At 69.6% G+C, this 113,662-nt stretch carries 93 protein-coding genes and 3 pseudogenes (2 of these 96 cut by a window edge); 43 read left to right on the forward strand and 53 right to left on the reverse strand.

Translation table 11 applies throughout. The features are described 5' to 3' along the window. Together HNQ70_RS01835 and HNQ70_RS01840 are read left to right on the forward strand one after the other, a co-directional pair. Positions 1-130: the final stretch of an SDR family NAD(P)-dependent oxidoreductase gene (locus tag HNQ70_RS01835; RefSeq protein WP_183963698.1), read on the forward strand. It extends 653 nt beyond the left edge of the window; the window shows 130 of its 783 coding nt (coding positions 654-783); its start codon lies beyond the left edge, outside the window; its stop codon occupies positions 128-130. Positions 131-294: 164 nt separating this feature from the next. After that, on the forward strand, positions 295-1,278 hold the full coding sequence (locus tag HNQ70_RS01840) for a Bug family tripartite tricarboxylate transporter substrate binding protein (protein WP_183963700.1): 984 nt from the start codon (positions 295-297) through the stop codon (positions 1,276-1,278). A 57-nt stretch (positions 1,279-1,335) separates the two neighbouring features. On the opposite strand, the gene HNQ70_RS01845 is transcribed toward HNQ70_RS01840, so the two are convergent. The 14 genes from HNQ70_RS01845 to HNQ70_RS01910 all read right to left on the reverse strand — a co-directional run bounded on the left by HNQ70_RS01845 (position 1,336) and on the right by HNQ70_RS01910 (position 20,580). Then, positions 1,336-2,646 (reverse strand): nucleoside recognition domain-containing protein, encoded by a 1,311-nt coding sequence (locus HNQ70_RS01845; protein WP_183963702.1) that lies wholly within the window; start codon positions 2,644-2,646, stop codon positions 1,336-1,338. Continuing rightward, positions 2,643-3,593 (reverse strand): patatin-like phospholipase family protein, encoded by a 951-nt coding sequence (locus HNQ70_RS01850; RefSeq protein ID WP_183963704.1) that lies wholly within the window; start codon positions 3,591-3,593, stop codon positions 2,643-2,645. The genes HNQ70_RS01845 and HNQ70_RS01850 overlap by 4 nt, the downstream gene beginning before the upstream one ends. Positions 3,594-3,595: 2 nt before the next feature. Then, complete coding sequence (locus tag HNQ70_RS01855; RefSeq protein WP_183963706.1) at positions 3,596-6,493, reverse strand: cation-translocating P-type ATPase; 2,898 nt, start codon at positions 6,491-6,493, stop codon at positions 3,596-3,598. Further along, a complete protein-coding gene (locus HNQ70_RS01860) occupies positions 6,490-10,038 on the reverse strand; it encodes an ATP-binding protein (protein ID WP_183963708.1) in 3,549 nt (1,182 codons plus the stop codon). The genes HNQ70_RS01855 and HNQ70_RS01860 overlap by 4 nt, the downstream gene beginning before the upstream one ends. After that, positions 10,035-11,300 (reverse strand): metallophosphoesterase family protein, encoded by a 1,266-nt coding sequence (locus HNQ70_RS01865; RefSeq protein ID WP_183963710.1) that lies wholly within the window; start codon positions 11,298-11,300, stop codon positions 10,035-10,037. Before HNQ70_RS01865 ends, HNQ70_RS01860 begins: the two co-directional genes overlap by 4 nt. Before the next feature lie 334 nt (positions 11,301-11,634). Beyond that, on the reverse strand, positions 11,635-12,384 hold the full coding sequence (locus HNQ70_RS01870) for a tyrosine-protein phosphatase (protein ID WP_183963712.1): 750 nt from the start codon (positions 12,382-12,384) through the stop codon (positions 11,635-11,637). Between the two features lie 183 nt (positions 12,385-12,567). Continuing rightward, positions 12,568-13,797: an acyl-CoA dehydrogenase family protein gene (locus HNQ70_RS01875; protein WP_183963714.1), complete on the reverse strand. Its 1,230-nt coding sequence runs from the start codon at positions 13,795-13,797 to the stop codon at positions 12,568-12,570. After that, a complete protein-coding gene (locus HNQ70_RS01880) occupies positions 13,784-15,046 on the reverse strand; it encodes an acyl-CoA dehydrogenase family protein (protein ID WP_183963716.1) in 1,263 nt (420 codons plus the stop codon). The genes HNQ70_RS01875 and HNQ70_RS01880 overlap by 14 nt, the downstream gene beginning before the upstream one ends. A 100-nt stretch (positions 15,047-15,146) precedes the next feature. Beyond that, positions 15,147-15,923, reverse strand: a complete 777-nt coding sequence (locus HNQ70_RS01885; RefSeq protein ID WP_183963718.1) for an SDR family NAD(P)-dependent oxidoreductase — start codon at positions 15,921-15,923, stop codon at positions 15,147-15,149. 108 nt (positions 15,924-16,031) lie between these two features. Next, complete coding sequence (locus HNQ70_RS01890) at positions 16,032-16,214, reverse strand: hypothetical protein (protein ID WP_183963720.1); 183 nt, start codon at positions 16,212-16,214, stop codon at positions 16,032-16,034. A 46-nt stretch (positions 16,215-16,260) separates the two neighbouring features. After that, positions 16,261-16,680, reverse strand: a complete 420-nt coding sequence (locus HNQ70_RS01895; RefSeq protein WP_183963722.1) for a type II toxin-antitoxin system RelE/ParE family toxin — start codon at positions 16,678-16,680, stop codon at positions 16,261-16,263. 6 nt (positions 16,681-16,686) lie between these two features. Continuing rightward, a complete protein-coding gene (locus HNQ70_RS01900) occupies positions 16,687-17,067 on the reverse strand; it encodes a type II toxin-antitoxin system Phd/YefM family antitoxin (RefSeq protein WP_183964270.1) in 381 nt (126 codons plus the stop codon). Between the two features lie 223 nt (positions 17,068-17,290). Then, complete coding sequence (locus tag HNQ70_RS01905; RefSeq protein WP_183963724.1) at positions 17,291-18,424, reverse strand: NAD(P)/FAD-dependent oxidoreductase; 1,134 nt, start codon at positions 18,422-18,424, stop codon at positions 17,291-17,293. Then, complete coding sequence (locus HNQ70_RS01910) at positions 18,421-20,580, reverse strand: FUSC family membrane protein (protein ID WP_183963726.1); 2,160 nt, start codon at positions 20,578-20,580, stop codon at positions 18,421-18,423. Before HNQ70_RS01910 ends, HNQ70_RS01905 begins: the two co-directional genes overlap by 4 nt. Positions 20,581-20,656: 76 nt before the next feature. On the opposite strand from HNQ70_RS01910, the gene HNQ70_RS01915 reads away from it, so the two are divergent. Continuing rightward, the gene (locus tag HNQ70_RS01915) at positions 20,657-22,678 is read left to right on the forward strand and encodes a TonB-dependent receptor family protein (RefSeq protein WP_343060588.1); all 2,022 of its coding nucleotides are present in this window, start codon (positions 20,657-20,659) and stop codon (positions 22,676-22,678) included. A 13-nt stretch (positions 22,679-22,691) separates the two neighbouring features. On the opposite strand, the gene HNQ70_RS01920 is transcribed toward HNQ70_RS01915, so the two are convergent. Continuing rightward, a complete protein-coding gene (locus HNQ70_RS01920; protein WP_183963730.1) occupies positions 22,692-23,672 on the reverse strand; it encodes an LLM class flavin-dependent oxidoreductase in 981 nt (326 codons plus the stop codon). Between the two features lie 188 nt (positions 23,673-23,860). Between HNQ70_RS01920 and HNQ70_RS01925 the strand changes: the two genes are divergently transcribed. From HNQ70_RS01925 to HNQ70_RS01940, 4 genes are all read left to right on the forward strand, one after another. Beyond that, positions 23,861-24,646 carry an enoyl-CoA hydratase/isomerase family protein gene (locus HNQ70_RS01925; protein WP_183963732.1) on the forward strand — a complete coding sequence of 262 codons (786 nt, stop codon included), beginning with the start codon at positions 23,861-23,863 and terminating at the stop codon, positions 24,644-24,646. A 4-nt stretch (positions 24,647-24,650) separates the two neighbouring features. Then, positions 24,651-25,874, forward strand: a complete 1,224-nt coding sequence (locus HNQ70_RS01930) for a CaiB/BaiF CoA transferase family protein (protein WP_183963734.1) — start codon at positions 24,651-24,653, stop codon at positions 25,872-25,874. Positions 25,875-25,947: 73 nt separating this feature from the next. After that, on the forward strand, positions 25,948-26,808 hold the full coding sequence (locus tag HNQ70_RS01935; protein WP_183963736.1) for an SDR family oxidoreductase: 861 nt from the start codon (positions 25,948-25,950) through the stop codon (positions 26,806-26,808). Further along, on the forward strand, positions 26,808-27,974 hold the full coding sequence (locus HNQ70_RS01940; RefSeq protein ID WP_183963737.1) for an acyl-CoA dehydrogenase family protein: 1,167 nt from the start codon (positions 26,808-26,810) through the stop codon (positions 27,972-27,974). Before HNQ70_RS01935 ends, HNQ70_RS01940 begins: the two co-directional genes overlap by 1 nt. A 69-nt stretch (positions 27,975-28,043) precedes the next feature. On the opposite strand, the gene HNQ70_RS01945 is transcribed toward HNQ70_RS01940, so the two are convergent. Genes HNQ70_RS01945 through mltG form a run of 6 tightly spaced genes read right to left on the reverse strand, consistent with a single transcriptional unit; the run spans position 28,044 to position 32,602 of the window. Further along, positions 28,044-28,772, reverse strand: coding sequence for an ankyrin repeat domain-containing protein (locus tag HNQ70_RS01945; RefSeq protein WP_183963738.1), 729 nt, complete (start codon positions 28,770-28,772; stop codon positions 28,044-28,046). Beyond that, positions 28,753-29,517 carry a YchF/TatD family DNA exonuclease gene (locus tag HNQ70_RS01950; protein WP_183963739.1) on the reverse strand — a complete coding sequence of 255 codons (765 nt, stop codon included), beginning with the start codon at positions 29,515-29,517 and terminating at the stop codon, positions 28,753-28,755. The genes HNQ70_RS01945 and HNQ70_RS01950 overlap by 20 nt, the downstream gene beginning before the upstream one ends. Positions 29,518-29,569: 52 nt before the next feature. Beyond that, entirely contained in the window at positions 29,570-29,971 is a 402-nt protein-coding gene (locus HNQ70_RS01955; protein ID WP_343060589.1) for a PilZ domain-containing protein, read from the reverse strand. After that, positions 29,971-30,945, reverse strand: coding sequence for a DNA polymerase III subunit delta' (gene holB, locus HNQ70_RS01960; protein ID WP_221302591.1), 975 nt, complete (start codon positions 30,943-30,945; stop codon positions 29,971-29,973). Before holB ends, HNQ70_RS01955 begins: the two co-directional genes overlap by 1 nt. Positions 30,946-30,986: 41 nt before the next feature. After that, on the reverse strand, positions 30,987-31,601 hold the full coding sequence (gene tmk, locus HNQ70_RS01965; RefSeq protein ID WP_183963741.1) for a dTMP kinase: 615 nt from the start codon (positions 31,599-31,601) through the stop codon (positions 30,987-30,989). Next, positions 31,598-32,602 (reverse strand): endolytic transglycosylase MltG, encoded by a 1,005-nt coding sequence (gene mltG / locus HNQ70_RS01970; RefSeq protein ID WP_183963742.1) that lies wholly within the window; start codon positions 32,600-32,602, stop codon positions 31,598-31,600. Before mltG ends, tmk begins: the two co-directional genes overlap by 4 nt. Positions 32,603-32,663: 61 nt before the next feature. On the opposite strand from mltG, the gene ygfZ reads away from it, so the two are divergent. Both ygfZ and HNQ70_RS01980 read left to right on the forward strand, forming a co-directional pair. Then, on the forward strand, positions 32,664-33,791 hold the full coding sequence (gene ygfZ, locus HNQ70_RS01975) for a CAF17-like 4Fe-4S cluster assembly/insertion protein YgfZ (RefSeq protein WP_183963743.1): 1,128 nt from the start codon (positions 32,664-32,666) through the stop codon (positions 33,789-33,791). After that, positions 33,788-34,138 (forward strand): hypothetical protein, encoded by a 351-nt coding sequence (locus HNQ70_RS01980; RefSeq protein ID WP_183963745.1) that lies wholly within the window; start codon positions 33,788-33,790, stop codon positions 34,136-34,138. The genes ygfZ and HNQ70_RS01980 overlap by 4 nt, the downstream gene beginning before the upstream one ends. On the opposite strand, the gene HNQ70_RS01985 is transcribed toward HNQ70_RS01980, so the two are convergent. The 9 genes from HNQ70_RS01985 to HNQ70_RS02025 all read right to left on the reverse strand — a co-directional run bounded on the left by HNQ70_RS01985 (position 34,122) and on the right by HNQ70_RS02025 (position 44,731). Next, on the reverse strand, positions 34,122-35,495 hold the full coding sequence (locus tag HNQ70_RS01985) for a GNAT family N-acetyltransferase (protein ID WP_183963747.1): 1,374 nt from the start codon (positions 35,493-35,495) through the stop codon (positions 34,122-34,124). The two genes, HNQ70_RS01980 and HNQ70_RS01985, sit on opposite strands and share 17 nt — an antisense overlap. A 5-nt stretch (positions 35,496-35,500) precedes the next feature. Continuing rightward, on the reverse strand, positions 35,501-35,929 hold the full coding sequence (locus tag HNQ70_RS01990; RefSeq protein ID WP_183963749.1) for an acyl-CoA thioesterase: 429 nt from the start codon (positions 35,927-35,929) through the stop codon (positions 35,501-35,503). A 1-nt stretch (position 35,930) separates the two neighbouring features. Beyond that, positions 35,931-36,893 (reverse strand): alpha/beta hydrolase, encoded by a 963-nt coding sequence (locus HNQ70_RS01995; protein ID WP_183963751.1) that lies wholly within the window; start codon positions 36,891-36,893, stop codon positions 35,931-35,933. Continuing rightward, a complete protein-coding gene (locus HNQ70_RS02000) occupies positions 36,894-37,811 on the reverse strand; it encodes an alpha/beta fold hydrolase (protein ID WP_183963752.1) in 918 nt (305 codons plus the stop codon). A gap of 96 nt (positions 37,812-37,907) precedes the next feature. Next, positions 37,908-38,903 carry an NADP-dependent oxidoreductase gene (locus HNQ70_RS02005; protein ID WP_183963754.1) on the reverse strand — a complete coding sequence of 332 codons (996 nt, stop codon included), beginning with the start codon at positions 38,901-38,903 and terminating at the stop codon, positions 37,908-37,910. Between the two features lie 63 nt (positions 38,904-38,966). Next, positions 38,967-39,428 (reverse strand): PaaI family thioesterase, encoded by a 462-nt coding sequence (locus HNQ70_RS02010; RefSeq protein WP_183963756.1) that lies wholly within the window; start codon positions 39,426-39,428, stop codon positions 38,967-38,969. 58 nt (positions 39,429-39,486) lie between these two features. Continuing rightward, positions 39,487-41,328, reverse strand: coding sequence for an acyl-CoA dehydrogenase (locus tag HNQ70_RS02015; RefSeq protein WP_183963758.1), 1,842 nt, complete (start codon positions 41,326-41,328; stop codon positions 39,487-39,489). A gap of 88 nt (positions 41,329-41,416) precedes the next feature. Continuing rightward, the gene (locus HNQ70_RS02020; RefSeq protein WP_183963760.1) at positions 41,417-42,595 is read right to left on the reverse strand and encodes an acetyl-CoA C-acyltransferase; all 1,179 of its coding nucleotides are present in this window, start codon (positions 42,593-42,595) and stop codon (positions 41,417-41,419) included. 30 nt (positions 42,596-42,625) lie between these two features. Then, positions 42,626-44,731, reverse strand: coding sequence for a 3-hydroxyacyl-CoA dehydrogenase NAD-binding domain-containing protein (locus HNQ70_RS02025; protein WP_343060591.1), 2,106 nt, complete (start codon positions 44,729-44,731; stop codon positions 42,626-42,628). Positions 44,732-44,994: 263 nt separating this feature from the next. Here HNQ70_RS02025 and HNQ70_RS02030 point away from each other — a divergent pair, with 263 nt between their 5' ends. Continuing rightward, a complete protein-coding gene (locus tag HNQ70_RS02030) occupies positions 44,995-45,966 on the forward strand; it encodes an NADPH:quinone oxidoreductase family protein (RefSeq protein ID WP_183963762.1) in 972 nt (323 codons plus the stop codon). 104 nt (positions 45,967-46,070) lie between these two features. Here HNQ70_RS02030 and HNQ70_RS02035 read toward each other — a convergent pair whose 3' ends face one another. Genes HNQ70_RS02035 through HNQ70_RS02045 form a run of 3 tightly spaced genes read right to left on the reverse strand, consistent with a single transcriptional unit; the run spans position 46,071 to position 50,680 of the window. Beyond that, complete coding sequence (locus HNQ70_RS02035) at positions 46,071-46,277, reverse strand: YgaP family membrane protein (protein WP_183963764.1); 207 nt, start codon at positions 46,275-46,277, stop codon at positions 46,071-46,073. A 12-nt stretch (positions 46,278-46,289) separates the two neighbouring features. Beyond that, entirely contained in the window at positions 46,290-49,562 is a 3,273-nt protein-coding gene (locus HNQ70_RS02040; protein ID WP_183963766.1) for an efflux RND transporter permease subunit, read from the reverse strand. Next, a complete protein-coding gene (locus HNQ70_RS02045) occupies positions 49,559-50,680 on the reverse strand; it encodes an efflux RND transporter periplasmic adaptor subunit (protein WP_183963768.1) in 1,122 nt (373 codons plus the stop codon). Before HNQ70_RS02045 ends, HNQ70_RS02040 begins: the two co-directional genes overlap by 4 nt. 137 nt (positions 50,681-50,817) lie before the next feature. Here HNQ70_RS02045 and HNQ70_RS02050 point away from each other — a divergent pair, with 137 nt between their 5' ends. Continuing rightward, positions 50,818-51,162 (forward strand): metalloregulator ArsR/SmtB family transcription factor, encoded by a 345-nt coding sequence (locus HNQ70_RS02050; protein ID WP_183963770.1) that lies wholly within the window; start codon positions 50,818-50,820, stop codon positions 51,160-51,162. Positions 51,163-51,235: 73 nt separating this feature from the next. On the opposite strand, the gene HNQ70_RS02055 is transcribed toward HNQ70_RS02050, so the two are convergent. Continuing rightward, a complete protein-coding gene (locus HNQ70_RS02055) occupies positions 51,236-52,879 on the reverse strand; it encodes a 3-(methylthio)propionyl-CoA ligase (RefSeq protein WP_183963772.1) in 1,644 nt (547 codons plus the stop codon). A gap of 234 nt (positions 52,880-53,113) precedes the next feature. Between HNQ70_RS02055 and HNQ70_RS02060 the strand changes: the two genes are divergently transcribed. Continuing rightward, positions 53,114-54,619 (forward strand): protein adenylyltransferase SelO family protein, encoded by a 1,506-nt coding sequence (locus HNQ70_RS02060; protein WP_183963774.1) that lies wholly within the window; start codon positions 53,114-53,116, stop codon positions 54,617-54,619. Between the two features lie 77 nt (positions 54,620-54,696). Here HNQ70_RS02060 and HNQ70_RS20340 read toward each other — a convergent pair whose 3' ends face one another. Beyond that, positions 54,697-54,825, reverse strand: a complete 129-nt coding sequence (locus HNQ70_RS20340) for a hypothetical protein (RefSeq protein ID WP_281381464.1) — start codon at positions 54,823-54,825, stop codon at positions 54,697-54,699. Positions 54,826-54,911: 86 nt separating this feature from the next. Here HNQ70_RS20340 and HNQ70_RS02065 point away from each other — a divergent pair, with 86 nt between their 5' ends. The 3 genes from HNQ70_RS02065 (at position 54,912) to HNQ70_RS02075 (ending at position 56,577) form a co-directional block, all read left to right on the forward strand. Continuing rightward, complete coding sequence (locus HNQ70_RS02065) at positions 54,912-55,445, forward strand: septation protein A (protein WP_183963776.1); 534 nt, start codon at positions 54,912-54,914, stop codon at positions 55,443-55,445. Further along, complete coding sequence (locus HNQ70_RS02070) at positions 55,445-55,720, forward strand: BolA family protein (RefSeq protein ID WP_183963778.1); 276 nt, start codon at positions 55,445-55,447, stop codon at positions 55,718-55,720. Before HNQ70_RS02065 ends, HNQ70_RS02070 begins: the two co-directional genes overlap by 1 nt. Positions 55,721-55,791: 71 nt before the next feature. After that, positions 55,792-56,577: a peptidylprolyl isomerase gene (locus HNQ70_RS02075; protein WP_183963780.1), complete on the forward strand. Its 786-nt coding sequence runs from the start codon at positions 55,792-55,794 to the stop codon at positions 56,575-56,577. Between the two features lie 120 nt (positions 56,578-56,697). Here HNQ70_RS02075 and tadA read toward each other — a convergent pair whose 3' ends face one another. Together tadA and HNQ70_RS02085 are read right to left on the reverse strand one after the other, a co-directional pair. Further along, entirely contained in the window at positions 56,698-57,264 is a 567-nt protein-coding gene (gene tadA, locus HNQ70_RS02080) for a tRNA adenosine(34) deaminase TadA (RefSeq protein WP_183963782.1), read from the reverse strand. 36 nt (positions 57,265-57,300) lie between these two features. Beyond that, entirely contained in the window at positions 57,301-58,065 is a 765-nt protein-coding gene (locus HNQ70_RS02085) for an enoyl-CoA hydratase-related protein (protein ID WP_183963784.1), read from the reverse strand. A 210-nt stretch (positions 58,066-58,275) separates the two neighbouring features. On the opposite strand from HNQ70_RS02085, the gene HNQ70_RS02090 reads away from it, so the two are divergent. Continuing rightward, positions 58,276-59,952: an NAD(P)/FAD-dependent oxidoreductase gene (locus tag HNQ70_RS02090; protein ID WP_183963786.1), complete on the forward strand. Its 1,677-nt coding sequence runs from the start codon at positions 58,276-58,278 to the stop codon at positions 59,950-59,952. A 65-nt stretch (positions 59,953-60,017) separates the two neighbouring features. On the opposite strand, the gene amrS is transcribed toward HNQ70_RS02090, so the two are convergent. Both amrS and amrB read right to left on the reverse strand, forming a co-directional pair. Then, positions 60,018-61,118 carry an AmmeMemoRadiSam system radical SAM enzyme gene (amrS, locus tag HNQ70_RS02095; RefSeq protein ID WP_183963788.1) on the reverse strand — a complete coding sequence of 367 codons (1,101 nt, stop codon included), beginning with the start codon at positions 61,116-61,118 and terminating at the stop codon, positions 60,018-60,020. After that, entirely contained in the window at positions 61,115-62,671 is a 1,557-nt protein-coding gene (gene amrB, locus HNQ70_RS02100; RefSeq protein WP_183963790.1) for an AmmeMemoRadiSam system protein B, read from the reverse strand. The genes amrS and amrB overlap by 4 nt, the downstream gene beginning before the upstream one ends. 180 nt (positions 62,672-62,851) lie before the next feature. Between amrB and HNQ70_RS02105 the strand changes: the two genes are divergently transcribed. Continuing rightward, entirely contained in the window at positions 62,852-63,805 is a 954-nt protein-coding gene (locus HNQ70_RS02105) for an IS481 family transposase (RefSeq protein WP_183963791.1), read from the forward strand. On the opposite strand, the gene HNQ70_RS02110 is transcribed toward HNQ70_RS02105, so the two are convergent. Next, complete coding sequence (locus HNQ70_RS02110; protein ID WP_183963792.1) at positions 63,802-64,263, reverse strand: cupin domain-containing protein; 462 nt, start codon at positions 64,261-64,263, stop codon at positions 63,802-63,804. The genes HNQ70_RS02105 and HNQ70_RS02110 overlap by 4 nt on opposite strands. A gap of 104 nt (positions 64,264-64,367) precedes the next feature. On the opposite strand from HNQ70_RS02110, the gene HNQ70_RS02115 reads away from it, so the two are divergent. The 3 genes from HNQ70_RS02115 (at position 64,368) to HNQ70_RS02125 (ending at position 65,602) form a co-directional block, all read left to right on the forward strand. Beyond that, positions 64,368-64,697, forward strand: coding sequence for a hypothetical protein (locus HNQ70_RS02115; RefSeq protein ID WP_183963793.1), 330 nt, complete (start codon positions 64,368-64,370; stop codon positions 64,695-64,697). 35 nt (positions 64,698-64,732) lie between these two features. Beyond that, positions 64,733-65,122, forward strand: coding sequence for a tautomerase family protein (locus HNQ70_RS02120; RefSeq protein ID WP_183963794.1), 390 nt, complete (start codon positions 64,733-64,735; stop codon positions 65,120-65,122). Between the two features lie 126 nt (positions 65,123-65,248). Further along, positions 65,249-65,602, forward strand: coding sequence for a heavy metal-binding domain-containing protein (locus HNQ70_RS02125; protein WP_183963795.1), 354 nt, complete (start codon positions 65,249-65,251; stop codon positions 65,600-65,602). A 110-nt stretch (positions 65,603-65,712) separates the two neighbouring features. Here HNQ70_RS02125 and HNQ70_RS20345 read toward each other — a convergent pair whose 3' ends face one another. Further along, positions 65,713-66,234: a UGSC family (seleno)protein gene (locus HNQ70_RS20345; protein ID WP_273701376.1), complete on the reverse strand. Its 522-nt coding sequence runs from the start codon at positions 66,232-66,234 to the stop codon at positions 65,713-65,715. Next, entirely contained in the window at positions 66,231-67,682 is a 1,452-nt protein-coding gene (locus tag HNQ70_RS02140; RefSeq protein WP_183963796.1) for a thioredoxin, read from the reverse strand. The genes HNQ70_RS20345 and HNQ70_RS02140 overlap by 4 nt, the downstream gene beginning before the upstream one ends. A gap of 255 nt (positions 67,683-67,937) precedes the next feature. On the opposite strand from HNQ70_RS02140, the gene HNQ70_RS02145 reads away from it, so the two are divergent. Then, the gene (locus tag HNQ70_RS02145) at positions 67,938-68,888 is read left to right on the forward strand and encodes an alpha/beta fold hydrolase (protein WP_183963797.1); all 951 of its coding nucleotides are present in this window, start codon (positions 67,938-67,940) and stop codon (positions 68,886-68,888) included. 36 nt (positions 68,889-68,924) lie between these two features. Beyond that, positions 68,925-69,797 carry a glutathione-dependent disulfide-bond oxidoreductase gene (yghU, locus tag HNQ70_RS02150; RefSeq protein ID WP_183963799.1) on the forward strand — a complete coding sequence of 291 codons (873 nt, stop codon included), beginning with the start codon at positions 68,925-68,927 and terminating at the stop codon, positions 69,795-69,797. 21 nt (positions 69,798-69,818) lie between these two features. Here yghU and HNQ70_RS02155 read toward each other — a convergent pair whose 3' ends face one another. Next, positions 69,819-70,733, reverse strand: a complete 915-nt coding sequence (locus HNQ70_RS02155) for a YihY/virulence factor BrkB family protein (protein ID WP_183963801.1) — start codon at positions 70,731-70,733, stop codon at positions 69,819-69,821. A 225-nt stretch (positions 70,734-70,958) separates the two neighbouring features. Here HNQ70_RS02155 and HNQ70_RS02160 point away from each other — a divergent pair, with 225 nt between their 5' ends. Together HNQ70_RS02160 and HNQ70_RS02165 are read left to right on the forward strand one after the other, a co-directional pair. Then, entirely contained in the window at positions 70,959-72,824 is a 1,866-nt protein-coding gene (locus HNQ70_RS02160; protein WP_183963803.1) for a flavin-containing monooxygenase, read from the forward strand. A gap of 105 nt (positions 72,825-72,929) precedes the next feature. After that, positions 72,930-73,985 (forward strand): Bug family tripartite tricarboxylate transporter substrate binding protein, encoded by a 1,056-nt coding sequence (locus HNQ70_RS02165; RefSeq protein WP_183963805.1) that lies wholly within the window; start codon positions 72,930-72,932, stop codon positions 73,983-73,985. 89 nt (positions 73,986-74,074) lie between these two features. On the opposite strand, the gene HNQ70_RS02170 is transcribed toward HNQ70_RS02165, so the two are convergent. Beyond that, on the reverse strand, positions 74,075-75,673 hold the full coding sequence (locus tag HNQ70_RS02170; protein WP_183963807.1) for an FMN-binding glutamate synthase family protein: 1,599 nt from the start codon (positions 75,671-75,673) through the stop codon (positions 74,075-74,077). A 109-nt stretch (positions 75,674-75,782) separates the two neighbouring features. On the opposite strand from HNQ70_RS02170, the gene HNQ70_RS02175 reads away from it, so the two are divergent. The 7 genes and pseudogenes from HNQ70_RS02175 (at position 75,783) to HNQ70_RS20045 (ending at position 80,069) form a co-directional block, all read left to right on the forward strand. Beyond that, a complete protein-coding gene (locus HNQ70_RS02175) occupies positions 75,783-76,553 on the forward strand; it encodes an enoyl-CoA hydratase-related protein (protein ID WP_183963809.1) in 771 nt (256 codons plus the stop codon). A gap of 50 nt (positions 76,554-76,603) precedes the next feature. Continuing rightward, positions 76,604-77,113, forward strand: a complete 510-nt coding sequence (locus tag HNQ70_RS02180) for a CVNH domain-containing protein (RefSeq protein WP_183963811.1) — start codon at positions 76,604-76,606, stop codon at positions 77,111-77,113. Between the two features lie 192 nt (positions 77,114-77,305). Further along, positions 77,306-78,349 carry a patatin-like phospholipase family protein gene (locus HNQ70_RS02185; protein WP_183963813.1) on the forward strand — a complete coding sequence of 348 codons (1,044 nt, stop codon included), beginning with the start codon at positions 77,306-77,308 and terminating at the stop codon, positions 78,347-78,349. A gap of 224 nt (positions 78,350-78,573) precedes the next feature. Then, positions 78,574-78,879: a hypothetical protein gene (locus HNQ70_RS02190; protein WP_183963815.1), complete on the forward strand. Its 306-nt coding sequence runs from the start codon at positions 78,574-78,576 to the stop codon at positions 78,877-78,879. 113 nt (positions 78,880-78,992) lie between these two features. Next, complete coding sequence (locus tag HNQ70_RS20575) at positions 78,993-79,187, forward strand: hypothetical protein (RefSeq protein ID WP_425504324.1); 195 nt, start codon at positions 78,993-78,995, stop codon at positions 79,185-79,187. A gap of 65 nt (positions 79,188-79,252) precedes the next feature. After that, a pseudogene (locus HNQ70_RS02195) lies at positions 79,253-79,859 on the forward strand (phospholipase D-like domain-containing protein); the annotation flags it as partial. A gap of 24 nt (positions 79,860-79,883) precedes the next feature. Then, positions 79,884-80,069 carry a GlsB/YeaQ/YmgE family stress response membrane protein gene (locus HNQ70_RS20045; RefSeq protein ID WP_343060617.1) on the forward strand — a complete coding sequence of 62 codons (186 nt, stop codon included), beginning with the start codon at positions 79,884-79,886 and terminating at the stop codon, positions 80,067-80,069. A 295-nt stretch (positions 80,070-80,364) separates the two neighbouring features. On the opposite strand, the gene HNQ70_RS02200 is transcribed toward HNQ70_RS20045, so the two are convergent. Both HNQ70_RS02200 and HNQ70_RS02205 read right to left on the reverse strand, forming a co-directional pair. Next, positions 80,365-81,210: a Crp/Fnr family transcriptional regulator gene (locus HNQ70_RS02200; protein WP_183963817.1), complete on the reverse strand. Its 846-nt coding sequence runs from the start codon at positions 81,208-81,210 to the stop codon at positions 80,365-80,367. A 452-nt stretch (positions 81,211-81,662) separates the two neighbouring features. After that, positions 81,663-81,881 (reverse strand): dodecin domain-containing protein, encoded by a 219-nt coding sequence (locus HNQ70_RS02205; RefSeq protein WP_221302594.1) that lies wholly within the window; start codon positions 81,879-81,881, stop codon positions 81,663-81,665. Positions 81,882-82,034: 153 nt separating this feature from the next. Between HNQ70_RS02205 and HNQ70_RS02210 the strand changes: the two genes are divergently transcribed. Next, positions 82,035-84,500, forward strand: coding sequence for an HAD-IC family P-type ATPase (locus HNQ70_RS02210; protein ID WP_183963819.1), 2,466 nt, complete (start codon positions 82,035-82,037; stop codon positions 84,498-84,500). Here HNQ70_RS02210 and HNQ70_RS02215 read toward each other — a convergent pair. Continuing rightward, positions 84,481-85,203: a DUF502 domain-containing protein gene (locus HNQ70_RS02215; RefSeq protein ID WP_183963821.1), complete on the reverse strand. Its 723-nt coding sequence runs from the start codon at positions 85,201-85,203 to the stop codon at positions 84,481-84,483. The two genes, HNQ70_RS02210 and HNQ70_RS02215, sit on opposite strands and share 20 nt — an antisense overlap. A gap of 233 nt (positions 85,204-85,436) precedes the next feature. Between HNQ70_RS02215 and HNQ70_RS02220 the strand changes: the two genes are divergently transcribed. Beyond that, positions 85,437-85,928 (forward strand): septal ring lytic transglycosylase RlpA family protein, encoded by a 492-nt coding sequence (locus HNQ70_RS02220; protein WP_183963823.1) that lies wholly within the window; start codon positions 85,437-85,439, stop codon positions 85,926-85,928. Positions 85,929-85,958: 30 nt separating this feature from the next. Further along, positions 85,959-86,153 carry a hypothetical protein gene (locus HNQ70_RS02225; protein WP_183964334.1) on the forward strand — a complete coding sequence of 65 codons (195 nt, stop codon included), beginning with the start codon at positions 85,959-85,961 and terminating at the stop codon, positions 86,151-86,153. 108 nt (positions 86,154-86,261) lie between these two features. Here the strand turns inward: HNQ70_RS02225 and HNQ70_RS02230 are convergent, their stop codons facing one another. After that, positions 86,262-86,732 (reverse strand): hypothetical protein, encoded by a 471-nt coding sequence (locus tag HNQ70_RS02230; RefSeq protein ID WP_183963825.1) that lies wholly within the window; start codon positions 86,730-86,732, stop codon positions 86,262-86,264. Positions 86,733-86,744: 12 nt separating this feature from the next. Then, the gene (locus tag HNQ70_RS02235) at positions 86,745-87,596 is read right to left on the reverse strand and encodes a winged helix-turn-helix domain-containing protein (RefSeq protein WP_183963827.1); all 852 of its coding nucleotides are present in this window, start codon (positions 87,594-87,596) and stop codon (positions 86,745-86,747) included. A gap of 132 nt (positions 87,597-87,728) precedes the next feature. Between HNQ70_RS02235 and HNQ70_RS20485 the strand changes: the two genes are divergently transcribed. Beyond that, positions 87,729-88,904 carry a hypothetical protein gene (locus HNQ70_RS20485; RefSeq protein WP_183963829.1) on the forward strand — a complete coding sequence of 392 codons (1,176 nt, stop codon included), beginning with the start codon at positions 87,729-87,731 and terminating at the stop codon, positions 88,902-88,904. Between the two features lie 31 nt (positions 88,905-88,935). Here HNQ70_RS20485 and HNQ70_RS02245 read toward each other — a convergent pair whose 3' ends face one another. Continuing rightward, complete coding sequence (locus tag HNQ70_RS02245) at positions 88,936-89,490, reverse strand: MarR family winged helix-turn-helix transcriptional regulator (RefSeq protein ID WP_221302596.1); 555 nt, start codon at positions 89,488-89,490, stop codon at positions 88,936-88,938. Positions 89,491-89,666: 176 nt separating this feature from the next. Between HNQ70_RS02245 and HNQ70_RS02250 the strand changes: the two genes are divergently transcribed. The 4 genes from HNQ70_RS02250 (at position 89,667) to HNQ70_RS02265 (ending at position 92,052) form a co-directional block, all read left to right on the forward strand. Then, positions 89,667-90,164, forward strand: a complete 498-nt coding sequence (locus HNQ70_RS02250; RefSeq protein ID WP_183963833.1) for a cytochrome P460 family protein — start codon at positions 89,667-89,669, stop codon at positions 90,162-90,164. Between the two features lie 9 nt (positions 90,165-90,173). After that, complete coding sequence (locus tag HNQ70_RS02255) at positions 90,174-90,647, forward strand: redoxin family protein (RefSeq protein WP_183963834.1); 474 nt, start codon at positions 90,174-90,176, stop codon at positions 90,645-90,647. A gap of 42 nt (positions 90,648-90,689) precedes the next feature. Further along, a complete protein-coding gene (locus tag HNQ70_RS02260) occupies positions 90,690-91,835 on the forward strand; it encodes a cytochrome P450 (RefSeq protein ID WP_183963835.1) in 1,146 nt (381 codons plus the stop codon). Between the two features lie 67 nt (positions 91,836-91,902). Continuing rightward, positions 91,903-92,052 (forward strand): PEP-CTERM sorting domain-containing protein, encoded by a 150-nt coding sequence (locus HNQ70_RS02265; protein WP_183963836.1) that lies wholly within the window; start codon positions 91,903-91,905, stop codon positions 92,050-92,052. Between the two features lie 105 nt (positions 92,053-92,157). On the opposite strand, the gene HNQ70_RS02270 is transcribed toward HNQ70_RS02265, so the two are convergent. From HNQ70_RS02270 to HNQ70_RS02280, 3 genes are all read right to left on the reverse strand, one after another. Further along, positions 92,158-92,388 carry a hypothetical protein gene (locus tag HNQ70_RS02270; protein ID WP_183963837.1) on the reverse strand — a complete coding sequence of 77 codons (231 nt, stop codon included), beginning with the start codon at positions 92,386-92,388 and terminating at the stop codon, positions 92,158-92,160. Between the two features lie 147 nt (positions 92,389-92,535). Continuing rightward, complete coding sequence (locus HNQ70_RS02275) at positions 92,536-102,651, reverse strand: Tc toxin subunit A-related protein (RefSeq protein WP_183963838.1); 10,116 nt, start codon at positions 102,649-102,651, stop codon at positions 92,536-92,538. A gap of 3 nt (positions 102,652-102,654) precedes the next feature. Further along, complete coding sequence (locus HNQ70_RS02280; protein WP_246434551.1) at positions 102,655-110,718, reverse strand: SpvB/TcaC N-terminal domain-containing protein; 8,064 nt, start codon at positions 110,716-110,718, stop codon at positions 102,655-102,657. 459 nt (positions 110,719-111,177) lie between these two features. Here HNQ70_RS02280 and HNQ70_RS02285 point away from each other — a divergent pair. The 4 genes and pseudogenes from HNQ70_RS02285 to HNQ70_RS02300 form a co-directional block, all read left to right on the forward strand. After that, positions 111,178-111,366 (forward strand): annotated as a pseudogene (locus HNQ70_RS02285) (phosphogluconate dehydrogenase (NAD(+)-dependent, decarboxylating)); the annotation flags it as partial. Positions 111,367-111,390: 24 nt separating this feature from the next. Next, positions 111,391-111,492: pseudogene (locus HNQ70_RS20580) on the forward strand (hypothetical protein); the annotation flags it as partial. Between the two features lie 350 nt (positions 111,493-111,842). Further along, entirely contained in the window at positions 111,843-112,235 is a 393-nt protein-coding gene (locus tag HNQ70_RS02295) for a hypothetical protein (RefSeq protein WP_183963840.1), read from the forward strand. A gap of 289 nt (positions 112,236-112,524) precedes the next feature. Continuing rightward, positions 112,525-113,662: the 5' portion of an FAD-dependent oxidoreductase gene (locus HNQ70_RS02300; protein WP_183964292.1), read on the forward strand. 407 nt of this gene lie beyond the right edge of the window; the window shows 1,138 of its 1,545 coding nt (coding positions 1-1,138); its start codon is at positions 112,525-112,527; the stop codon falls past the right edge of the window.

Raw genomic sequence — 113,662 nt, forward strand, 5'->3', positions numbered from 1 at the left:
GGTGCCGTTCCCGAAGCGCCTGGGCTACCCGGACGAGTTCGCCGCGCTGGCCGAGCTGATGATCACCACCGGCTATTTCAACGGCGAGAGCGTGCGTCTCGACGGCGGCATCCGGATGGCGCCGCGCTGACGCGCAGGGCCCTGGCGCGAGCCGGGGCGCGATGATCGCGGCCGCCGCGCGTATGCGCCGGGCTGCGGTCGCCACGAAGGCCGGCAGCCCCGCGCTGCGCGGCCTTTTGTTCGGCTGACGATTGGCTGACGTTTGGCTGAGCACGAAGGACAGGAGACAGGAACATGAACCGAAGGAAGACTCTGGTCATTGCCGCCGCGCTGCTGGCGGCCTCGATCGCACCGCAGGGCGCCGCGGCCCAGACGGCCGACGCCTGGCCGTCGCGACCCATCTCGCTGGTGGTTCCGTATCCGCCGGGCGGCACCAGCGACGTCATCGGCCGCTATCTGGGCGAGCGGCTGCGCGAGGATCTTGGCGCCACCGTGGTGGTGGAGAACAAGGCCGGCGCGGCAACCGCGATCGGCGCGGCCCACGTCGCGCGCGCGGCCAAGGACGGCTACACGCTGCTGCTGTCGGCGGGGACGACGTTCACGACCAATCCGCACATGAACGAGAAGCTGGCCTACCGGCTCGAGGATTTCGAGCCGGTGGCGCTGGTCGGCACGGTGCCCTTCGCCTTCGTGGTGAAGAAGGACCTGCCAGTGCGGGACGTGCGCGAGTTCGCAGCCTACGCGAAGTCGAACCCCGGGAAGGTGAACAACGCGACCAACGGACAGGGCAGCATGGTGCACCTGCTGGGCGAGCTGGTGGCGCAGGGACTGGGCGTGCAGCTGAACCAGGTGCACTACAAGGGCGCCGCGCCGGCCACCGCGGACATGATCGGCGGTTTCGTGGACTCCAACGTCGAGGCGCTCACCAGCGCCGTGCCCAACCTCGCCACGGGCCGTTATCGCGCGCTGGCCGTGCTCAGCGCAGAGCGGCTGCCGCTGCTGCCCGACGTGCCGACCTTCCGCGAGCTCGGTTACCCGTCGATCGTCGGCGAGACCTGGTACGCGGTGTTCGCGCCGGCAGGCACGCCGGCGCCGGTGGTCGAGCGGCTCAACGCCTCACTGCGCAAGATCGTCGCTTCGCAGGGCTACGTCGAGTTCATGCGCAAGCACGGCAACGAGGCGCGCAGCAGCACGCCGGCCGAGCTGCTCGAGCTCAGCCGCCAGCAGCATCGCAGCTGGGGCGAGCTGATCTCGAAGCTGAAGCTCAAGCCGCAGTGAGGCCGGGGCGGCGCGCGCCCCGCTCAGGCTCCCGCCCCGCTCAGGCTCCCGCCCCGCTCAGCTCCCCGCGAACAGGTAACTGCAGATCGCGACCGAGGCGATCACCGCGACTGCGTCGGCGAGCAGCGCGGCGGCCAGCGTGTGGCGCATGCGCCGCACCTGCACCGCGCCGAAGTAGACGGCCAGCACGTAGAAGGTGGTCTCGCTCGAGCCCTGCAGCGTGGTCACCAGGTAGCCGACGTAGGTGTCGGGACCGGTGGCGGGGTTCTCGATGATCGAGACCATCACCGCGTAGGCGCCCGAGCCCGAGAGCGGGCGCAGCAGGGCCATCGGCAGCGCCTCGGCGGGCAGCCCGAAACGCCCGGTGAAGCCTCCGACGGCGCCGACCATCGCGTCCAGCGCGCCGCTGGCCCTGAGCATTCCCACCGCGACCAGGATGGCCACCAGGTAGGGAATGATGCGCAGCGCGACCTGGAAGCCCTCGCGGGCGCCGTCGACGAAGACCTCGTAGACCCGGACCCCGCGCAGCGCGCCGAACAGCAGGAAGCCCAGCATCAGCAGGGGCATGATCCAGGGCGAGATCGTCCGTCCCCAGACGATGCTGGCCGGGATCGCCGCGGCGATCGCGCCGAGCGCCAGCAGCGAGACCCATAGCGGGTAGGCGGTGCCGGAGTCCGGCAGGGGATCCGCGTCCGGACTGCCGGGATTGGCGCGCAGGGGCGTGGCCTTGCGCGGCGGTTCGGCGTCGGACAGCGGCTCGGCGGGAAAGAAGCGCCTCAGCGCAAAAGCGAAGGCGATCGCCGCGATGGTCGCGCAGACCGTGGCGAACAGGGTCGTGGGCAGGATGGCCGCGGGATCGGCGGAGCCCGCGGCAGCGCGGATCGCGATCACTCCGGTGGGCAGCAGCGTCACGCCGGAGGTGTTGATCGCGAGGAACAGTGCCATCGAGTCGGTGGCCGTGCCCGGCCGCGGGTTCAGCCGCTCGAGTTCCTGCATCGCCCGCACGCCGAAGGGCGTGGCTGCATTGCCCAGGCCCAGCGCGTTGGCCGACAGGTTGAGGATCATCGCGCCCATTGCCGGGTGGTCCGCCGGCACCTCGGGGAACATGCGCGTCATCAGCGGCCGGATCAGCCGCGCGATGATGACCAGCAGCCCGCCGGCCTCGGCCACCTTCATCAATCCGAGGAACAGCGTCATCACGCCGACCAGGCCCAGCGCGAGCTCGACCGCGCCGCCTGCCGAGGCCATCATGGCCGAGGAGAGCGCCTGCATCGGTGCTTCGACGCCTGCGGCCGGGACGTGACGTGCCTGGCGCCAGGCGGCCGTGCCGAAGGCAGCCAGCACGATCGCGAGGAAGATCAGGTTCATTCGATGTCTGCCGCTCCGTCTGCCTGCGGCGCGTTCGGAAGCCCGAGCAGCTCGCGGAGCGCGGGCAGCGCGAAGCGGACCGCGCGCTCGCCCTCTGCGATCGCCAGCGCCCCCCTGTGGTAGTCCATCGCGGCGATGTTGGACAGGCGGGGGCGGATCATCGCGTCCGCGGGCTCGCCGGCCAGGCGGCTCTGGGTGATCCGCACCTGCATGATGTTCAGGCTGGTGGAGAGGACGTCGAGCAGCGAGGGCATGTCGTTGCCGTCGTTGGCGATCCCGGCGCGCGGCGACGGCCGGAACTTCGCGAGGATGGATTCGATCACGCCGCCGGGCGCAGGAGGGGCGGCGTGCGCGCCGTCGGCGGCAGTGCGGCTGCGCCGCCCGACCAGGTCCCAGTTCAGGTCCACCGCGATGACGAGGTCCGCGCCCATCGCGCGGCACAGCGATACCGGCACCGGGTTGACCAGTCCGCCGTCGACCAGCAGGCGTCCGTCCAGCTGGGCTGGGGTGAACAGGCCGGGCATCGCGATCGATGCGCGCACCGCGTCGATCACCGGACCTTCGCGCAGCCAGACCTCGCGCCCGGTGGCCAGTTCGGTCGCCACGCAGCCGAAGGCCCGCGGCAGCTGTTCGATGCCGCGGTCCTGGAAATGGGTGCGGAAGAAGCCGGTCAGTTTGCCGCCCTCGATCAGTCCGCCGCCCATCCTGAGGTCGAGCATTCCCACCACTCCCTGCCAGGTGAGCGAGGTGACCCAGTCGTGCAGCCAGTCGAGCTTGCCCGCGGCGTGAACGGCGCCAACCAGCGCGCCGATCGAGGTGCCGCAGACGATGTCCGGTTCGATCCCGGCGCGCCCGAGTGCGCGCAGCACGCCGATGTGCGACCAGCCGCGCGCCGAGCCGCTGCCCAGGGCCAGGCCGATGCGTGGGCGGGAGGCGTTCGAGCGCATGTTCAGCCCCCGGCGCCGGGCGCCGCTGCGGGGCCCGCGCGCGCGCCCCTCCGGTCGAGCGCGCGGGCGATCAGCTTGCGCAGCTCGGTCGCCCACAGCACCACGCTCGCCATTGCGACGCAGACGCCCCACTGCTCGAGGCTGAGCGGAACCGTGCCGAAGGCGGCGTTCAGAAAGCCGAGGTTCACCACCGCAACCTGCAGCACGGCCGAGAGGGCGATGGCGGCCCACAGCCAGCCGTTCGCGAACGGATCCCGGAAGCCGCTGGCGTTCTCCGAGCGGGCGTTCAGGCAGTTGAAGAGCTGTGCGAGCACCAGCACAGTGAAGCCGGCGGTGCGCGCGTTGTCCAGGCTTTCGGTGCCCTCGAGCAGTCCGCCCGGCAGGTACAGGTCGATCGTCAGCAGCGTGACCACCGCCATCACCGCGCCGACCTCCAGCACGCCGAACCACATCCGGGCGTCGATCACCCGTTCGTCGATTCGGCGGGGCTTGCGCGCCATCACGTCGTCCACCGCCGGATCGACGCCCATCGCAAGCGCGGGGCCGGAGTCGGTGATCAGGTTGACCCACAGGATCTGCGTCGCGAGCAGCGGCGCGGCGATCGCGCCGCCGGGGCCGGCCAGGCCGATCACGCCGGCCAGCACCACACCCAGGAACACGGTGAGCACCTCGCCCATGTTCGACGACAGCAGGTAGCGCAGGAACTTCCGGATGTTGTCGAGGATGCTGCGGCCTTCGCGGACCGCGTGGACGATGGTGGCGAAGTTGTCGTCGGCCAGGATCATCCGGGCCGCCTCCTTGCTGACCTCGGTGCCGGTGATGCCCATCGCCACGCCGATGTCGGCAGCCTTGAGCGCCGGGGCGTCGTTGACGCCGTCGCCGGTCATCGCGACCACGTTGCCGTCAGCCTGCAGCGCGCCGACGATGCGCAGCTTGTGCTCGGGCGCCACGCGCGCATACACGGAAGTGCGGCGCACCGCCTCGGCGAAGGCCGCATCGTCGAGCGCGGCGATCTGGCTGCCGGTGAGCACCGCGGCGCCGGCCTCGACGATGCCGAGGTCGGTGGCGATGCGCACCGCGGTGCCCGGATGATCGCCGGTGATCATGATTACGCGGATGCCGGCCTTGTGCGCCTCGGCGATCGCCGGTGCGGCCTCGGTGCGGGGCGGGTCGATCATCCCGACGGTGCCGACGAACACGAGATCCTGCTCGAGGTCGGCCTGGCCATCGATTTCCTCGCCGGGTTCGAGGGGCCGGTAGGCCACCGACAGCGTGCGCAGCGCGTCGTCGGTCATTCGCTCGACATCCGCAAGGATGCGCGCGCGCATCGGCGCATCGAGCGCGAGGATCTCGTCGCCGACCCGGGCCCGTGTGCAGCGACCGAGCAGCACGTCCGGGGCGCCCTTGGCGATAAGTACCGGCGCGCCGCCATGCTCGCGGTCGAGCGCGATCGCCGACATCATCTTGCGCTCGGACGAAAAGGGAATTTCGCGGATGCGTTCGAAGCGCGCCTGGCGGTGCTCCTCGACGCCGAGCTTGCGCTCGGCAACGAGGAAGGCCGCCTCGGTCGGGTCGCCCTGGATCTCCCAGCGGCCGTCGGCCTCCTGGCGCAGCTGGGCATTGCCCGCAACACAGCCGCCGCTGAGCACCGCGACCTGCTCGGCGCGCAGCGGGCCGCGCAGTTCCTCGCCCTTGTGCTCCACGCTGCCGAGCGGCGCGTAGCCGATGCCGTTCACGTGACTCTCGCCGGATGCGGTGGCGATCCGCTCGATCGTCATCTCGGAGCGGGTCAGCGTGCCGGTCTTGTCGGAGGCGATCACCGAGGCCGAGCCCAGGGTCTCGACCGAGGAGAGCTTCTTGACGATCGCCTTGCGGGCTGCCATGCGCTGCACGCCGATCGCGAGAACGACTGAAAGGATGGCGGGCAGGCCCTCCGGCACCGCGGCGACCGCCAGCGAGACCCCGAGCAGCAGCACCTGGACCCACTCGGCGGGGGTCCGCAATTCGGTCATCAGGACGATGCTGCCGACGACCACCGCCGCGATCGCGATCACCGCGATGCCCAGCATCCTGCCGATCCGCTGGACCTCCTTCTGCAGGGGCGTGCGCTCCTCGACCGTGGCCTCCAGCATGCCGGCGATTGCGCCCATCTCGCTGTCCATGCCGGTGGCGGTGACCAGCGCGCGCCCGCTGCCCTGGGCGATCGCAGTGCCTTTGAACACCATGTCGAGGCGGTCGCCGATCGAGGCGGGCGCGGGCAGGGTCTCGATGGACTTCAGCACCGCTTCGCTCTCGCCGGTCAGCGAGGCTTCGTTGACGCGCAGCGCTGCCGCGTCGAACAGGCGGGCATCGGCGCCGACGGCGTCGCCCTCGGCGAGCACCAGCAGGTCGCCGCGGACCAGTTCCTCGCTCGGCACGCGCAGCAGCTGGCCGTCCCGGACCACCGACGAGGTCACCGCGGTCATCCGCGCCAGCGCGGCCACCGCGTCCTGCGCGCGGGCTTCCTGCAGGTAGCCGAGCAGGCCGTTGGCGAGCAGGATCGCGCCGATCACGACCGCGTCCAGCGGCCAGCCGTCCATGCCCTCGAGCCACCAGGCGCCGAGCGAGATCAGCACGGCGACCAGCAGCAGGTAGACCAGAGGGTCCTGGAACTGCGCGAGCAGGCGGCGCCAGGCCGGGACGGGCGGCGCGCGTCGGAGCGCATTGGGCCCGTCGACCGACAGGCGCTGGGCGGCCTGCGCCGCGCTCAGTCCGCGCTTCGGGTCCGCGCCGAGCGCCGAAGCCACCGCCTCGACGTCGAGGATGGAGGGGTCGGCAATCCGCGCGCTGACGGCTGGCGTGGCGGGAGGCGGCGAGGTGGGCGCGAGCGCGTGGGCGGGTGCGCGGACGGGCGGAGTCATTGCGTCACCGGGGTGGAGGCTGCGGGCACCTCGAGGACCGCGAGCCGATCTTCGGGCAGGGCCGAGCGGGCGAGCTCGACCAGATGGCGATGATGGGTGAAGACGATGACCTGTCCCTCCCGCGCGAAGTCCGCAAGCGCCTGCAGGATCAGCGTTGCGCGCCGGTCGTCCGAGGTCATCAGCACGTCGTCGAGCAGCAGCGGCAGATCCACCTGCGCGGCGCGGCGCAGCTCGAGCGCCGCCAGCCGCAACGCAAGGTAGAGCTGGTCGCGCGTGCCCTCGCTCATGCCCTCGACGGGCAGCCTGCGGCCGTCGCGCCGCTCGGCCAGCAGCACCGGCGGTTCGGTGCTGTCGTCGCCGACCAGACGGGTGAACTCGCCGCCGGTCATGCGCGCGAAGTAGCCGGAGGCCGCCGCGAGCATCGGTCCCTGCGCGCGGTCGCGGAAGCGGCCGAGCGCCTCGGCAAGCAGCGCATGGGCGAGCCGCGACCGGACCCAGGCGGGTATCGAGGCGCGCACCCGCGCCTCGGCGCGCGCCATCGCCTCGCGCTCCGCCGCCGCGGTGTCGGCGCCGTCGATCGCCTGCAGCGCAAGCCGCGCGGCTTCCTCGGCGCGGCGCGCTTCGCGCAGCGATTCCTCGAGCTGGTGCTGGCGTTGCCCGCACGCTGCCTCTTCAGCGTCGATGGCCGCGCTGTCGAGGTCGGCGAGCAGCGCACGCAACTGCTCGGGTGCACGCCGGGAGGCCTGCGCCAACTGGACCGAGGCGGAGTCCAGCCGCACCTGCGCCTCGCGACGGCGGCGCGAACGCTCCTCGGCCTCGGGCAGCTCGGCGGGCGACTGCACGCTGGCAGCGCCGCACAGCGCGGCCAGCCGGTCACGCTGCGCCTCGGCCGCGCGCTCGTGCCGGGCCTGCGATTCCAGCGCCTTCTCCAGCGACTGTCGGGCCAGTGCGAGCGCAGCGGCTGTCGATTCCGCGCCGGACAGGCGCGCCGTAAGTCGCTCGGCGTAGATCCTCAGGTCCGCGGGCGCAGCGTCGCCGAGCTCCGCGGCGATCGCCGCCGCTGCCGCATCGAGCACGGCGAGCGCGTCGCTTGCGTGCTGCAGCCGCGCCTCGGCGGCGCGCATGCGCTGCTGGGCACGGGCCAGTTCGTCGAGTTCGTCGAGCCGCGCCCGTGCGACTTGGGTTCCGGCCTCGGGAGCCAGCCCCAGCGTTGCCAGCCCGGGCCGCAGACTCCGCTCCGCGGCCTCCAGCGCCTCGCCGAGCGCGGCCTCCTGGAGGGCCATCCGCTGCCGCTCGCGTTCGCGCTGGACGCGCGCGCCGGCTTCGGTGTCGAGCTGCTTCTCGCGGCGGCGGATTTCCTCGTCGGCCTGCGCGGCGATCGCCGCAAGGGTGCCGAGCTGGGTGTCCGCGGCCGGCGCAGCGAGCCCGGTGGCGATGATTGCGCCGTGCAGCGTGGCAGCCAGACGTCGCTCGAGCGCCAGCGCGTGCTCCAGCTCGTCGCGCAGCGCATTCCACTCCTCCGCGGCGGCGCGTGCCGCGGCCAGGCGCAGCTGCCATTCGCGCAGCTCGGCCGGGGGCATCGACGGCAGGCGCGCGGCCTCGAGCTCGGCCCGCCAGGCGGCATCGCGGGCGGCGTCCGCGGCTGCGATGTCGCTCAACTCGGCAAGCAGCGTGTCGCGGTCCACCTGCAGGGACGCGATCGTCCTCAGCGCGGACTGCAGACGGCCGGCGCGCTCATGGTCGGCTGCGAGGGCGTCGGCGACGCGATCCGCCTCGGCGACCGCGCGTTCGTAGGCTTGCGGCAGCGAGGGCGAGGATACCTGCGCGGATGCGGATGCGGATGCGGCCACCGGCCGGGAATCGGCGCGGTCGATGTAGGCGGCGCGCACCTCCAGCCAGCTGGCGTCGCGCGCAGTGCGCGCCCGGCCCAGGTCGTCGAGGGTTGGCACCGCGCCCTGGTCGAGCAGCCGGTCGCGGTTGCCCGCTTCGTCCAGCAGCGCGGCTTCGATTCGTTCGATGCGCTGGCGCCGCTCCTCGCTGCGGGTGGCGTCGCGGCGCTGGCCGGCGAGCGCGGCGTCGATCCTCGCATCGAGCAGCGGGGTTGCGCGCAGCATCGCCGTCTCGTCGGCCAGGCCCGCGTCCTCGAGACAGGTCCGCAGCCTGCGCTCGGCGGCGCGCAGGCGCGGCGGCAGCTCGGCGAGTCGGCGCATCGCCGCGTCGTTGCGCGCGAGCTCGGCCTGGGCCGCGCGCAGCCCGGCGCAGGCCTGCTGCGCGGGCAGGGGAGGGGCGGCAGCCTCGGCGGTCTCGCTGGCGCGGCTTCGCACGGCCTCGCGATGCCGCTCGAAGGCCTGGCGTGCGAGCTCGGTCTCGCGCAGGTCCGCCTCGAGGGCGGCCCGCTGCGTCGGCGCCGGAACGCGGCCCAGCACGTCGGCGGGCGCGGCCTGGGGATCGATCCGAGTCGAAAGCGCCGAGACCAGCAGGCGTTCCTGCGCACACTGCGCGGCGGCCTCGGCCAGCTCCGCGCGGTGGCGGTCGGCTGCCTCGGAAGCGGCGACCAGGCGCTTGACCGCCCCGGCAACCGCGAGGATGGCGGCGTCCGGGACGATCGCCTCGATCCGCTGGCGCAGGCGCTGCGCTTCGGCGGCCTCGGCGGCCGCGCCCTCGCGGGCGGCGAGCAGCCCGGCTTCGGCAGCGGCGCGGCGCTCCGGCGCCTCCGGGTCGAGGAGGTGCGCCTCGCGCAGCTCCTCCAGCGCGCGCGCTGCCTGGTCTGCCCCCTGCAGCAGCGGGGACACCGCGCGCAGCTCGCCCAGCAGAAGCAGGCGCGCATGCAGCGCGTCGCGCTGCCGCTCGAGTTCGGCGAGGGCCGCGGCCGCCTCCTGGTGGCCGCGGAACAGCTCGGCCCAGCGGGCCGGCCGCAACAGCGCGCCCCGGAAGGCGGTCTGGTGCTCATCGAAGGCCTTCAGCGCCACGTTGATGCGACCGCTGCTGCCCCTCGCTCCAGGCATGAAGAAGGCCCGCGCGGAATCGTCCAGGCGCTTGAGCAGCTGCGGGATGCTGCGCACGCCAGCGCTGGCCTCGAACAGCGCCGCGCCGATCTCGCCCTCGCCGCGCAGCAGCGCGTCGCCGCCCTGGCGCAGGCGCTGGTGGTCCAGCGCGAAACTGCGGTCATGCTCGTCGCGGCCGAGGCCGCAGGAGAGCAGCGCCTGCAGCTCCGGGGGGGCGGGATCTCCGGCGGGTTCCGCGCGTGCGAAGTCGGCCAGCAGCAGGGTGGCGTTGCGGCCCTTGCGCCGCAGCAGCGAATGGCGGCGACCCTCCCGGTCCTCGAACTCGCCGCCGAGCAGCATCTGCGGATGCGGATGGACGAAGTTGTCCCGGCTCTGCTGCGGAATTCCGAAGCGCAGGTCCGACATTGCGCGCAGCGCCGAGGACTTGCCTGCCTCGTTCGGGCCATGTACCAGCACGAGGCGCTGGGCGGCCGCGCCGAAATCGAGCACCTGCCCGGTGAAGGGGCTGAAGGCCAGCAGGTGCAGGCGCAGCAGCCTCATGCGCCGCCCCCGGGCTGGGTGTCCGACAGGCGGGCCAGCACGGTGGCCTCGGCATCAGCGAGCAGGGCGCGGATCGCCGCCGCGTCGAGCTGGGCAGGGTCCGCGCCGGCCATTGCGCCGGGCAGCGTGCCGAGCTCCGACAATCTTGCGCGGAACCAGGCGGCCAGCTGCGCCTCGTCGCTGGCGAGCGCGTCGACCAGCCGAACGACCTCGCCGACCGCGTCCGTGCGCGCCGCGACGGCCGCGCGATCCATCGGCGACCTGAGGTCCAGTCGCACTTCCTCGATCCAGACTTCGGCGTCGTCCAGGTCCAGCGCCGCGGCCTGGATGGCAGCGGCCAGCGTGCCTGGCTGGCCGGCCTCGATGCGGTGCAGCGGCGACTCGCCATGCAGCAGCACCCGCAGCGCATGCAGGCGGTCGCGGGTGCCCTCGGCAAGCGCCGCGGCCTGCGTCCTGAAGCAGCGCGCCAGCGCGTCCAGACCGTCGAGCGCGCTGGCGTCGAGGTGCAGCTGATGCCAACGCACGACGTCCAGCGCAAGGAATTCGGCCGAGACCAGCGTGGCGCCCTCGACCGTGACCAGCTCGCAGCCCTTGGGCCCGGTCTCGCGGGCATGGCGTCCCTGCAGGTTGCCGGGAAAGACGATGCGCGGCGCCGACTCCTGCACCACTTCACGCGCATGCACGTGGCCCAGCGCGAAGTAGTCGTAGCCCTTGTCGGCCAGCGCGTCGACCGAGGTCGGCGCGTAGGGGTCGTGGCCCTCGCGTCCGGTCAGGCTGGTGTGCAGCAGGCCGATGTTGAAGCGCCCCGGTACCGGCGCCGGGTAGGAGGGCACCAGGTCCTCCGGAACCGCCCGGTTCGGAAAGCTGCGACCGTGGATCGCGACCCCCAGCTCCGGCAGGTCCACCGTCTCGCTGCGCGAGGAGCTGAATTCGTGGACGCCGTCGATCGGCGGCAGCTGGCGGGTGATCTGGCTGGCGGCGTCGTGGTTGCCCTTGACGACGAAGACCCGGGTTCCCGCGCGGGTGAGCCGCAGCATCTGCTCGCGGAAGAAGAGACCGGTGCGGAAGTCGACCCAATTGCCGTCGTAGACGTCGCCGGCCAGAAGGACCAGGTCGACCGTGCGCTCGAGCGCCAGGTCCACCAGGGCCACCAGGGCCTGGCGCGTGGCGCCGCGCAGTCGTTCGACCGGCGCGCCCTCGTAGCCATCGAGCCCCTGGAGCGGGCTGTCGATGTGCAGGTCGGCGGCGTGGATGAATCGCAATGGGGAAAGCTCCGGGGGGCGGCGCTTGCGCCGGACATCTCGAAGATACCGCGCTGCGGCGTACGGGACCCGGAAGATACCGCGCGCATGTGCCCAAGCGCCTCCCGCACGGGGCGGTTTTCCACGCGACCGGTGGGCAAGCCTGTGGAAAACCCCGGGGGAGGAGGGCGCAAGCCGCGCCGGTGCTGGCTTTGCGGACCGTGTTCAGTAATCGCGCAGGCGCGCGCATTCCGGCCTGTGTCCGGCGGCGCAGCGACGGAGTCGCCGGCAGCTGCCGGGGAGCTGCCGGGGAACCGGCCAGAAGCGGGCCGGAAGCCGGCCCGGCGGCTGCGGCTCAGCCGGGCGCGTCGTCCAGGTAGAGCGCGGCGAGGCGCTCGCGCTCCCGCCTGCCCACGCCGATCTCCTCGAGGTAACGGTCGACGCTGCCATGCCGAAGCTCCACCTCCTGCAGCGCGGCCTCCAGGAATTCCTCCTGGACACGCCAGAGCACGTCGAGCACCTCCTGGGGCGTGTCGGTCTGCGGCGCGTGGGTGCGGCGGTAGAGCTCGTTGGTGAGCAGGTAGTCGTGCATCACCACATCGCGGGGCACGTCGAGGGACTCCAGGATCAGCGCGGCCGCAAAGCCGGTGCGGTCCTTGCCGGCGGTGCAGTGGAAGACCAGCGGCGCGTCCTCCTCGAGCAGGTGCGCGAACAGCTCGGCGAAGCGTGGGGTGTTGTCGAGCACGAAGGCGCGATAGGTGTGCTGCATCAGCCCGACCGCGTCGCGGGCGGTCAGGGTGTGCCCGGCCTGCAGCATGGCGTTGATGTTCTGCACCACGGTCGGCTCGATCGGCAGCGAGTGGCGGGCGACGCCGGGCATTGCGTAGGCGGTGGCCTGGCTTTCCTGGATGCCGCGGAAATCGAGCGCCCGCGACAGCCCGATCGACGCGAGCACCGCCTGGTCGTCGGGGGTGAGACCGGCCAGGTGGTCGGAGCGGAACAGGCGGCGCCAACGCAGCCGGCGGCCCTGCTGGTTGGCATAGCCGCCCAGGTCGCGGAAGTTGCTTGCGCCTGAGAGGTTCAGGGATCTGGAGGGGGTCTGCATCTGGGATTCACCGCTGGAGTGGGTCGGGGTGCCCGGGGGAGGGCATTCCCGGACTGTACGGCCTGCATGTTGCAGGCGCTCGTACCTGTCCTCCAGATCGGGGCTCGGCCTTCCAAAATCAAGCCGCGGGACGGTCCGCCGGGTGCCGGCGCCGAAGTATGCCTTCGGGCCGGCTCTGGCCGCTCAGCCGGACGGAATGCGGTTGAAGGGCACGTCCTTGTCTACGCGGACGTCGCCCGGCAGCCCCAGCACCCGCTCGGCGATGATGTTGCGCAGGATCTCGTCGGTGCCGCCGGCGATGCGCCGGCCGGGCGCGTAGAGCATCGCCTCCTGGAACCAGGCGTCCATCGGCGCCAGCTCATGGTCCGTCACGGCGCCGGACAGGCCCAGCAGGTCGATGCCGAAGGAGGCGATGTCCTGCAGCTTGCTGGCGCCGACCAGCTTGCCGATGGTCGCCTCGGGCCCGGGCGCCTTGCCGCGCGACAGCGCGGTCATCGTCCGGAAGCGCGTGTACTTCAGTCCCTGGGTCTGCACCAGCCAGTCGGCGAGCTTCTCGCGCACCGCGGCGCTGCGGATCGCGGGCTCGCCGTCGATCTCGAGCTGGCTGGCCATCAGGAACAGATCCTCGCTGTCGGGGCCGAGCACCTCGCTGGTGGCCAGCCGCTCGTTCTGCAGCGTGGTCATGGCCACCTTCCATCCGCCGTTGATTTCGCCCAGGCGCTGCGCATCGGGGATGCGCACGTCCTTGAAGAAGACCTCGTTGAAATCCGAAGCGCCGCCAATCTGCCGGATGCGGCGCAGTTCGATGCCGGGGCTGCGCATGTCGACGAAGAAGAAGGTGAGCCCCGCGTGCTTGGGCGCGGACGGGTCGGTGCGGGTGACCAGCAGCCCGTAGTCGGAGAAGTGCGCGCGCGAGGTCCAGACCTTCTGGCCGTTGACGATCCAGTCGTCGCCGTCGCGTTCCGCCCGGGTCCGCAGCGCGGCCAGGTCGGAGCCCGCGGCGGGCTCGGAGAAGAGTTGGCACCAGATTTCCTCGCCGCGCATGCCGGGGCGCAGATGGCGGTCCAGCAGCGCCTGGCTGGCGTAGGCGATCAGCGTGGGCAGGTAGATGTCGACGCTGCGCTCGCAGAAGCCGCGCGGCACGTCGAACTGCGCCTCCTCCTGGTGGTAGATCACCTGCTGGATCTGGCTGCCGCCGCGTCCGCCGTACTTCGGGTCCCAGGTGATGCCGACGAAGCCCGCTTCGGCCTTCTTCGCCTGCCAGGCCTTGGCGGCGGCCAGCACCTCGGCGCCGTCGAGCTGATGCGGACGCTGCGAGAACTCGCCCGGGGGCCGGCGCTTCGCGTTGGCTTCGAGGAAGGCGCGCACCTCGGCGCGGAAGGCTGCTTCCTGAGGGGTGTCACTGAAGTCCATGGCGCTGGCTCCGGTCGGTGTCGGCAGGCCGGCGGGCGCCGGGGATTTCGAGAGTCGGCTGCGCGTCGTCGAGCGCGCAGGCGCAGGGCTGCGCCTCGGCGGCGGCAGCGGCGTCGGACAGCGGGCGGGCAGGGCGCGGCGCGATCCTTGCCTCGAAGTCGCGCACCAGTCGCTCCTTCCAGTAAGCGGGACTGCCCAGCGCCGCGGACAGCACCTTGGCGCGCCGCAGGTACAGGTGGCAGTCCATCTCCCAGGTGAAGCCCATTCCGCCGTGCACCTGGATGCTCTCCTTGGAGGCGAGATTGAAGGCCTGCGTGGCGGCGAGCCGGGCCGCGGCGGCCGCCGCGGTGAGCTCCGGCGCGTCGGTCTCCAGCGCCCAGGCGCCGTAGTAGGCGTTCGAGCGCGCAAGCTCGATCGCCACGAACACGTCGGCCAGCTTGTGCTTGATCGCCTGGAAGGAGCCGATCGGCCTGCCGAAGGCCAGCCGCTCCTTGGCATACGCGGTGGCGGCGTCCAGGCAGGCGGCCGCGCCGCCGATCTGCTCGAAGGCGGTGAGCACCGCTGCGCGGTCCAGCAGGCGCTCCACCTCGGTCCAGTCGAGCACCCGGTCGCCCAGCCGCTCGGCCCGGGCGCAGTCGAAGTCGATCCGCACCTGCGGGCGCGACGGGTCCAGCGTCTGCAGGGGCGTGCGGCGCACACCGTCCGCGCCGAGCTCCACCCGGACCAGGGCGAAGCCGCCGTCGGGTTCGCGCACCGCGATCACTGCGAAGTCGGCGGCTGCGCCGTCGGCCACCGGCCACTTGACGCCGTGCAGGCGGCCGTTTTCGAGCCGCATCTCGATGCCCGCGGCGCGCGGGTTGCCGGGGCCTTCCGCAAGCGCAAAGCTGCCGATCGCGTCGCCGCGTGCGATCGCCGGCAGCCATGCCTGCTGCTGCGCGGGGCTGCCGAAGCGCAGGATCGCCTCGGTGGCGAGGAAGATCGAAGAGCCGAAGGGCAGGGGGGCGTTGGCGCGGCCCAGCTCCTCGGCCAGCACGCACAGCGCCTCGTGGCCGAGGCCGATGCCGCCCAGCTCCTCGGGGATGGAGCAGCCCAGCCAGCCGAGTCCGGCCACTTCGCTCCAGAGCGCCCGGTCGGTGGGGCGGTCGTCCTCGAACACCGCGCGCATCACCGCAGGGGAGCAGCGCTCGTTGAGGAACCGCCGGGCCTGTTCGCGCAGCAGGTTCAGGTCTTCGGAGAAATCGAAGTTCATGTCGTCGGCCGGTTGTCCAATGCACCGACCGTACGGCACGCATGTGTGCGCCGGCATTGAGTTACGTCAATGCCGGCGCGCCGGAGTTCCGGATGCGGCGTCAGCGCCCGCCCTGGGCGTCGTCGACCCGCACGCAGGTGCCGGTGACGAACTCCGAAGCCGGCGACACCAGGAAGAGCAGGGTGCTGTCGAGCTGCGCCGGGTCGCCCAGGCGCGGGCGCGGGAAGTTCTTGGTGATGTCGCCGACGCGCTCCAACATCCCGTCCATCATCTCCGAAGAGAAAGCGCCCGGCGCGATCGCGTTGACGTTGATGCCGTTGCGGGCCCACTCCACGGCCAGCGTCTCGGTCATGCGCACAACCGCCATCTTCGTGGTGGCATAGAGCGCTGCGCCGTTGCCGTTGTATGCATAGGCGGCGCGCGAGGCGAGGTTGACGATGCGTCCGGGTTTCTCCGCGGCCATCAGCCGGCGCGCGAACTCGCAGGAAAGGATCCATGGCGCGCGCACGTTGATGTCGAGCACACGGTCGATCAGCTCGACCGGCATCTTGTGCGCGCGCTGTGCGTCCGGGATGCCGGCGTTGTTGACCAGGATGGTCGGCGTGCCGAGTTTCTCCTCGACCTTGCCCACTACGGCCAGCAGCTGGTCGGCGTCGGTGACGTCGAGCTGGAACGGCTCGGCGACGCCGCCGGCGGCGCGGATCTCCGCGGCGAGCTCTTCCAGCTTGTCGAGGCGGCGCGCAGCGATCGCCACCTTGGCGCCGGCGGCGGCGAGCACCTTCGAGAAGCGGCGGCCCAGGCCGGCGGAGGCCCCGGTGACTAAGGCGACCTGGCCGGTGAGGTCCTGGGAGGCGTTGGGCAGCGGGAAGGCGGTCATCGGGCAGGCTCCGGTAAGTGTGTGTTCACGATCCGGCGAGTCTAGGCCAGCGCGCCGGCCGCCGCGGGCGGGCGCGTTCCGACAACCACGGTGCGAAGCGGTGCGGGCTCAGCGCCCCCCGGGCGGGTGCGGCGGCGTCTGTTTGTCGTGGCCGCTGCCGATGCCGGTGGTGTGGCCGTCCTTCTTGGTGCGGTGCTGTTCGCTGCCGTGGCTTTTCTGCTCGTCACGCGACGTGTCGTCGTCGCGGACGTCTTCCTTCTTGTCGGCGGGCTTCTTGTCGGGGCTGGTCATGGCTGCCTCCTTGGGCAAGTTGGCGTGTTCATCGCACGCATGCGGATCACGATTCATGTTCCGACGATTCGAGCGGCGGTACAAGCCAGGAAACCTGGAAAAGAAGTTGGCTCTCGTGCTTCAGGGCCAACAGCACGACTCGATCGTTGCCATGTGCGTAAAGCAGCACGTATGGCTTGACCACCAGTTCGCGCAACTCCGGCACGCCGTGCGCGGCGGCAAGCGCCCTGGCGCGCGCAGACATCGACTGACCCTGGGCCGATCGAGCCTCGAGGAAACGGGCTGGACGGCCGGATGCGGGGTTCCAGCGCAGCAGTTCTCGAGCCTCCCTTAGCCGGACCAGCAGCGCCGCATAGCGCGCGTCGGCGCGGGCCTCGTCCCGCTGCCGCAGGAAGTCCCGCGCAGACCGAACGTTCCGAACGAAGGACTCGGCTGCCTGGATGCTCGCATCGACGGGCAAAGGCATGCCGAATCAGCCCTCGTCGGGGGAGCCGGGTGCAGGCTTGGCGGGGGCGGGGGCGGGGGCGGGGGCGGGGGCGGGGGCGGGGGCGGGGGCGGGGGCGGGGGCGGGGGCGGGGGCGAGGGCGCGAACGAGTTCGTCTTCGTCGAGGACACGGCCGGCCGCGACATCCTCCAGCCCCTCGAGGGCAGCCTGGACCAGCACCAGGCCCGCATGTTCTGCTTCGAGCGCGTGGTAGTAGTCGAGTTTGCGGGCATCGACCAGGGCCACATAGCTGGCGCCGTTCTTCGTCAGCAGCTTTTCGGTCCCTTGTCCGACGACGTCTTCGGCCAGTTCAGTCAGCCGGGCGCGGGCCTCGCTGATGGGCACCACGTCGCGGGCACGCACACCCATGACACGCTCCTTGAACAGATACATTAACGGATAGTGTAACGAAGGGATGGCGCCGCCGTGCGTTTCGTGCAGGCCTGGCGACGGCTGGCCAACACCGCAACCCATCGCGCACGGTGACGACTTCCCACTGATCGGGGCGGTGCACGGATTCAGCCATGGATAGGAGTTGACATAATATACATTATGCGCAATCAGAAGTTTACGGCTGAACGTCGCGACCTGATCAGCGGTACTTCCTCAGGTACTGCTTCTCGAACCCCCGCTTGGCCCAGTGGAACAGCCGCGACGACGGCAGCAGCACGTTCCGCTCGGGCGTGCGCCAGACCAGTGTGCCCTTGTCGATCGAATCGACGATGCACATCAGCTCCACCTTGAAGGTTTCGTTCGAGGCCACGCCGCGCAGGTCGCCCAACAGGTTCGCGGCGGCGGCGGCGGCCTGCAGGTCGGCCATGTGGGCCTGCTTGGGCATCCAGTCCGGGCCGGGGAAGCTGCCGGAGTCGCCGCAGACGTAGACCCGCTCGAAGCCCGGCACCCGGCAGTTGGCGTCCGCCTGCAGCAGCCCGCCGGGCGAGCGCGGCAGCGTGGTGGCGTCGAACCAGGCGTTGCCGGTCATGCCGGGCATGAAGACGATCATCTCGGCTGGAATTTCGCCGCCCTCGGTGAGCACGCGGCTGGCATCGAAGCTCTTCAGCTTGTGGCCGAGATGGGTGAGGATGTCGCGGCGCTTCATTTCGCCCAGCAGATGGATGACGGCCTTCGGGCCCAGGCGGTTGCCGGGCTGCTCGGCGGGGCTGAAGAAGGTGAGGCGGAAGGCGTCGCGGCGCCCTTCCCTGCGCAGCTGCTCGTCGATGCCGAACAGGAACTCGAACATCGGCCCGCCGCGCATCGCGCTGGGCTCGTTGGGGTTGCCGGCGAATCCGAAGGCTATATTGCCGCCCGTCATTTCGCGCAGCCGGTCGCGGATGCGCTCGGCGGCGGCGATTCCCTCGCAGGGGGTGATCGCATGCTCGATTCCGGGCAGCTTCTTGAGGAAGCGGCCGCCGGTGGCGATCACCAGCGCGTCGTTGCTCAGTTCGCCGGCGCTGGTCTTCACCAGCCGGCCGCCCTGCTCCAGCCCGACGACCTCGGCGGGGTGAAAGCGCACGCCGGTGCGGCGAAAGAAGTTGTCGAGCGGAATGACGAGATCCTCGCGGGTGCGCAGGCCGCTGGGAATCCAGATGATTCCCGGCAGGTAGTGCAGCTCCGCGCGCGGCGCGACGAGCGTGATCTCGCAGCCGCGGTCGCGCTTGCGCAACTCGCGAACGGCGGACAGGCCGGCGAAGCCGGCGCCCAGGATGGTGATCCGGGAATGCGTCATCTGGCGAAGTCCTTTGCCTGTGGGTTTGCAGCGGCGAGCCGGGCGAGCAGCCGATGCGCCTCGCCGCGCACCTCATGCGCTTCGTCGATCGCAACGCCAAGCCGGCGTTGCAGCCAGGGCAGCAGGTCGCGTCCGGGAGGCTGGAGCGGCAGGTCTGCGAGTCCGTACTGCGGCAGAGGGGGCTGCGCGCCGCCTGCTTCGGTCAGCAGCCTGGCGAGTTCCGCCCGCGCCGCACGCAGCGCACCCGCCGCCTCCGGATTCTCAAGCACCGCGCTGCGCCTGGCCAGCATCAGCCGCACCGCGGACAGATGGGCCATCAGGCGCTGGCCGCCGTCGAGGAAGGCCGACAGCTCGTCCACCGGCGGGCGCACGCGTTCCGGCTCGGCCGCGCTGCGCTGGAGCGCTGCGCCGAGCGCGCCCAGGGCGTCGTAGGCCTTGCGCCGTGCGAGGCGCTGGGACACGTTGGCGCCGAGTTCGATCGACAGCGCCCACTCAGCGTATTCGCGCAGCGCCTGCATCGCGCGCCGCACCGCGGGCTCGAGGCTGCGGCGCTCCCAGGACGGCAGCACGAAGCTGAAGCCCCAGGCGAGCGCCGCGCCCAGCACGGTGTCGGCCAGACGCTCGGCGATCGCGAAGCCGGCGGCAGGGTCGGCGAGGTGCGCCTGCAGCAGCGCCATCAGGGTGGCGGCCACCGCGGTGATCAGGTAGCGGCGCAGCGCGAACGCGTGTGCGACTCCGGTGGCGACCAGGAAGATCGCAGTCATCAGCGCGGGCGACTGCAGGTTGGCGAAGCCGAGGACGAGCAGGCAGCCGATCACGGTGCCGACCAGGCGCGGCCGGCGGCGCGCCAGGGTCTGGTCCAGGCTGCCGCGCAGCACCACTGCGACCCCGAGCACCAGCCACTGCGGGTGGGCCGCCCAGGGCAGCGCGAGCGCGAGCAGGTAGGCGCTGCCGAGCGCCAGCCCGGTGCGGATCGCGTGCCGCATCACCGGCGAGCGCGGGGCGAGGTGCTCGCGCAGCGTGGCTATCGGCCAGCCTTCCGGGGCGACGAAGGCGCGCAGCGCCTCGCGCGCGACCGGCAGCCGAGCCTCGGCGCCGCGCTGCAGGGCATCGATCGCGACGACGTCCTCGTGCAGGTGGCCCAGCCGCTCGACCAGCGCTGGCACCAGCCGGCCGCGCGGATCCGCTGCGGGGATGCCGATGCCCGCGAAGTGCCGCTCCGGCGTCCATTCGCCCGGTGGCACCGCTTGCGGTCGCGGCGCGCCGCCAAGCAGGTGGGCGGTGGCGTCGAGCCTGTCCGCCATCGCGCCGAGGGCATCGGCCACCCGCGCCCTCAGGGCCAGCGCGACCGCATCCGAGCCCAGCCGGTCGAGATCCAGGCGGCTGGCCAGCAGCACGTCGCGAAGGTCGATCGCATGCAGCAGCATCGCGGTCTCGCCCCGGTTTCGAGCGGTGTCCGGGGCCGGAAACAGCAGGTCGCGCGCCAGCTGCAGCCGCTCGGCGAGCACGGCCTCGTCGGCGACCAGCGCGCGCAGCGCGGACGCCCCGATCTCGTCGCTCCCCTCCCCGCGCAGCATGGCGGCGCGCGCGCGCAGCAGGTGTGCGGTCGCGCCCAGGGCTTCGGAGAGCGCGCGTCTGCGGTAGAGGGGCTGCAGCATCGTGGAGGCGATCGCCGACCACGCCAGGTAGAGCAGCGCGCCGCCCAGCGCGAAGCCCGCGGTGGCCGCCGCGGAACTGCGTGCTTCCGGCGGCATGCCCATCGCGAACACCAGGGCGAGCACCGGGGCGAAGGAGATGGGGCCGGCGCGTGGGCCCCAGGCCATGGCCATGAGCCCGACGAAGGCGATGCCTGCGATCCCGGCTGCCAGCGCAAAAGGATGCGGCTCCAGCAGCATCACCATCGCCGCGCAGATCGAGCCGAGCAGGCCCGCGGCGAGCACCCGGTTCCAGGTGCGGTCGACGGTGTTCGGCAGGTCGGCGAGGCTTGCGCAGACCGCGCCGACGATGGCCATCTGCGCGGCATGCCGTCCCGCGAACGCGCCGAACAGGCCGTGCGCGAGGCCCACGCCGATCGACACGACGATCCCGTTGACGATGTGCGCGGGCGCCCGGCGCAAGCCCGGCCATCCCCGCCCTGTCTGCGTTTGCTGGTTCACGTCCCGGCGAGTTCCTGTCGAAGGCGGGGAGCATAGCGCCGATCCGGGTTAGGGTTGCGCGATGGATGCCGTGACGGTGACGTCGACCTACATCGAGACCGCGCCCTTCGAGGTGCCGGCCTCGATCGAGGCGCTCGGCCCCGCGCAGTTCGCCGCGGGCCGCATGCGCCCGGGGGCCGCGCAGGCGCTCGGCGGCGCGGCCGGAGTGCTCGCGCGCGACCGGCAGAACCAGGCGCAGGACGTTCAGCTGTCGATCCGCGGCTTCGGCGCGCGCTCCGCGTTCGGCATCCGCGGGCTGCGCGTCTACGTCGACGGCATCCCGGCGACCATGCCGGACGGCCAGGGGCAGGTGTCGCATGCGGACCTGTCGTCGGCCGATCGCATCGAGGTGCTGCGGGGCCCCTTCTCCGCGCTGCACGGCAATTCGTCGGGCGGCGTGATCCAGATCTTCACTGCGCAGGGGGAAGGGCCGCCGCGCCTGTCCTTCGATCTCTCCGCCGGCAGCTATGGCGCGCTCGGCGCGGGCCTGCGCCTGGCGGGCGAAACCGCCGGGGTGCGCCACATGCTCGGGCTGGGCCGCGACCAGGGCGATGGCTACCGCGCGCACAGCGACTGGTCGCGCAGCCAGTCGAACGCGCGCCTGGACTTCGGCGAGGACGCCGGCTCGCGGTGGACACTGGTGGCCAACGGGCTGCGGCTGCAGGCGCGCGATCCGCTGGGGCTGCCGCGCGAGCGCTTCGAATCGGAGCCGCGCAGCGCGGTGCCGGCGGCCTTCTCCTTCGACCCGCGCAAGTCGGTGGCTCAGGAACAGGCCGGCCTGGTGCACGAGCGGCGCCTGGACGATCGCCAGACGTTCAGGGTGATGGCCTACGGCGGGTGGCGCCATACGCAGCAGTACCTGGCGCTGCCGGTGGCTGCCCAGCGCGCGCCGACCAGCGCGGGCGGAATGATCGACCTGGTGCGTGATTACGGCGGCCTCGATGCGCGCTGGAGCTGGCGCGCGATCGACGGACCGCGGCCGCTCACGGTGGTGGCGGGGCTGGGCTACGACGGCCTCGCGGAGCGCCGCCGCGGCCATGAGAACTTCGCCGGCGAGGCGCTGGGCGTGCGCGGCGCGCTGCGGCGGGACGAGACGAACCGGGTGACGGCGTTCGACCGCTACCTGCAGATGTCGTGGAGTTTCGCGGCGCGCTGGTCGCTGGACTTGGGGCTGCGGCGCAGCACCGTGCGGATGGGGTCCGACGACCGTTACCTCGTGCCGGGTAGCGGGGGCGACAGTGGCGACGACAGCGGCGCGCTCCGGCACGACACCACCCTGCCCTCCGCAGGCCTGGTCTATCGGGTCTCCGACGGACTGCGCCTCTACGCCGCAGCCGCACGCGGCTACGAGGTGCCGACGGTCAACGAGATCTCCTACCGCCCGGACGGCGCGGCGGGGCTCAACCTCGAACTGCGCCCGGCGCGCAGCGCTAGCGTCGAGCTCGGCATCAAGGCGCGGGCGGGCGGGCTCGGTCGCATCGAGGCGGCGGTGTTCCGCACGCGCACCCGCGACGAGATCGTCACCGCAGCCAACGTCGGCGGGCGGGCGAGCTTTCGCAACGCGGGCGCCACCGAGCGCAGCGGTTACGAGCTGGGCTGGAGCCGCGAATGGCCTGGCGGCCTGTCGGCCCGGGTGGCGCTGGGCCGGCTGGACGCACGTTTCGCAGGCGGCAGCCCCGCTTGCGCAGCGCCGCCCTGCGCTTCGCAGTCCGGCGCGACCCTGCCCGGGGTGCCGCGGGACACGATCTTCGCGGCGCTGGCCTGGATGCCGCCGCAGGGATGGCAGGCCGGGGTCGAGGCGCGCCGCATCGGCCGGGCGCAGGTGGACGACCGGAACTCGGACCACGCGCGGGCCTACGCTGCGCTCGACGCCTGGGCCGGTTACCTGGTGCGCACCGGCCCGTGGGAGTTGCGCGGCTTCGCGCGGGTGGACAACGCGCTGGACCGGCGCTACGCGGGCTCGGTGATCGTCAACGAGGCCAACGGGCGCTTCTTCGAACCCGCGCCGGGCCGCAACTGGAGCGCCGGGCTGTCGGTGTCCCGCGCGCTGCAGCGCTGACCGGCCGCACCCTTCAGCGCATCGCCTGCGCGAGCAGTTCGAAGGAACGCTTGCGCGCTTCGTGGTCGAAGATCGGGCCGCTCACCATCAGCTCGTCGACGCCGGTGCGCGCGACAAAGGCCTCGAGCTCGCGGCGCACCGTCTGCGGGGAACCCACGAAGGAGCAGGCCAGCATCCGCATCGCCTGCATCTTCTCGGCCGGCGTCCAGTAGCTCTCAATGTCGTCGATCGGCGGCTGCATCTGCCCGCGGGTGTTGCGGATCATGTTGGTGAACTGCTGCTGCAGCGAGGTGAATAGCCGCTTCGCCTCGCCGTCGGTGTCGGCACAGACGACGTTGATGCCGGCCATCGAATTGGGCTTGTCCAGCTGGGCGGACGGCTTGAAGCGGTTGCGGTAGATCTGGATCGCATGCTCGAGCGCCTCGGGCGCGAAATGCGAAGCGAACGCATACGGCAGCCCGAAGGCGGCCGCGAGCTGCGCGCCGAACAGACTCGAGCCCAGGATCCAGAGCGGCACCTCTAGCCCGGCGCCGGGCACTGCGCGGATCTTCTGGCCCGGCTGCACCGGTGCGAACAGCGCCTGCAGCTCCATCACGTCGTCGGGAAAGCGCTCGGCGCTGGCGTAGTCGCGGCGCAGTGCCTGCAGCGTGAGCTGATCGGTGCCGGGCGCGCGGCCAAGCCCGAGGTCGATGCGCCCCGGGTACAGCGACTCCAGCGTGCCGAACTGCTCGGCGATCACCAGCGGGGAATGATTGGGCAGCATGATGCCGCCGGCGCCCACGCGGATGGTCTTCGTGCCCCCGGCGACATAGCCGATGACGACCGAGGTGGCGGCGCTGGCGATGCCGGTCATGTTGTGATGCTCGGCCATCCAGTAGCGGCGATAGCCGTGGGCCTCGGCGTGGCGGGCCAGGTCCAGCGTGTTGCGCAGCGCATCGGCGGGCGTGTCGCCGCGTCGCACCGGGACGAGGTCGAGGACGGACAGTGGAATCATCTCGGGGCGGTTCCTTGGAGCGCGGGGCCGGCGCGCGGCCGGCGGGGTCCGTTTGCAGCGCCGCCGGCGGCGGCTCAAGACCGCTTTATACCCGCTTCGCGGAAGTCGGACCGTGGCCGCCCCGGCGCAGCGGTCCGCGATCGATGCCAGTGATATCGTGATCCGATCCGGAGACCAGGGGGCATTCGATGAAGCAGAAGATCGAGTCCGCGGACGTCCACGTCGCGCTCGACGGGCACGTCGCGGTGGTGGAGATGCGCAGGCCGCCGCACAACTTCCTCGACTTCGGAATGATCTCCGGGCTGGTCGATGCCTTCGAGCGGCTGGATGCCGACCCCCGTTGCCGCGCCATCGTGCTGGCTGCGCAGGGCAGGTCCTTCTGTGCGGGCGGAGACTTCGCCAGCGGCGGCCCCGGCGCGCCAGGCGCCGACAACAGTGTGGCCCCGCTCTACGCGCATGCGGTGCGCCTGTTCCGCACGGGCAAGCCGGTGGTGGCCGCGGTGCAGGGGCCGGCGATCGGCGGCGGGCTTGGGCTGGCGCTGGTGGCGGATTTCCGCATCACCTGCCCCGAGGCGCGCTTCAGCGCCAACTTCAACCGGCTGGGCCTCCACCCGGGCTTCGGCCTGAGCGTGACCCTGCCGCGGCTGGTCGGCGCCCAGAGGGCGGCGCTGCTGCTCTACACGGGGCGGCGCATCGACGGCGACGAGGCAGCGGCGATCGGCCTGGCCGAGGAGTCGGTGCGGCTGGGCGCGGTGCGCGAGCGCGCCATTGCGCTGGCCGAGGAGATCGCGATCTCCGCACCGATCGCGGTGGCATCCACCCGCAAGACCCTGCGCGGCAGGCTGGCCGACGAGGTGCAGGCCGCCACCGAGCACGAGGCTGCCGAGCAGCAGCTGCATTTCGCAACCGACGATTTTCGCGAAGGCGTGGCCGCGATGGCCGAGCGCCGAGCACCCGATTTCAAGGGACGATGAGACGATGACGGACAGGACGACGAGCTCCGCTGCAGTGAAACCGACCGGGCCGCTGGCGGGCTTTCGCGTGGTGGACATGACTGCGGTGGTGCTGGGGCCGCTGGCCACCCAGGTGCTGGGCGACTTCGGCGCCGACGTGATCAAGGTGGAGGGCCCGGAAGGCGACATGGTGCGCTCCGGCGGCACCTCGCGCACTCGCGGGATGGGCTCGATCTTCATGGGCGCCAACCGGAACAAGCGCTCGCTGGCGATCGACTTGAAGACCGCCGAGGGCGTGGAGGCGCTGCGCCGGCTGGTCGCCAGCGCCGACGTGCTGGTGCACAACATGCGCGTGGCGGCGATCGAGCGCCTGGGCTTCGGCTACGAGGCGGTGCGGGCGATGAACCCGCGCATCGTCTACTGCGTGGCCACCGGCTTCGGCCAGGGCGGCCCGCACAAGGACAAGCCGGCCTTCGACGACATCATCCAGGCCGGCTGCGGGCTGGTCGGCGTCAGCTCCGGAGTCGACGGCACGCCGGACTACATGCCGACGCTGATCGCCGACAAGACCGTGGGCCTGGCGCTGGTCAACGCGGTGCTGGCCGCCCTGCTCCACCGCGAGCGCACCGGCGAGGGCCAGCAGGTCGAGGTGCCGATGCTCGAGACGATGACCGCGTTCACGCTGGTCGAGCACATGGGCGGAATGACCTTCCGGCCGCCGGAAGGCGCGGCCGGCTACCACCGCATCCTGCACGGCGGCCGCAAGCCCGCGCGCACGAAGGACGGCTACATCACGCTGCTGCCCTACACGGCGCGCCACTGGGCGGATTTCTTCGACGGCGCCGGGCGCAGCGACCTGGGCGACCGCTATCGAAACCTGGACGCGCACGAGCGCAACGCGCAGATCCACGATCTCTACGCGCACCTGGCGGCGATCGCCCCGGAGCGCACCACCGCGCAGTGGATGGAGCTGTGCGAGCGGCTCGACATCCCCGCCACCCCGATCTACGCGCTCGAGGACCTGCCCTCGCATCCGCACCTGAAGGCGGTGGAGTTCTTCGAGGAGGTGGAGCATCCGGTGGTCGGGCCGATCCTGCAGACCCGGCCCAGCACCCTGTTCTCGGCCACGCCCGCGAGCATCCATCGGCCGGTGCCCACCGTGGGCCAGCACAGCGAGGAGGTGCTGCGCGAGCTGGGCTACGGCGAGGCCGAGATCGCCCGGCTGACCGGCGCCGACCTGTCGCCGTGACCTGCGCCCTCATCTGCGCCGTGATTTGCGCCGTGATTTGCGCCCGATCGTTCCCGACCATGCCCGCCGGCTGATGTTCGCCCCCGGACTGCTTGCTGGAAAGCGCATCCTGGTGACCGGCGGCGGCACCGGGCTCGGCGCTGCGATGGCCGGGCGCTTCGCCGGGCTGGGCGCGCGCGTGGTCGTCTGCGGCCGGCGCCTCGAGGTGCTCGAGGAGTCCGCCTCCCGCTGGCGCGCCGGGACGGGCGCGGACGTGGAGGTGCAGGCCTGCGACGTGCGCGACGGCGACGCGGTCGAGGCGCTGATGGACCGCATCTGGGCGCGCGGCCCGCTCGACGTGCTGGTGAACAATGCGGCGGCGAGCTTCGTCGCCCGCACCGAACGGCTGTCCCTGCGCGCGGTCGACGCGGTGCTGGCGCCCACGCTGCACGGCGCCCTGTACTGCACGCTCGCCGCCGGCCGGCGCTGGATCGACGCTGGCCACGGCGGCGTCGTGCTCAGCATCCTGTCGACCTCGACGATCACCGGCCGCGCGTTCACGGTGCCCTCGTCGATCGCCAAGTCCGGCGTGCTCGCGATGACGAAGAGCCTGGCCGTCGAATGGGGGCCGAAGGGCGTGCGCCTGGTGGCGATCGCCCCGGGCGCCTTCCCCACTCCCGGCGCCACCGGCCAGCTGATGCCGGGCAGGCGCGCGCACGCCGATCCGGCCGAGCGGGTTCCGCTGGGCCGGGTGGGTCGCCACGACGAGATCGCCGACCTTGCCGCCTACCTGGTGTCGGACCGCGCCGCCTACGTCAATGGCGAGATGGTCGCCATCGACGGCGGCGCGCACCTGCGCACCTCGGGCGTCGAGGATCTCCTGCAATGGACCGACGAGGACTGGGCGGCGATTGCCCGGCCCCGGTCACCCCGACAATCCGACGAGGAACGCTGATGGACTTCGAACTGCCGCAGGAGCACCGGATGCTCCAGGATCTGGTCGCCCGCTTCGTGCGCGAGGAGCTGCTGCCGCTGGAGCCGGCGGTGCTGGCCCGCGAGGCTGCCGGCGAGGGCCTTGGCCTGACGCCGGACGAGGAGCGCAGGCTCGACGCTCGATCGCGCGAACTCGGGCTCTGGGGGCTCGACGCGCCCGAGGAGATGGGCGGTTCGGACCTGCCGCTGACCGCGATGGTGGCGGTCAACGAGGAGATGGGCCGGACGATCACCCCCTACGACCTGCCGCCGGATTCGCCGAACCTGCGGATGCTGATGCTCACCGCCACGCCCGATCAGCGCACCCGCTACCTGGAGCCCTACGCGCGCGGGGAGACCTCGTCGGCGATCGCGATCTCCGAGCCCGGCGCCGGCGCCGACCCCGCGGGAATGATCACCCGCGCCCGGCGCGACGGCGACCACTGGGTGCTGGACGGACGCAAGATCTGGTCGACCCGCGCTGGCGTTGCCGACTGGACCATCGTGATGGCGGTGACCGACAAGGCCAAGGGCGCCCGCGGCGGCATCTCGGCCTTCATCGTCGACCGCGACACCCCAGGCTTCGAGGTGGTGCGCAAGATCCCGATGCTGGGCGGCCACTCCACCTACGAGGTGGTGCTCGAGGACTGCCGCCTGCTGGCGGGACAGCTGCTCGGCGACGAGGGCAACGGTTTCGCCCCGATGCAGGCGCGGCTGTCGAGCCGCCGCGTGCAGATGGCCGCCTGGTGCACCGGCATCGCCCAGCGCGCGCTGGACATGATCTGCGAGTACGCGCCGCAGCGCTCGACCTTCGGCGCGCCGCTGTCGGAACGCCAGGCGATCCAGTGGTGGGTGGCGGACGCAGCCACGCGGATCCACGCCTGCCGACTGATGACCTACGAAGCGGCGGCACGCATCGACCGTGGCGACCAGGCCCGGGTCCAGATCTCGATGATCAAGCTGTACGCCACCGAGATGGCCTGGGACATCGTCGACCAGGCGATGCAGACCTTCGGCGCGATGGGCATGACCAAGGAGCTGCCGCTGCAGCAGATGGCCAACGACGTGCGGCTGATGCGCATCTACGAGGGGCCCAGCGAGGTGCATCGCTGGGTGATCGCGCGCGACCTGCTGGGGCTGCGCCGCTGAGCCTTCCCGCTTCGCGGCGTCGCGCGACGCCCGCGTCCGCGCGGGGGCGCTGGTCGTGAGTCCGGCCCGTCAGCGCGCGCCGGCCGGGACCGGCGCCTCCTTCGTGCCATAGCGGCGCCGGAATTCCGCGGCGCGCTCGCGCATCCAGGCAGCATGGTCGGTGTCGCCGTTGCGCTCGAGGTAGCGCGCCGCGTCCATGCCGGCCTCGTTGACCAGCGTGGGATCGGCGCCCTGCTCCACCAGATAGCGCGCCACCGTGGGCTTCTGCTGGCGGGCCGCCATCATCGCCGGCGTGGTGCCGTTGGCGGAGGCCGCATCGATGTAGGCATGATGCTCGAGCAGCAGTTTCACCGCGTCGAGCTGGCCGGCGCCAGCCGCGTAGTGCAGCGGCGTCCAGCCGGGGTGGTTGACCTGCGCCCCGCGCGACAGCAGCAGCTTCATCGTCGCGATCTCCCCATGCAGGGCGGCGTACATCAGCGCGGTCTCGCCGGCCTGGTTGCGGGCGTCGACGTTGGTGGCGGGCGACAGCAGCAGCGCGGCCAGCGCATCGTGCGCGCGCTGGCTTGCGGCATGGACGAGCGCGGGACCGAGCCGGGGGTCGGCGGAGTTGGTGCCGATGCCGCGCAGGATCAGGGTTTCGACCTGGCGGGCGTCATTGCGGCCGATCGCATCGAAGAAGTCGCGGTAGGCGTCGGCGCGGGCCGCACGCGGCGCCCCAGGCAGCAGCGCCGCCAGCGCGAGGCTCGCGCAGAAGCTGCGGCGTGACTTGAAAACTGGCTTACAAGGGCTTGAATACACGATGGAAATTCTCCGTCGTAAGCGCGCCGATCCGGGCAATGTCGGTGCCCCTCACCTCGGCCAGGCATTCGGCCACATGGCGCACGAAGGCGGGCTCGTTGGTCCGGCCGCGGAAAGGCACCGGCGCCAGGTAGGGGGAATCGGTCTCGATCAGCAGCCGGTCGTCGGGCACTTTCGCCGCCACCTCGCGCAGGTCCTTGGCGCTCTTGAAGGTGACGATTCCGGAGAACGAGATCGCGAAGCCCAGGTCGATCGCGGCGCGCGCGGTCTCCCAGTCCTCGGTGAAGCAGTGCATCACGCCACCGACCGCCTCCGCGCCCTCCTCCCGCAGCAGCCTCAGGGTGTCGGCCGACGCCGCGCGGGTGTGCACCACCAGCGGCTTGCCGCAGGCTCGCGCCGCGCGGATGTGGGTGCGGAAGCGCTCGCGCTGCCACTCCAGGTCGCCCTCGAGCCGGTAGTAGTCGAGGCCGGTCTCGCCGATCGCGAGGATCTTCGGGTGCGCGGCCAGGCGCACCAGACGGTCCACGTCGGGCTCGTCGATGTCCTGGTAGTCGGGATGCACGCCGACCGTGGCCCAGAGGCGCTCATGGGATTCGGCGAGCGCGAGCACCGCCGGGAAGGCTTCCATCGTGACCGAGATGCACATCGCGGCGTCGACCGCGTTCTCGGTCATCCGCAGCAGGATGTCGTCGATGCGTCCGGCGAGGTCGGGGAAGTCGAGGTGGCAGTGGGAGTCGATGAACACGGGTGGCTGGATACGGGCGGGAAGGCGCCCGATTCTAGCCCCGTTGGCCGATTCAGATCGTGTGGGTGACGCGTTCGGCCTTCTGCGTGCCGCCGAGCAGGGTCTCGATGCGGACCCGCGCCTGCTCGCCAGCCTCGTTGCGCGCGAAGCGCACGCCGATGCCCTGCGGCCTTCCGGGCACCCCTGCCGGCGTGATCCAGCACACCGACCCGGGCACCGGCATGCGGCCGGGCTCGTCCATCAGCGAGAGCAGCGCGTAGATCTCGTCGCCGAGGCGGGCCGGGCGCGCGGTGGGAATGAAGAGCCCGCCGCCGTCGACGAAGGCCATGTAGGCCGCGTGCAGCGAGGACTTGTCCCGGATCGACAGCGACATCACGCTGGGCCGGGGCGCTGCTGCGCTGTCCATCGGCTCGGTCACCGGGATCGAATCGTTCGAGAGGGTCGTCTGTGCCATCACTTCTTCGCCTTCGCTTCCGCCGGGAACAGCGCGCCGTAGCGCAGCAGGGTGTCCTCGCACAGCAGGCGGGGGTTCAGCGGATGCTCCGCCACCGCCTGCTGGTGCTGCAGCCAGGCCGCGTAGCTCGCGACGCGCTCCAGGCTGGTGCTCCGGGCGAGCCGCGCGAGGCGGTCTGCGCGATCCGGGAAGCGCCTGGCTTGCGCGCCCGCGAGGACGCGTCCGAGGTCCGAGACCCAGGCCAGCAGCAGGGGCAGCCACATCCTCGGGGGATGGGCAGCCACGGTGTCCGCAGCCCGGATGACCGTAGTGTCCGGCAACTCGGCCAGCGCCTGCAGCACCGCCCGATGGGCGGCAGCCTCCGAGGGCTCGGCGAGCGCCAGCGCCCGCAGCGGCGCCCCGCCGACCGCCGCCAGCAGCGCCGGTGCGCCGTCCGCCTCGACGCCTTCCTGGGCGGCCAGCCACCCGAGCGCCACCTCCGGCGCCGGCAACGGAACCCCGATCGCCACGCAGCGCGAGCGGATGGTGGCCGGCAGCGCGTCGGCATGGCCGGTGACCAGCAGGAACACGGTGGTGCCTGGCGGCTCCTCCAGCGTCTTGAGCAGGGCGTTGGCGGCGGGCGTGTTCAGCGCGTCGGCGGGCAAGATCAGTACCACCTTGCGCCCGCCCCGGTGACCGCCCACGTTGAGGAACTCCGCCAGCGCGCGAACCTGCTGGATGCGGATGGCGCGGCTGGCCTTCTTCCCCTCGGCTCGGCCCTCGCCGCCCTCCTCGTCCGCCTCGGGAATCAGCAGGCGGAAATCGGGATGATTGGATTGCGCGAACCAGCCGCAGGCAACGCACTTCCCGCAGGCATCCCCGTCGGGGAGCGGCGACTCGCACAGCAGCGCGCCCGCGAATTGACGCGCCAGCTGTGCCTTGCCGACCCCGTCGGGGCCATGTACCAGCAGCGCATGCGGCAGCGCCCGGCGCATTGCCAGCAGCCGGTCAAGATCTGGTTGTGTCCACGGAAAAATCATTGGTTCCAGATACTTGCGATGTCTAGTTCGAGTGATGCGCGAATTGAATCGATGCCGCGGCGGGCGTCGATCGCGAGGATGCGCGCCGGGTCGCGCGCCTGCCGCGCGAGGTAGGCATCGCGTACCCGGCCGAAGAAGGCGAGATCCTCCGCCTCGAACCGGTCAGCGTCACGCGCCGCGGCCCGCCGCTGCGCGGCAAGCTCGGCGGGCAGGTCGAACAGGTAGGTGCGCCGCGGCTGCAGACCGCCGTGTACCCAGTCTTCGAGCCCTTCGATTCGCTCGAAGGGAACGCCCCGTCCGCCGCCTTGGTAGGCGTAGGTGGAATCGGTGAAACGGTCGCAGACCACCCATGCGCCGCGGGCGAGCGCGGGCCGGATCAGTCCTTCCAGGTGCTCGTTGCGCGCCGCGAACATCAGCAGGGTTTCGGTGCCGAGCGACATCGGCTCGCCAAGCAGCAGATCGCGCAGTCGCTCGGCCAGTGGCGTGCCGCCCGGCTCGCGGGTCAGGACGACCTCGACTCCGCGATCCCGCAGGCGCTGCGCATACCAGGCGACATGGGTGCTCTTGCCCGCGCCATCGATCCCTTCGAAAGTCACCAGCTGCCCGCTCACTGGCGCTCCCGTTGGAGCTGGAAGCGCGTCACCGCGCGGTTGTGGGCGGCGAGATCTTCGGAGAATTCACTGCTGCCGTCACCGCGCGCGACGAAGTAGAGCGCCCGCGTTTCGGCCGGCTTGAGCGTGGCGGCGATCGCATCGCGGCCCGGCAGCGCAATCGGCGTCGGCGGCAGGCCGCCACGGGTGTAGGTGTTGTAGGGCGTGGGCGCGCGCAGGTCGCTGCGCCTGAGATTGCCGTCGAAGCCCTCGCCCAGCCCGTAGATGGTGGTGGGGTCGCTCTGCAGCATCATCCCGACGCGCAGCCGGTTGGTGAACACGCCCGCGACCATCGCGCGGTCTTCGGGGCGCCCGGTCTCCTTCTCGACGATCGACGCGAGGATCAGCGCCTCGTAGGGCGTGGCCACCGGCACGCCGGGCGCGCGCGCGGCCCAGGCCTGCTCGAGCGCCTGCTTCATCATCCGGTAGGCCTGCGCGTAGATCTCGTAGTCGCTGCTGCCGGGCGAAAACCGGTAAGTGCTCGGGAAGAACAGACCTTCGGGATGCTTCTCCGCGGCGCCGATGCGCGCGAGGATCTCGGCATCCGCCGCCTTCGCGCTGTCCTGGCGCAGCTCCGGGTGACGCGCCAGCGCGGCGCGCATCTGGCGGAAGGTCCAGCCCTCGACGACAGTCAGGTCGAAGAGCAGGACGTCGCCCCGGACCAGCTTGTCGAGCAGGCCTGCGAGGCTGAGCGGAGCTGCCAGCTCGTAGACGCCGGCCTTTATCTCGTGGGCGTCGCCCCGCAGGCGGGCGGCGAGCGAGAGCCGCCAGGCGGGCAGGTCGACGCCCTGCTTGCGCAGGCTCGCGCCGACCGCGGCGAGGCTGGCGCCGCGCTCGACGCGCAGCCGCATCGGAGCGTCCGGCAGAGCCAGCGGCGCGACCGCGTAGCCGTGCCAGGCCAGGCCCGCGCCGGCGGCCACGAGCAGGCCGAGCGCAATGAGCACAACGAGGATGCGGTTCATGGGTTCCGTGCGGATCGGGCTCCATATAATAAGCCGTCCCCCTTCTCCGGCTCCCCCACCGATGAGCATGCCTTTACCCGCCCCCGCTGCGTCCGACACTCCCGATGCCTGGCACGCGCTGGCCACGCCCCTGAGCCTGCGCCTCGCGGAGGACGACTACGGTGTTCAGGCAGGCGCCGCCCAGGTCGGCTCCGGGCGGATGGCTGACGGCTTCCTGGCTCCGCTGCCGGACCTGGGCCTGCTGAACGTCTCGGGGGCGGATGCCCTGCGCTTCCTGCACGGCCAGCTCACCAACGATGTCGAGGGTCTTGCGCAGGGCCAGGCCCGCTGGTTCGGTTACTGCACGGCCAAGGGACGGCTGCTGTCGGTGTTCCTCGGCTGGCGCGAGGACGAGGCGGTGGCGCTCAGCGTGGCGCGACCGATGGCGGCGGCGCTGGCCAGGCGGCTCTCGATGTACGTGCTGCGCGCCAAGGCCAGGGTGGCGGATGTCTCCGGCGAGCGGGTGCTGTTCGGCCTGGGCGGTCGGGGCGCACCGGCGGCGCTCGAGCGCCTGGGGCTCGCCGCGCCGGTGCCGATGGAGGTCGTGCGGGCCGGCGCCGCAACGGTCATCGCACTGCCCCCCGTGCAGCTGGCGGGCGGCGACTGCCCGCGCTGGCTGCTCGCGCTGCCCGCGCACGAGGCCGCCGCCGCGTGGCAGCGGCTGATGGCGGAAGACCTCGGCCTGGCAGCAGTGTCCTCCGAGGCGTGGCGCTGGACCGAGATCCTGGCCGGCGTGCCGCGCCTCGTCGCCGCCACCGCGGAGCAGTTCGTGCCCCAGATGCTCAACCTGGACCTCTCCGGCGGCGTGAGTTTCACCAAGGGCTGCTATCCGGGCCAGGAGATCGTCGCCCGCACCCATTACCTGGGCAAGCAGCGGCGCAGGATGCACCTGGGCCGGGTGCTGGGCGAGGCGCCAGCGCCCGGTTCGGACGTGCTCGACGCCGCTGGGCAGCCGGTGGGCCGGGTCGTTGTCGCAGCAGCCGCGCCGGACGGCGGGGCAGCCCTGCTCTATGAGGCGCAGCTGGCAGCGGTCGCCGGCGGCCCGCTGAGCGTGCTCGGTGCGTCCGGTGCGTCCGGTGCGACCGGTGCGACTGCTCCGACTGCTGCAACGATCGAGCCCGGCGAGCTTCCCTACGCCCTGCCGTCGTGAGCGGCGTCGACTCGGGCGCCGACATCAGCGCCGTCCTCGAGATCTACGTGTACTTCCGCGCCGCCCCCGCTCGTGAGGACGCGGTGCGCGCGGCGCTGGCGAAGCAGCGCACCCTGGCGGGGCTGGCCTGCGGCGCCCAGTTGCGCGCCGGTCTGCGCATGGAGGCGCCGGACGCCGCCAGCGACTGGCTCACCTGGCTGGAGGTCTATCGCTTCGAGGGGCGCGTGGCCACGCAGGGCTGGCCGGCCGCGACGCTCGAGGCGATCGAACGCTGCGCCGCGGCCTCCGGGCTGGCGGACTGCGCACTCGCAGGCCGTCATCGCGAGGTGTTCAGGATGGCGGACTGAGCGCGTCTGAACGCAGCCCGCCCAGCCAGCGCTCCAGGTCGGTCAGCACCCGGCGGCGATCCGCCTCCTGCTCGTTGTAGATCTCGTGGTACAGCCCCTCGTACCAGTGCATCGTCAGCAGGGCTTCGGGTGCTGCGCGCGCGAAGGCCCGGCTGCCTTCGGGGTTCACCAGCCGGTCGGCCCCGGCCACCTGCAGCAACGTGGGCACCGCCAGCGATCCGGCGGCGCGCCGGGCGCCCTCCCCGGCCGACATGAGCCAGCGCAGCAGCCGCGCGCTGATCCGGTCGTGGACCAGCGGATCCTCGAGGTAGGCCCGCACCACGTGCGCGTCATGCGAGAGGGCCTGCGGGTCCAGGCCGTTGCCGATCGCCAGGTTGGGCGCGAGCCGGTACAGCAGCGCGGCGAGTGCGCGCTGCGCTGCGCCGATGCCGGTGTCCAGCGCGGGCGACGAAAGCACCAGCCCGCGCACCGGGACGCCCTCGCACACCACCAGCTGCGCCGCCAGCGCTCCGCCCATGCTGTGCCCGAGCAGCAGCGGAGGCTCGCCGAGCGTGTCCGCGAACCCTTCGATCAGCGTGCGCGCATGCTCGACCAGCTGGCGCTCGCTGCGCAGGGCACCCCGCCGCCCGCCGCTGCGGCCGTGGCCTGCGTGGTCGTGTCCGCGGACCCGCCAGCCGCGCGCGCAGAACCAGCGCGCCAGCGCGTCGTAGCGCCCCACGTGCTCGCCCAGCCCGTGCAGCAGGTAGACGCCGCGCCCCCTGCCTTCGCCCCAGTCGCACAGGTGAAGCCCGATGCCGTCGGCCATCGCCTCGATGCGGTCGCGCGGGGCGGACAGGCCGTTGGCCTGCGCCCGGACCCGGCCCGGATCGTCATCGTGCGCATCGTCAGCGTCGAGGCCAGCCCCGTCCTGCGCCGGCCCGAACGCCTGGCCCTCCGCGCCGGCGAAGAGCCGCCTGCGCATCCGATGGTGTTCGATGCCGACCTCGATGAAGGGCCTGCCTTCCGTGGCGAAGCCATGGCGGGCATAGAAGCCGACCGCGGACGCCTGCGCGGCGAGCGCGACCTCGGCGTCGCCGCGCGAGGCGGCGGCGTCGAGCAGGCCGCGCAGCACCAGGCTGCCGAAACCGCGTCCGCGGTGCGCCGCGAGCACCGCCATCCTGCCGATGTGTCCGTCGGCAAGCAGGCGCCCGGTGGCCACCGGTGCGTCGTCCACCCAGGCGACGCAGTGGACGCAGTCGGGATCCTGCCCGTCGAGCTCCCGCTCGAGCGGAATGCCCTGCTCGCGCACGAAGACTTCGGCGCGAACCCGGGTGGCCGGCTCGCCCAGGGTCGCCCAGTCGCCGGTGCGCACCTGCACCCCCATCATTCCTCCGGAGGCGTGGATTCGAAACCGCGGATCAGCTCGCGCAGCTCTCCGGGAATCGGCTGCGACTTGCCTTCCTCGGCGAACACGTAGACGTTCTCGCCGGTGACCAGCAGTTCGCCGTCGCGGTGGATCTCGAGCAGCACGCGCATGCTGGAGCCGCCCAGGCGCGCGGTGCGCACGCAGAGCTCGATCACCTCGTCGAAGCGCGCGGGGCTGCGGTATTCGAGCGTGCTCTTGACCACGTACATGCGCTCGAAGGCGTGCTGCAGCCGGGTGGAGTCGCCGCCGCAGAGCTCGCGCAGGTATTCGGTCACGCCGATGTCGAAGTAGGCCAGGTAGTGGCCGTTGAAGACCACGCCCTGCATGTCCGCCTCGGCCCAGCGCACGCGCAGGGAATGTGCGAAGCGGAACTCGGATCGGGCCATGTCAGTCTCCTGTCGGGATGGCGGGCTCGGCGAAGGCCGCGCGCAGCGCCGCGCAGGCGTCGGCATGGGCCTGCCGCGCCCGGACCACGAAGCCTGCGTGCTGGAAGAAGGCGTGGATCATGCCTTCGTAGACGGTGCAGTCGACCGGCACGCCCGCGGTGCGCAGGCGCTCCGCGTAGTCGAGGCCCTCGTCGACCAGCGGGTCGAACTCGGCGAGCGCGATCCATGCCGGCGCGAGCCGGGCGAGGCTGGGCGCGTTGAGCGGCGCAAAGCGCCAGTCGTCACGCTCGGCCGGGCTGCGCACGTAGTTGCCGAAGAACCAGCGGATGACCTCCGCATCGAGCAGGTAGCCGCGGGCCAGGCGCCGATGGGACTCGGTGCCCTGCCCGCCAGCCGTGCCGGGGTAGACCAGCAGCTGCAGGGCAAGCGGCAGGCCGAGGTCGCGGGCATGGATTGCGGTGGCGGCCGCGAGCGTGCCGCCCGCGCTGTCGCCGCCGACCGCGATGCGCTCCAGGTCCACTCCGAGGGCGCCGGCCTCGGCCCGCAGCCAGAGCAGGCTGTCGAAGGCGTCGTCCACCGCAGCCGGAAAGGGGTGCTCCGGCGCGAGCCGGTAATCGACCGAGAACACCAGGCAGTCGGCGTCGGCGGCAAGCATCCGGCAGACGCGGTCGTGGGTGTCGACCGATCCGATCGTGAAGCCGCCGCCGTGGAAGTAGAGCAGCGCGGGCATCGGCTGCGCCCAGCCATGGGGCGTCGGCGAGTACTGGCGGATCCGGATGCGGCGGCCGGCAAGCGCCACCTGATGGTCCTGCACCTCGTGCATCGGCCGCGGCGCGATGTCGAGGGTCAGCACCGTCCGCTCGTAGAGCGCGCGCGCCGCCTCTGCGCCGATCTCGGCGAACGACGGAGTCGCCGCGCGCTGCGCCCAGTAGAGGATCTTCTCGACCTGCGGATCGAGTGGCATTCAGTCTCCGAGGAAGTCGCGCATCCAGGCGACGATGCGCTCGGGCTCCTCGTGCACCAGCCAGTGCGTCGCCTGCGGCAGGCGCTCGATGCGCAGGTCGGGCACCATCCGCTCGAGCCCCTCGAGCAGCACCGGGCGCAGCGCCGCGTCGCGCTCGCCCCAGATCACCAGGGTGGGCACCCGCACCATGAAGTCTTCCTCGCGCAGCTTCAGCTTCGCGGCGCCGGGCTGGTCGGCGGTGGGCGGATGCAGGGGCGAGGCGCGGTAGTAGTTGACCGCCGCGGTCAGCGCGCCGGGCTGGCTCCAGGCGGCGCGGTACTCGTCGCGCACCGCCGGGAACCATTTCGCTTCGCCCACCTTGTGGAAGAACTCCTCGATGCCCCGGAAGTCCTCGGCCATCAGTTCCTGCTCGCAGCCCGGGGTGCGCAGCCAGTTCATGTACTGGCTCGCCTCGCGCTGTTCAGGATCCTCGACCAGCGCGCGCGCGAAGGGCACCGGGTGGGTGGCATTCAGGATCACCAGCCGTTCGACCAGCTCCGGATGGGAGATGGCCAGCGCCCAGGCCAGAGCGCCGCCCCAGTCGTGGGCCACCACCACGGCCTTCCGGTAGCCGAGGCCGCGGATCAGGCCGGCCAGGTCGCCGAGCAGCACCTGCGGCTTGTAGGCGGCGAGTTCGGTGGGCTTGCTCGACAGGTTGTAGCCCCGCAGGTCGGGCGCCACCGTCAGATAGCGATCGGCGAAGGCCGGCATCAGCCCCTTCCAGGCGCCCCAGAATTCTGGGAAGCCGTGGATGAACAGCATCAGCGGCTGACCCTGCTCGCCGCAGCTGGCGTAATGGAGCCGCACGCCGGGCGACACCTCGAGGTACTGCCCGTCGACGATCGGCGGCGACGTGCCGTCCCGGGGGGCTGCGCTCATGCTGGCTTCCATTCCTCTGCCGACACCTGCTCGCGGACGGTGTGCGTGGGTGCGTTCATTGCTGTCTCCTCCTGTGCGCGGGCTGGGTGCGCCTGCTCAGGCGACCCGGACCAGCTGCTTGCCGAAGTTGCGCCCCTTCAGCAGGCCGATGAAGGCCTCGGGCGCGGCTTCGATGCCCTCGGCAATCGTCTCGCGATACTTCAGCCGGCCGCTGCCGACCAGCTCGGCCAGCTCGGCGAGCGCCGCCGGCCAGTGCTGCATGTGCTCGGAGACGATGAAACCTTCCACCTTCAGCCGGTTGACCAGCACCGAACGGAAGTTGTTGACCGGCATGGGCTCGCCGCTGTAACCGGAGATCAGTCCGCAGACCGCGATCCGGCCGAAGGCGTTCATCTGCGAGAGGATGGTGTCGAGCACCACGCCGCCGACGTTCTCGAAGTTGCCGTCGAAGCCGTCAGGCGCGGCCGCCTTCAGGTCCGCGGACAGGTTGCCGGCCTTGTAGTCGACGCAGGCGTCGAAGCCGAATTCCTCGACCACCGCCCTGCACTTCTCGGGTCCGCCGGCCACGCCGACCACCCGGCAGCCCTTGAGCTTGGCCAGCTGCCCGACCACCGAGCCGACCGCACCGCTCGCCGCAGACACCACCACCGTCTCCGCGGCCTTCGGCGCGATGATGGTGTTGAGCCCGACCCAGGCGGTGACCCCCGGCATGCCGACCGCGCCCAGCCAGGCCGACAGCGGCACGCGCGTGGTGTCGACCTTGCGCAGCAGCGCGCCCTTGCACTTGCCGTACTGCTGCCAGCCCAGCGAACCGACCACCTTGTCGCCGACGCTGAAGGCCGGGTCCTGACTGGCGAGCACCTCGCCCGCGCTGCCGCCCAGCATCACTTGGCCAAGCGGCTGCGGCGCGCTGTACGACTTCGCGTCGTCCATGCGTCCGCGCATGTAGGGATCCAGCGAGAAGTAATGATTGCGCACCAGCACTTCGCCCGGGCCGATCTCCGGAACCGGCGCCTCGACGAGGCGGAAATTGGAGGGGGAAGGCTGGCCCTTGGGGCGATTGTCCAGCAGCCACTGCTTGTTGCTCGTCATCTTGTCGTCTCCAGTTGTCGTTATCGCGTTCATGGGCCGCTCCGGAACGCCGGAGCGGCCGGTTCACTTCGCAGGTTTGGGCGCGGTCGCCGGCCGCGGCCGCAGCACCTTGAAGGTGCCGGAGCTGCGCGCCACCAGCACGCCGTTCTCGTCATGCAGCTCGGCCTCGGCAAAGCACATGCTGGTGGTCCGGTGCACCGCCGTGCCGCGGGCGAACAGCCGATCGCCGAGCCCCGGCTGGCAGAAGCTGCTCTTCATCTCGATGGTCACCACCCCATGGTCCGCGTCCCCCTGGTGCCGCGTCTGGCCGCGCACCGCGCGCGCCATCGCGATGTCCAGCAGGGTCATCACGACCCCGCCGTGGGCTGCGCCGTGGGTATTGCGGTGCTCGGGCCTGAGCTCGAGGATCAGCATCGACGAACCGTTGCCCTCCTCGATCATCAGTGCGCCGAGGTGGTCGACGAAGGGCACCCCGTAGGGATAACCGACCGGGATGCCCTGCGGGGCGATCTGCTGCTGTGTCATCTATGTCCTTCGGAGCTTTCGGTGATTCTTAGTAGCTTGCTGCTGGCAGCAGGACGGCTCAGAACCACGCGTCGCGCATGTCCAGCGTCGTGGTGTCGGCGGTGTCGAGCAGATCGATCATCGGCCCGGTCTTCGGAAGTTCCCAGCGCAGGAAGAATCGCGCAGCCTGCAGCTTGCCCGAGTAGAAGGCCTGCTCGTCGGCATGCAGCTGCGCGCCGCCGCGCTCGAGCGCCGCGCGCGCGCACAGCGCCTGCTCCAGCCAGATCCAGGCGACCGCGACGTGGCCGAAGGCCTCGAGGAAGACGCTGGCGTTGGCCAGCGTGCGGTCCAGGTCGCCCAGCCCGTGCAGCCTGGCGGCCACCGCATCGAGGCGCTCGCGCGCAGCGATGATCGCCTGTCCCGCCGCCGCCCACTCGCCGCCGGCCTGGCCGGCCCGCGCGGCGGTGGCGCCCACTGCGCCGGCGAACAGCGCGAGCGCCCGTCCGCCGTTCATTCGCACCTTGCGCCCGAGCAGGTCGAGGCCCTGGATTCCGTGGGTGCCCTCGTGGATGGGGTTCAGCCGCTGGTCGCGGTAGAACTGCTCGACCATGTAGTCGCGGGTGTAGCCGTAGCCGCCATGCACCTGGATCGCCAGGCTGTTGGCCTCCTGGCACCACTGCGAGGGCCAGCTCTTGCACACCGGCGTAAGCAGTTCCAGCAGCAGGTTCGCGTCGTCGCGCGCCGCCTGCTCGGCCGCGGTCCGCTGCTCGTCGACCAGGCGGGCGCAGTAGAGGTTCAGCGCCAGGCCGCCCTCGGCGTAGGCCTTGGCGGCCAGCAGCATCCGGCGCACGTCGGCATGCTCGACGATGCTCACCTGGGGCGCCGATGGGTCCTTGTCCCTGGGCGGCCGGCCCTGCGGCCGGTTGCGGGCGTAGTCCAGCGCATGCAGGTAGGCGGTGTAGCCCAGCACCGCGGCGCCCATTCCGACCCCGATCCGCGCCTCGTTCATCATGTGGAACATGCAGGAAAGACCCTGCTGCTCCTTGCCCACCAGCCAGCCCACCGCGCCGGCGGCGCCGCCCGGCGTGTGCCGGCCCTCGCCGAAGTTCAGCAGCGTGTTGGTGATGCCGCGGTAACCCATCTTGTGGTTGAGCCCGGCCAGCGCGACGTCGTTGCGCTCGCCCAGCGAGCCGTCCGCGTTGACCAGCACCTTGGGCACGACGAACAGCGAGATTCCCTTGACCCCGGGCACCAGCCTGCCCTGCTCGTCCGGGATCTTGGCCAGCACCAGGTGGACGATGTTCTCGGTGATGTCCTGCTCGCCGCCGGAAATCCACATCTTGTTGCCGAAGATCCGGAAGCTGCCGTCGGGCTGGCGCTCGGCGCGGGTGCGGATGTCGGACAGCGACGAGCCCGCCTGAGGTTCCGACAGGCACATGGTGCCGAACCAGCGGCCCTCGAGCATCGGCCGCACGTAGGTGTCGACCTGCTCGGGGCTGCCGTGCGCAAGCAGCAGGTTGGCGTTGCCCATGGTCAGGAACGGGTAGGCGGCGCCGCCGATGCTGGCTGCGTTGAACCATGCGAAGCAGGCGCGCTCCACCGTGTAGGGCAGCTGCATGCCGCCGTACTCGAAGTCGAAGCCGGCCGCCATCAGGCCGGCGTCGGTGAACACCTTCAGCGCCCGCTTGAGCGGCTCGGGCGAATGCACCCGCTCGCCGTCGAAACGCGGTTCCTCGGTGTCGAGCAGCCGGTTGATCGGCGCGAAGTGATCGCTGGCGATCTTCGCGCAGGTCTCGATCGCGGCATCGAGCGTCTCGCGGGTGTGCTCGGCGTAGTGGGGCCGCTGCGTCAGCGCGCCGACGTCCAGCCACTCGTGGATGAGGAAGTCGATGTCGCGGCGCGACAGGATCCTGGATTGCATCTGGAACTCCGAAGCGGCGATGCCGGGACGCGCTGCAAAGCTTGCGCCCGGCTTCTCCGCATACGGCGAGGGGGATTTCCCCTGCCGGTCAGGCGATCTCGAACAGACCCGCCGCGCCCATGCCGCCGCCGACGCACATCGTCACCACGGCCCATTTGCCGCCGCGGCGCTTGCCCTCGATCAGCGCATGGCCGGTCAGGCGCTGGCCGCTGACGCCGAAGGGATGGCCGACGGCGATCGCGCCGCCGCTGACGTTGAGCCGGTCGTCCGGGATGCCCAGCTTGTCGCGACAGTAGAGCACCTGCACCGCGAAGGCCTCGTTGAGCTCCCAGATATCGATGTCCTGGACTTTCAGGCCGGCGCGGGCCAGCAGCTTGGGCACGGCGAACACCGGGCCGATGCCCATCTCGTCCGGCTCGCAGCCGGCGACCGCGAATCCGCGGAAGTACCCCAGGGGCTTCAGGCCGCGCTTCTCGGCGAGCTTTGCGTCCATCACCACCACGGCGCCGGCGCCGTCGGAGAACTGGCTGGCATTGCCCGCAGCCACCAGACCGCCGGGCAGCGCCGGGCGGATGCCCGAAATGCCCTCGTAGGTGGTGCCCTCGCGGCGGCCCTCGTCGTCGGCCAGCGTCACCTCCTTGGTGACGATCATGCCGGTGGCCTTGTCGGGGGCGGCCATCTTCACCGTGATCGGGACGATCTCGTCGCTGAACCTGCCCTCGGCGGCCGCGGCGCAGGCGCGCTGCTGGCTGCGCGCGCCGTACTGGTCCATCGCCTCGCGGCCGATGTTGTAGCGCTTGGCCACCATCTCGGCGGTCTGCAGCATCGACCAGTAGATCTCGGGCTTCTTCGCCGCCAGGTTCGGGTCCTGGATCATGTGGCGGTTGGCCTCGTTCTGAACGCAGGAGATCGACTCGATGCCGCCGGCGACGAAGATGTCGCCCTCGCCGGCGATCACGCGCTGCGCGGCCATCGCGATGGTCTGCAGGCCGGACGAGCAGAAGCGGTTGACCGTGACGCCGGAGACGGTGACCGGCAGGCCCGCCATCAGCCCGGCCTGACGGGCGATGTTCTGGCCGGTCGCGCCCTCGGGGGTGGCGCAGCCCATCACGACGTCCTCGACCTCGGCCGGGTCGATGCCGGCGCGCTCGACTGCCGCCCTGATCACGTGGCCGCCCATGGTGGCGCCGTGCGTCATGTTGAGGGCGCCCTTCCAGGACTTCGCCAGGCCGGTGCGGGCGGTGGAAACGATGACTGCTTCACGCATTTCGGAATCCTCTATTCGTTTGACGAACGCTCAGGCGTTGAAGGGCTTGCCCTCGGCGGCCAGCTGCAGCAGCAGCGGCGCGGGCTTCCAGCAGTCCGCATCGCCGTTGGGCGTTTTCGCGGCCCGGGCGGCGAAGTCCTCGATCCGGTTGACGACGTTGTAGAGCCCGTACATGTCCGCGTACAGCATCGGGCCGCCGCGGTGCATCGGGAAGCCGTAGCCGGTCAGGTAGATCATGTCGATGTCGGAGGCGCGCAGCGCGATGCCTTCCTCGAGGATCTGCGCGCCCTCGTTGACCAGCGCGAACAGCAGCCGGTGGACGATCTCGTCGTCCGAGAGCTTGCGCGGCGTGATGCCGAGCTCGGCGCGGTGCCTGACGAGCATCTCCTCGACCAGCGGATCGGGAATCGCATCGCGCTTGCCGGCCTCGTACTTGTAGTAGCCGGCGCCGGTCTTCTGGCCGAAGCGCCCGAGTTCGCAGATCTTGTCCGCAAAACGCGGGAACTTGGCGTCCGGATGCTCGGCGTAGTGACGCTTGCGGATGTACCAGCCCACGTCGTTTCCGGCCAGGTCCCCCATGCGGAAGGGGCCCATCGCGAAGCCCCACTTCTCGATCGCGCGGTCCACCTGCTGCGGGGTGGCGCCCTCCTCGATCATGTAGCCGGCCTGGCGGCTGTACTGGTTGATCATCCGGTTGCCGATGAAGCCGTCGCACACGCCGGCCACCACGCCGAGCTTGCGGATCTTCCCGGCCAGCTTCATGGTGGTGGCCAGCACGTCCTTGCCGGTCTTGGCGCCGCGCACGATCTCCAGCAGGCGCATCACGTTGGCCGGGCTGAAGAAGTGCGTGCCGATCACGTCCTGCGGGCGCTTGGTCAAGGCGGCGATCTGGTCGACGTCCAGCGTCGAGGTGTTCGAAGCCAGGATCGCGCCCTGCTTCATCACTTCGTCGAGCTTGCGGAACACGGTCTCCTTGACCGCCATGTCCTCGAAGACGGCCTCGACGACGATGTCGGCGTTGCCGATGTCGTCATAGGACAGCGTGGGCGTGATCAGGCCCATGCGCTTCTCGACGTCCTCGGGCTTGATGCGGCCCCGCTTCGCGCTGTTCTCGTAGTTCTTGCGGATGATGCCGATGCCCTTGTCCAGCGCCTCCTGCTTCATCTCGAGGACGGTGACCGGGATGCCGGCGTTGGCGAAGTTCATCGCGATTCCGCCGCCCATGGTGCCGGCGCCGATCACCGCGGCCGATCTGATCTCGCGGGTGGGCGTGTCGGCCGGGACGTCGGGAATCTTGGCCGCGGCGCGCTCGCCGAAGAAGATGTGACGCAGCGCGCGCGATTCGGGCGACTCCATCAGCTCGATGAAGAGCTGCCACTCGCGCTTGAGGCCCTGGTCGAAGGGCAGCTCGGTGGAGGCGGCGACCGCCTCCAGGCAGTTGAGCGGCGCAGGCAGGCGCGGCGAGGCGGCCTTGACTGCTGCGCGGGCCACCGCCAGGTAGCCTTCCGCATCGGGGTAGTCCACCTTCAGATTGCGCACCAGCGGCAGGCCGCGCTTCTCGGCCACCACCTTGCGGGCGAAGTCGACCGCGCCGGCCATTAGGTCGCCCTCGATGAAGGCGTCGAAGATCTTGTAGTCCTTGAGTTTGTCGGAGGGCACGGCAAAGCCCTGCACGACCATGTTCAGCGCGAGCTCGAAGGGCAGCACGCGGGGCAGCCGCTGCGTGCCGCCGCCGCCGGGCAGCAGGCCCAGCTTGACCTCGGGCAGCGCGATCTGCGCGCCGGGCGCGCACACGCGGAAGTGGCAGCCGAGCGCGAGCTCCAGGCCGCCGCCCATGGCCACCGAATGGATCGCCGCCACGACCGGCTTCGTGGAGTTCTCGATCATCTCGAACACGGTGTTCAGGCCCGGCTGGGCGGACATCGCGGGGGTGTTGAACTCGCGGATGTCGGCGCCGCCGGAGAAGGCCTTGCCCTTGCCCGTCAGCACGATCGCCTTGACCGAGTCGTCGGCCAGCGCACGCCGCAGTCCCTCGACGATGCCCTTGCGCAGCCCGTGGCCGAGGCCGTTGACCGGCGGGTTGTCCATCGTGATGACGGCGACATCGCCTTGGGTTTCGTAGTGTGCTTGGGTCACCTTGGATTCCTGTGCAGAAGGGAGGCGCGCTGGCCCCGGGTTGCAGCTATGGGCGGCGGACGGTCGGTGGGTGGCGGAGGGCAGCTGGCGTACGGCCGCCGGGCCGCCGGGCAGGACCGAGCCCGCACGATTCTAACCCCTGTCCTGCCGCCCGGCGGTCCGTAAGCCGGGGGGTCCGCAGGCCTTGCCGGGGTCGGAGATAATCGGCGAATCCAACCGTCCGGGACGCCGTCCCGGTCTTCTGCGTCAAAGGAGTGCTGTCGATGAAAGCCTGGGTCGTTCGCGAGTGGTGCACGCCGGATCAGATGTCCTTCGAGGAGGTGTCCCTGCCGGAGCCGGGGCCTGGGCAGGTCCGGGTGAAGGTGGGCGCGGCCGCGCTGAACTTCCTGGACACGCTGATGATCGAGGGCAAGTACCAGGTCAAGCCGCCCTTCCCCTTCACGCCCGGCGTCGAGATCGCAGGCGTCGTCGATGCGGTGGGCGCAGGCTGCAAGCTCGAGGTGGGCGCTTCGGTGGCCGCCAACATCGGCACCGGCGGCTATGCGGAGTACGCGATTGCCGAAGAGGCGAAGACCGCCCTGCTGCCCGACGGCGTCGATCATGCGGTGGCGGCGACCATGCCGATCGTCTATCCCACTGCCCACCTGTGCCTGAGGGATGCTGGCCGCATGAAGCCGGGCGAGACCGTGCTGATCCTGGCCGCGGCCGGCGGCGTGGGCCTGGCGGCGATCCAGCTGGCCAAGGCCTGGGGCGCGGGACGCGTGATCGCCGCGGCCGGCGGCGAGGAAAAGCTGAAGATGTGCGCCGAGTACGGCGCGGATTCGCTGGTCGACTACCGGCGCCGTGACTGGGTCGACCAGGTCAAGGCGATCGCCCCCAAGGGCGTGGACATCGTCATCGACATGGTGGGCGGCGACGAGGCGGAACAGGGCGTGCGCACGCTGGCCTGGCGCGGCCGCTTCATCGTGGTCGGCTTCGCTGGTGGCACCATCCCGAAAATCCCCGCCAACCGGCTGCTGCTGAACGCGGCAAGCGCGATCGGCGTGTTCTGGGGCGGGCTCACGCAGCGCGAGCCCGCACTGGCTCGCGAGGTCTACGCGGACCTGTTCGGCATGCTGGGGCGTGGCGAGATCAGGCCGATCCTGACGAAGCGCTACACCCTTGCCGACGCGCCGCAGGCAATGAAGGACCTGGCGGCGCGCAAGACCACCGGCAAGGTGGTGCTCGTTCCCTGAACGAAGGCGGGGCGGCGCAAGCGCGCCGCCCCGTCAGGCCCGGGAACGCGTGAAGCGCGCGGCCAGGCGCTCGCCCGCGCCGCCGGGGGGCGGTTCCCCGCAGCTCAGGCGGCGCGCAGACCCAGCTTGCGCAGGATGATCTCAAGCGGGCACCAGTGGGTGATGCCGCTCTGCAGCAGGTTGGCGCCGACGAAGACGGTGAACCACAGCCAGTTCTGGCTGTGGAACAGCGGGCTGCCCTGCACGCCGAGCGCGAGCGAGAGCAGGATCATGAAGCCGGCGAACACACGGACCAGGGACCAGGACGTCATTTCAGGAGCTCCTCAGGAGGGGGTTTCGAACTTGCGCCGGTAGGCGACGTAGAACAGCACGGGAATCACGACCAGCGTGAGCAGGGTCGACACCGCGATCCCGAACAGCAGCGAGATCGCCAGGCCGTTGAAGATCGGGTCGTCGAGGATGAACACCGCGCCGAGCATCGCGGCCAGCGCGGTCAGCACGATGGGCTGCGCGCGCACCGCGGCCGACTCGATCACCGCCCGCGCGAAGGGCACGCCGTCGGCGATGCGCAGGTGGATGAAGTCCACCAGCAGGATCGAGTTGCGCACGATGATTCCGGCCAGCGCGATCATCCCGATCATCGAGGTGGCGGTGAACTGCGCGCCCAGCAGCGCATGCCCGGGCAGGATGCCGATGATGGTCAGCGGGATCGGCGCCATGATCACCAGCGGCGCGAGGTAGGAGCCGAACTGCGCCACCACCAGCAGGTAGATCAGCACCAGCCCCACCGCGTAGGCGGCGCCCATGTCGCGGAAGGTCTCGTAGGTGATCTGCCATTCGCCGTCCCACTTCAGTGCGCCGGCCCGGTAGGGGTCGCCCGGCGTGGCGATGAAGTACTCGTCGATCGGCGCGCCGCCCGGTCCCACGATGTCCGCGATCGCGGGGCGCATGCCGAACATCGCGTACAGCGGCGAATCGATCCGGCCGGCCGCGTCGGCCATCACGTACTCCACCGGCAGCAGGTCCTTGCGGTAGCGCGGCTTGTCGCGCTGCGCCGGCAGCACCTTGACGAATTCGCGCATCTGCACGGTGCGCCCGTCGGCGGCGCGCAGCGGCAGGCGCAGCACCGCGTCGAGGTCCGCGATGTCGGCGTCCGACAGCCGCAGCAGCGCCGGCGCCGGATACTTGCTGCCGTCGTGCAGGTAGGTGACCGGCTGGCCGGCCAGCGCCAGCGACAGCGTGGCGACGATGTCCTGCTGGCTGATGCCCGCCTGCGCCGCTTTGCGGCGGTCGATCACCAGGCGCGACTTCGGCGCCACGGCGATCAGCGTGGAATCGATGTCGACCACCCCGTCGGTGGCCTGGAACACCTTGCGCACTTCGGTGGCAAGCGCCTCGCGCGAGGCCGCATCCGGGCCGTAGACCTGGGCCACGATCGGGCTCATCACCGGCGGACCCGGCGGCACTTCGACCACCTTCACCGAGGCACCGTGGCGCTCGCCGATCGCGGCCAGCGCGGGCCGCACCCGCTGCGCGATTTCGTGGCTCTTCGCGTCGCGGTGCGCCTTGTCGACCAGGTTGACCTGCAGGTCGCCCATCTCCGGCCCCGAGCGCAGGTAGTACTGGCGCACCAGGCCGTTGAAGTTGATCGGCGCGGCGGTGCCGGCGTAGGCCTGCACGCTGGTCACCTCCGGCGCCTGCGCAAGCGATGCGGCCAGCTCGTCGAGGACCGCGCTGGTGCGCTCCACGGGGGTGCCCACCGGCATGTCGACCACCACCTGGAACTCGGACTTGTTGTCGAAGGGCAGCATCTTCAGCACCACCAGCTGTGCCACCGGCAGCGCCACCGAACCCACGATCAGCACCAGCACCGCGAGCCACAGCAGCATGCGGTTGCGCCCGCCGCGCTTCGGGTCGAGCAGCGGACCGAACACGCGCTCGGCCAGCGGCATCAGCCTGCCGCCGGGCCCGCCCTGCTGGCCGTGCGGAGCATGCTTGCCCAGCCAGCGCGCCGACATCCAGGGCGTGAGCACGAAGGCGATGGCCAGCGAGATCAGCATGCCCAGGCTGGCGTTGATCGGGATCGGCGCCATGTACGGGCCCATCAGTCCGCTGACGAAGGCCATCGGCAGCAACGCGGCGAGCACGGTCAGCGTGGCCAGGATCGTCGGCCCGCCGACCTCGTCGACGGCGCGCGGGATGATGTCCAGCATATTGGCGTGGGGGTCGAGCGCGCGGTGCCGGTGGATGTTCTCCACCACCACGATCGCGTCGTCGACCAGGATGCCGATCGAGAAGATCAGCGCGAACAGCGAGACCCGGTTCAGCGTGAAGCCCCAGGCCCAGGAGGCGAACAGCGTGGCGGTGAGCGTGAGGATCACCGCGATGCCGACGATCGCCGCCTCGCGCCGGCCCAGCGCGACGAAGACCAGCGCCACCACCGAAGCGGTGGCGAACAGCAGTTTCTTGATCAGCGTCGACGCCTTCTCGCCGGCGGTCGCGCCGTAGTCGCGGGTGAGGTCGACCTGCACCTCGGCCGGGATCACCGTGTTGCGCAGCACCTCGAGCCGCTCGCCGATGCGCTCGGCCACCGCGACTGCGTTCTCGCCGGGTTTCTTGGTGAGCGACATGGTCACCGACGGGCGCTTGTCCATGCGCACGCTGCCGTCGTCGCCGCGCACCACGTCCCCGTGCCAGACATAACGGGCTGGCGACGGCTGGCCGTCCTCGACGCGGGCGAGGTCGCGCACGTAGACCGGCTTGCCGGCGCGCACAGCGACCAGCAGCTCGGCCACCTCGGGGGCGCTGGCCAGGAAATCGCCGGTCTCGATCGCCACGCTTGAATTGCCGCCGATCGACTCGCCGAGTGGCTGGCCGATGTTGGCCGCCCCGAGCGTGCCGCGCAGCTCGGCCAGCGTGACCGAGTAGGCGTTGAGCTTCTGGATGTCGGGCTCGACCCGCACCACCCTGCCCGGCCCGCCCACCGTCGCCACCTCGCGCACGCCCGAGACGCGCTTGAGCTCGGCCTCCATCGCGTGCGCGACCCGCTCGAGGTCCGCTGCGCCCTGCTGCCCGTCGCGCGAGTGCAGCGAGAGCGTGACGATGGGGACGTCGTCGATCCCCTTGGGCTTGACAACGGGCGGCATCACGCCCAGGCCCTGGGGCAGCCAGTCCTGGTTGGCCTGCAGCACGTCGTGCAGGCGAATCACCGCCTCGGAGCGCGGCACGCCGACCTCGAACTGGACGGTGAGCACCGCCATGCCGGGGCGCGACACCGAGTAAGTGTGCTCGATGCCGGCGATCTGCGACAGCACCTGCTCGGCCGGCAGCGCGACCATCGACTCGACGTCGTCGACCGATGCGCCCGGGAACTGGATGAGCACGTTGGCCATGGTGACGTCGATCTGCGGCTCCTCCTCGCGCGGGGTGACGAACACCGCGAACAGACCCACCAGCAGCGCGACCAGCGCGAGCAGCGGCGTGATCTGCGCGTCCTGGAAGTAGCGCGCGATGCGTCCGGAGACGCCGAGACGCTCTGGCGCAGCGGGCGCCGGCACGGCGGGCGTCTCCTCCCGATCCTGTGCCGTTTCGCTCATTTCGATTCCCCGGTGGCGCTCACCAGACCGGCGACGCGTGCCGCGGCGATCGGGTCGAGCACCACGCGCTCGCCTTCGTCCAGCCCCGACAGCACTTCCACCTCGTCGCCATGGGTGCGCCCCAGCCGGACCTGGCGCAGCAGGTAGCGGCCGCCCTCGCCGGCCACGTAGACGCCCCGCAGGTCGCCCCGGCTCACCACCGCGGCCAGCGGCACCGCGACCCGTCCCGCGCCTGCGGCGGGCTCGCGCAGGGCTGCCAGCGGCAGGCGGACCCGGGCGAAGAGTCCGGGCGTGAGGCCCGCCGTGCCGCGCGGCAGGTCGAGCCGCACCAGCTGGGTGTGGCTCACCGGATCGGCGGCCGCCACCAGGGTCATCCTCGAAACCTGCGGCCGGCGCGCCCGCTCGGGCGCGTCGGGAATCTCGACCTCGGCGCCGGCCGAGGTGTCCAGCCGCGCTGCGACGCCGGCCGGCACGTTGACTGCCACGCGCAGCGCTGCCGGATCCTGCAGGTGCATCAGGGGCTTGCCGGGCATCGCGGTGTCGCCGAGCTCGGTGGTCACGCTGCTGACGATCGCGTCGAAAGGCGCGACCAGGGTGTGCCAGCCGGTCTGCGTTGCAGCTCCGGCGGTCTGCGCCCGCATCGCCTTCACCGTCTCCGCCGCAGCGCGGTGTTCGGCCTCGGCGCGATCCAGGGTGCTGGCGCTGAGGAACTTCTGCGCGACCAGTTGCCGGGTGCGGTCGAGGTTGCGCTCGGCCGCTGTGAGCTGGGCCCGCGCAGCAGCGAGTTGCGCCGCGCTGGCGGCCTGGTTCTGCTCGGCGGCGCGCGCGTCGATGCGCGCCAGCAACTGCCCCGCCTTCACCGCATCCCCCGCCTTGACGGTCAGCGCAACGACCTGGCCGGACACCTGGGAGGCGATCACGGTCTGGCGCACCGACTCCACCTGGCCGTCGGCGAGATAGGTCGCTCCTGCCTGCAGGCTGCGCACCTGCGCGGTGGGCAGCTGCGGCCGGTCCTGGGCGACGGCGGCGCCGGAGAGCGCCGCACTGGCGACGGCGGCGCCGAGCGCCAGCGCCATTGCGCAGCGTGCGAACCCTTGGCGGAAGTGGGTGGAACTCATCGGCGAAGCCTCCCGCAACGAAACGGTTTGCCGCACGGCGCGGCATCCGTCCCAATATATCGCTATATCGTTATATTTGCAATCAGCGATTCTATGAGCGATACTGCGGCGGACGGGGAACAACAGGGAGCGGACTCGTGGAAGATCAGGTGGTCGATGCGCTGGCGCGCTACTTCCGCGCGCTGTCGGAACCGCTGCGGCTGAAGATCCTGGATGCGCTGCGCGTCGAGCCGATGAACGTGGGCCAGCTCACGCAGTTGCTCGGCTGCTCGCAAGCCAATGTGTCGAAGCACCTGTCGGTGCTGATGGAGGCAGGTCTCGTCGAGCGCGAGCCGCGCGGCACCACGGTCTGGTATCGCTTCGCGGACCCGGAGGTCTACCAACTGTGCGACCTGGTCTGCGGCCAGGTGGGGCGCCGGCTGGCGGAGAGCAGCCAGCTGCGGGGGCTGCTCTCGGCGATGGCGGGACGCCACCGCGGCTAGCGTCAGCCGCCACCGCGGCTAGCGTCAGCCGCCGCGGCGCTGGCCAGTTGCCGCGGCGCGGCGCCCGCCTTCCTCAGGCCCCGGGCAGGCTGTAGTCCGCGAACTGCTCGCGCAGCCGCGTCTTCAGGATCTTGCCGGTGGCGCCCAGCGGCAGCGAGTCGACGAACTGCACGTCGTCCGGCGTCCACCACTTGGCGATCCTGCCTTCGTAGAAGGCCAGCATCTCCTCGCGCGTCAGCTCGGCGCCGGGCTTCTTCACCACCACCAGCAGCGGCCGCTCGTCCCACTTCGGATGCACGATGCCGATCACCGCAGCGTTGGCCACCGCGGGATGGGCCATCGCCAGGTTTTCCAGGTCGATCGAGCTGATCCATTCGCCGCCGGACTTGATCACGTCCTTGCTGCGGTCGGTGATCTGCATGTAGCCGTCGGCGTCGATCGTGGCCACGTCGCCGGTGGGGAACCAGCCGCGCCCGTCGGCGTCGTACATCAGCGGGTCGCCGCCTTCGCCTCGGAAGTACTCCTTCATCACCCAGGGGCCGCGGGCCAGCAGGTTGCCGTAGGTCTTGCCGTCCCAGGCCAGCTCCTTGCCCGAGTCGTCGACGATCTTCAGGTCGATGCCGAAGATCACGTGGCCCTGCTTCTCGAGCACCTTCTGCTGCTCGGCCTCGGACATGCCCATGTGCTTGTTCTGCAGCTTCGACAGCGTACCCAGCGGCGAGAGCTCGGTCATTCCCCAGGCGTGGATCACTTCGACGCCGTAGTCGTCGTTGAAGGTGCGGATCATCGCCGGCGGGCAGGCCGAGCCGCCGATCACCGTGCGCTGGAAGGTGGAGAACTTGAGCTTGTTGGCCTGCACGTACTGCAGAAGGCCCAGCCAGACCGTGGGCACCCCCGCCGAGTAGGTGACGCCCTCGCCTTCGAACAGCTCGTAGAGCGACTTGCCGTCGAGGGCCGCGCCGGGCAGCACCATCTTCGCGCCGACCAGCGCGCAGGTGAACGGCAGGCCCCAGGCATTGACGTGGAACATCGGCACCACGGGCAGGATGACGTCGCGCGCGGATGCGCCCATCGCGTCGGGCAGCGCTGCGCCGTAGGCGTGCAGCACGCTGGAGCGATGCGAGTAAAGCGCGCCCTTGGGGTTGCCGGTGGTGCCCGAGGTGTAGCACAGGCCCACGGCGGTGCGCTCGTCGAGCTCGGGCCAGCGGTAGTCGTCGGCGCCGGTGGCGAGGAAGTCCTCGTAGTTGACCAGGCTCGGCAGCTTGTCGGAGGCCGGCTGCCGGTCGGCGTCGCACAGCGCGATCCAGCTCTTGACGTTGGGGCACTTCGCGGCGATCGCCTCGACGATTGGCAGGAAGCTGAGGTCGAAGGCCAGGTGGACGTCGCCGGCGTGGTTGACGATCCAGGCAATCTGTTCCGGGTGCAGCCGCGGGTTGATGGTGTGGACCACCGCGCCCATGCCGCCCACGCCGTAGTAAAGCTCCACGTGCCGGTAGCCGTTCCAGGCAAGCGTCGCCACCCGGTCACCGACCGCCACGCCCGCCTTCGTGAAGGCCGAGGCCAGCTTCTTGGCCCGCCGATGGCAGTCCGCGTAGGTGTAGCGGTGGATGTCGCCCTCGACGCGACGCGAGACGATCTCGGTCGCGCCGTGGTGGCGCGCCGCGTGCTGCAGGATCGACGAGATCAGCAGCGGCATATCCATCATCAGGCCTTGCATGTTCCTGGCTCCCGGGAAATATGTGGTTTCGACGTGGCGGGATGGTCGGGCCTGCGGATGCGGCAGTCAAGCGCACCGGTCACGGCGCACCCGTCAAGGCGCACCCGTCAAGGCGCACCGTCTGCTCCTCCCGCGCCGGGCAGTGGCGGCGGCGCCCGAGCGCGGCGTCTAGAATGGCCGGCGATGAATCACACTCCCGCGCCTTCGACGTCGCCGCTTCCAGGAGGCTCCCCGTTGCGCTCCCTGGATGAACTCCGGATGGTCAACCGACTGGCCCGGCTCGGCGCGCCCTTCGTCGTCGCCGCCCAGCCCGTGCCACTGGCCCATCCGCGGCTGGCGGCACTGTCGGCCGGCGCAGCCGGCCTGCTCGGGCTCGATCCCGACCTGCTCCGCAGCGAAGACGCGCTGGCGGCCCTCTCCGGAAACCGGCAGCTGCCGGGCGGCGCGCCGGTGGTCACGGTGCATGGCGGCCATCGTTTCGGGCTCTGGGCCGGACGCCTTGGCGACGCCGGCACGCTGCTGCTGGGCGAGGCCGTGGGCGCCGCCGGGCAGTGCCAGGAGATCAGGCTGGATCGCGCCGGCCGCGCGGCGGCGCTGGCGGTTCCGCCGCCGGGCGACCCGGCGGCGCTGCTGCGCGCCGCGATCCGCGCTTTCCTGTGCTCGGAGGCGCTGCACGCGCTGGGCATTCCGACCACCCGGGCGCTGGCGGTGCTCGCCTCCGACGCCGCTGCGTCCCGCGAATCCGCGCACCAGGGTGCGGTCCTCGTGCGCCTGGCCCCGGATTTCCTGAGCTTCGGTCACTTCGAGCACTTCTACTTCAGCGGCAGGCACGATGCGCTGCGTGTCCTGGCCGACCACCTGATCGACCGCGCACTGCCGCATCTGCGCGCCGAGCCGCAGCCCTACTTCGCGCTGCTGCGCGAGACCACGCTGCGCACCGCGCGCCTGGTCGCCGCGTGGCAGGCCGCCGGTTTCTGTCACGGGCTGATGAACACCGACAGCATGTCGATGCTCGGGCTGACGATGGACCACGGCCCCTTCGCATTCATCGAAGGCTTCGACGCCCACCACGTCGCCAACCCCTCGGACACGGGCGGCCTGTACGCCTGGTCGGCGCAGCCGGGCGTCGGCGAGCGCAACTGCGCGGCGCTGGCGCAGGCGATGCTGCCGCTGGTGGGTTCGGCCGAGGATGCGCGCGCGGCGGTCTCGCCCTATCGGCGCGAGTTCACCGCGGAGCTCGAGCGCCTGCTGCGCGCGCGGCTCGGGCTGGCCGCGCCGGGAGACGCTGACCGGGTGCTCTTCGACCGGCTGTTCGCGCTGCTGCACGAGAACCGGGCCGACTTCACGCTCTTCTTCAGGGGGCTTGCGCAGGTGCGCGCCGGCGACGCGGGCGGGGACGCCACTTGCCGCGCGCTATGCGCGGACGGGGAAGCCTTCGACGCCTGGGCGGAGCAGTACCGGCAGCGGCTGCGCCAGGAGGCGCGCGACGCCGCCGAGCGCGCGCACGGAATGCGCCTGGCGAATCCGGCAAGGGTGATGCGCGATCAGGCGGTCGAAGAAGCAGTCCGCCAGGCGGTCGGCATAGAGATCGACCAAGTGGCCGAAGCAGCGCTCGACCAGGCGGCCGAGGCGACCGCCGGCCGGGATGCGGACTTCAGCGCAATCGCACGGTTGCAACTGGAACTGTCGCGGCCCTTCGAGGACGCGGAGCCGGGCTTCCCAGCTTCAGCGGCCCGATGAGCTCCGGGTCTTCCGGGGGCTGGGCCTTGCAGACTCGGACCTTCCGAGCCTTGCCGGCCTTCCCCGGCTCTCTGGCCTCAGGCCTTCTTGACCTTCTCAAGCATGCGGAACACGAAGCTCGGCGAGCCCTTGAACATGCGCTTGAGCGACTTGGGCAGGCAGCGGCGTTCGATGGTGTTGCGGCGGGTGCGGTTACGTTCGGCCATGGTTGTCTTCCTGAAGGGTCTGGCAAAGCCTTGAATTGTAACCAGTTTGGCACGCGCCCGGCGAACCGGCGAGGTAAGATCGCGCCATGAAGATGCTATTCGACCTCCTGCCGGTGATCCTGTTCTTCGTTGCCTACAAGCTGGGCGACATTTACCTGGCCACCGGCGTCGCCATCGTCGCCAGCGTTGTCCAGATCGGCTGGCTGAAATTGCGCCGCCAGCCGGTCGACAACATGCAATGGGTGAGCCTGGGCATCATCGTGGTGTTCGGTGGACTCACCCTGCTGCTGAAGGACGAGACCTTCATCAAGTGGAAGCCGACCGTGCTCTACGGGCTGTTCGCGGTGGCGCTGCTTGTTTCGCGCTACGCCTTCGGCCGCAACCTGATCGAGGCCGCGATGGGCAAGCAGGTGCGCCTGCCCGCCCCCGTCTGGGACCGGCTCAACCTTTCCTGGACGGCCTTCTTCGCGGTCCTGGGCGTGCTGAACATCCTGATCGCCTACCGTTTCTCCACTGACGTCTGGGTCAACTTCAAGCTCTTCGGCTCGCTCGGGCTCACCGTGCTGTTCGTGATCGGGCAGGCGATGTACTTCAGCCGCCACGTGCAGGAGGACGCCTGATGCGCCCCGGACTGGACGAGATTCGCGCCCGCCTGGCCGCCGCGCTGCCGGACGCCAGCATCGAGATCGACGACGAGAGCCACCTGCACGCCGGACATGCCGGCGCCCGCGGCGGCGCAGGCCATTACCGGGTGCGCCTGGTGTCGCCGCGCTTTGCCGGGATGGGCACCGTGGCGCGTCATCGGCTCGTGTATGATTCCTTGAGGGACTGGATGCCGCATCGCATCCATGCGCTGTCCATCGATGCGCGCACGCCCGACGAGACCCCTGCCTGACTCGAGCCCTCCGGGGCCGCTGCGGTCGCGGCGGACGAGATCCCCTCCCCATCGTCTATAGGATTTTTCCCATGAGCATCTCCCGTGTCCGCGCCCGCGCGATGGTCGCCGGCGTCCTCTTCGGCGTGGCCTCGGTCGCCTGGGCGCAGAACGCCGCGGTCGTCAACAACAAGCCGATCTCCACGCAGAAGGTCGACGAGTTCGTCAAGGCCCTCACCGCCCAGGGGCGTCCCGACACGCCCGAGCTTCGTTCGGCAGTGCGCGAGGAACTGATCGCGCGCGAACTCTTCGTCCAGGAAGCCGAGCGCAAGGGACTGGCGCGCAACGTCGAAGTGCAGCGGCAGCTCGATGCCGCCCGCCAGGAGATCATGATCCGCGCGCTGATCCGCGATCACCTGAAGACGCATCCGGCCAGCGACGCCGAAGTCCAGGCCGAGTACGACAAGGTCAAGAAACAGGGTGGCGAGAAGGAGTACAAGGCGCGCCACATCCTGGTCGAGAAGGAAGACGAGGCGAAGAAGGTCATCGAGGACCTGAAGAAGGGGGCCAAGTTCGAGGACCTCGCCAAGCAGTCCAAGGACACCGGCTCCGCCGCCAGCGGCGGTGACCTCGACTGGAACGTTCCCGGCACCTTCGTGAAGCCCTTCGCCGACGCGCTGGCCTCGCTCCAGAAGGGCAAGATGACCGAGGCTCCGGTGCAGACGCAGTTCGGCTGGCACGTGATCCGCCTGGACGACGTGCGCGACGTCAAGGCGCCGCCGCTCGATCAGGTCAAGCCGCAGATCCAGCAGGAGCTCGAGCGCCGCAAGGTGCAGGCGCTGCAGCAGGAACTGCGCGCCAAGGCCAAGATCCAGTAAGGGGTTCGCGCCTCACTCGCACGGGCGGCTTCTGCCGCCCGTTTGCATTGGCGCGCCTGAAGCAGGACGCGCCCACTCGGCAGGCGGTTCCAGGCGGACGGCGAGCGCGGCCGCGGGCTCTCAGGCCTCGTCGTGGAAGCGCACCTCGATGCCGGGTGCCGGCGGGTGCGCGACGGGCTGAGTGGCGCGGGCCGCGCGCCGGCGCGCCGCGAAGAACTCGCTGAGCAGTGTGCCGCACTCGTCGCCCAGCACCCCGCTGGTGACCTGCGTGTGGTGGTTCAGGCGCTGCTCGGCCATCAGGTCCACCACCGAGCCACAGGCGCCGGTCTTGGGGTCGCGCGCGCCGAAGACCAGCCGGCGGATGCGCGCATGCATGATCGCGCCCGCGCACATCACGCAGGGCTCCAGCGTGACGTACAAGTCGCAGTCGACCAGCCGGTAGTTGCCGAGCAGTTCGGCCGCGGCGCGCATCGCGCGGATCTCGGCATGCGCGGTGGGATCGTGGCCGCCGATCGGCTGGTTGTAGCCGGTGGCCAGCACCCTGCCCTCGCGCACCAGCACCGCGCCCACCGGAACCTCCCCCACCGCCCAGGCATTGCGCGCCTGGTCGATCGCCAGCCGCATCCAGGCAAGGTCGAGCGCGTCGCCCGCAGGGGGCGGCGCGGCGGAGCCGGGATCGTCGATCATGGGTTCACTCCTGCTGCGGCGTCGGGGAGCGGGACTTTAGCGCATCCGCCGGCCCGTCTTGCCGCGTCCCTCGACGAAGCGGCGCATTGCCGCGCGCGGCCCCGGCATGGCGGAAAGCTGGTCGGCCAGCGACATCTCGTAGACGTAACCATCCAGGACGCCCATCTTCTCGACCCGGGCCAGGCTGCGCCGCGCGAGCAGGATCGCCTCGGGCTCCTTGGCGGCGATCTCCAGCGCGATCGAGCGCGCGAAGGGCATCAGCTCCTGCGCCGGCAGGCAGGCTTCGACCACGCCGCGCCGATGCAGCTCGGCGGCGTCGAGCTGGTGGCCGGTGAGCAGCATCCGGTTGACCGTGGAATGTCCCAGCAGGCGCAGCGCGTGCCGCGCGCCGCCCAGCATTCCCACATCGATCTCGGGCAGGCCGAAGCGCGCCTCCTGCGCCGCCACCAGAATGCAGCAGGACGCGGACATGCCCACGCCGGCGCCCAGTGCAGGCCCGTTGATCGCCGCCACCGTCGGCTTGCGCCCGTTGAGCAGCGCGTCGTACATCGCGGGGCCGAGCCTGGCCGGACCGGGCCGCCCTGCGTCGAGGGCGGCGAGCTGCTCCTTGAGGTCCAGCCCGGCGCTGAAGCAGCGCCCCGCCCCGGTGAGGATCACCGCGCGGACGTCGTCGCGCCGGTCCGCCTCGCGCAGCGCCTCGATCAGCCCGCGCATCATCGCGGCCGACAGCGCGTTGACCGGCGGACGGTCCAGCGTGATCGTCGCGACCGCTTCGGCGACCTCGAATCCGATTCCGTTCATTTCCCTGCCTCCCTGTGCCGTCTCCGATTCTCGCCGCCGCATGGCCCGGCAGATTGCACCTGACCCCGGCAGCGTTCCACCGTGCCGGCTTCAGGACGCCGCCAGTCTGTGGCCTAATCTCGCTTTTCCCGGAAACCGCTGGTCCGCAGCCAGGAGGGACGCTCACCTCCTTCGCGCTGCGGGCCGCCCCACCCTGCCGATCGCCCGCCCATGCTGAGGATCACAGAACTGCGCCTGCCGCTGGACCACCCGCAGGACGCGCTGCGCCCGGCGATCCTCGCGCGCCTGGGCATCGCCGATGCCGCGCTCCGCGGTTACACCGTGTTCCGGCGCAGCTACGACGCGCGCCGCAAGAGCGCGATCGTGCTGATCTATACGATCGATTGCGAAATGGCCGAGGAGGCCGAGGAGGCCGAACTGCTGGCCCGCTTCGCCGACGACCGCCATGTGCGGCCGGCGCCCGACACCCGCTATCGGCCGGTCGCGCAGGCGCCCGCCGATTTCGCCGCATCCGGCCGGCCTCGTCCGGTGGTGATCGGCTTCGGCCCCTGCGGCATCTTCGCCGCGCTCGTGCTCGCGCAGATGGGCCTGCGGCCGATCGTGCTGGAGCGCGGCAAGGCGGTGCGCGAGCGCACGAAGGACACCTGGGTGCTGTGGCGCCGCGGCGTGCTCGAGCCCGAGTCCAACGTCCAGTTCGGCGAGGGCGGCGCGGGAACCTTCTCGGACGGCAAGCTGTGGAGCCAGATCAGCGACCCGCGGCACCTCACCCGCAAGGTGCTCGACGAGTTCGTGAAGGCCGGCGCGCCCGAGGAGATCCTCTACGTCGCCAAGCCGCACATCGGCACCTTCAGGCTGGTGACGATGGTCGAGAAGATGCGTGCCGACATCGTGGCGCTGGGCGGCGAGGTCCGTTTCGGACAGCGGGTCGCCGACCTCCGGATCGAGGACGGCCAGGTGCGCGGGCTGACCCTGGCCGATGGCGAGCAGCTTCGCACCGAGCACGTGGTGCTCGCCGTTGGCCACAGCGCGCGCGACACCTTCGCCATGCTGCACGAGCGCGGCGTGCGGATGGACGCCAAGCCCTTCTCGGTGGGCTTCCGGATCGAGCATCCGCAGAGCCTGATCGACCGGGCCCGCTTCGGCCCGAACGCCGGCAATCCGATCCTCGGCGCGGCCGACTACAAGCTGGTTCATCACGCCGGCAACGGCCGCTCCGTCTACAGCTTCTGCATGTGCCCAGGCGGCACCGTGGTGGCGGCCACCTCCGAGCCAGGCCGCGTGGTCACCAACGGCATGAGCCAGTATTCGCGCAACGAGCGCAACGCCAATGCGGGCATCGTGGTGGGCATCTCGCCGGAGGACTACCGGCAGGACCGTAGCGGCGGCGGCCCGGTGTCGCCGCTCGACGGCATCGCTTTCCAGCGCGTCTGGGAATCGCGCGCCTACGAGCTGGGCGGCGGCGGCTACCTCGCGCCCGGCCAGCTGGTGGGCGACTTCGTCGCCGGCCGGCATGGCGACGCGCTGGCGCGCGACTTCGGCAGCGTGCTGCCTTCGTACAAGCCCGGCGTCACGCTGACCGACCTGGCCGAGCCGGGCAACGGCAGCCTGCCGGACTACGCACTAGCGGCCATCCGCGAGGCGCTGCCCGCCTTCGAGCGGCAAATCAAGGGCTTTTCGATGGCCGACGCGGTGCTCACCGGCGTGGAGACCCGCACCTCTTCGCCGCTGCGCATCCCGCGCGGCCGCGACTTCCAGAGCCTGAACGTCGCCGGCCTGTACCCGGCAGGCGAAGGCGCCGGATACGCGGGTGGAATCATGTCGGCCGGCGTCGATGGCATCGAGGTTGCCGAGGCAGTGGGGCTGAGCCTCCTGAAGCCGGGCGGCTGAGCCCGCTGGGCGCATCCCCGCCGAGGCGCCCGCGGCGTCGTGCCCTTACGTGCGCAGGTCCTCGCTCAGGCGCCGCGCGCCGCGATGCGCACCGGCATGCGCCGAGGCCCGAACCCGCCCGCCCCTGTGCCGAAACGACCGGCGAGCGCCGTGCCGCAGTGCACGCAGGCGCCCTGCTCGTCCAGGTCGTAGCGCAGTACCTTGTGCCAATCGCGCTCGATCAGCGCCGCGTGGCAAGCGGCGCAGAAGGTGGTGCCTCCTTCGCGGTCATGCACGTTTCCGGTGTAGACGTGCAGCAGCCCGTTCTCCTGCGCGATGCGGCGCGCCCGTGTCAGCGTCGTCGACGGCGTGGGCGGCACTCCGGTCATCTTGTAGTCCGGATGGAAGGCGGTGAAATGCAGCGGCACGTCGGTGCCGAGGTGGTCGGCGATCCAGCGCGTCATTGCGTCCAGTTCCGCGCTGTCGTCGTTCTGTCCGGGAATCAGCAGCGTCGTGAGCTCCAGCCAGCAGGTGGTCTCGTGCTTCACATGCTGCAGGGTGTCGAGCACCGGCGCGAGGTGCGCGCCGGTCTGCCGGAAATAGAAGTCCTCGGTGAACGCCTTCAGGTCGATGTTGGCGGCGTCCATCTTCGCGAAGAACGCGCGGCGCGGCTCGGCATGAATGTAGCCGGCCGTCACCGCCACCGTCATCACCCCGGCCTCGCGGCAGGCATCGGCGGTGTCCATCGCGTACTCGGCGAAGATCACCGGGTCGTTGTAGGTGAAGGCCACGCTGCGGCTGCCGGTCTCGCGCGCCGCCTCGGCGATGCGCGCCGGGCTCGCCCGGTCCATCAGCCGGTCCATCTCGCGGCTCTTGGAGATGTCCCAGTTCTGGCAGAACTTGCAGGCCAGGTTGCAGCCGGCGGTGCCGAAGGACAGCACCGCCGAGCCCGGGTGGAAGTGGTTCAGCGGCTTCTTCTCGATCGGATCGACGCAGAAGCCGGAGCTGCGGCCGTAGGTGGTCAGCACAATTGCGTCGCCCTGCCTGGCGCGCACGAAGCACAGTCCGCGCTGACCGTCGTGCAGCCGGCAGTCGCGCGGGCAGAGGTCGCACTGCAGGCGCCCGTCCTCCAGCGCGTGCCACCACTGCGCGGGGTGCGTGTCGAAGGCTTCGTCGCGCGCAGTCATGCCGGCACCTCCGGCGCAGCGAACTTGCGCACCTCGTAGCGCTGGATCCTCACCTCTTCGTGCCAGAAGTCGCCGGGCACGCCTGCCTTGCGCCTGAGCGCGGCCAGGAACTCGCCCGGGTCCGGCAGCTGCTCCCACACCTGGGGCAGGAAGGTGGACCGGTGTCCCCGCCATTCGAAAATCACGCCGTCCCGGCACCGACGCAGCATCCGCATGGCCTCGGGTTCCGAACTCGCCCGCAGAGGCTCGAGCGGCCCGAGCAGCGAGACCTCGACCTCGATCTCCGGCCACTCGTGTACTTGCAGCGGCGGGAAGCGCGGGTCCTCGAAGGCCGCCCGGTGCGCGTTGCGGCGCACGTCCTGGTCCAGCGTATGGCCGGCGGCCTCCAGGCGCCCGATGCAGCCCCGCAGCTCGCCTCTGCGCAGCAGCGTGACGAAGGTGGCGCCCGGGCGCGCGAGCGCGGGGTGCGCTGGCTCGTCGATCGCGGGCATGCCGAGCAGTGACGCGATCGAATTGCGGGCGCGCGACAGCAGCGCCGCACCGAGCCGGTCATCGGCCGTCTCTCCCGGGATCTGGAACGAGCGCTGCGCGCCCACTGCGAGATCCGCCCTGGCGTCCTTCCGGACGTCCTCCCGTGCGTGCACGACCGTGACTTCGTCCGTCTCGCGGGTCGAGGCTGCGGACGAATTCGGCGCGGCATCGAACGCGATCGCGCAGTAGCCGACGACCCGGGAACGGTCGCCCGCCGTGTCGCCCGAGTTGCGCAGGTCGAGCAGCCGCGGCTGCAGCCCGTGCGCCTTCGCGACCCGCAGCGCGCCGTTCAGCGGCGTGGCGCCGCAGGCACCGTCGTGATCGATCGTCCGGTCGAAGGCCAGGATCCTTGCAACGGTGGCGGAATCCTGCGCGCGCGCATCGGCATAAGGCAGGTAGTGCGACAGGTCGGTGCTGATGATCACCAGGGTCTCGTCGCCACCCCAGAGGCGCTCGAGCACCTCGGCGACCTCGGCGGGCGAGGCCTGCCCAACCGCCAGCGGAACGAGCGCGAAGCGCCCCAGCACCGCCTGCAGGAAGGGCAGCTGCACCTCCAGCGAATGCTCCTGCGCGTGCGCGAGGTCGTTCGCGCGCACCTGCGGCAGGTCCGCGAGCGAATCGATGGCAGCGCGGTCCAGGGGAACAGCGCCCAGCGGTGTGTCGAAGGCTGCGACGGTGGGCGCCGCCAGCCCCCGCACCGCCACCCGATGGGTCGGGCCCAGCAGCACGACCCGCTCGATCCGCCCGCGCAGGGCGCCGAGCAGCGCGTAGCCGCGTGCGGCCACCGGCCCCGAGTACATGTAGCCGGCATGCGGCACCACCAGCATCTTCGGACGAGCCTCGCCTGCGCCTGCGCCTGCGCCTGCGCCTGCGCCTGCGTGCGCCGCCGACGCGCCTGCGCTCGCGGCCTTGGCGCGTGCGCCTGCGGCCGACAGATAGCCCTCGAGCTCGCAGCGCAAGGCCTCCGGGTCGCCCGGGTAGAACATGCCCGCCACTGCGGCGGGGCGGTGATTCGATGGCATGCGGCGCCCTCCCTGTAACTGATATGGGGGAGTTGGCGGAGGAAGCAAGCCTGGCAAAGGGCGGTCGGCTAGCTGTGAAGCTTCAATAGGTTGTTTCGGCAGTGAGGGTGGTCCATTCGGACCGGACTTGAGAAACTGGAAATCGCCAAACCCCCAGTTGCCTCAAGGAGCCCCAGCCGAATGAACCACCACAAGAATGCCCGACTGACCTTTGTTCGTCGATTGGAGATGGTGCGCAACATGACCGAGAACGGGCTCGCGCCAGTCGATGCGGCCGCATCGGCTGGCGTGAGCGCGCCGACTGCACGCAAGTGGCTGGGACGCTACCTGGCTGGCGGGGAAGCTGCGCTGGCCGATGCCAGCTCGCGCCCCGCGTGCAGCCCAAGACGCATCAGCGAATCGAAGGCGCTGGCCATTGTCGAGCTGCGCCGTCGCCGCCTAACCCAGGCGCGCATCGCCGCCAGCCTGGGCGTGTCCGAGGCCACGGTCAGCCGCGTGCTGCGCCGCGCAGGCCTGTCCCAACTGTCGCAGCTGCAACCGGCCGAGCCCGTGCAGCGCTACGAGCACGCCGCACCCGGGGATCTGCTGCACATCGACACCAAGAAGCTCGGACGCATCGAGCGCATGAGCCATCGCATCACGGGCAACCGTCGAGACTCCGTGGACGGCGCCGGCTGGGAATTCCTGTTCGTGGCCATCGACGACCACGCGCGCATCGGCTTCACTCAGATGCGGCCCGACGAGCGCCAAGGCAACGCCGTGGCCTTCCTGCGCGATGCGGTGGCCTACTACGCCAGCTTGGGCGTGGCCATCAAGCGCCTGCTGACCGACAACGGTAGCGCTTTCCGCTCCAAGGCGTTCCGCCGGGCCTGTGTCGAGTTGGGCATCGGGCACCGCTTCACCCGCGCCTATCGGCCCCAGACCAACGGCAAGGCCGAGCGCTTCATCCAGAGCGCGTTGCGCGAGTGGGCCTACGGCATCGCCTACAACCACTCCAATGAGCGAATCGCCATGCTGGCCAAGTGGCAGCACCACTACAACTGGCACCGCCCCCATGCCGGCATCGGCGGTAGACCACCCATGTCCAGACTCAACTCCGCGTCAGGAAAGAACGTCTTGACGCTTCACAGCTAGCCCAGCTGCGCGGGCTTCTCGCAGGGCACGGTGCCCATCTCGCCGGGCAGCGTCACCTCGAGCAGCTCGAACTCCTCCGAGGTTGCGATCTCGTTGTGCTTCATTCCGCCCGGGATCAGCAGCGACTCCCCTGCCTGCAGCCGGACCCTGCGGCCGTCCTCGAACTCCAGGTCGACCCAGCCCTTCAGTCCGTAGACGAACTGCGCTTCGCAGACGTGGTAGTGCCAGCCGGTGGGCTGCGACATGCCGCGGCTGGCCGACATCACCTGCGCGCGCAGCCGCCCGCCGGTGGCCTGGGCGACCAGCAGGTCGCGATACCGGAAGAACTCGCGCCGGCCCGCAACCTCCGGCGCCGTCTGCGGGGTGGCGTGGGCCAGGACGCAGTCGGCGCCTGCCGGTCTGGAGGAATCCGTCGTGCGGGGTGAGTCCCCCCTGCTGCGGGTTTCGTTGCTGTCCATGGGAAACCTCCTGCCGGATCGAGTCTCGCGGATGGTGCGCTCCACTCTACTCCCGCTCGCCGGGGCTTGTCCGGCGGCTGCGCCCGGCGGTACCCTGCTCCGACATGATCAAGTTCAAATGCCTCGTCAACGGGACAATCGCCGCGTCGATGCGCGAGCAGGTGGCCCTCGGCCTCGCCCGAATCTGCCGCGAGCGTTTCGGGCTGGCGCCCGGCGACCTGCAGGTGGAGTTCACCGAGGTTGAGGCGGGCATGTGGTTCACGGCCGGCAAGCCTTCGGACGCCTCGATGGTGCTGGGCAGCGTGCCCGCGGGAACGCCGCAGCCCGTGCGCGTCGCGTTCATGGACGCGGTGGCCCGGATGTTCAGCGAAGTCACCGGCGCACGCTACGAGCACGTGATGGTGGTTGCCGCCGACGCCCGCCCGTCCGCCTGAAGCGTCGGGTTCCACCGTCTTCCAGGAGAATCGCGATGCCGCTCTATCGCTGCACCTACCCCGAGGGCGCGCTGGACCCGTCACAGCGTGCGGCACTGGCGGTGGCCTTCACCGACATACACTGCGAGCTGACCGGCGCACCGCGCACCTTCGTCCACGTCCAGTTCCATCCGCGGCCGGTGCCCGCGGACGGCCCGCCCTACCAGCTGCACGCCGGGATCCGGGCCGGGCGCGACCGGACGCTGGCCGACGAACTGGTCTCGCGCTGCATCGCTGCGGTGTCCGCCACCACCGGCGCAGCCCCGTCCGCGGTCACGATGCGCACCTCCAGCACGCCCGCCTCGTGGATCCTCGAAGGCGGGCGCGTGCTCCCCGAACCCGGCGAAGAGGACGACTGGGTGGCCGGAGCAGGTGACCCGACCTGAGCCTTGAGCCTTGGGCCTTGGGCCGTCAGCCCTGGCGCCTCGGCCCTGAGTCGTCGGCCCTGGGCCGCGGCTCGCAGAATGACCAGCCGCAGGCGAGCCTTCCTGCGGCGCAACCGGAGAGCACGAATGGGCTGGTTTTCCAGATCGGGCGACGACTTCTTCCTTGCGACGATCGTGCCGGCCGGCGAAGGCGCGCGCGTCGAGCGCTACCTGGGCCTCGTCAACGGCGAGGCGATCATCGGCGCGAACATCTTCCGCGACATGTTCTCCTCGATCCGCGACGTGGTCGGCGGTCGGGCCGGCGGCTACGAGCGCGCGCTGTCCGGCGCGCGGGACGCCGCGATCGACGACATGAAGGTGGCCGCGAAGGCGCTGGGCGCCGATGGCATCGTCGGCATCGATTTCGACTACGAGGTGCTCGGCGAGAACAACGGGATGATGATGGTCACGGTGAGCGGGACGGCAGTGAAGATGGCCTGATCCGCGTTCGGGCCCGGTTCAGTCAGACCGGAGCTGCGCCTGGAGGAGGCCGAAAGAAGGCCGATCTCCCCGGATGGTTCCGGGGAGATCGGCCCGTGCAGCATGGGTCTTCAGGCCTTCTTCACCAGGAGCGCGAGGATCGCCTCCAGGTGGTCGTCGGCCATTTTCCTCATCTCGTCGTCGGTGCGGTCCTGCACCGGATGCGGTACGAAGACGTAGGCCGGGTCGGTGCCGAGCGCCTTCGACTGCACGGCGGCAGCGTCGACGAACTCTGTGGTGGCGACGCCCACCGAAGGAATGCCATTCGACTCGAGATCCGCGAGGTCATGCGTACAGCACGACGTGCAGGAACCTCAGTCCGCCAGCCCTTCGATGACCACGTCGACTTCGCCCACGATCTGCTGCCGCAGGGGCAGCGGCGCGGGTTTGGCGACGGTCGGCTTCATGTAGCGCTTCACCACGATTCCGCGGTCGCTCAGCAGCGATTCCAGGCGGTCGAGGAATACGTCCCCGCGGGGCTTGGAGATGTCCAGCAGCCCCACGGTGAGCCCCTCGAGCCGGTCCGGCCGCGCCAATCGCTCGCGCGATGCCGCGCTGCTCTCGGCGGTTGGATCCATTACGACGGTGGTCACGATTTCACCTCCTTGGTGACGGGAATGGAGCCGGCGAAGCCGCCGCCGGTCCACCCGCCGATGATGCCGGAGAACATCCCGGCGCCGCCGCCCGCGCGGACGATGAGCAGTCCGCCCGGACGGAACTTGTTGCGTGTCTTGCCGAGCACCGATTCGGGCAGGCCCTCGTCGATGCCCTTCGCGCCCCTGACCAGGTCCTCGCCAGGCACTTCGCACAGCCGGTGCAGCTCCTCGAGCAGGCGCGCCTTGCTCCAGCCCGCCTCGCGGAAGGTGCGCTCATGCTCGGGGCAGACCACCAGCATCGCATCGCAGGCCGGCGCCAGCTTGACGCTGTGCAGGGCCTTCAGCGATTCGGCGAAGTTGCGCGCCAGGCTCTCGGGCGTGCGCGACTTCTGGTCGACGACGCCCTGCAGCCCGTAGCCGGCGAACACGGTGACCGCCGAGACGCCGCGCGACACGCCGAAGTCGGTGGACAGCGGCTCCCAGGACGAGCCCTCCTCGTCCTCCGCGAAGCAGTAGGTGTACTTGCCTGGATTGCCGAGCGTCGCGCGATCCACTTCCTGCGGACGGCCGCCGCCGACGTTGCGCACGATCAGCTGCAGCGCGCGGCCGATGGTGGCATTGGCCCGATTGCCCTGGCCGAGCGCGTTGCCGCGCGAATTCATCGAGAGCTGCCGGCGGATCGGGCCATTGACCACCAGCACCGGCCCGACGAACATCGTGGTGGCGAGCACGCCGTGCAGCGAGAAGGCGGGGTCGAGCGCCGCCTCGACGGCCGCCAGCACCACGGGCAGGTACTCGGGCTTGCAGCCGGCCATCACCGCATTGATGGCGACCTTCTCGACGGTGAGCTCGACGAGGTTGGGCGGGCACAGGCCCAGCACCTCCGCCGGATCCCGGCTGGTGCCCGACAGCATGCGCATCACGCGCCTCTCGGTGGGAATGACCACCGGCAGTCCATCGGTCCAGCCGCGCTCGTAGATCGCCTCGATTTCGTCCTCGTCGTCGCCGAAGGCGATCCGGCGCGCATTGAGCCCGGTCTCGCCGAAGCGGATCCGCAGGTCCTCGAGCGTGCCCGGCTCCAGGTTCAGCGCGCCGCAGCCGGGCCGCATCGCCGGCAGATCCGCGCCGATGCCGGTCACGCCGCTGACCCGCTCCCACTCGGCCCGGTCCCAGCCGTAGGTGCGCTCCACCTCCTCCCCGCCGGCGCGGCGGATCAGGGTGGGCACGATCTCGATGCCGAGACGGTGCGAGACGCTCAGGGCGGTGTCGTCGATGCGCATCCGGACCGCCTCGGGAAACGCAGGGTCGTCCTGAGTGTAGACCGTGAGGCCGCCGCGCGCCTCGAGCGCGGCCAGCGCCGGCGCGGCCAGCACGCAGGTGGGGCAGTCGCGCTTGACCACCGCGATCAGGCCGTCGGCCGGCAAGCTCACTTCTGGTGCGGACATCTGGTCTCCCCTTGGATGCTTCAGTGCGGTCGCGGCCCGCCGGTGGGCCGCAGCGTTCGAGGCAGTCTACGTGGGCGCGCTGGCCAGGTCCATGCAAGGAAGTCACGAGTCGGAACACCGCAGGGCCGGCGGGCGCCGCGGCGCTTCCACTTCCTGTTCTGGCGCTTCGAGCCGGAATTGCAGCTGGCTTAGACTCATGCTGGTCCGCGCCCGCCGTACCGGCGCGGACGCCTCCCAAACCTTAGGGCAGATCCCATGAGCGCTGGCACCCGCCTTCCCGGCACCCCGACTCCGATGCACAGCTGGCCCGGCGCCGGCGGAGTCCGCATCGCAGGCGATTCCTGGGGAGATCCCGGCGGCCCGCTCGTGCTGCTGCAGCATGGCGGTGGCCAGACCCGCCACGCCTGGAAAGGGGCCGGCGAGGCGCTGGGCGCCGTCGGCTATCACGCGGTGGCCTTCGATGCCCGTGGCCATGGCGATTCCGACTGGGCGCCGGACGGCCGCTACGGCCAGGACGTGATGGTGGAGGACCTGGAGTGCGTGGTGGCGGCGCTGGGCGGGCGCCGCCCGGTGCTGGTCGGCGCCTCGATGGGCGGCGGCACCAGCCTGGTGGCCGTCGGCGAGGAGCGCGTCGATGCCGCTGCGCTCGTGCTGGTCGACATCGGCCCGCACATCGAGACCGAAGGCGTCGAGAAGATCCACGCGTTCATGGACCGCAATCCGGACGGCTTTGCCTCGCTCGACGAAGTGGCCGACGCGATCGCCAGCTACCAGCCGCACCGCAAGCGTCCCAGTTCGCTCGACGGGCTGGGCAAGAACGTCCGCATGGGCCCGGACGGCCGCTACCGCTGGCACTGGGATCCGCGCTTTCGCGCGGGCAGCCAGGTGCTGGAGCAGCGCCAGGAGCGGCTGGTTGCCTGCTCGCGCAGGCTGCGTCTGCCCACCCTGCTGGTGCGCGGCGGCCTGTCCGACCTGCTCAGCGAGGAAGGTGCGCGCGCCTTCCTGGAACTCTGCCCGCACAGCGAGTACGTCAACGTGACCGGGGCCGGCCACATGGTCGCCGGCGACCGCAACGACGTCTTCGCAGGCGCGGTGATCGATTTCCTGCAGCGCACGGTGCCGGTCGGCGGCGCGCCGGTGTACCCGTCCCCTCCGCTGCACCCCCACCACGAAGGCCCTCCGGGCGACGTCACTGACGTGCCCTGAGCGCCCTCCCCTGCACCGCTTTCCGGAGCATCCGAGATGACTGAAGACACCGGCTACACGCCTCCCAAGATCTGGACCTGGAACAAGGCGAGCGGCGGCCGCTTCGCCAACATCAACCGCCCGATCGCCGGGCCCACGCACGACAAGGAACTGCCGGTCGGCAAGCATCCGTTCCAGCTCTATTCGCTGGGCACGCCCAACGGCGTGAAGGTGACGGTGCTGTTCGAGGAGCTGCTCGCGGCCGGCCACGCCGGCGCCGAGTACGACGCCTGGCTGATCCGGATCGGCGAGGGAGACCAGTTCGGCAGCGGTTTCGTGGCGATCAATCCCAACTCGAAGATCCCCGCGCTGCTGGACCGCAGCGGCCCCACCCCGATCCGCGTGTTCGAGTCCGGCGCCATCCTGCTGCACCTCGCCGAGAAGTTCGGCGCCTTCCTGCCCACTGAGCCTGCGGCCCGCGCTGCATGTCTGTCCTGGCTCTTCTGGCAGATGGGCAGCGCGCCCTACCTGGGCGGCGGTTTCGGGCACTTCTACGCCTACGCTCCGGTGAAGATCGAATACGCGATCGACCGCTTCGCGATGGAGACCAAGCGGCAGCTCGACGTGCTCGACCGTCACCTGGCGGACAACGAGTACATGGCCGGCGGCGAGTACACGATCGCCGACATGGCGATCTGGCCCTGGTACGGCGCGCTGGCCAAGGGCCTGATCTACGAGGCCGGCGAGTTCCTGCAGGTGCAGGAGTACCGCAACGTGCAGCGCTGGACCGACCAGGTCGCCGCGCGCCCGGCGGTGAAGCGGGGGCGGATGGTCAACCGCGTGATGGGCGACCCCGCCAGCCAGCTGCACGAGCGGCACGATGCGAGCGACTTCGAGACGCGCACGCAGGACAAGCTGTCGGCCGGCTGAGGCTGAGGCTGATTCCGCAGCTCAAGTGGTCTCCCCCGTCATCAGCTCGCGGCGCACCAGCACCGCCGAGTTGCGGGGGACCACGGGCCGGCCGCGCGAAAGCAGGTGCACCTTCGTGAACGCTGCGCCGAACAGCAGGATCAGCGACGAGTAATAGACCCACAGCAGGATCAGCACCACCGATCCGGCGGCGCCGTAGGCGGAGGCGGTCGCGGTGTAGGCGAGGTAGGCGGCGATCGCGTAGCGCCCCACCGAGAACATCAGCGCTGTCACTGCCGCGCCCACGGCCACGTCGCGCCACTTGAGCACCACGTCCGGCAGCATCTTGAAGATCGCGCCGAACAGCAGCGCGGCCGCCACCGCGGAGGCGACGAACTCGGTGCCGGTGAGCAGCGCCTCAACGGCTGGGACGAAACGGTGCGCGAAGTGCAGCGCCGCGCGCAGCGTCACTCCCAGCAGAAGCGAGACCAGCAGCACGAAGCCGATCGACAGCACCACTGCGAGCGACAACAGCCTGCTCTTGAGGAACTGGAAGATGCTGCTGCTGTCCGGGCGGGCGGCAACGCCCCAGATGGAGTTGAGCGAGTACTGCATCTGGCCGAAGACCGTGGTGGCGCCGACGAGCAGCGCGAACAGGCCCAGCACCGTCGGCAGCAGCCCCGATTCCTCGATGCGCGAGCTCGCCACCGTCTGCTCCACCGCCAGCGCCGCGTCGCGGCCCATGACGTCCTGCAGTTGGGCGACGATCTGCCCCTGGGCCGCCTCCTCGCCGAGCACAAGCCCGATCACCGAGACCGCAATGATCACCACCGGCGCCAGCGAGAACAGCGTGTAGAACGCGAGCGACCCCGCGTAGCTGAACGCGTTGCAGTCGAGCCAGAGCCTGACCGCATCGCGGGTGATTCCCCACCAGCGCAGCACGGCTTGTTTCAGCATCCCTTGAGCCCTCCCCTCGGCGGTCCGGCCGCGGCGCCCGGAGCGGCGCGATCGACCTTGCGTTTCCTAGGATAGCCGGGTCTGGCCGGCCGGTTCGCCCGCGAGTGGAACGCAGCCGCCGCCTGGAGGATCGCCCCGAGGCCCTCGCCGTCCTAGACTGGCACGAGCGCCCGGCGCCCTCGCAGCGCCCCGCAACTGCAAATGCACCCAGGGAGACCGCACCCGATGAAGACCGCGATCCGCATCGACGAGACCACCGGCCTGAAGGCCTTCGACACCCGTGCCGCAAAGGCGAGCGAGCGCATCGCCGGCAAGGGCTACTCGGCCGTCGCGGACGCGGCGCTGAAGGTGCTGCCGCCCCCGCCGCCGGGCGCGGTCTTCGATGCCGAGGAGCAGGCGAAGTACCGCGCCTACAAGGAGGCGCGCCGCGGCGCGGCCGACTACATGGCGATGGAGGGCGAGTTCGCGCGCTACCTCGAGGACGTGTATTCCGCGCCGCCGGTGCCGCGCGAGCCGCTCACCGACGAATGCGAAGTGCTGGTGGTGGGTGCGGGCTTCGGCGGCCTGCTGCTGTGGCACAAGCTGAAGAAGGCCGGCTTTCGCGACGTGCGTTTCTGCGAGAAGGGCGGCGACGTCGGCGGCACCTGGTACTGGAACCGCTATCCCGGCATCGCCTGCGACGTGGAGGCTTACAGCTACCTGCCGCTGCTCGAGGAGATGGGCCACGTCCCGACGATGAAGTTCGCCTCGGGCTTCGAGATCCTCGAGTACTGCCAGCTGATCGCGCAGCGCACCGGCTTCTACGACCGCTGCCTGTTCCATACCACCGTTGACCGCACCACCTGGGACGAGGCCGACGCCCGCTGGACGGTGCGCACCGACCGCGGCGACCGGATGCGCGCGCGCTTCGTGGTGCTGGCCAACGGCATCCTCACCACGCCCAGGCTGGCCCGCATCGACGGCATGGAGACCTTCCAGGGCGAGACCTTCCACACCTCGCGCTGGAACTACCACGTCGACCTTGCCGGCAAGCGGGTCGGCATCATCGGCACCGGCGCCACTGCGGTGCAGGTCATCCCCGAGCTGGCCAAGGTGGTCGGCCACCTCTACGTGTTCCAGCGCACGCCCTCCACCATCGACGTGCGCGACCAGCGCGCCACCACGCCCGAGGAGATCGAGGCCTGGAGCAAGGAGCCCGGCTGGGCGCTGGCGCGTCGCGAGCGCCTGGCGCGCATCTCGTCGGGGCGCACCGCGCTGCAGGGCAACGACGACTACCTGTCGGGCAAGGTCTCGGACTTCAAGGAACGCAAGCAGCACGAGCGGCCGCTCGCGCCGCAGGAGATGATCGCCAAGCAGCTGGACACCAACTTCCGGATCATGGAACAGATCCGCGCGCGGGTGGACGCGATCGTGAAGGACCCGAAGACCGCGGCGGCGCTCAAGCCCTGGTATCCCTACGGCTGCAAGCGCCCCACCTTCCACGACGAGTACCTGCCCGCCTTCAACCTGCCGCAGGTGACGCTGGTGGACACCGCGCCGCGGGGCGTGCAGCGGATCAACGAGCGCGGCGTGGTGCACGACGGCGTCGAGTACCCGCTGGACGTGCTGATCTACGCAACCGGTTTCCAGTGGATGGGCACCGCCAGCTTCAATCTCATCACCGGGCGCGACGGACGCACGCTGCGCGACAAGTGGCGTGACGAAGGGGTGCGCACCTTCCTCGGCATCCACAGCCACGGCTTCCCCAACCTGTTCATCATGTCCGGGCCCCAGGGCGGCGGCGGCCAGTTCAACTTCATCATGGGGCTGGAGTCGCACACCGACTACGTGGCCTGGATGCTCGAGACGATGCGCGCGCGCGGCGCCACGGTGGTCGACGTCAAAGAGGCGCCCGAGCAGGAGTACGCCGCCCACTGCCGCGCAGCCGACCTGCTCAGCGCGCCGCTGCGCGACTGCCTGTCCTACTACAACGGCGAGGGCGGAGCCGAGCCGGGCAGCCTCGCGTACTACGGCGGGCCGGAGGAATGGCATGGGCGGCGCCGCGCGGCGCAGGAGGATCTCGAGCCTTACGTGTTCGAGAGCCGCGACTGATCAGGCATTTCCCCGAGAGTCAGGGGCTTCGGTTTGTGGCACCCTTGCGGCGCCGTTCCGCGCGCGCCGCGCGCCGGGAGCGGCGACAAGAGGAGAAGCCCCTACATGAAAATGAATCCCCCCTCCACGAAAACCGCCGAAGCCGACGCCCAGGGTGTACGCATCAGTGAAGGCGGCCGCGTGCGCCGCCGCCTGATCGGCGCGACCGCCGCCGCCGGCGCAGTCTCCGCGCTGCCGCGCTTCGCCATCGGCCAGGGCGCCTGGCCCAGCAAGCCCATCCGCATCGTCGTGAACTTCCCGCCCGGCGGGCTCACCGACAACATCGGCCGCCAGTACGGCGAGTTCATCGGCAGCAAGCTCGGCGCCACCGTGGTGGTCGAGAACCGCCCGGGCGCCGGCGGACTGATCGGCGCCGACGTCGTGGCCAAGGCGCCCGCCGACGGTCACACCCTGCTGATGAGCATCAGCACCTCGCTCTGGCATGGCCGCGTCCTCTACTCGCGGATGCCCTACCAGCCCGACAAGGACTTCGCGCCGATCACGCTGTTCCCCAGCGGCGCGCTGCTGATGGGCGTGAACGCGAAGCTGCCGATCAGGAATGCCAAGGAGATGCTCGCCTACGCGCAGAAGAACCCCACCAACATGGGGACCTACTCGCCGGCGTCCTGGCCGCATCTGATCGCGGACACCTGGAACGGTTCCGAAGGCACGAAGTTCACGCCGATCCACTACAAGGGCGAGTCCCCGATGTGGCCGGACGTGGCCAGCGGCATCGTCCACACTGCGGTGGGCAGCCACCAGGCGATGAACGTCCACATCCAGCGCGGCACCATCCGGCCGATCGCCGCGGTCGGCCAGCTGCGCTCGCCGCGCGTGCCGGACCTGCCCACCTTCGCCGAGCAGGGCTTCAAGCATCCGGTGTTCACGCTGGACGGCTGGCTGCCTTTCTGCGCGCCGGCAGGCACGCCCGAGGAGATCCTCGTCAAGATCAACGATGCGATCCTCGAGGGCTACCGGACCAGCCCGAAGGTCAAGGCGATGCACGAGAGCTTCGGCATCCCGACCGGCCCCACCGGGCTCGCCGAGACGCGCGAGCGCTGGGCGAAGGAGTCGCCGATCTGGATCGCGATGGCGCACAGGCTCGGCATCAAGCTGGACTGAGCCAGGGGTTGCGGCCGGGCACTCCGGCCGACCCCGGGATTCGTTCCGCGCGGGCGGGTGCGCTCAAGGCGTCCCCGCCCGCGTCGCATTCAGGCGAGCGAGAAACTGTCGGCGCGCGCCCTCGACCACCACGCCTGGAACACGGCAGGCGCTGCCTCGCCGTCGAGCAGGTCGCCCGGCTGCAGGAACTCGTGGAGATCGGAGAGGCGCTTGACCTCGTTAGGCGAGACGCGCCGGACGATGTGATGCGGGCGCAGCTGCGCCGGATGATCCAGCCCGGCCGCCGCCACAAGCTCGGCCACTGCGGCCAGCGTGTTGCGGTGGAAGTTGAACACGCGCTCCGCCTTGTCAGGCACCACCAGCGCGCGCTGGCGCATCGGGTCCTGCGTCGCGACGCCGGTCGGGCAGCGGCCCGTGTTGCAGGTCTGCGACTGGATGCAGCCCAGCGCGAACATGAAGCCGCGCGCGCTGTTGCACCAGTCGGCGCCCAGCGCCATGGTGCGCGCCACGTCGAAGCCGCTGACGATCTTGCCGGCGGCGCCGATCCGGATCCTGTCGCGCAGCTTGAGCCCCACCAGGGTGTTGTGCACCAGCAGCAGCCCCTCCTGCATCGGCGTGCCGAGATGGTCCAGGAACTCCGGCGGCGCAGCGCCGGTGCCGCCCTCCTTGCCGTCGACCACGATGAAGTCCGGCGTGATGCCGGTCTGGTCCATGGCCTTGGCGATCGCGAACCACTCCCAGGGGTGGCCGATGGCCAGCTTGAAGCCGACCGGCTTGCCGCCGGAGAGGCGGCGCAGCCGGTCGATGAACTGCAGCAGGCCGATCGGCGTGGAGAACGCTGAGTGCGCCGCCGGCGACACGCATTCGGTCCAGGCCGGGACGCCGCGCGCCTGCGCGATCTCTGGAGTCACCTTGGCCCCGGGCAGCACCCCGCCGTGGCCGGGCTTGGCGCCCTGCGACAGCTTGAGCTCGATCATCTTCACTTGCGGCAGGAGCGCGTTCTCGGCGAAGCGCTCGTCGCTGAAGCTGCCGTCCGCGTTGCGGCAGCCGAAGTAGCCGCTGCCGATCTCCCAGATCAGGTCGCCGCCGGCCGCGCGGTGATGGACCGAGATCGAGCCCTCGCCGGTATCGTGCGCGAAGCCGCCGCGGCGGGCGCCTTCGTTCAGCGCGCGGATGGCGTTGGCCGACAGCGAGCCGAAGCTCATCGCCGAGATGTTGAACACGGAGGCATCGTAGGGCTGCGTGCAGGCCGGGCCGCCGATCCGCACGCGCGGGTCGTGGGAGCCCATGGGCTTCGGTGCGAGCGAATGGGTGATCCACTCGTAGCCGTTGGCGTACACGTCGAGCTGGGTGCCGAAGGGACGATTTCCGAGCTGATGCTTGGCGCGCTGGTAGACCATCGCGCGCTGCTGGCGCGAGAACGGAACGGCTTCGGTGTCGGACTCGAACAGGTACTGGCGAAGCTCGGGCCGGATCGACTCGATCAGGAAGCGCAGGTGGCCGGCGATCGGGTAGTTGCGCAGCAGCGCGCGCTTCGTCTGGCGCAGGTCGTGGATGCCCAGCGCCACCAGCAGCGCCGCCCCCAGCGGCCACCAGCCGCTCGCCTCGCCGTCCAGCCAGTCGCCTGCGAACACGAGGGTTGCGAACACCGCCAGCGCAAGCGGGATGAATCCGGCGAAGCGCCTCATCGGAGGGCCTTGCGGGTGGCAAGCTGCGTTGTCGATGTCATCATGCGTCGAAGGTGCCGAAGGCTGAGAGCGCACGTTTTATCATCAAACCGACAAGGGAGAGGCTCCGATGGCAGGCGTGAGACGTGAACGGCATGGCGCGGTGGGCATCCTGACGCTGGACGATCCGGCCACGCTCAATGCGATGACCCCGGCGCTGCTGGGCGAGCTGGCGGCCGCAATCGCGGCAGAAACCGCGGACCGCGGCGTTCGCTGTCTCGTGCTGACGGGTGCGGGCCGCGGCTTCTGCTCTGGCCAGAACCTGAAGGGCGACCTCTTTCCCGAGGGCGTGCTCGAGGGCGTGATGACCCACTACTGGCCAGCCTTCCGGGCGATCCGGGAGTGCGCGGTTCCCGTCGTGGTGGCGGTCAACGGCGTCGCCGCCGGCGGCGGCTGTAGCCTGGCGCTGGCCGGTGACATGATCGTTGCGGCGCGTTCGGCGAGCTTCCTGCAGGTGTTCAGCCGCATCGCCCTCGTTCCGGACCTGGGCTCCACCTGGCTGCTGCCGCGCCTGGTCGGCCGGCAGCGGGCGCTTGAGATGATGATGCTCAACGAGCCGCTGTCGGCCGAGCGCGCGCAGCAATGGGGCATCGTGCGCGAAGTGTTCGACGACGACGGGCTGCGCGCGGGCGCACTGGCGCTCGCGTCGCGGCTGGCCGAGGGACCCACCCGCGCGCTGGTCGCCACCCGGCGGCTGGTGGACGACGGCGAGCACGAAACCTACGAAGCGCAGTTCCGGCGCGAGCTCGAGGTGCAGACCGGGGTACGCGACAGCGCCGATGCGCTCGAGGGACGGGCGGCGTTCAGGCAGCGGCGAAAGGCGCGCTTCACCGGCGCCTGAGGACGCCAAAGCTTGGCTTCGTTTCCACACCACATTGTCCGAGGTGCAGAATGATTCCCTCCGATGTCAAACGCCGGCTCACCCAGGCTTCGCTGTTCGGCGCGATGCTTCTGCTGACGGCCTGCGGCCACCAGTCCAGTCTCCCAGGCACCGGCGCCGACGCCGTGAGATGGCAGGGGTCGTTCCAGACCTCCTGCCGCGAGGCCGAGGTCGACAGCGCCGGCAACCTGCGGGCGACCTGCATCAGCGACCAGGGGCGCTGGGAGCGCTCGTTCCTCTCGGACGGAACCTGCCGCTCGCACCGGGCCGGCAACAGGGGTGGACGCCTCGTCTGCGAGGCCAACGTGGTTGGCGACAGCGGCGACGGCAGCGTCAGCCAGGTCACCTGGAGCGGGTCCTTCAGGGGCTCGTGCCGCGACATCGAGGTCGCCGCCAACGGCGATCTGCGTGCGACTTGCCGGAATTCCCAGGGCCGCTGGGAGTCCACGTTCATGTCGGAGGGCATCTGCGGGTCGCATCGGGCCGGGAATCGCGACGGCCGGCTCGTCTGCGAGCCGTGATGCAGCGCGGCGCGCGGAGTATGCCGTAGGGGAAAACCCTGTATTGTCTGCCCATAGCAGGGCATCCGGCCCGTTGCATTGGAGTTCGATTGAACGACAGCACGGCCTCCGCCAAGCGCGAACGCCTGATCCCGACAGCGCCCCGCATTCCGGGATCCCCTCGACTGGCATGGCTGCAGGCGCGCCTGCGCGATGAACGCCATTGTGCTGGAACTCAACCCCTTCGACCTGAACCCCTTGCGCGTCCTGCTCGAGCGTCAGGTCGACTTCCAGGCTTTGCGGGCTGCCAGCCCATTCAAGCTGTTTGTCGGCGCGACGCAGGCCAGCACCGGGAAGCTGCGGGTCTTCCGCGAGCATGAGCTCACCATCGAAGTGCTGCTCGCCTCTGCCTGCCTGCCGAAGATCCACCATGCAGTGAAGATCGACGGCGAAGCCTACTGGGATGGCGGGTACTCGGCCAACCCCGCGGTGTTCCCCCTGTTCTACGACTGTGATGCGCGCGACGTGCTGCTGGTCCTGCTGGGTCCGCTGAAGCGGGAGGACACGCCTCGCACGGTGGGCGACATCGACGCTCGCATCGCCGAGCTCGCCTTCGGCGCCAATCTGATGCGGGAGATGCACACGTTCGCCCAGGCCAGTGCGTTCGCGCGCTCGGGACTCCTGTCGAGCCTGTCCTCGGGCCGCCTGGACAGAAGGCTCAGGCAGATGCGCTTTCACATGATCGACGCCAGCGACCTGAGCAGCCTGGAGCGTACCGAGACCAAGGCGCTTGCTTATGGCCCCTTCCTCGATCGGCTCCGTGCGCAGGGGCGCGAACGCGGATCCGACTGGCTCTCCAGCCACGCCCAGAGCGTCGGCCGGTGTTCCAGCATCGACGTGAACGAGCGCTTCGGCCAGGGCCGTCTGCGTATCCGCGAGGATTTCCCGGGATTCGGTCAACGCGATCTCGGTCTGTGCAAGATCGTCGATCCCCTGCGCCAGGGTTTCGGTCAGTTCATGGAGGTCGTCGGCGCATTCCTGCACCTTGTCTTCCACGGCCGTGCCGTCCAGCAGGGCCTGGTGCGCCGACAGCAAGGTCGTGCCGCCTGCGATCTTTTCCTTCACCACTTCGTTGGCGCTGGCCAGGTCGTCCGCGCAGGTCTCAACCTTTGCCTACACCTCGTGGCTCTTCTCCAGGGCCAGATCCAATGCATCGGGAGAATCGGCCGGGCCGGTCTTTCCAACTCGATCCGATGACATGTCGTTCCTTCGCTGAACCTGGGGCGGCCGGTATGGGGGAAATTCAGAAAGCGGTGCGGATGGTACGGCCAAAGGAACTTCTTCGCTGAGGCGGCGGAAAGGTCTCTGGTGCGGCAGCGTACAGACCGCCTGTGCCTGCCTGGCTAGCATCCAACTTACAGCACAAGGCACGAGCGGCCGAATCTTCCGCCTCTCGATTGAACGCGACCCGAGGAGTCTCCATGACCGCCACCGAGGCCGTTACCCGCGACAAGGCCAAGCCCGCACCCAAGGACGCCATCGCCCTGCTCAAGGCCGACCACAAAGCCGTGAGCGAGATGTTTGCCGAGTACGAGAAGACCCGACTGGGCGCAAACGTCGCTGCCGCCGGAGAGACGCTGCATGCGAAGACCGCGCAGTTGCGCGAGACACGGGACGAATGGGTCGAGGGCGCGCAAAGCATCGTCCGCAAGAACCCACTGGCCTGCGCCGCTGCCGCGTTCGGGCGGGACGTCCTGATCGTCCGCATGTCCCGCAGCTACCGCTGACGATCCCGGACCCGCGCCTGGTTCGGCACGGCCCGAGCCGAAGGCCAATCGCAGGCGCAAGCGCTGACTCGCTGCCAGACTGAACCAGGTCGATGCGTCACAGGGCTCGTTGGATGCTGGTTGCACTTGGCGTCGCCACCCTCTGCCTGCTTGCCGGGCTGCTGATCTCGAACTTCGTCGGCGCAGAAGCGAGGATCGAGCGCAGCATCGAACGTCTGTACCCGCTCGACGACCCCCGTTTCATGCACGAGCTCGGCGTGCCGCTGGGACCCCTTTCCTGCCGGGAACCAATGTTCGGGCGCTGCTGAACGGGGACGAGATCTTTCCGCCGGTGCTGGCGGCAATCCGCGGCGCCAAGGTGTCGATCACCATCGAAACCTACATCTACTGGTCGGGGGACATCGGCCGCGCATTCGCCGACGCCCTGGCCGAGCGTGCGCGCCAGGGAGTGATGGTCCGTGTGCTGCTCGACTGGGTGGGCAGCGCGAAGATGGACGCGAGCCTCGTTGAGGTGATGGCGCAAGCCGGCGTCCACGTCAGGCGCTTTCATCCACCGCACTGGTCGCACCTGGGGCGCATGAACAACCGCACCCACCGCAAGCTGCTGGTCGTCGGCGGCGCAGATGTTCAGCAGTTCGCCCAGCGGTGGCAGCGAGAGCATGCAGCTGATGCATCTGCTTGCGGTGACGGCGGCATCGCGTTCGATCGAACTGTCGGCTTCCTACTTCGTGCCGGACGCCCTGACGCTGCAGGCGCTCGTCGAGGCGATGAAGCGGGGCGTCAGGCTGCGTATCGTCGTGCCGGGCAAGCACATCGACAGCGAGACCGTGCGCAAGGCATCGCGCGCCACCTGGGGGCCGCTGCTCGCGGCCGGCGCGGTCATCGCGGAATACGGACCCACCATGTACCACTGCAAGGTGATGATCGTCGATGGCATGCTGGTCTCGGTGGGTTCGACGAATTTCGACAATCGCTCGTTCATGAAGACCAACGGCCAGCAAGGCATGGTCCTCAACGTTGTGGTGGGCCTCGTCGGCGCTCTGCTGGCGGGATTGCTGATCTCGCCGATGGTAGGCGTCGGCACGATCAACCAGAGCAACTTCAGCCTGCCGGCCCTGATCGTCTCGTTCGTCGGCGCCGTCGTGCTGCTGGCCATCGTGAACATCTTCAGGCGTGGCTCCGCGCGCTGAAGTCCGGCGTGGATCTGATCACATACCCCACGGTGCGCGATCCTCGCGGGGGCGCGCACCGTCCTGCATGATCGACATTTCTTCGCGCAGGATCGCCTAGGCGGTGCTGTCCTTCGGCGGCCTGGTCGACACCGACTTGTGTGCGACCCCCGGCCTGGACGCAAAGCTGCGCGCGCGCATGGTGCCCGGCCCCGGCGGCAAGCCGCCGCCGGAGGACGCTTGATCGCGTCCTCCGGCGCAGCGCGCTTTCAGCGCGGTGATCTCGGTGGCGCCGTGACGTCCTGGTTCAACGAGATCATCGCGCATCGGAGCTTGTTGGCATTGCAGCGCCCGGCGAAATCATGCGGCGACTCCGAGGGCCTTCGCTCGACGCCAACCGCTCCGGCACGCCAACGGGTCGTGGCCATGCAGCAGAACGACTGCGCAGCTGCGCGTAGGCACGTTCGACGACGCCGTAGCATTCGCAGCAGTGCATCTCCAGTCCGTGCCTGTCCAGCACGCGGACGTGACCGCGACGGTAGTTGATCAGGCCGTCGCGCTGCAACTGAAGCGCGGCTCCGGTCACACCCTCGCGACGCACGCCCAGCAGGCATGCGATCCGTTCGTGCGTGATCCGCATTTCATCGCCCGACTGCCGGTCCAGGTGCTCGAGCAGCCATCGACACAGTTGCGGCGCCAGGGCGTGGTGCCGGTGACAGGCGGAAGTCTGTGCCATGTGCGTGAACAGCGCCTGCGTGTAGCGCAGCAACTGCTGCATCACCGGCTCGACGTCACGGGCCAGGTCGGCGATGTCACGTGCACTCATGCGCCAGGCCAGGCCTGGGCTCTGCACCACGGCGCTGCTGAGCGCCTCGCCCCCGCCCATGAAGGCGCACACGCCTGCAACGCCCTCCCGGCCGACCACCGCCACCTCCGAGGACGCCCCGTCCTGCAGCGGTGAAACCAGCGAAACGACAGCCGTGACCGGAAAGTACACATGGCTCAGGACGGTGCCCGCTTCGTAGAGAATCGCACCTGCTGCCAGATCCACGGACTCGATCCGGGACTGCAGGACATCGGCGACTTCTGGAGGCAGCGACGCCAGCAGCTGGTTGTCGGGTGGAGATTCGCAGTAGGCACTCACGACGGCATGGTGCAGCATGTTTGTCTCTCCTGGAGGGGGCCTGCGGGCCCCGTGGCTCTGGATCACGCAGCGGCAAGGCCGCGATGTGTCCATCGTGGGCGCGGCAACGTCAGGCGAACATGGGAGCGCCGGCAGTGCTGAGGTAGGCGTGTGGCGTCGGTGCGTGTAGGAATGCGCCGACAGCGGCGCCGATCAGGTTTCGGCGCGGGTCGCGTCGGCGTCGTCCGGGCCGGCCGGCAGCCAGGACTGGTTCGCCTACGAAAGGGATCGCCTCAAAAGGAATGACGGCGCGTTCACCGGCGGCTCGCGCGTGCGGGTCGACGGTCGGCTCGACCGCCCGGCGATGAGCAAGGGGATCGGCGTGGATATCTTGGGGGCAGCGGGAGGGATCGCCAGCCAGTAAGTCACCTGAATCTGCCGATCGACGCAGCACGACGCGATGTCGCTCTGGTCGTCCGGCAGGTCTCCGCTCAGTCGCTGAGGATGAAGGTCACCTTCAGGACCACCTTGTAGCCAGTCACCTTGCCATTGTCGATGGTGACCTCCTGATCCTTGACCCAGGCGCCCTTGACGTTCTTCAGCGTCTTGTTCGCGCGTTCGACACCCTGGACGATGGCGTCCTGGAAACTCACTGAACTGACGCTGCTGATCTCGGTGATTCGTGCGACGGTCATGACTTTGCCTTTCACGATGAGAGCTCCGCTTGGGAGCGACATTTCTGCCCGGCAATCGGCACAGTGTCTCGAAACGCATGCCTAGTGCCTCGAAACGAGTCTACAGTCTCTTGCCGGCGAGAAATGTACGCTGGCGCACAGACCTGCCATGACACTGCAACCGAATCCGTGACCCAGCGCCGCATCCCCCTCGACAAAATGCCCTCCCTGGGCTCGGGCACGTCCGGCCTGAGCGCGGCGCAGTTGGAGGCCCAGCGCCGCTACGGCTTCAACGACATCGTGCCGCAGACCGCCAGCGGCTGGCTCGTTGTCGTGCGCGACACCGCACGCGATCCGATGCTCTGGTTCCTGGTGCTGACCGCCGCCCTGTTCGGCCTGCTGGGCCAGGTCACCGAGTCGATGACGCTGCTCGTCGCGATCGCGCCGCTGCTGGGCATGGATGCCTACCTGCATCGGCGCACGAGCGCCTCCTCCGCGGGGCTGGCGAGCCGCCTGGCCAGTTCCGCACGGGTGCTGCGCGACGGGCAGTGGCAGGACATCCCGTCGCGGGAGCTGGCTCCGGGCGACCTGGTCGAGGTGACGCCGGGCGAGTACTTCCCCGCCGATGGCCTGCTGGTGTCCGGCAACGGCCTCCAGGTGGACGAATCGACCCTGACCGGCGAGTCCCTGCCGGTGGCCAAGCGATCGCTCGAGCCGGCCGCGCCGATCCCGGCCAGCGCAGCCGAGGAACATTGGGGCACCGCGGGCACGCGCCTGCTGACCGGCACGGCCCGACTGCGCATCGTCTGCATCGGCAGCGAGACGCGCTACGGGGAGATCGTGCGTTCCGCCAGCGCGGGCGGTCACGCGGCGACCCCGCTTCAGAAAGCCATCGGCGAGCTCGTGGCCGTGCTCCTCGGGCTGGCGATCCTCATGTGCATCGTTCTCGCGGCGGTCAGGCTGTGGCATGGGCACGGCTGGATCGATGCGCTCCTGAGTGCCGTCACGCTGGCCGTGGCCGCGCTGCCCGAGGAGTTTCCGGTCGTCTACACGTTCTTCCTCGGCGTCGGGGTCTTTCGCCTGGCGCGCAAGAAGGCGTTGGTGCGACGCGCGGTGGCGGTGGAGAACATCGGGCGCATCTCGTGCATCGTGTCGGACAAGACCGGAACGATCACCGCCGGCTCGCTGGTGCTGGCCCACAGGGACCCGGCCAACGGCCAGGACGAATCCTCCGTGTTGCAGGTGGCCACGATGGCCGCGAGGCCCGACAGCGGCGATCCGCTCGACCAGGCTCTGCACGCGGCGGCGGGACCGCTGCCGGAAGCGGACAGGCTCGCCGATTTCCCGTTCACGGAAGCCCGGCGCCGCGAAACGGTCATCTGGCGCCTGGCCACCGGCGTGGCGACAGCGTTCACAAAGGGCGCTCCCGAAACGGTGCTGGCCGCCTGCGACCTCTCCGAGTCCGAGCGGACCGACTGGCTCGCGCGCGTCGAGGCGCATGCCCGCTCCGGTCGCAAGCTCATCGGCTGCGCCCGGCACGACATCCCCGCGGGCGCATCGCTCGCGGTCGAACCCGAGGGAGGGTTCCGGTTCGCCGGCCTGCTGGCTTTCGAGGATCCGGTCCGGGACGGGGTGCGCGAGGCGGTCGCCGACTGCATGGCGGCCGGGATGCGCGTCATCATGGTCACCGGTGACCACCCGGCCACGGCCGAGGCGATCGCTCGCGAGATCGGACTGGGCGCAGGCGCGCCGAAAGTTCTCGCCCTGCGCCCCGACGACGACGCCGGCGCCATGCTCGACGCCCATGGCGCGGTGCACGTGGTGGCGCGCGCCACGCCCCCGCAGAAGCTCGCCCTGGTGCAGGCGCTGCAGGCCCAGGGCGAACTCGTGGCGGTCACCGGCGACGGTGTCAACGATGTCCCGGCGCTGCGCATGGCCGACGTCGGCGTCGCCATGGGTGAGCGCGGCACGCGCAGTGCGCGCGAGGTCGCTCCGGTGGTCCTGCTCGACGACAACTTCAGGACCATCGTCGATGCGGTAGCCGAAGGTCGCCAGCTCTTCCTGAACCTTCGGCTCGCCTTCGCCTATCTGCTGCTCGTGCACCTGCCGCTGGTGATCGGGGCGGCGGTGATCCCGCTGATGGACCTGCCCTTGCTGTTCCTGCCGATCCACATCGTGTGGCTCGAGCTGGTGATCCATCCGACCGCCATGCTGGCCTTCCAGGACCTGCCAGCGCTCGGGCCGCTCGCGCCGGTGCGGCGCCATCGACGTGCGCGATTCTTCTCCACCGAGGCATGGCTGACCATCGGCGCGGTCGGCGGGCTTGCCAGCGTTGCCGTGGTCTGGAGCTACCTGTACGCGCTTGGCGCCGACCAGAACGTCGAGCACGCGCGCGCCATGGCCATGACCGTGCTGCTGGTCGCCAGCGCCGCCATCACGACCGGGCTGACGAAGTTGCGCCAGGCTAGCGCGCGCTGGCTCGTGCTCGGCACGCTTGCGCCGCTCGTCGTGCTCGTCCAGGTCCCGCCGGTCAGCCGATGGCTGAATCTCCGGCCGCTGCATGCCAGCGACTGGGGGCTGGCCGCGTTGGTCTTTGTCATCATCGGAATGGCGACCTTGGGACTGGCCTTTCGCCTCAGGAAGCACCCCGACTGAAATCTGTGTCTTCGGCGCGCCCGGCGTCGTCCGGGGCAGCGGGCTGCTGCGCCCGCGCCAGATGCTGCTGCGCGGTCACCCCCATCGACACGTAGATGCTGGTGAGCGCCTCCATGCCCACGTCGGCCGCGCGCACCCAGGCGGCGGGCACGAACAGCAGGCCCCCTCCCACCGGAACCGGAGCGGTGGGGACGATCACTGCGAGATGCGGTCGGCCCTCCAGCATCACCGGCTCGACGCTCGACAGCAGTCCCAGCACAGCCACGCCCTCCGTGCCGACGCCTCCGAAATGGACCCAGACCGTCGACATCGACTTCGGGCCCTCGCGGTCGCTCTGACGCAACAGGTCGACCAGCCGGGTCGCGAGGTCGTAGACCGTGCGCACCAGCGGAATGCGGCGCAGCGCGCCGTCGAGCAGGCGGCTGGCGCCCTGCTGGACGCCAGTGCGCACCAGCGCGCCCAGCAGCACGAGCGAAACGAGCACGAGACCGATCCCGACCACGTAGCCGAACAGTTCCGAGCCGCTCACGCCTAGGCCGAGCGCCATCATTCCCCGGCCAATCAGGCTGTCGGGGCCCACCCAGCTCATCAGCATCCTGGCGGCCCACCAGAAGATTGCGAAGGTGGCGGCCAGAGGCAGTGCGGCAAGGGCGCCGGTGACTAACAGCCCCATCAGGTGACGGGAAGTATGGCGCAGGGGCATGGCGGTCCAGGGAGTCGGTGGGCGGGGATGATGCCAGTGGCCGGCCCGCCCGGCCAGCGATGGCCTTGCTGCGGCTCGGGTGGGGTTTCAGACGCATGGCGCAGACGGCTTCGCAGTGCTCTGGCGGCACTGTAAATGCAGTACCTTCTTCAATGCAGCCAGTCGGCCATCCGCGCCCGACTCGATATGCACCGTCTCCGGAAAGTCCGGCGCGGTCCACCTGGAGGAATGCCATGATTCGCAAGTCCGCAATCGCAATCGCGCTCGCGCTGGGCACACTCGTCACCGGGCCAGCCATCGCGCAGACGTCTCCCTCCGCGGCCAAGCCAGAGTCGCAGCCCCCTGCTGCGGCGCCGATGCCTGCCGCGCCAGCCCCTGCCGCACCCGCGCCGGCCGCGACAGCACACCGGATGGAAGGGCTCGCCGCTTACTACTCCAGCCGCCTCGACGGACACAAGACGGCGAGCGGCCAGCGCTTCGACCAGAAGGCGCTGACGGGCGCGCACCCGACGCTTGCGTTCGGAACGAAGGTCAAGGTCACCAATACGAAGAACAATCGCAGCGTGGTGGTGCGCATCAACGATCGCGGCCCCACGCAGCCCGACCGCGTGATCGACCTCTCGCGCGCCGCGGCGGGCAAGCTGGGCATGACGCGAGCCGGCCTGGTACCGGTGAAGCTCGAGGTCGTCGCTCAGGCGCCGGCGAAACGAGCAAGGAAGTCATGAGCTGAGGCAATCGAGTCGGAGTGGACAACGGTGTCGCTCCTCGTCGGCGCCGTTGCCAGCAGCCCACCCCTGAAAGGGCAACCCACCATGAAGCTCTGTCCAATCGCCATTGCCGTCACCTGTCGCAAATGCCCGGTCGTCTCGGTCTGCCCGGTCAAGACGGTGATCGGCGACTACGTCAAGCCCGAGCCCGACAAGCCTGCCGCGAAGCCGAAGAAACGGTAGTCCGACCCCGGGCGCCGTGCCAGTCGGGCGTTCTCCGCAGGGGCCGCCATCGGCAACCAGGAAGTGCTCCAGCTGCCGCTGCCGGCAACACCTGATGTTCACGAACCCCTAGCCTGTCTCGCCCCAGAGCGGTGCGAGCCCCTCGCCGGCACGACGCCCGTGCGTGATGGCCACCTCGCTCAGGCTGAGCTGCGGGCGCAGCCGGTGCGCGGACGACAGAGCCGCAGCGGCTTCGGGCCTTCGTTCGAGCCGCTCCAGCGCGGCTGCCTGCAGCACGCGTGCGAGATGAAGGCGCGGGTCCCGCCTGCCGGACGCCTGCGCCTCGGTCAGGGAGTCCTCGGCGTTCTGGCCGAGATCGCACAGCGCGCAGCCGGCATGGCCCAGCACCTCCGAGCTGCCGTGGTCGAGCCCGATGGCGTGGTCGGCCGCGCTCACGGCACCGTCGACCAGGACCTTGTCGTCGGGCAGCACGCCGATGTTGCGAGCCAGCGCCGTCAGCAGCGCGTACTGAGCGTGTCCCAGGCCGAACGACGGGTCCACGTCGACGCTCCTGAGCAGGTGCGCGCGCGCCTCGCTCATCGCGTCGGCCCCCTACCCCTGGAGGGCGACCGCGCCGACCGCCTGGTGGTAATGCGCCCATGCGTCCAGATTCTCCGGGCGCTGGCGCCGGATGTGCGCGATCTCCGCGCGGGTCAGCTCGGGCTCGAGCCGCGTGATGATGCCGCGAGCGATGTCCTCCTGCAGATCGACCGCGCTGTCCCGCGGGCTGTCGAAGCTGCCCGTCCAGAGCATCCGGCCGGAACCCGCGCCGACGAGCTGTGCGGACACCCGCAGCAGGGTGGCTGCGGCACGGACACTGCCTTCCACCAGGTAGCGCACGCCCAGCTGGCGCGCGACGTCGGTCAGGCCCGCCTGCTGGCCGCGGAACGCGAACGACGACGCGTGGGAGATCAGCAGAAAGCCCGGCACGCGCGCCAGCAGCGCGATGACGTCCTCCGCCAGGCCGTCCGCCAGGAACCCGACATGCGGATCCCCGGAGCGCACATGGAACGGCAGCACAGCGATGGTGGGCTGGTCGTTAGCCGCGGAACCTTGCCGGAAGCTCTCGACATCGGGCGGCGCAACGCAGTCGCTCGCTGCCAGCGTGAACCGGTAGCCTGTTCCGGGGATGGTGGCGATCGCATCCGGGCCCAGCAGCTTGCGCAAGGCCGACACCTGCACCGACAGGTTGTTCTCCTCCACCACCAGTCCCGGCCAGGCGAACAGGAGGGCTTCGTCCTTGGTGACCACCCGGTCGCGATGCACCGCCAGGCACAGCAGCAGATCGAAGGCACGCGCGCCCAGCACGGCCGGCGTGCCGTCGATCAGCAGTCGACGCTCCGCCGGCCTGATTTCGCAGCGACCGAAGCGGATCGAGTCCTGCAGGGGGGTGTTTCCGGGCATCTCGTTTAGGAACGTTCAGGACGTTCCCGCCAATCTCAAAGGACGCATTGGAGGTAACCGGCAGATAGTGCTCTCCATCGACGCCCGAAGCTCGAAGCTCGAGCATCGAAGCAATCACAGTGGAGGCTGCAGATGGAAGCCCTCATCGACCTCGATGCACTCAAGCGCTGCCAGCAGGCGGCCTCGGCCAGCGGCGACCACGCCGCCATCGGCACAACCCTTCAGGTCGTCGGAGAGTTGCTGGCAGAGTCCTGCGCCCTTCGATACGACGAGGATGTGCTCGACGTGGCGGAAGGCAACGGCACCGCAAGCCTGGCCGCGGAAGGTGCTTCGGCGCTCGAGCGTGACCTGACCGCGCTGCTCGACATCATGAACCGGGCCGGCGGTGGGCGCGGCACCGTGCATCGTGACCGCCGGCCAGCCCGTGCTGGTGCACATGAGTGGGCATGTTCCCGAGGTCGATTCGGACCCCTGCCTGCTGACCCACCCAGACATGCGGCACCTCCGCCGGCCTTGTCGATGGTCGCGGAGCAAAGAAGCCAATGCGGCTTCCGTTGCACACCCGAAGAAAAAATCCGCATCACCCGTGCACTGGTCGCATCACTCGGCGTAGATTGGCGTTGCGGCAACATTTACCGCAGGCAAGCACTCACGCACGAAAGGAATCGCATGGCCACGCGCAAGACGACAAAGAAGTCCGAGCTCGCCCAGGCAGGCGACCATCTGAGCGCCGCAGCGAAGGAGCTCGGCAGCGCGGTATCGCACAAGATGGGCGCCCTCGGTGATGCCGTTTCCTCGGGAGTTTCGCGCGCCAGGAAGCAGGTTCGGACCAGCCAGGACCAGGTCGCGCGCGGCATCAGCAGCCTGGTGAAGTCGGCAGAGAAGAAATTCGCGGACGCGCAGAAGCAGCTCGAGAAGGCGGGCAAGGCGGCGGGCAAGTCGGTGGCATCCGCCGAGAAGAAGCTGGAGGCAACCAGGCGCGCGGCAGATCGCAAGCTGGCTGCCCTGCAGTCGAATGCCGAACGCAAGGCCAGGGCACTCCAGAAAGCAGTCGAGAAGGAAGCTGCCGCGATCAAGAAGGCGGTCGCTCCGAAGCCCGCGGCGGGCGCGGCGAAGAAAGCCGCAACGAAGGCGGCGGGCGCGGCGAAGAAGGCGGCGGCGAAGAAGGCCGCGGCAACGAGGCCCGCTGCGAAGACGGCTGCGCCGAGGGCGTCGGCGAAAAAACCCCCGGCTGTAAAGGCGCCCGCCAGAACCGCTGGCGCGAGACGGGTCGCCGCCAAGGCGGCCCCTGGGAGATCGGCCAGGTAAGCGAGGCTGCGCCGGGGATCCCCACTGCCGCCTAAGCGGCCTCCCCGGCCGCCGCCGTCCACTCGCGGCAGATCTTCAGGGTCTGCTCTGTCGCCAGCGCTTCGCCGGTGAGCCCGCAGCGGGCGCCGCGCGGCTCGCGCAGGAAGTGCGCGCACTGACTGCACACGCCGAAGGGGCGCCGGCCGTTCAGTCGCTGCAGTGTCACCAGCACACCGTGCAGCGACTCCTCCAGCGCGGCAGCGCCCGGCGCGAGCGACGTCAGCTCCTGCTCGATGCGCTGTGTCCAGGAATCGTTCAGAACCGCGCGCCCGGCGCGGGTCATCCGCAGGTGGATGCGTCTGCCGTGCCGCTCATCGGGCTCTTTCACCAGCAAGCCTTTGCCCTCCAGCACGGCAAGGCTCTGCGACACAGTGCCCCTGGTGATGCCGAAATACTCGGCGATGGCGATGGGCAGGTCGCTGTAGCGGTTGGCGCGGGCCAGGTAACCGAGCACCAGCACGTGAATCGGCAGCAGGCCGTGGCGGGCAGCATCGTCCCGCACGCTCTGGTGGACGAGAGCGCCCAGCCGTTCCAGCAGCGGCGTCAACTGGCTCATGCCGTGGATTGTATCGCCTCGACTCATGTCTTGACGGTCATGTTGCATCGACTCTATGCTTATCGTGCATCGACTCGATGCATACGGATGATCTCTCGAATCCGGGCTGGTCCCGCGAAGGCCGCGGCTGCAACACCCGGGCCGTCCGGAGCACACAGGAGTCGAACATGAAGAACTCGCTCGCCGCAGTCGCCGCAGTCGCCGCAGTCGCCGTTCTGGCCTGCGCCGCTCCCGCCCGGTCCGCGGACGCGCCGCAGGTGCCCTATCCCGACGCTTACCGCGATTGGCGCCACGTCAAGACCATGGTGATCCAGGCCGGTCACCCGCTCCATGAGTCCTTTGGCGGGATTCATCATGTCTACGCCAACAGGAAGGCCCTGGACGGCTACAGAACCGGCAAGTTTCCCGACGGCAGCGTGATCGTTCTCGATCTGCTGGAGGCGCCCGCGGCCGACAGCGGAATCACCGAAGGCGCGCGCAAGCTGGCCGGCGTGATGCACAAGGACGCGCGGAAGTACGCGACGACCGGCGGCTGGGGCTACGAGGCCTTTGGCGCCGGCGACCGGAACAAGCGAATGGTGGGAGCCAACGCTGCCACGGCGTGCCATGCCTGTCACGTCGCGCAGAAGGATCACGGCTACGTGTTCAGCACCACCCGCGACTGAGGAGCCGTCATGAGCAGCCATCCGGCCGCGCCGGCCTTGCAGGTGAGCCAGTGGTTCAACACCGAGACGCCGCTGGACCTGCCCGCCCTGCGTGGCCGGGTGGTTGCGCTGCATGCCTTCCAGATGCTCTGCCCTGGCTGTGTGCTGCACGGCGTGCCGCAGGCCGAGCGGATCCACCGGCATTTCGCCGGCGAAGGAGTCGTCGTGGTGGGCCTGCACACCGTGTTCGAGCACCACGAGGCAATGCAGCCCGTGTCGCTGCAGGCCTTCCTGCATGAGTTCCGCGTCACGCATCCCGTCGGCGTGGATGCGCCGCTAGCCGGCCAGCGCATCCCGGCGACGATGCAGGCCTACGAGATGCAGGGCACGCCGACGCTGATCTTGATCGACCGCGCCGGGCGTGTCCGCCGCCAGCACTTCGGGCAGCTCGATGACCTGACGGTCGGCGCGGAGGTGATGCGACTGCTCTGCGAGGCGCGCTGAAACCGCGCCGCGAGACGGCGCCGCGCGTGCGATGATCCTCTCATGAGCAAGTCCATACCGGTCTGGGAGCCACTGTCTCCCGATGTGCTCGCCGACCAGCTCGGCGCGTACGACAGCCGGCGAGCCGCCTGCCCGCTGGCCGAGTCGCCCCGTGGCGTCACGCTGTTCCGGCATGCCGACGTCGTTGCCGCGGCGCGAGACTCGCAGACCTTCTCGTCGGCCGCGTTGGCGCGGCGCGCGGTGCCGAATGCGATGGACCCGCCGGAGCATGCGGCGTGGCGCGGGCTCATCGACACCTTTTTCACACCCGCGCAGATCGCCGCGCTCGAGCCACGCGTTCGCGCGATTGCCGATGCCGTCGTGGCTGCGCTGCCGCGCGGCGCCACCGTCGACGCGGTGGCGCAGATCGGTGCCCCGCTCGCCGTGCGCGCGCAGACCGAGTGGCTGGGCTGGCGGGGCATCGAGGACGAACTGCTCGGATGGATGGCGGACAATCACGCCGCCACGCGCAGTGGTGACCGTGCGCGAACCGCCGCGGTCGCCGCCGCGTTCGACGAGATCATCCGCGCGCAGCTGCAGCGGCGGCGCGCAGCGGGCGCGGCTGCACCTGCCGACCCGACGACCGCACTGCTTGCTGCCACTCTCGACGGACAAGCGCTCGACGAGGCCGACATCGTCTCCATCCTGCGCAACTGGACCGCGGGCGACCTCGGGTCGATGGCGGCGGCGCTGGGCGTCGTCGTCTGGTTCCTCGCGACACATCCGGATGTTCAGCAGGAACTGCGGGAGCGCCCGGCAGGGCTCGCGGCAGCGATCGACGAGATGCTGCGCATCGACGACCCCTTCCTCGTCAATCGGCGCGTGACGACGACGGCCGTTCGCATCGACGACCACGAGCTCGCCGTGGGAACCCGCGTCTACCTCAACTGGGCCTCGGCCAACCGCGACGAGGCCGTCTTTGGCGGCCCGGATGCCTACCGGCCCGATCGCAACGCGCCGCACAACCTCGTCTACGGCGTCGGCATCCACGCCTGCCCGGGGCGGTCGCTGGCGACGATGGAGCTCGTCGTCGCGGTGCACGCGCTCCTGCAGGCCACGCCGAGCATCGAGCCCGCGCCCGACGCCGCGCCGGTGCGTGAAACCTATCCTCTGGGCGGCTGGCGCCGGGTGCCGGTGCGGCTTGGCTGAACGGCGCAGCATTGCGTGCGTGCGATCTGAATGTCGAGAAATCTTATGCATTCAGGCGCCGGCACTCATGAGCAGATCGCTGGGCATCGCCGACAAGCCGGAGGAGTGCACCGAGAACTGCGGCCCGCAGGAAGTCCCGGAGCCTGGCGTGCTTGCGCTGGTGGGCCTTGGTCTCGCTGGCTTGGCAGCGGTTTCTCGCCGGCGCCGGAAGATCTGAAGTTTGCTCCCAGAGCGACCCCTGGTCGCTCGCAAGCAGAACGCCGGTCCTGGACCGGCGTTCCAGTTGGTGCGCGCGTTCGGGGCGCACTGCCGATTTCCGGCGCTATTTCTTCACTGATTTCGTAGTCTTCCCCGTCAAGTGCGGCAGGCGCATCGGCAGGCGCGGTTCTTCTCCGGTAATCGCGATGAACTCGCTGCGAGTGAGATCTTGGCTGTCGCCGTTCGACAGTTGCAGGACTGCATAGACTTCGCCCTCTTCCTGGGTCAAAACCCGCACGCTGACGACGTGTTCAAGGTTGAGGAAGAAACCGGGCCTGACCTCGACGAGCTTCATTGCTTCCGCGGTTCGCGTCGCGGGCGCCAGAGGCGTCGTCGGTGGCGCAGAGGGCGTGCGCGCTCCGCGCGGTTCTGTGGCTGCGTGGCTTGTTGGCTTGGCCATAAATCAAGTCTCCTATTGTGATCAAGCAGGCCCCCGTCCCTCTCAGCACCGGACCGAACAGTCGATCTCGCATACCGGCTGCCTGGGCAAGCAGCGCTCTGGCGGCCCAGCCTCGTAGGAGCACACCAGGTACGCAAGGTGCACGACTCCGACACTCTCGGGGAACAGGAAGTCACCGATCGTGACCGGGCGCTCGTCGCACAGGAAGGGGAACGGATACTCGAGGACCCCGTGGAACAGGCAAGGCCAGTCTTCGCTCGAGACGCAGGTCAGGAAATAGCGTTCGCAGCACTCCTCGTCGTTCTCGTCGCATTCGCAATCTCTGGCCGGCACGAATTCGATCTCGTGATTCCGCACGCCCTCGCGCGTCTGCGCCTCGAACCACAGCTCGACACGCCGCATCCGGACGGGTCGCTGGCCTGGCAGGAACGGGAACATGACGCGACTCATCCGCAAGCTCAGCGCACGGATGCACTCCGCGTCCTCGACGGGCGGCACGAGTGCCTTGAAGCGCTGCCACGAGTCCGAGAAATCCTGTCTCCAGTCGAAAAAGCGCAGCCCGGCGCCCGGTAGCAGGCAAGACGCTGCCGCCCAGCTCGCCTTGCGGAGCGCCGATCCTCCTTCGCGAGCGGTGTAGCTCAACTGGAAGATCAGGTCGCTCATCGTGTCGATGTCGAATGCGTTCGTCTCGATCGGCAGCTCGATCCGCCAGCGGCTGACCGCGCCCGCGTACTCGAAGGGCAGATAGCGCTCGTCACGGAAGTTGAGCTCGAACAGTCCGGTATCGTTGTGCCCGGTGGAGGTCGCAATCGCTTCGGTCGCGCCATATCGCTTCACGATGCGCGGATCGTCTTTCGCGGCCTCATAACGCAGGCTCTCGCAGCAGCCGCACGTGCATTCGCCAGGGCAGCACTGTTCGATGTCGAGCAGCGTGGGCTCGATGCGAGTCGCGCTGCTCAACAGCGTGAGCCTGCAATGAACGCCGGTGTACGGGCCCGCAACGCAGGGGATCGTCAGACTCACCGACTTGACTCGGCGCAGGTAGTGCCCAGGATATTCGCGATCTAGACGCCATTCTGGAATCTCGATCTCGCACGCCCCCGTCGCCTTCAGCTGCAGGAACGCGAGCGGGAAATCGAGTCGCAGGGTCAGGCGCGTGACGAGCTCCTGCTCGCGCCGATTCTGATCGTGGTACGCCTTCTCCATCGCGCGCAAGGAGTTGGACAGGCGCTCGCCGGCGAGCAGACCTTCGTGCAATCCATCCCAGACATTGAGCGGCAGGTAGGTTTGCGTCGTCAGCTCGCGTTCCAGCTGGAACGCCCGCTGCGCCTGCCGTGCCCAGCACCAGGCGACCTCGAACATCTGGCGGTGTATCGCCGCCGTCTCCTGCTGCAGGAACAGATAGAGCGCGTGAGTCGTGAACTTGTCGCGCAGGAAGTCCTGGAGCTCCGCCGCCTGCTGCTTCTGTTGCGCCAGGTTGTTCAGGTGACGGAGCGCGGTATCCCGCTTGCGCTCGGCGGCCAGAATCTGGCGCTCGATCTGCTGGATGTCGATATCGAGTACCGTGACCTGGAATATCCAGTCGGCTTCGCGCCGATCCCAACCGCCCTCGGTCAGGGAAAGTCCGCCATGGCTCGAGGTGATATCGGCGACCGTGTACAGAATCCGGGCAGCCGCGGCGAAGGCATGCGCCAGCTTCGTGCCGATCGGCATCTGGAACACCGACACAGGCGTGGACGCGATACCCGCCGCGCCCGTCGTGTTGTCGGGAATGAGGTTCATGACCTGGCCGACGGCCTCGACTGCGTTGCCGGCCGCGCGCGTCGTCGTCGAGACACCCGTCAGGTTCTGATAGCCCTGCTCCTTCGGGATGAGCCCGCTGGCGATCAGGTCCGCGTAGTACTGCCGCTTCGCCTGCGCGGACTGCTTCGACTTCTGGAGTGCCTGGACCTGCCAGTCCGCTTCGCGGAACTCCATGCGACGGATCTCCTCCGTCAGGTTCTGCAGATTCCGCTCGTGCCGCGCGCGCATGGCCGCGAGGAACTCGGCGTCGCCTTTCTCGAACGCTGCGAGCAACTCTGCACCCAGCGCACGCACCTCGCCCGCAGTCTCCAGCGCGCGCTGAAGCAGGAACTGGAAGCGGTAGGGGCTGGGCGGACAGCAGCAGCCGTCGTCATCCACGCAACTGGCCGCCGCGGTTCTCCATCCGCGCCGCACCGGGTCGTCGCCCCAGTAGGACGCATCCGCATGAAGGACGCCGCCCTTCAGCCTCGCCTTCGTGAGACATTCATTGAGCGCATCGAGCTGATCGGCGACGTTATCGTAGATCTCCAGGAGACGCGGATTGAGCGGCGGGAATCGCGGCACGAAGTCCGCCACCGTCTTCCGATTGTTGCCGTCATCCTGACCGAAAATCGTACGGGGCCGCTCGCCGAGGACTCTGGACAGCATATCGAGGCGCAGCCTGGCGACTGCGTAAGCTTCGGGCGAGTTTCGGCACATCGCCGATTGCGCGTACTGGAGCATGGTCTCCATATAGGACAGCACGGTGCTCCGCTGCCGGGCCGCGAGATCGGTTCTCACGAGGGTATCGCAGCACGGATCCTGATCCGTCCGCACGACACCGCGCACGGCGCTCAGAACGGTTGGCGCGTCAGGCGGCGGCCTGCGGCACGTGGCCCAACGCAGATCCGCATCGCCCGGTGCGAAGTAGATCTCGTACCACTTCAGCGCCGCCTCATAGCGGCAGTGAGTGCGGAGCGTTCCCGCGACGGTCATCGCGGTCGAGTACACCGACGGCTCGAGCGGCGCACCAGGCAGGAAGTACACGAAGAACGGATACGCCGACAGCGATGGCGGGAACGGCCCCGCGGGCGCCGGAGTCAGGATCACCTCGGGGAGCACAACGGCCGTGTCCGGAGCGATGTCGTACCGGAAGCCCCACGGCGATGGATCTGTGTAGCCTAGCGGGAGCGCAGCGGCATTGGTGATGCGGAATTGCAGCGAGTCTCCCACGCGACCGTCGAACTCGAGCTGCGGCTCGCCCGCTGCCTTTGGATCCACGTTCGCGCCATCGTCCGAGAGGCGCGGCGTCTGGAACTCGCCGTTGTGGACGCGCACCCACGCAAGTTTCACCATCGGCTTTGGGGGCCACGCGAGAAGTTTCGGCAGCTGATCGGGGCGATGCCAACCGGACGTGATGTCGCCGGCTGTGGCGCCCCAGTCTGCATCCTGATACAGCGTCCTGTCCGCGTCGTTCAGAGCGGTGGGATCGTAGTACTCCGAGCTCACGAGCCAGAAGTAGTACTCGTCCATCACTGGTGGATGCACGCTCCCGCAATCACAGCAGCAAGGCGATGCCGAGCCCTGCGGTGGCATGAACGAAGCACTGGCCGGCGGCTCTCCGGCCGCGGCAATGCGCACGAAGCGAGTGCCGAGTCGCACCGCCGCCTGCAGCCAGAGTGGCAACTGCTTTGGCGAAGCGCCATTGCCATTGCCTTCCCCATCGCCATCCGGATTGCCGTTCACCGCACCCACAGCGAGGAGAATCGGCCCGCCGTCCCCGTTGCCGTCGGGGTTCGGCTGCGGTGCGCTGCCGCCGGTCCCGTGCAGCTGTGACGGCGCGAGCCAGCTCGGCCGCGCATGCCGCTCCGGCCTGCCCATCAGGCCGAGATTCTCAGGTTGGTTCACTTGCCTGAGATGAGACGGCTCTCGATGCTGCAAGGAAACGAGCGACGGGTGAGCGGGCCAGTACGGCGCCGGCCAATACTCCATTCCGCCCGGCTCAGGCGCCGTCAGTGTGGCGCGTCTCAGCTCGGACTCGAGGAATCGGAATGCTTCCGTCTGGATTGCATGCTCGTGCTCGCTCCACTCGATGCAGTTCTCCCTGTAGAGCACGCGCCGGCGGCAGGCCTGCCAGACGCGGAACGTGGCGAAGATCCTGTCCCACGCCGCCGCGAACTCCGGCGTGATCGTGAAACTCGGCTCCTGCGAGAGTCGCGCGCGTTCGACGAACGATTGAACCGCAGTGGTCGCCTCCTCCACGCGGCTCGCCTTCTCGCAGATCCCGGCCTCGACGTCGAGCAGCAACAAGGCGCCGAGATCCTTGGCGGACGACGCAAACGTGCCGGCGGCGAACGGCAGCGGCACGCGATTCATTCCGGTGAGCCAGGCAAGCAAGGCTGCACGGCCCCGCTCTCGCAACAGATTGTTGAGACGCTCGAGATCTGCGTAGCGCCGGGGGACGCGCTCGATCATTCCGTCGCGATAGAACCTGGTCAGGTTCGCGTTGCCGGCGGCAAGCGCTGCCGCCGTGCTCGCCGCCCAGACGTCGGGCTGCGCCAATGACAGATCGCGCGGAACGAACGCCCGCAGCAATTTCCGCACCCACAACGACGCGTGCCAGCAGCGGCTTGCCCAGCGATCGTCACAGAGATTCGCCCATCCGACACTGACGCCGTCATGGAAGTCGAGCACGAGTGGCGCGTGGTCCAGGTCGATGCCGAGATCGATGAGCAGCGGCACCGGATCGACCGGCTCCTGATTCGTCGCTTCTACGAAGCAGAGCCAGGCGAGGCGGTCGGTCCGCTTGCGGACGATCTTCCTCATGCATGCGTAGTCGTAGAGACGCTCGAACCAGTCGAACAGCGCCTGTCTGCGTTGCACGGTCGGTGTGGCACGCGCATCGAGCGGCGCCGGGGGATTCCGCTCTGGATCGCCGCCGTAGACGTCGCCGATCGGGAGGAAGTTGAAATCCAGCCATGCACGGTGCGACGTGAACGGCGCGCCTGCCACGTACGCGCAGCCGGCAAACAGCGCCGGCGAGGACAGCATGTACTCGATCTCGGAGACATTGGCCCGTGCCACCCGCGCGGCCGACAGGCGCAACCGATGGCAGAAAAGCAGCGCCTTGAACGCGCGCTGATACGTGCGGCGGATGTCGCGCAAGCTGCTCGTGTACTGCTGGGCCAGATACTCCGCCGCAGCCGGAGCGGCCGCCTGTTCGCTCGTCATCGGGCCGGTGGAGACGTCGCGATACAGGCGTTCCAGCGGCAGCGCGGCGATGTGGTCTTCCGTATCCGGGCCTTGATACTTGACTGTGAAACCGGTGCGCGCTCGCACCAGTTCGTTCCTCTCATCGAACTCCGGCGGCGTTTCCTCGAAGTCGATGTCGATGAAATAGGCGCCTCGCTTCAGGTGCAGCGGCCCGGAAATGCGGTCTGGCGCCTGTTCGTCAGGCCAGCGGTAATTCAGCAGTCGGAACGTCTTCTGCCCGCGCCGAAGATTGACCCGCCACTTGTTGTGAGCGCACTTCTCGAAGTCCGGCAGATCGCAATCCGGCGTCGGCGCGCCGGCGAAAAAGGTGTACGTGCCCGAGTTCTCGACGAGGAGCACGCCCGACCAGTGCGCCGTAAAGCCCTCTGCGCCTGCCAGCGGCAGTCCGTCCGCTTCGCGCAGCGCCAGCCCGTTGCGGATCAGTGCGAACTCACGCTCTGACGCCGGCAACGTGAAATCGAGTCCTGGAACGATCGTGAGAACCGGCGCATTCCATTCGTTGGCAGCATGTGCGAACACGCTCATCGACCCGGTCATCTCGGGCCACGCGTGGCCGCTCGAGCCTTTCACTTCACCGAGCAACCCGGTGCCCGTGAGGCCAGTCAGTGCAGCCAATGCGCCACCCGTCGGCTGCGCCCAGGTGAAACCTGCGGGCATCTGGCCGCTGTCCTGCTCCCAGGCGCTCGTCGCCAGATTTTCGTCGCCCTGCAGGCGTCGAAGAATCAGCATTGCGAGATCGACCCCAACCTCGCTCTTGTCCGAAGCGTAGGCGACGTGGCCGGCGAGATGCTCCGCGACCACGCGCGCGCGCTTGCGGAACGTCGCGAATGCACGGCGGAAATACTCCCAACGCCTGGATTCGTCGGCTTCCTCGATGAGTGCGGTCTCTGCCGCGGCGAGGCTCGGAAACAGGAATGAGAACCGTGCGAGCTCGGCGCGCGGTGCGAAGCGCAGCTGTTGAACCGCGTTTCGCTCGGTCGCCGTCAGCTGCTCGATCGCGTTCAGCTTCGAGAGCACGTCGGCATCGCGCAGAGGCAGCGTCGTGACAAGCTCCTGCGCAGCAGCGTCGTATTGGTAGGGTCCAGGATCCGGGAAATTCCACATCCCGACGACGGTGCCCGCGAGCGCCGTTCGGTACTGGCGCGCCTGCGTCCCGACGGCCACGCCCGAACGCGTGAGTGTCTCGGGGAAGAAGTGTTCGCCCAAGGTCCGCAGCGGATCCGTGCCGGCCGGCGGGTCGTAGCCGAACTCCGTGCGCATGGCTGTCGCGAGTCCGTTCCACGTCAGGGCAGCGAGTTCGTCGTCCGCTGCGTGGATGCGCAGCAGCTTCTCGCGCAGGCACCAGAGGTCGTAGGGATGCCCCTCCTCTGGAAAATCGAAGGGCTGGTCGAGCGCTTCGTTCGCGTCCTGCTGAAGGAACGGATCGTCGCCATCGAGGTGCTGATCCACCGAGAAGAGATACAGCAGCTCACCGGTCGTGTACGACGAGCCGTAGATCTTCGCCAGTATCTCTGCAAAGCGCAGCGTACGGGTCGGCGCCGCATTCCAGCGCGCCGCAGCCGGATCGAAACCACTCAGCAGCGCGAGTGTGTCGAGATTGCCCCGCAGAACCTTGATGAACTCGGGCGGCCGATGGCGACGTTGGCTGCCGGGTCGCCGTTCGGGCGCGTGCTCGCGCTCGGCTCGATCCTCGATGCGCCCGAGCAGATGCTCCACCGCCCAATCGAACGACGACGCCGGCCCGCCGCTCCACAGGCCTAGCAGTCGCGTACGCGCCGCGCCGGTGGCATTCGGCGCGGCCTGATCGTTGCCAAGATGAAGCTGCCAGTCGTCACGCAAGATCTGGAACGACGCAAGCTGACGGATGAACTGGGGATTGACATTGCCGCCCTGGAACAGCCCGAGCACCATGCAGATGTCGCGGAGGTCCGCGAAGGGGTAGCCCGCGCCGCGCAGGCATTTCAGAGAGCGCCAGAGGCGGACGAACACCATCAGCCGCCGCAGCGCATCCTCGGCCAGCTCGGGATTGATGAACCGAATGATGAGGTCTTCGGGGCAGCAAGGCTCGCAGCTCGGGAAGCCGGTGTCCTGGGGCGGCGCGTCGACCGGGCTGCCGTCCGCGTTCAGCTGCTCGGGAACCTCGCGTTCGAATTCCACGAACTTCGACTTCCACAACTCGAGGAACTCGCAATACTCGATGCCGGTGCGTTTCAGGAACTCCGGCACGTGCACGACGATCGACTTCCAGTCGACGCCGTCGATCGCGTCCGCCGGAAAGCCGTACATACCGCGCAGTGCGGCAGCGCCGATGGGGTTCACGTAAAGAGTCTGGTACTCCGCAGGCGAGAGACCGAGGTACTCGACGGCAAGCTCGATGCGCACCGGATAGCGCCAGAGCTGTTTCTGAAAGTCGACTGCTTCCTCGTCCACGTCGATGGCGAACTCGGTGATCTGCTCGCGGAAGGTTCGCATCGTCGCGAACCGCGAAGTCCCGAGCGCGCACAAATAGGAGCGCGAGATGTCGAGAGGCTGCGAGTACGGCAGCAACGGGGACGAGAAATCGCTCTCGAGCGTGGCGTAGGCGCCGGGCTTCTTCACCGGTGTCGCGGGCGTCGAATGCTCAGGTAGTGCGGCGAAAAGCACGTTCGGCGCGTGGCCCTCCCCTTCCTTGTCATCGGCCGCCTTGAGTGCGTGCCCGCCGAGCATGGTCTCATCGGCGTCATGGACGACACCGGGCGCGCCGCCATCGACGAGGGCCTCGAGATTCTCGTTGACGATGTCGATGAGCGGCAGCGTCGTGCAGACATTGGCGGCGGTGGCATGAAGATCGGCGAGCGGTCCGCGCCGGGGCGCGATCAGTTCGCCGAGCGTGTCGCCGGTCGCGGCCGGGTGCTCGCAGGTGGCGCCGACACCCGTGGCGAGCAGGTCCTGCAGGTATTTCACCGGACCGAGTGGAGACAAATGCCAGGGCGGGATGCAGTTGACGAGCGATCCGTCCGGATTGATCGGTGTGAACGGACCGGACGCCAGCGGCGTCGCGCCCGCGACCGAGCCGCCTGCGGCGACCTGGATCGCCGCGGCAAACGGATAGGCAACGGCTCCGGTCAGGGCATACTCGAACTCGCTCGGCGATAGCGCCTGAATCTGCGCGCGGGACGTGAATCCGCGCGCATAGAGCGCCTCGAGCAGCGAGAACTGCAGTGACGCAGGGCCCACGCCGGTCGTTGCGCGCAACAATTCATCGATCGTCTGCAGCGCGTCGAGCAACCAGTGCTGGGCCTTTGTGTCGCCGGGGAACACGGACTGCAACGCGTTCACGACGAGGGGCGCACCCCAATTCGCCACGGGGAACGCGAAGCCGGGCGCTGCCGCGAGAAACGCGCCGAACGGATCGCTATCGGCAATCGGTATCGACAGTGCATTGCCGCCCGCACCGAACACCGGCGCTGGCGCGATGGAGAGCACTTCGAAGTACTTCCGGACCTGCCGGACGAACGCCTGCACGCGTTCCTCGGGCGTGCCGGGCTTGGTGAACTCCGGCAGCAACGCGGCGTTCGCGGGCAGGAAGAAGAGAATCCAATCCTGCGCGGTGAGCGTTTTCAGCTGTCCCGCGCTGGCGATCGGGATGGCCTTGATCGCCGTCATCAGCGCCGCCGAGTTCACCGTGATGACGGTTTGCTGAGTAACGACCGCCAGCACGAGATCGAGATGGCCCGCCACGAGCGCGGCGGGAAACGGATTCTGCTGCCAGAACGGATCGATCGACGCGTTCATGTCGGCGAGCCACGCGGTCACCAACGCATTCACCGCGGGATTGAGATTGCAGAGCGCCGGCCGCTGCACGCGCCCGCGCCCGATCGCCACCAGACGTCGGGCCGCGTTCTCTGGCGACGTGCCGGCGGCAGCGATGATGTTCGCGTCGATCGCCGCCCTGATGCCGGCAACGATGCGCGACTCGTCATCATCGGTCGCCATGCGGTAGCGTTGCTCGGCCGTAACACCCGCGGCGAGCACCGCGGAGAGCGCGTAGAAGTACTCGGCAGGCACCTGGAAGTTGAGCGTGAGGCCGCCGCTATCCTGGATGACGACGTCGGCTTGCCTGAACGTCGACCCCGGCGTTGGCGGCGTGCCGGTTTCGACCGGGAGGCGAAGACTCGCGCGCCCCGGAGCGGCACTCTGCTGTTCGGCCCACACCGCAGCCGATATCGCGAAGACGTATTGGGCAAGTCGATCCGAGTTGGCGCTCTGGAGCGCGTAGTAGCCGAGCAGGCTGGCCTCGTACTGCTTGCGATCCATGTCCGCCTTGTCGCGATCGTCGCTGCTCCACGACCCGTCGGTTTGCGGACGCGTGTACATGTCCTCCAGCCGCCGATTGTTCGGGCGGTCGGGTGCAGGCGTGAGCTGGCGATTCCAGATGATCTCGCGAGCGACCTGGCGTGCCTGTGCGGCAGTCAGCGGGCTGCTGTTGGCGAGCGTGGCGCCGCCGCCGGGATCCTGCGCCAGTACCTTGTCCACCGCCGTACGCAGGGCCGCGAACTTCGGCGGCGTGCCATCCGTCGGCAGATCCACGAACGCCGCGTTGGGATCGAGCGCCACACCGGGATCCGGCAAGGTCACGACCACCGCGGGCGGATCGAGCCCGATATAGGTCAGCGGGTTGTTCGAGATCGGCGCATTCGGTTCGACTTTCAGATTGAAGTCGAGCCGCTCGTAGGCGACGAGTTGCGTCCCCTGCCTGATCTCGAGACGGAGGTCGGTCGTGTTGAACTCGGTCGCCGGCGGAGTCAGCTCGATGACCGCGGTCGCCACCGCTTCGATCCGCACGTCCGGATCGGGTGGATTCGGCGGCGGATTCACCTGCACCGGATACACCGAGAAGTGTTGCAGGATACGTTGCGTCGCCGGCGTGAACGCCGGGCCCGAAGCGTTGACTCCGGTGTTCGGAACCCACGCCCCCTGTGCTTGCCCGACGAGCGTGCCGTCGGCCGTGTTGCCGAACGACAGGTCGAACGCGCGGATTGAGAGGTTCGTCAGGTACGCACTGAAACTGGCGCCGCTGGTCGGCTTCATCGGCACGAGGCGGAGGAGGATGACTTGTGGCATGACTCAGTCTCCCAGGTATTTCCACTGCACTCGATTCTGGAAAGCGGCGCGACGAGCTCCCCCGGCATTCCAGTCGTTGTTCGGATCCAATGCGCCGCCACGGCCATGACATTGAGCGCAGAACGGGTTGACGTTCTCGCCATTGCGGTAGCGCTGGGTGTCTCGTTCCATCAAGACCGGATCGATGGCGATCCAGCCTCTGGGTCGCATTTCATAGATGATGATGGGAGCCGCAATGATTCCCCCTACGGCCGCGAACGTCCCCCCCAGTGCGACGAGAGCTGCCTCGCCCATCCAGGCGCCGCCGACCATCATTCCGCCGCCGACCAGGCTTGCGCCGCCGCTGGTCACTTTGCCGGCGGTGACGATGCCGGGGTCGTGCTCGGTATCGATGCTGGCCAGCATGAACCCGCCGCCGACGACATTGAGTGCGCCGCCGCCGGCGGCGAACCATCGCGTTCCCGCGCTCATTCCGGGCGGAGGCGCAAACGGAGTCGGACCCGGATCCCCCGTCATGACCCACCTCGCTTGTCTGCCCGCCTCGATGGACACCTCTCCGGCCGATGCGCCCGGATTCGCGGCGCGTATCTGGGCTTCAATCTCCGGGATGAGATAGCGGTCCGCGAACCTGTGCTCGTTGCCGTATACGCGGCCGCTGCCGTCCAGGATCGAATAGCGAGTCTGCCCACCAACAGGATCGGTCAGCAAGGTCGTGGCGGGCCCGACCGACGTCGCATTCCAGGGTCCCGTCGCTCGCCCACTGGTCTGCAGCGGTGACATGTTCATGTTCATCACCGCCGGATCCATGTTCGATGCCGCCGCGCTCAATTCCTTCGTCCAGTGCTGTGCCTGAGTCCCTGCCGGCATGACGTTCGCGGCGCGAAAGGCCTGTCGTCCAGCCGCGGCTTCCGCTGCAAAGTCGGTGCCCGCCGGCGCAAGTGCGAACGTGCGCGGAGACGATGTCACAGGCGGAAGGGTTGGATTCAGGAAGCTCGCCAACAAGGAAGAGGCTCCGCTCACGGCGGTCGAGCTCGAAGAGTTGGGCGCGTGGCAAGTCATCGACTGGTCGTCGACGGTCGCCAGCGTCGGATCGACGCAAGACTGAGTGGCCGGGTCACACTGCGTGCCGGTCGAGTCGGTGAAGCTCAGCGGGTTGCTGCGGCCATAGACATAGGGGTTCGGACCGTCCACGAGTCCGGCAGGATCGGGCGCCGTCCACCGACCCAGCCAGTCGGCGTAGTACCTCGCTCCGTGGTAATACAGGCCGCTCTCTTCGTCGCGTTCCTTGCCCGTGTAGCGATACCGCTTCGCTGCCTCCGTCTGGCTGCGCACGGCCTGGTAGGTCGAGCTGCCGTAGGGCGCGTATTCCTCATACGAAATGATCTGGCCTTCGTCATCCAGCTCCAGGCTGGCGGAACCGAGGTGATTGCCGAACTGGTAGCGGATGAGCTGGTGCGGCGATCGCTCACTACCTGCCGTGTCGAGCGTGCATGTCTCGACGAGGGCGAGGCGCCCGGTGTCGTCCATCACATGCAGCGTCTCACGCTCCAGAGTGATGGTGTCGGCACCGATGGACCCCCTGTGCTTGCGGAAGATCTCGAAGCCGCCGATGTAGAGGCGCTCTTCGGTCAGGCCTGGTGCCTTTACCCACACTTTTCGCACGCGCTGGCCTGAAGCGTCGTACACATGGAAGGCTGTGCCACCGCCACCCAGGTCTGTCTGGCGCAACTGGTCCTTGTAGTCCCAGTGCATGTTTGGCCCGGGCATGCCGCCGCCCAGGTGTGGCATGCGCAGCTCGTTACCGTGGGCGTCATGCAGGTGCGCTTCCGGCCGCGGGATGTTGCCCGCAGGGTGCAGCGTGGTGCTGGTCAGGCGGTTGCTGTTCTTCAGCAGCGTGCCGCTGCTGCCGTCGTCGATCAGGCTGGGTTCGAGGTAGTCATAGGCCCGCGTCCAGCCGGCATGAGCAAGGTTTCCGCCGCGGTGCTGCATCTGCAGGAAGTTGCCGACGGCGTCGTACACATAGCGCTCGATGTATGTACCCATGGCATTGCCGTCATTCGCGGCATAGCGGCCGGCCGGATCGGCACTGACCAGGCCCACGCGTTCGGCATCGTTGCCCTGCCCCAGGTGTTCGCGACCCGTGGCCTCGATCAGGCGATAGAGCGCGTCGTAGGTGTAATCGTTGCCCGGCTCGACGCGCCTGTTCCTGAAGTGGATGGTCTGCTGCGCGTCGTCCCGGATATGCGTGATGTTCCCTGCCGGGTCATAGGTGTAGTGCAGGTTCTGCACCTGTCTGCCTGGCCAGCCGGCGACGGGAGGCTGCGGATCGTCGCGGGGGAATTCAGCCGCCTTGCGCCTGGTCTGCAGTTGGGTGAGCCGGAATGTGAACGGGTCGTAGCTGTAGGAGGTGCTGGCGCCGTTCTTGAACTCGATGAGCAGGCGCTGTCCCCTGGCGTCGTAGTCGATGTTGGCGACGCCGACCGGTGACGCTGCTTCGTCGGCCGGGTCCAGCACCGCGCCGGGTTCTGCCGCGCGCCCCAGCCACACATCCACCCGCTCGAGAAAATTCGCCTCGTTGAATACCGGCTGAATCACGTTGAACTTCCCGCGCGCCAGGCTGCTGCGCGGCGCGATGGATTGGATGGGGCGGTTCAGCGCGTCGTAGCGAACGACGCCCTCGAAGACTTCATCATCCAACTTCGGATCCATCAACCAGTCGGCAATGGCGGTGTAGTCGCGAAGCAGTCGCCGCGTGCTGCGCAACTGGTTGCCCTTGAAGTCGTAAGCCTCCATCGGGTTGTCGTCGGTATCGAGCCGCGCATTGGTGGCCACCCCGGCCGAGTCGAAATGCCGATAGATCCGGGTACGCAGATTGAGCGCTTCGGCATCTGGCACTGCCTCGCCGTACTCGACCTTGTCGACGAGAATGTCGCGACCGAGGGTGCGGGGATCGGATTGAACACTGGTGCCGCGGACAATCTGCTCCACTGCGCGGCGCAAGGCGTCGTACCGGGTGGTGAAGTTGTGGCCGCGGCTGTCCCACGCGCGAATGGGCTTTCCGGCCACGTCGTTCAACACCCAGCGCGCGCCGGCTTCCATGCTGAGCTGGTGGACGCGGCTGCCGAGCATGTCGTAGGTGGAGCGCATGACGATACGACCGAGCGGGTCGTCGGACTGCTGGATGGAGTCGCGTGCGGCGCGCTGGTTGCCTTCGATGTCCAGTACGGCGCGGGTGGCGACACCGTCCTCGCTGCCGTCGAGGTCGTGTCCGGCGCAGTCGACACGATTGCGCGCCAGGGTCAGGAAGGGCCGTCCCAAGGCATCTAAATGCGCCGCAGTCGGCGTGTCTGCGTGGGCTGCGGCACGCTCTGCGGCCCTTTGCTCGTCCGTTCCAAGCGCGCCGCCGATACGCTCGGCGAACCAGGTTTGCCAGCTTGCGGGCTGGGTCTTGAAGTACTCGGCGACATAGCCGCCGATGTCCGGATCGGTGCGCGGGTCGCCGGTCTGCGCGTTGCGCGGCGCGCAGGTGTCGTTGACGTCCCAGGTGGTCTGCTGCCACGCATCGAGAACCACCTTCTCGTAAGTGTGGTTGGCGTGCAGCGTGGCGACGACGCGCTGGGCCGGGTCGTAGAACAGCACCGGGCTGACGCCGATGCGGACATCGAACTCGAAGCGGTGGGTGTCGCTGAAGAAGGGCTCGAACTGGCGGACCGGCTTGCCCTTGTTGTTGAACACCGTCCAGCCGCTGCCGACCCAGCGCGGGGCCCCAGCCGGCCCGGGCTCCGCCTGGACCTTCCTCTGGATCTCGCGGCCAAAGCCGTCGGAGCAGGTGAAGCTGAGCTGGATCTTCATGCCTTGCAGCGGCAAGGGATCGCTCGCATGCGTCTCACGAACAAGCGTGGCGGCGCAGGCCGGCTGCCACCTGGCAGGGTCGCGAGGGTTTGCCAGCCGGGTGCGGCGGAAGCGGTCGACGTCGTAGACGATGCGGGTCGTCGCGTCTTTCAGCAGCGCCGTCGCGTTGGCATGTGGATCGGGCGCGTCGAACAAGCCATCCAGTTCGGCTTGCGTGAGGTCTGCAGCGAAGCCGTTCAATGCGTCGCCTTCCGCCGGCGCAGGCAGCGGTTTGCCCATGACCGCGGTGCCAACCGGCATGCCCAGCGTATCGAAGACGACTTCAGTCTGGTTGCGGTTGGAGTCGCTGACCAGGCGCGGTTGCAGGACACGGTAATCGTTGGCGTTGACGGTGACTCGATTGCCGAGTGCATCGCGAGTCTCCGTCACGAGCAGGTCGTAAACGTCGAAGTCGATGAGGGAGCTCTCGCCGACAGGACCGAGATAGCGACGCGCCAGGAAGAAATGCGCGCTCGCTTCCGCCAGCTCGTCTGCGGGCGCGACGTCTCTCAAGTGATAGAACACCTGGCCAGAAGGTGCCCACCAGTGGCCGTTCGCATCCAGGTCGACGTAGCCGCCGGTCGAGTCGCCTCGTCCGCCCAATACGATTGCCGGATCCGGCAGCAATGCTTCGACGGGCTGCCCTGGACGAGGACGCTGAAACGCCTCATCGAGGAAGCCTGGCGTGAAGGCCAGCTTGTAACTCTCGCCGGCGAGGCAAAGCGATTGGATTTCACCCAGCGGCAGGAACCCGCTCATATCGTTGCGCCGATAGAGCGTTCGCGATCGCTTGACCGGACGCCGCCGCCGGCTTCCCGAAGCCGTCGCTTCATAGGCGACTTCCGGCTCGCAATACTTGTGGCGCAGACGACCCGGATGTGCCGGATCAGGCTCGACGAAGTCGGAAGCCTGGTACCGGCCGCCCCTGCCGGTTGCCGTGTAGCCGGTCAGCTCGAAGCTTGTCGTTTCGCAAGCCAGCGGATTGCGTTGCGCGTCAGGCAACGTCACTGCGTTGGTAAAACGCGTCTCGGAATAGCTCAGCAGCGCCGACGTCTGCCGGTCGCGATCCCAATGCGTCGACAACGGTGAAGCGCGGCGGCCGTAGCCGACAGTTGCCTCCTTGAGGGGGTTGCCAAAGTCGTCGACTTCCAGCGTGAGCGCCTGCTGAATGCGCGGATCTCTCGGATTGCGCTCGTAGTGGTAGGTGATCGCCTCGCGTGCGTGTGTGAAGAACACCGCGTAGCGATTGAGCCCTCGGCGCTGCAGCACCCGGATCTTGAAGTTCTGTTCTGTGACCGAGTACGGCGTCCGTGCTCGCCGCACTTGCGCAGCGGTTGCAAGAGGGCCCTCGGCGTCGTCTGCGTAGACCTCCTGGCGCAGCAACGAGCCTTTCAGCGCACGTGAGGCTTCGCGCTCCTCTTCCGGCGTCAGCCCCGGCGGGAGGATGGTGTCGTCGAGGAGCTGCGCCCGGGCAGCGCTGAGAGGCGATCCAGGCTCGCGGAAGTACTCGTCCTCGAGTTGACGCGAGACACCTGGCCCACCGAGCCAGATGCCGGTGTGGAACCAGGACTTAGTGTGCACAGGCGGGACGTTGGATTCAGCACCGAGGTTCCCGGCCGGAACTCGACCACCGTCGAGCGCCGCGAACTGCTCCGTGTCCCACTGTTCCACCATGCCGAAGCCACGGAACTCGCGCTCTTCACCGTCGTAGTGCCCGTGGTGATACGCAAAGCGAGTCACGAATCGATTCCGGCTGACGTGATCGAAAGACTCGCTGCGTTCGAGCACGTGCACCGGGAACGGCAGACGTGTAAGCCACGGGCGTCCGGCTTCCCGGTCGGCCAGGTAGAACTTGGTTGAAGACGCGTAGGTCAGGCGCGTTTCGGCGCCTAGCTGGTTGTCCCAGCGGACCAGCAGGTGAGGCTTGATGCCGCACATGAGGTCGATGAACTGCACCGGACGCCATGCGATGCCTGGAAGCGCTGTCGACCATACCAGGCACGCTGTGCCGCGCCCGAGCAGATCGAGAACGTCGAGTGCCACGCCTTCGGTCAGCACCATCTCCGAAATCATGCGCGGCGCGCTCAGTCCGTTCCCGCTTTCATTCAGGAACACCTTGACGCCCCGGCGTCCGGCGTAGATCACGTCGGTCGGTCCGGAGCCATCGGTGTCGGCGAAACGCAGCAGACGCGCGTCGAAAATGCCGTCTTCGTCGAAGCGCGGCGAGCCGTCCATCGTGACTTTCGGCCCGAAGCGTCCGTGGCCCAGATTCGGCCAGTAACAGACTTCGCCGTTCCGAACCCGGACGAGATCCGCCAGACCATCACCCGACATGTCGGCGAGGAACACGGTCTGGTCCGCTTGCCCGAGCAGCACGCGCGGACCGCCCTCCTCGTCCCAAGGCACACGCACGCGGACTGCCTCGCCGAAGCCGCCGTCGCCGAGCGACGGATGCCAGGTAATCGCCTGATCGTCGGTAATCAGGATGTCGGCAAGCCCGTCACCCGAAAGATCGGTCAGACGAACGTTGGCACTGTTGAAATCGACGAGCGGGAACGAGCGGAACGGACGGAACGGCGCCCAGCCCCCGTCCTCGGTGCGATCGAAATAGCCGCCGGTGCCCTGGGTGAGCGTCGCGAGCTCGAGGCGGCCATCCGAGTCGAGATCGATCAGTTGCGCTCGACCACCCTCGCCCGCGGGCCTGGTGCGCACCACCTGCACGGGCCCGAAGCGGGCATGCCCACGGTTCGGCTTGTAGTACCACACGCCCGACTCTTCGGCGAGCACGCCGGCGATACCTTCGCCATCGAGATCGGTCCACTGGTAGCCCTGACCTGTGACTCCGGTGGGAAGATTCTCGAGGCTCTCGCGCGGCAGCTGCTCGACTTTCCATTCTCGCGGCGCCGGATCGTCGAGCGCGCTCGGCGCATACTCCAGCAGCAGCGCCGGCATCGAGCGGCGCCGATACGATCCGTCATCGAGCAAGCGATAGCTCGATTGCGTGACGCGTGACAGGCGCGTGCCGAGCGCTCTCTCGTCGTAATCCAGCTGGAGATCGCGCACGAGCGTTCGCTCGCTATCGAGCATCTCCGGCATGCGATGGGCGACGAGAATTCGCCGGCACAATCGATGTGTACGGATCTCGAACCCCGAGCGCGATTTCGAAAACGGATCGCGGCGCGCACGCCTCGGACGCGACGGAGCGCTCGTCCAGCGCACGCGCTCGAATCCGTCTGCCTCCGGTTCGTGCAAGAACGGCTCGTCGCCGTAGTCGAGCACGACTTCGAACAACCATCCGGTTTCCGGATCGATGTGCGGCCGCGGAAGATGACTTCGACGCGCCGACTCGGTTGACGCATCCAGCAGCACCGGGATGCGGTTTCCGTAACGGACGCGCTTCAAGTACCGGTTGGCGCTCCGTGAACGCAGGCGTTCGCTCGCGCGCGTGAGGTCGACACCCTCGTCGCCTTCGGCCGCGTATTCATACTCGATGGCGTTGCCGCGATCGTCGTAGCTGCGGCACACGAGCCACTCGAAAACGCGCTGCGCATCATCCGGATCTGCGATGCGTGATTCGCGCGTTTCGCCGTATACGGTGAGAATGTTGTCTCGAGAGACAGTGCGCCAGTGCGTCTCGCCGTCCACGATGCGCGTCCAGCTCTCGATCCGCGCGAACATCCCTTCGATGCGGGGTCGATAGCTACGCACAAAGTATCCGTTCGCGACTCGGTGCGGCGCCCACGGCGCATCTTCTGCGCTGATGGGGACGAGATCTTCCGCTCCCGAAAGCAGAAAGATGTCTGCTGCGGCGTCAGCCGCCGCGATGGTCTCCGCACTGCGGGCAAAGGGCAGGTGGCGCGGAACGCCCTTGTCCATGCGCTTCGAAATCGAGGGCAGACTCAGCGACCAGCCGAGCCCGTAAGGGCTGTTGCCCGATCCGGAGCTGTAGGAAAGCGTCAGCGCGGGCTGGAACTCGCCGCGGCTCTTGCTCAGCGGTACGGGAATCGTGAGCGTGGCCGTCCCGTTTGCCGGATTGGTCTGGACCTTCTCGCCCAGACCCCGGATGGCACCGCCACCCTTGGGCAAACTTATTGCCGGCGCGGAGGCCGAGAAGGACTGCTGATCCGGCGCGGACCGGCCCAACTCTGAGCGCATCGAGCCAAGTTCCTCGGCCATGGAGCCCTCCCCTTCAACATGCGTTCATGGCGCCTGGCCTTCAACAGGGGGCCGGCCTCTGAACACATGCTTCTCGTGAGCATCTCCCGATGCGTCACCGCGGCGAATCCGGCGCGGTGCGCTTCTGCGCTTACGATACGCCCTTGCCTTGCCACGGTAAACCGATTGCTGCCAACCGCTGCCGCTTGCCGGTACCCGGCGGCCCGAAGGCCCTTCAACGCCCTGAGCCCGGCGTTGCCGCGCGGGGCGAAGCCAATCGGCGGATAGTGCTTCACGCCGATCAAGCCGTTGGTCTGGATAAGCACGTTACGGTCGTACTCGGCGCCGCCCCGCTCGTCGAACACCGAGATCTCGAACTGGCCCTCGCCGGTCCTCGACGCCGAAATCTCGAACGCGAAGGCGATGACGTGCGACTCGCGGTTCCGCGGCCGATACACGAGCTTGCCCTGGAGCGCGCAGGGTCGCGTTGCCGATTCTGGCGAAGGCCGCTGGACCCTCGAGGCTGCCATCGACACCGGCACGCCGGCGCCGGTGCGGGCCACGGCGCTCTTCGCACGCTTCGCCTCGCGCGGGTCCGGAGATTTCGCCAATCGCGTGCTCACTGCGATGCGCCGAGAATTCGGCGGTCACGAGGAGCGCGGGGAATGAACGCCCCCCAGCGACGCCCTGCTGCTGTTCGACGCGACCGGCGACCTCGCCCAACGGAAGATCTACCCCGCGCTGCAGGCGCTCGTCGCCAGCGGAAGCCTCGACATGGAGGTGATCGGCATTGCGCGCTCCGGGTGGGGGCTCGGCCAGGCGCAGCGCCCGCAACGGCCCGGGCACGGACCAGAATCGCTGGGAGGAGGATGCAGGGATCAACACCTTCACCCTCGCCGTCTCCATCGCCGCACTGGCGGCTGGTGGCGAGTTCGTCGAGCCGGCCGCGCGCGAGTTCGTGCTCGCGCTGGCCGACGACTGGAACGCACGCATCGAAGACTACACCGCTGTTTCAGGCACGGCGCTGGCGCATCGGTCGGGCGTCTCGGGCTGCTACGTGCGAGCGCGGACAACACGAGCTGCTGGCCGGTCGCGATCCGCTGCCCTATCTGCGGGCGATGGCAAATATGGCGAGTGCTGGCGGAATGCTGCCCGAGCAGGTCTGGGACGGCGCGCCGCTGCCCGGGCAGCGGCTTCATCCGGGGCGCCCGACCGGCTCCGCCATGCCTCTGGCGTGGGCTCATGCCGAGTTCGTCAAGCTCGCGCTGTCGTGCAGCGACAAGCGGCCCTGCGACTGCCCGGCCGCCGTCTGGAAGCGATACGGCGGCCGACTGCCGGTGCCGAGCCTGGGCCTGCACATCCCGCGATTGCCCACGGCAGCGCTGCGCGATGGCCAGGCGATCGACTTCGCCTGGCGCCGGCAGACGTGCAGCCAATGGACGGGGGTCGATCACCGCCTGCTGCTCTCGGCGGCCGCGACACCGCCTATGCCGTCCCCGCTGGATCCGGTCGTGGACCAGGCGTCGCCGGCGCAATGACGACGCAGCGCGTCGAACTCCGCCACGATGCGGCATCTCCCCCGAAGCGGGGCAGCATCAACGGCAACCAGTCTCGTGCTTGTGGGAGCCTGCAAAGAGGCATACGCTAAGCATCTATCAAGGGCTTCCGTGCATGGCCTCATCGAGCGGTCCAGGCGGAGCGTTACTCGACCGCCGGGCTTCGCACCTGCCGCGCATGGTCAAGATCCGGAACGCGGCGGCGCTGCGGTCGTCGGGCCCGGGGGCAAACGCGGCGCATCGAGCGCCAGACGCTTGCTGGAGGATTGCCATGAACGAAGTGAACCCCGAACTCACCGGCCCCGACTTTTGCAAGGGCGTACCTGGATCGGCACTGCGCGACGGTGTTCCGCTGCTGGGGCACGCCCAGGGCGAGCAGATGATCCTGGTTCGCCGCGGCGAGGCGTTCTTCGCAGTTGGCGCCGTGTGCACGCACTATGGCGGCCCGCTGGCCGAGGGCCTGGTGGAAGGCGACTGCGTGCGCTGCCCATGGCACCACGCGTCATTCAGCCTGCGCACCGGCCAGGCGACGCGCGCACCGGCGCTGAACGCGCTGACGTGCCGGCGCGTCGAGCAGCGCGCCGGCATGGTGTTCGTCGGCGACAGGATCGAGCGTGCCTCGGCACCATCGGCGCGCGCACCGGGCGCGCCGGCGCATCCGGAGTCGATCGTCATTGTCGGCGGTGGCGCGGCAGGCAATGCCGCGGCCGAGATGCTGCGGCGAGAGCACTACGAAGGGCCGATCACGCTGCTCAGCGCGGACGACTCGCTGCCCTGCGATCGCCCCAACCTGTCCAAGAGCTATCTGGCCGGCACGGCGCCCGAGGACTGGATCCCGCTGCGTACGGCGGAGTTCTACCGCGAGCACCACATCGACCTGAAGTTGAACGCGCGAGTCATTGCGATCGACCCGCTGAAGCGCCGGGTGCAGCTGGAGAGCGGCAGCGGCCAGGACTACGGCGCGCTGCTGTTGGCCACCGGCGCCGACCCCGTGCGGCTCGACGTACCCGGTGCCGGCCTGCCCCATGTGCACTATCTGCGCAGCTGGGCCGACAGCCGCGCGCTCGTCGCCTCGGCGGCGAAGGCGCGACGGGCAGTGGTGATCGGCGCCAGCTTCATCGGACTCGAGGTCGCCGCATCGCTGCGCGCACGCAAGGTCGAGGTGCATGTCGTGGGGCGCGAGAAGGTCCTGATGGAGCGCGTCCTGGGCACCGAGGTCGGCGCGTTCCTGCGCGGATTGCATGAAGAGCACGGCGTCGTCTTTCATCTGGGCGCGACCCCTGCGTCGATCGGCCCGAGCGCCGTGACGCTGGCCAGCGGGGAATCGATCGACGCCGACCTGGTCGTCGTCGGCATCGGCGTGCAGCCCGCGCTCGGACTCGCCCGCCAGGCCGGGCTCGCGATCGATC

The organism is Quisquiliibacterium transsilvanicum (assembly GCF_014202215.1).
Lineage (GTDB): Bacteria > Pseudomonadota > Gammaproteobacteria > Burkholderiales > Burkholderiaceae_E > Quisquiliibacterium > Quisquiliibacterium transsilvanicum.

Excerpts from the sequence above, each read along its gene's own strand:
- HNQ70_RS02175 (WP_183963809.1), top strand. The coding sequence starts at position 75,783 with ATGGCAGGCGTGAGACGTGAACGGCATGGCGCGGTGGGCATCCTGACG.
- HNQ70_RS02190 (WP_183963815.1), top strand. The coding sequence starts at position 78,574 with ATGACCGCCACCGAGGCCGTTACCCGCGACAAGGCCAAGCCCGCACCC.
- HNQ70_RS02000 (WP_183963752.1), bottom strand. The coding sequence starts at position 37,811 with ATGAGCGCAGCCCCCCGGGACGGCACGTCGCCGCCGATCGTCGACGGG.
- HNQ70_RS02020 (WP_183963760.1), bottom strand. The coding sequence starts at position 42,595 with ATGCGTGAAGCAGTCATCGTTTCCACCGCCCGCACCGGCCTGGCGAAG.
- HNQ70_RS01860 (WP_183963708.1), bottom strand. The coding sequence starts at position 10,038 with ATGAGGCTGCTGCGCCTGCACCTGCTGGCCTTCAGCCCCTTCACCGGG.
- HNQ70_RS01920 (WP_183963730.1), bottom strand. The coding sequence starts at position 23,672 with ATGATTCCACTGTCCGTCCTCGACCTCGTCCCGGTGCGACGCGGCGAC.
- HNQ70_RS02035 (WP_183963764.1), bottom strand. The coding sequence starts at position 46,277 with ATGACGTCCTGGTCCCTGGTCCGTGTGTTCGCCGGCTTCATGATCCTG.
- HNQ70_RS02250 (WP_183963833.1), top strand. The coding sequence starts at position 89,667 with ATGAAGAACTCGCTCGCCGCAGTCGCCGCAGTCGCCGCAGTCGCCGTT.
- HNQ70_RS02125 (WP_183963795.1), top strand. The coding sequence starts at position 65,249 with ATGGGCTGGTTTTCCAGATCGGGCGACGACTTCTTCCTTGCGACGATC.
- HNQ70_RS02075 (WP_183963780.1), top strand. The coding sequence starts at position 55,792 with ATGAGCATCTCCCGTGTCCGCGCCCGCGCGATGGTCGCCGGCGTCCTC.
- HNQ70_RS02200 (WP_183963817.1), bottom strand. The coding sequence starts at position 81,210 with ATGCTGCACCATGCCGTCGTGAGTGCCTACTGCGAATCTCCACCCGAC.
- HNQ70_RS01880 (WP_183963716.1), bottom strand. The coding sequence starts at position 15,046 with ATGAACTTCGATTTCTCCGAAGACCTGAACCTGCTGCGCGAACAGGCC.
- HNQ70_RS02005 (WP_183963754.1), bottom strand. The coding sequence starts at position 38,903 with ATGACGAGCAACAAGCAGTGGCTGCTGGACAATCGCCCCAAGGGCCAG.
- HNQ70_RS02105 (WP_183963791.1), top strand. The coding sequence starts at position 62,852 with ATGAACCACCACAAGAATGCCCGACTGACCTTTGTTCGTCGATTGGAG.
- HNQ70_RS01840 (WP_183963700.1), top strand. The coding sequence starts at position 295 with ATGAACCGAAGGAAGACTCTGGTCATTGCCGCCGCGCTGCTGGCGGCC.
- HNQ70_RS01905 (WP_183963724.1), bottom strand. The coding sequence starts at position 18,424 with ATGACGCATTCCCGGATCACCATCCTGGGCGCCGGCTTCGCCGGCCTG.
- HNQ70_RS02040 (WP_183963766.1), bottom strand. The coding sequence starts at position 49,562 with ATGAGCGAAACGGCACAGGATCGGGAGGAGACGCCCGCCGTGCCGGCG.
- tadA (WP_183963782.1), bottom strand. The coding sequence starts at position 57,264 with ATGATCGACGATCCCGGCTCCGCCGCGCCGCCCCCTGCGGGCGACGCG.
- HNQ70_RS02170 (WP_183963807.1), bottom strand. The coding sequence starts at position 75,673 with ATGAGGCGCTTCGCCGGATTCATCCCGCTTGCGCTGGCGGTGTTCGCA.
- HNQ70_RS02045 (WP_183963768.1), bottom strand. The coding sequence starts at position 50,680 with ATGAGTTCCACCCACTTCCGCCAAGGGTTCGCACGCTGCGCAATGGCG.
- HNQ70_RS02155 (WP_183963801.1), bottom strand. The coding sequence starts at position 70,733 with ATGCTGAAACAAGCCGTGCTGCGCTGGTGGGGAATCACCCGCGATGCG.
- HNQ70_RS02270 (WP_183963837.1), bottom strand. The coding sequence starts at position 92,388 with ATGAAGCTCGTCGAGGTCAGGCCCGGTTTCTTCCTCAACCTTGAACAC.
- HNQ70_RS02065 (WP_183963776.1), top strand. The coding sequence starts at position 54,912 with ATGAAGATGCTATTCGACCTCCTGCCGGTGATCCTGTTCTTCGTTGCC.
- HNQ70_RS02255 (WP_183963834.1), top strand. The coding sequence starts at position 90,174 with ATGAGCAGCCATCCGGCCGCGCCGGCCTTGCAGGTGAGCCAGTGGTTC.
- HNQ70_RS02260 (WP_183963835.1), top strand. The coding sequence starts at position 90,690 with ATGAGCAAGTCCATACCGGTCTGGGAGCCACTGTCTCCCGATGTGCTC.
- HNQ70_RS01940 (WP_183963737.1), top strand. The coding sequence starts at position 26,808 with ATGGACTTCGAACTGCCGCAGGAGCACCGGATGCTCCAGGATCTGGTC.
- mltG (WP_183963742.1), bottom strand. The coding sequence starts at position 32,602 with ATGAACCGCATCCTCGTTGTGCTCATTGCGCTCGGCCTGCTCGTGGCC.
- HNQ70_RS02030 (WP_183963762.1), top strand. The coding sequence starts at position 44,995 with ATGAAAGCCTGGGTCGTTCGCGAGTGGTGCACGCCGGATCAGATGTCC.
- HNQ70_RS02010 (WP_183963756.1), bottom strand. The coding sequence starts at position 39,428 with ATGACACAGCAGCAGATCGCCCCGCAGGGCATCCCGGTCGGTTATCCC.
- HNQ70_RS02055 (WP_183963772.1), bottom strand. The coding sequence starts at position 52,879 with ATGCAAGGCCTGATGATGGATATGCCGCTGCTGATCTCGTCGATCCTG.
- HNQ70_RS20340 (WP_281381464.1), bottom strand. The coding sequence starts at position 54,825 with ATGGCCGAACGTAACCGCACCCGCCGCAACACCATCGAACGCCGCTGC.
- HNQ70_RS01900 (WP_183964270.1), bottom strand. The coding sequence starts at position 17,067 with ATGGGTGTGCGTGCCCGCGACGTGGTGCCCATCAGCGAGGCCCGCGCC.
- HNQ70_RS01895 (WP_183963722.1), bottom strand. The coding sequence starts at position 16,680 with ATGCCTTTGCCCGTCGATGCGAGCATCCAGGCAGCCGAGTCCTTCGTT.
- HNQ70_RS02110 (WP_183963792.1), bottom strand. The coding sequence starts at position 64,263 with ATGGACAGCAACGAAACCCGCAGCAGGGGGGACTCACCCCGCACGACG.
- HNQ70_RS01930 (WP_183963734.1), top strand. The coding sequence starts at position 24,651 with ATGACGGACAGGACGACGAGCTCCGCTGCAGTGAAACCGACCGGGCCG.
- HNQ70_RS02140 (WP_183963796.1), bottom strand. The coding sequence starts at position 67,682 with ATGTCCGCACCAGAAGTGAGCTTGCCGGCCGACGGCCTGATCGCGGTG.
- HNQ70_RS01885 (WP_183963718.1), bottom strand. The coding sequence starts at position 15,923 with ATGACCGCCTTCCCGCTGCCCAACGCCTCCCAGGACCTCACCGGCCAG.
- HNQ70_RS02265 (WP_183963836.1), top strand. The coding sequence starts at position 91,903 with ATGAGCAGATCGCTGGGCATCGCCGACAAGCCGGAGGAGTGCACCGAG.
- HNQ70_RS02090 (WP_183963786.1), top strand. The coding sequence starts at position 58,276 with ATGCTGAGGATCACAGAACTGCGCCTGCCGCTGGACCACCCGCAGGAC.
- HNQ70_RS02070 (WP_183963778.1), top strand. The coding sequence starts at position 55,445 with ATGCGCCCCGGACTGGACGAGATTCGCGCCCGCCTGGCCGCCGCGCTG.
- HNQ70_RS01995 (WP_183963751.1), bottom strand. The coding sequence starts at position 36,893 with ATGCCACTCGATCCGCAGGTCGAGAAGATCCTCTACTGGGCGCAGCGC.
- HNQ70_RS02115 (WP_183963793.1), top strand. The coding sequence starts at position 64,368 with ATGATCAAGTTCAAATGCCTCGTCAACGGGACAATCGCCGCGTCGATG.
- HNQ70_RS02230 (WP_183963825.1), bottom strand. The coding sequence starts at position 86,732 with ATGAGCGAGGCGCGCGCGCACCTGCTCAGGAGCGTCGACGTGGACCCG.
- holB (WP_221302591.1), bottom strand. The coding sequence starts at position 30,945 with ATGCGCCGGGCGCTGCCGCATGCGCTGCTGGTACATGGCCCCGACGGG.
- HNQ70_RS02145 (WP_183963797.1), top strand. The coding sequence starts at position 67,938 with ATGAGCGCTGGCACCCGCCTTCCCGGCACCCCGACTCCGATGCACAGC.
- HNQ70_RS01990 (WP_183963749.1), bottom strand. The coding sequence starts at position 35,929 with ATGGCCCGATCCGAGTTCCGCTTCGCACATTCCCTGCGCGTGCGCTGG.
- HNQ70_RS02015 (WP_183963758.1), bottom strand. The coding sequence starts at position 41,328 with ATGCAATCCAGGATCCTGTCGCGCCGCGACATCGACTTCCTCATCCAC.
- HNQ70_RS02180 (WP_183963811.1), top strand. The coding sequence starts at position 76,604 with ATGATTCCCTCCGATGTCAAACGCCGGCTCACCCAGGCTTCGCTGTTC.
- HNQ70_RS02280 (WP_246434551.1), bottom strand. The coding sequence starts at position 110,718 with ATGGCCGAGGAACTTGGCTCGATGCGCTCAGAGTTGGGCCGGTCCGCG.
- HNQ70_RS01855 (WP_183963706.1), bottom strand. The coding sequence starts at position 6,493 with ATGACTCCGCCCGTCCGCGCACCCGCCCACGCGCTCGCGCCCACCTCG.
- HNQ70_RS01870 (WP_183963712.1), bottom strand. The coding sequence starts at position 12,384 with ATGCAGACCCCCTCCAGATCCCTGAACCTCTCAGGCGCAAGCAACTTC.
- HNQ70_RS02120 (WP_183963794.1), top strand. The coding sequence starts at position 64,733 with ATGCCGCTCTATCGCTGCACCTACCCCGAGGGCGCGCTGGACCCGTCA.
- HNQ70_RS20575 (WP_425504324.1), top strand. The coding sequence starts at position 78,993 with ATGCTGGTTGCACTTGGCGTCGCCACCCTCTGCCTGCTTGCCGGGCTG.
- HNQ70_RS01925 (WP_183963732.1), top strand. The coding sequence starts at position 23,861 with ATGAAGCAGAAGATCGAGTCCGCGGACGTCCACGTCGCGCTCGACGGG.
- HNQ70_RS02185 (WP_183963813.1), top strand. The coding sequence starts at position 77,306 with ATGAACGCCATTGTGCTGGAACTCAACCCCTTCGACCTGAACCCCTTG.
- HNQ70_RS01890 (WP_183963720.1), bottom strand. The coding sequence starts at position 16,214 with ATGACCAGCCCCGACAAGAAGCCCGCCGACAAGAAGGAAGACGTCCGC.
- HNQ70_RS02295 (WP_183963840.1), top strand. The coding sequence starts at position 111,843 with ATGCTGCCCGAGCAGGTCTGGGACGGCGCGCCGCTGCCCGGGCAGCGG.
- HNQ70_RS02215 (WP_183963821.1), bottom strand. The coding sequence starts at position 85,203 with ATGCCCCTGCGCCATACTTCCCGTCACCTGATGGGGCTGTTAGTCACC.
- HNQ70_RS02275 (WP_183963838.1), bottom strand. The coding sequence starts at position 102,651 with ATGCCACAAGTCATCCTCCTCCGCCTCGTGCCGATGAAGCCGACCAGC.
- HNQ70_RS20045 (WP_343060617.1), top strand. The coding sequence starts at position 79,884 with ATGGTCCTCAACGTTGTGGTGGGCCTCGTCGGCGCTCTGCTGGCGGGA.
- HNQ70_RS01935 (WP_183963736.1), top strand. The coding sequence starts at position 25,948 with ATGTTCGCCCCCGGACTGCTTGCTGGAAAGCGCATCCTGGTGACCGGC.
- HNQ70_RS02220 (WP_183963823.1), top strand. The coding sequence starts at position 85,437 with ATGATTCGCAAGTCCGCAATCGCAATCGCGCTCGCGCTGGGCACACTC.
- HNQ70_RS01875 (WP_183963714.1), bottom strand. The coding sequence starts at position 13,797 with ATGGACTTCAGTGACACCCCTCAGGAAGCAGCCTTCCGCGCCGAGGTG.
- HNQ70_RS02165 (WP_183963805.1), top strand. The coding sequence starts at position 72,930 with ATGAAAATGAATCCCCCCTCCACGAAAACCGCCGAAGCCGACGCCCAG.
- HNQ70_RS02235 (WP_183963827.1), bottom strand. The coding sequence starts at position 87,596 with ATGCCCGGAAACACCCCCCTGCAGGACTCGATCCGCTTCGGTCGCTGC.
- ygfZ (WP_183963743.1), top strand. The coding sequence starts at position 32,664 with ATGAGCATGCCTTTACCCGCCCCCGCTGCGTCCGACACTCCCGATGCC.
- HNQ70_RS20485 (WP_183963829.1), top strand. The coding sequence starts at position 87,729 with ATGGAAGCCCTCATCGACCTCGATGCACTCAAGCGCTGCCAGCAGGCG.
- amrB (WP_183963790.1), bottom strand. The coding sequence starts at position 62,671 with ATGCCATCGAATCACCGCCCCGCCGCAGTGGCGGGCATGTTCTACCCG.
- HNQ70_RS01845 (WP_183963702.1), bottom strand. The coding sequence starts at position 2,646 with ATGAACCTGATCTTCCTCGCGATCGTGCTGGCTGCCTTCGGCACGGCC.
- HNQ70_RS01955 (WP_343060589.1), bottom strand. The coding sequence starts at position 29,971 with ATGGCACAGACGACCCTCTCGAACGATTCGATCCCGGTGACCGAGCCG.
- amrS (WP_183963788.1), bottom strand. The coding sequence starts at position 61,118 with ATGACTGCGCGCGACGAAGCCTTCGACACGCACCCCGCGCAGTGGTGG.
- HNQ70_RS02085 (WP_183963784.1), bottom strand. The coding sequence starts at position 58,065 with ATGAACGGAATCGGATTCGAGGTCGCCGAAGCGGTCGCGACGATCACG.
- yghU (WP_183963799.1), top strand. The coding sequence starts at position 68,925 with ATGACTGAAGACACCGGCTACACGCCTCCCAAGATCTGGACCTGGAAC.
- HNQ70_RS02160 (WP_183963803.1), top strand. The coding sequence starts at position 70,959 with ATGAAGACCGCGATCCGCATCGACGAGACCACCGGCCTGAAGGCCTTC.
- HNQ70_RS01850 (WP_183963704.1), bottom strand. The coding sequence starts at position 3,593 with ATGCGCTCGAACGCCTCCCGCCCACGCATCGGCCTGGCCCTGGGCAGC.